Raw genomic sequence first — 115343 nt, forward strand, 5'->3', positions numbered from 1 at the left:
ATTGGATGCACCCAAATGAATTTATTTTCAGGGGCGTGCATCCAGTCGGGAGGGCCCGCCGGTAGTCCTTGTGTCGGTCCCGAGGGGACCGCGGAAACACAGGGAGCCACTCATGTCATTTCGTTCGCTTTTCGCCGCCTCCGCCGCGCTGCTGCTGACTTCCGCCGCCGCCAATGCTGCCCAGGTCGCAGCCCTGGTCGGTGGCGACACCATTGCGACGGTCGATACCGCGCAGAAGAAGGCGACCGGGTCCGTCAAGGTCACTGGCATTTCCGGCGTGCTGGTTGGCATCGACGTCCGTCCGGCCGATGGCATGCTCTATGGGGTGGTCGATGACGGCACCGTGGTCACCATTGCCGCGGACGGCAAGGCGACCATAAAGTCCAAGCTCGACACCATGCTGGCCAAGGGCGTCACCGCCACCGTCGACTTCAACCCCGTGGCCGATCGTCTGCGCGTGATGGGTTCGGATGGCATGAGCCTGCGAGCCAATGTCGACGACGGCAAGGTGACAAAGGACGGCGATCACAAATATGCCGAGACCGACATGCACAAGGGCGAGAAGCCCAATGTCATCGCCGGCGCCTACACCAATTCGGTGAAGGGCACCAAGGAGACGGCGCTGTTCAACATCGACGGTACCATCGGCGCGCTGGTCAAGCAGGCGCCGCCGAATGACGGCATTCTCGGCGCCGTCGGCAAGCTCGGCATCAAGCCGGCGACCGTCGCTTTCGATATCTGGTCGGACGGCACCAAGAACGAAGCCTGGCTGATGGCTGACGGCACGCTCTATTCGGTCGATCTCGCCACTGGCAAGGCCACCGAAGCTGCCAAGATTTCCGGCGTCACCGGCAAGGTGACGGATATCGCGATCATGGGCATGTGAGTCGCACGCTGCGATTTCACGCAACATCGCCAACGAATGCCGCGCTCCATGGGAGCACGGCATTCACGTTTTGCAGGACGGATCTGCGTCCCGGCGTGGCCGCGCCATTGACTTCACGGGGTCGTTCTGGCGAACTCGATGCAACCGCATTCAGTTCGGATGCATGCCATCCAACACGCGCAGGAACACCCGATGATCGACCTTTACTACTGGAGCACGCCGAACGGCCACAAGATCACGATCTTTCTTGAGGAGGCGGGGCTGCCCTACAAGGTCATCCCGGTGAATATCGGTAAGGGCGACCAGTTCAGGGACGAGTTTCTGGCGATTGCGCCGAACAACCGCATTCCGGCGCTGGTCGATCATGCGCCCAAGAGCGGCAGCAAGCCGATCTCGGTGTTCGAGTCCGGCGCGATGTTGATGTATCTCGCCGAGAAGACCGGGAAGTTCCTGAGCGATGATCTCGCTGTGCGCTATGATGCGATCCAGTGGGTGTTCTGGCAAATGGGCGGTCTCGGGCCGATGGCCGGACAGAACCATCACTTTCGCAACTACGCCCAGGAAAAGATCACTTACGCCATCGATCGCTACGTGAACGAGACCAACCGTCTCTATGGCGTGCTCAACAAGCGTCTCGCAGATCGCAAATTCATCGCCGGTGACTACTCGATCGCCGATATGGCGAGCTATCCCTGGATCGTGCCCTACAAGAACCAGAGCCAGGACATCAACGACTTCCCGCATCTCAAGCGCTGGCTCGAAACCATCGCCGAGCGCCCCGCTGTGAAGCGCGCTTATGAGATCGCAAAAGAGGTCAATCCGAATTTCGGCCAGCCACCGATCCGCACTGAGGAAGAGCGCAAGCTGCTGTTCGGCCAGACGTCGGCTGTGGTGAAGAGTTAGCTCAGAATTACGAGAAGCAATCATGGCGCTGCAACTGTTCGAACTGGTCGGCACTGACGAAGATCGTCCCTTCAGCCCGTATTGCTGGCGCATCCGGATGGCGCTGGCGCATAAGGGCCTCGACGCAACATCGATCCCGTGGCGCTTCACCGAGAAGGACGCGATCAACAAGCACAAATCCGAAAAGGTGCCGGTGCTGCTCGACGGCGAACGCGCGGTCGCTGATTCCTGGGCGATCGCCAATTATCTTGAAGACACCTATCCGGATCGCCCGTCACTGTTCGGCGGCGAGGGCGGCCGCGCCGTGGGGCGGATGCTGAACTGGTGGGGCGACACGGTTGTGGTTGCCGGCATGTTTCCGTTCATCGTCGCGGATATTCATGGTCATCTGCGTCCGGTCGATCAGGTCTATTTCCGAGAGAGCCGCGAAGCGCGGTTCAAGAAGTCGCTGGAAGAGGTCGCATCCAACCGCGACAAGGGCGTTGATGCCTTCCGCAAGTCGCTTGATCCGATGCGTCTCACCCTGAAGACGCAGCCGTTCCTTGGTGGCGCCGCGCCAAACTATGCCGACTACATCGTGTTCGGTCCGTTCCAGTGGGCGCGCGCGATCTCGCCGTTCAAGCTGCTGGCGGAAGACGACGCGATCTATGCGTGGCGCGAAAGAATGCTTGATGCTTTTAACGGCATGGCACGGAACTCGACCGGCTATCCGGTTTGAGTTCCACTCTCTACGGGCGATGAATTGAGCAATCGCTGGTATTCATGTCCGTATACCAGCGTTATTCTCGGTGGTGTGCTTGGTGCCTTTGTGAAAATCCGAGGATATTCCCTGTAACTCTCGCTATAAGGGAATACCTCAACGATTCACGCTGTCTCACGCGCCAAGGTCTCTATGTCCGTTCCGTCTGCCAATCTCGCCGATGATGCCATGATGTTCGATCTTGCCCCGGTCTCGCTCTGGATCGAGGACTACAGCGATGTGAAGGCGCTGTTCGAACAGTGGCAGGCGCAGGGCGTCGACGACATCGAGACATTCCTGCTCGCCAATCCCGAACGGGTCCGTGAGTGCTCGCAGCACATCCGCATTCTCAAGGTCAATCGCAAGACGCTGTCATTGTTCGGCGCGCGCGACCTGTCTCACCTGACGCTCAGTCTCGGCCTGGTCATGCGCGACGATACGTTCAAGAGCCATGTGTCGGAACTGGCCCAGCTCTGGAGCGGCCGGAATCATTTTTCCAGCCATACGGTCAACTACACGCTGAAGGGCGAGCGCCTCGACATCCAGCTGCACGGCATTGTTCTTCCCGGGCATGAAGAGCGCTGGGATCGCGTGATGGTCGCCATCGAGGATGTGACCGAACGCGAAGGCGCGCGTCGTCGCCTCGCGGAGAGCGAGAATTATGCGTTCGGCCTGTTCGCGCATTCGCCGGTGTCGCTGTGGGTCGAGGATTTCAGCGGCGTCAAGCGCCTGGTGGACGAGGTCCGTGCGCGCGGCATCGAGGACTTTCGCGTGTTCACGGATGTGCACGAGGAATTCGTTTTGCGTTGCATGAGCGAAATCCGCGTGCTCGACGTCAACAGCCGCACGCTCGAACTGTTCGGCGCGCCCGACAAGGAGACGTTGCTCCGTCAATTGTCGGATGTGTTTCGCGACGAGATGGAGCCGCATTTCCGCGAACAGTTGATCGACCTCTGGGAGGGCAAGCTGTTCCAGCAACGTGAGGTCGTCAACTACGCGCTCGACGGCACCAAGCTTCATCTGCTGCTGCAGTTTTCGGTGTTGCCCGGGCATGAGCGCGACTGGTCACAGGTGCAGGTCGCGCTGACCGACATCACCGCGCGCAAGAAGGCGGAAGCCTATCTGGAATATCTCGGCACCCACGACGTATTGACGCGCACGACGAACCGCTCGTTCTTCGTGGACGAACTCAACCGGCTCGAACGCAAGGGATCGCAACCGGTCACCGTGATCGTTGCCGATCTCAACGCGCTGAAAGCTGCCAATGACGAGCTTGGTCATGCCGCTGGCGACGCATTGCTGCGCCGTGCCGGCGAGGTGTTTGGCAAACTGGTCGAAAGGCCGGCGACGGTGTCGCGCATCGGCGGCGACGAATTCGCCGTCTTACTGCCCGGAACCGATGCGGCCGGCGGCGAGGCGGTGCTGGCCTCGCTGGCGCGGCTGATCGAGGTCAACAACCAGTACTATCCTGATCTGACGCTGAGCCTCTCCACCGGGATTGCCACCAGCCGGACCGGCGAGCGGCTTGAGGCCGTGGTCAAGCGCGCCGATATGGAAATGCTGCAGGCCAAGCGCAGCTACTATGCGCAACCCGATCGCGACCGGCGCAGCGCGGGCATGGTGTAGGCAGGTTGTTGGAGCCGGTGCGCAATCGTGCGCGACGTGGATCAGGCACGTCCGTCAGGTCGCGACGTGCGCCGCCGCCTTGGCGCGCAGGCAGTCGCGACACAGGCAGTCGCCGCCTGTGGTCGGCATCGGCAGTTTCGCGGTCTCCTCGGCGCACCAGCAATTGCCCGACAGGTCGCAGCCGAATTCAGTCCCGCAATCCGAACAGGTCAGGCGGCGGCTGAGCAGCTTTAAGCTTTCTGTCCGATAATTCATGAAAGCAGCCCAAATTTCAGCGCGATTTTCATGCCGGGTTCATCTGTTCCGCCCGTATATCGGGCGTGGCGCCTGTGATGGCCAGATCCATCATAGGACGAAGGCAGAGTGAGGGAAACCCGATGGCCCGCGACCCGCAAGGTGCGCTGATTGCGCTGAACCGCTTCGGCTTCGGCGCGCGGGGCGGCGCCTCCGGCGACATCGTCAATGCGGCCTCGGATCCGCGCGGATTCGTGAAGGCCGAGCTGGCGCGCCCGCAGGCTGCACTGCTCGAATTGCCCGGCCTGCAATCGACGACGGAACTGGGGCAGGCGATGTTTGCCTATCAGCTCGAGGTGAAGACCGCGCGCGAGGCAGCGTTGAAGACCCCAGGGCTGGTCCCGGTCGAAGCCCCGCCGGCTGCGATGGACAAGAAGCCGGAAGCGCCGGCCATGACCGGCAACACCACTATGACAGTGCAGCCTGACGCACCGAAGCCGCCGCAGGCCGTCGCGCTGCCGCCCAATGTGGTGCAGAAGACCTATCGCGCGGAAGCGCTGGCGCGGATCCAGCGCGCGACCATTGCCGAGGGCGGCTTTGTCGAGCGCCTCGTCGTGTTCTGGTCGAACCACTTCTGCATCTCGGCCAGCAAGGGCGATCCGGCGCGGATGTGGGCGGGCTCATTCGAACGCGAGGCGATCCGCCCTTATGTGCTCGGCAAGTTTGCCGACATGCTGAAGGCTGTCGAACAGCATCCGGCGATGCTGTTCTTTCTCGACAATCAGCAGTCGATCGGTCCCAATTCGAAAGCCGGCGAGAGGGGCAAGCGCGGCCTCAACGAAAATCTGGCGCGCGAGATCATGGAGCTGCATACGCTCGGCGTCGGCGGCGGTTATACGCAGGCCGATGTGACGTCGCTGGCGCGGATCATCACCGGCTGGACCTTTGCCGGACGCGAAGGAAAGATCGGCATGCCGGGCAGCTTCGCCTTCAACGCCAATGCGCATGAGCCCGGGCCGCAGCAATTGCTGGGCAAGACCTATGACGACACCGGCGTAACGCAGGGCGAAGCAGCGCTCGCCGATCTCGCACGCCATCCATCGACAGCGAAATTCATCGCTAGGAAATTCGCGCAGCATTTCGTGGCGGATGCGCCGCCACCGGCACTGCTGGCGCGGCTGGAAAGCGTGTTCAAAAAGACCGACGGCGATCTGAAGGCGCTGGCGCTGGTGCTGCTCGATTCCAATGAGGCCTGGCAGATGCCAATGGCCAAGCTGCGCACGCCCTATGAATATCTGATCTCCACTGGCCGCCTGCTGGCGCGCATCCCGGAAGATCCCGGCCGTTACTTTGCGGGACTGCAGACGCTCGGCCAGCCACTCTGGACACCGCCGGGGCCGAACGGTTTTCCGGACGGCAATGCCGCCTGGGCCGTGCCCGAAGGCATGAAGCTGCGACTCGATCTCGCGGCGCAGGTTTCGACGCGGTTGCCTGACAGTATCGATCCGCGCGAGATGCTCGACGTGGTCGCTGGCGAGGCGGCCTCATCCGAAACACGACAGACGATCGCGCGCGCGGAGACGCGGCAGCAGGCTTTGACGCTGCTGCTGATGTCGCCGGAATTCCAGAGGAGATGACGATGGACTGCTGTGAAAGCCGCATGCTCGGCCCCACGCGCCGCTCGCTTCTGTTATCGGGCGCGGCCTTTGCTGCCTGGGCCTATCTGCCGAAATTCGCCCGCGCCGCCGACGCGCGCGATCCGCGTCTGATCGTCGTGATCCTGCGCGGTGCGCTCGACGGCCTCGCCACAGTCGCGCCGCTCGGCGATCCCGATTACGCGGGCCTGCACGGCTCGATCGCGCTGGCGAAGGACGGACCCAACGCGGCCATCGCGCTGGATTCGTTCTTCGGCATGCATCCGGCGATGCCGGAATTCGCGCGCATGTATCGCGACAAGAAAGCAGCCGTGGTCCATGCGGTCGCGACGTCCTATCGCGAGCGCTCGCATTTCGACGGCCAGGACGTGCTGGAGAGCGGCTATGCCGGCCCCGGCCGCGTGCAGTCGGGCTGGCTCAATCGCGCCATTGAATCGCTGCCGCGTGGCGAACGCGTCTCGTCGGGTCTTGCGATCGGCCCCACGACTCCGCTGGTGCTCCGCGGCGCCGCGCCGACGGTTGGCTGGGCGCCGGTCAATCTGCCCAATGCGGCCGATGATACAGCGATGCGGCTGATGCAACTCTATCAGGACCGCGACCCCGCACTTGCCACGGCGCTGTCGCAAGGCCTGAAGCTCGACAAGATTGCCGTTGGCGACGAGATGAAGCCGAAGGGCGGCGGCAATGCCGTAGCGGCGATGCGCCAGGTCGCACGCGGCGCGGCGAAGCTGATGGCTGCCGATGATGGCCCGCGCATCGCGGCGCTCGCCTTCGATGGATGGGATACCCATGCACAAGAGGGCGGGCCGGTCGGGCGCCTCGCGCAATTGCTCGGCGGTCTCGATGGCGCACTGGCGGAATTCGAGAGCGGCCTTGGCACGCATTGGAAGGACACGATCGTCGTCGTCGCCACCGAGTTCGGCCGCACCGCCAAGATCAACGGCACTGCCGGCACCGATCACGGTACCGGCACGATTGCCTTGCTTGCTGGCGGCGCGATCAAGGGCGGCCGGGTGATTGCGGATTGGCCGGGCCTTGCGAATGGCAAGCTCTATGAAGCCCGCGATCTTGCGCCGACCATAGATCTGCGCGCGATCTTCAAGGGTGTGCTGCACGATCACCTCGGCATCAGCGAACGCGCGCTGGCAGAGCAGGTGTTTCCGGATAGCGCACTGGTGAAGCCGGCGAAGGGATTGGTAGGGTAGCTTTCTTGCTTCCCCTCTCCTCCAGCGGAGCGAAGCTCCGCGCAGTGGGAGAGGGTGCCTGAGCGAAGCGAAGGCGGGAGAGGGTCTGGCCGCAAGCACGATAGAGCCCTCTCCCGTCTCGACCGCTGTCGCGGTCGATCCACCCTCTCCCGCGGCGCGCGGCGTTGCCGCGCTGGGGGAGAGGGGAAGAACGGCTCGCGTTATCTTCGCCTACCCCAGCGTAATCCCGTCGATCTCTTTCATCTCCTCCGCGCTGAGCTTCCACTCCGCCGCCTTCACATTTTGCTCGATCTGCTCGGGCGATGATGCGCCGGCGATGACGCTGGAGACTTGCGGGCGGGCGGCGAGCCACGAGAAGGCGAGCTCAAGCATCGAATGGCCGCGCGCGCTGACAAAGGCCTGCAGTTGATCGACCAAGGCGATGTTGCGTGGGTTCAGATAGCGCTCCTGCATATAGGGGGTCTTGCCGAAGCGCGTATCGGCGGGGACGTTCTTCAGGCCGGCATATTTACCGGTCAGCATGCCGCCGGCGAGCGGGAAGAACGGCAGCAGGCCGAGATTGAAATGCAGCGCGGCCGGCAGCAGGTCTTTCTCGATGTCGCGAACGACGAGGCTGTATTCGTCCTGGCACGACACGAAGGGCGCGACGCCCATCTGGCGCGCGGCCATCTCGGCTTCGGCGATGCGCCAGGCCGGGAAGTTGGAATTGCCGATATAGCGCACCTTGCCCTGGCGGACGAGGTCGTCGAGCGTGCGCAGCGTTTCCTCGATGGGCGTCAGCGCATCGTAGTCGTGCTGCTGATACAGATCGATATAGTCGGTCTTCAACCGCTTCAGGCTGGCTTCGACGGCGCTCATGATGTAGCGGCGCGAGGCGCCCTGCTTGCTGCCGTCATTGCTCATAGGCTTGCAGTATTTCGTCGCCAGCACGATGTCCTTGCGGCGATCGCCCAGCACTTCGCCCAGCACCGTCTCGGAGCCACCCATGCCGGCATAGATGTCGGCGGTGTCGAACAGCGTGATGCCGAGATCGATGGCCTTGTGGATGACCTTGCGCGCGGTCTCCAGATCGGTGCGTTGGCCGAAATTGTTGCAGCCGAGACCGACGGTGGAGACGCGAAGGCCGGAGCGGCCGAGATTGCGGATTTCCATGATGAGTGTGCCTTGTGAGGGAAGCGCGGACCAAGGTTATGGCGCGCGCCTCGTCACGCAGCAAGACGCTCTGCATCATGGCAGTCGCGCGGGCGCTCAGGCGATGGCGGAAGCGGACTCGGGCGTTTGAGTTTCGGGCGCGGGCAGGGCGGTCGGGGTCTTCCGCGGCGGCCCGGCGCGCAAGGCCGCGGACGTCATGCGCCGCACGGCGTTTTCCGCGTTACGCGTGATGGTCTTGCGATCAGCGGACATGTCATAGGCGACGGCCTCGCCCCAGCTTACGACGACATCGATGGCGCCCGACGACAGGATGCCGATGAAATGCGGGATCAGGTCGATGTCGCCATACCATGCCACGTTTTCGCGAAAGGCGCGGCCGACCGGCAATCCACCGAAGCCGACATAGGCGATCGACATCGGCTGCACCGTGATCTCTTTGTGATGCGTGGAATCGCCGAGCGCGTGATGCACCGAGCCGACCAGCGCCGAGCGAAACGGCAGCACGCGCATGCCGTCGCTGGAGGTGCCCTCCGCGAACAGGACCACCGCGTCGCCGGACAGCATGCGGTCGCCAATTTCCTGCGCCGTCGCGCCGGTCTTCTGCCGGCGTTCGCGCTCGACAAAAATCGTGCGCTGCAATTTGGCAAGCCAGCCAAACACCGGCCATTTGGCAACTTCGCTTTTGGCGACGAACACCACGGGCGCCCTGGCGCCGATGATAATGATGTCGAGCCAGGAGACGTGATTGGAGAGGATCAGTACTGGCGTGTCCGTCGTCCGCTTGCCGACTTCGTGAATGCGCACGCCGATCAGCGCGCAAAGGATGCGGTGAAACAGATGCGGAATACTCCGCTGCCAGCGCAGGCCGAAGGCCAGTGCGATCAGCTGAAACGGCGCCAGCAGCAGCGTCAGCATGGTCAAGGAGATCAGGACGGCGGCGAAACGGATCATGGGTTTGTTATACCGGGGCCGACTTCCGCAGGCAAAGTCAGTTGCATGAATTAAGAGAAACCACGGTAAAAAGAAGCGGTCCCGGTCAGCGCGGCAACTGACGGAGACCGCTGGGGAAGCACCCGATTGGCGACGGGGGGAAGCAACCGGCTGCATGGGGAGCCTAGCCGGGGCGAGTGACATCGCCATGACAACCCGGGATATCCACAGGCGGCGTTGTGCCCTATTCGGCCGCGTCCAGCCGGTGGGAGCTGAACACGTCGCCTTCGCGCAGCGCCAGATAGTAGTCGCGCTCGGAGAGCTCGTCAGTGTGACGAATGAGGTCGGTCACCGGAGTGTAGCTCAGCATCCGCCCGCCATCGGGCAGCACGGCGCAACTCAGCCGCAGCACCCGGCCATTGGCGAGGCGCAAGGTCGTCGGCGTGGAAGTGCCGGCGCGGATCATCTCGACGCGTCTGGCGATGAAGCTGTCGACCTCGTCGTCGGGAAGGGCGTAAGCGTGGGTATCGCGCGCATGATACATCAGCGCGATCAGCGGTGGCTTGCTGTCGGCCTTCTCGTCGGGGAGCGTGAAGTAATCGCGAAACGCGCGGTTGATGAATTCGGCGCGGGTGTCGGCATTGAGCAGGACGATGCCAATGTCGATCCTGTCGAGTGCGGCGGAAAGGCGCTGGGCAGTGGCGTGCTGTTCGTATTCGCGGGCCCGGGCCGCGCGCCGCAAGCGCAACAGGCGAATCGCCAAGGTGATCCCGACGGCTGCGATCACAATGATCACCGTTTCAATTCCCGGATCGAGAATCAGTCGCCAGTCGTAATGCATCGGCCGTACCTGTGTCCGTACATAGGTAAGAAACGCAGGTTGGCCGCTGGTTGCAGAAAGGCCCACAGTTTCCCGCCGGTGTAGCTAAGGGCGCGTGAAGAGCCCCGGCATCATTTTCCCCTTGTTCGCTTCAAATGCTATCGATGCAGCCGGAACCGTCGGCGGGCTCCGGATGTTAGCGCCGCGATTTGAAAGGACTTTAACCGAATGCCCTTCACCATTCCGCCGCTGCTGCTGCCGATCCTGATGCTGCTGGCCTCGAATATCTTCATGACCTTCGCCTGGTATGGCCATCTCAAATTCAAGGATCACTCGTTGCCCCTCGTCATCATGGTGAGCTGGGGCATTGCCTTCTTCGAATACTGGCTGGCGGTGCCCGCCAATCGCTGGGGCAGCGAGGTCTATAATGCTGCCCAGTTGAAGACGATGCAGGAAGTCATCACGCTGGTCGTGTTTGCTGCATTTTCGGTGCTGTATCTGAAGGAGCCGCTCGGCTGGAATCACGCGCTGGGCTTTGCCTTCATCGCGCTGGGGGCGTTCTTCATTTTTCACAAGTGGTCTTAACGACCGCTCACTTTCCCGCCGGCGTGATCCGCAGGATCCGCCCCGCTGAACTATCCGTCAGCAGCCAGAGCGCGCCGTCCGGTCCCTGCCGAACGTCGCGGATGCGTTCGTTGAGGTTCTGCAGGATGCGTTCTTCAGAGCTCACGGTATTGCCGTTGAGCTGCAGCCGCACCAGCATCTGGCCGGCGAGCGCGCCGGTGAACAGGCTGCCGCGCCTGCGCGGGAAGAGATCGCCGGTATAGAACGTCATGCCTGACGGGGCGATTGACGGCACCCAGTATTTCACCGGCTGCTCCATGCCTGCCTTCGACGTCGTGTCGTGCAGCTTGGCGCCGGAATAATCGACACCATAGCCGATCACCGGCCAGCCGTAATTCTTGCCCTTGCCGATGATGTTCACTTCATCGCCGCCGCGCGGCCCGTGCTCGGTCTCCCACAACTCACCGGTCGCCGGATTGATGGCGAGACCTTGCTGGTTGCGATGACCGTAGCTCCAGATCTCCGGCCTGGCGCCGTCGCGGCCGACAAACGGATTGTCTTTCGGCACAGATCCATCCGGCGCGATGCGGATCAGCTTGCCGAGATGATTATCAAGACTCTGTGCCTGATCGCGGCCGCTATAGTGTTCGCCGAGCGTGACAAACAGGTTGCTGTCAGGCGCCTGCACAATACGGCAGCCGTGGTGATTGCCCGACGACAGCGGGCCGTCCTGGCGAAAGATCACCTTCATATCGTCGAGACGCGGCGCAGTGCCGTCGATGAGCTTGCTGCGCGCGATCGCCGTGCGACCGCCGCTGCCCGAACGTTCCGAGTAGCAGAAGTAGATCGTGTTGTTCTGCGCGTAGTTCTTGTCGGTGATGATGTCGAGCAAACCGCCCTGGCCGACGGCCATCACCTCGGGCACGCCTTTCACCGCCGGCGACAACTGCCCGTGCGGCGAGACGATGCGGATGCGACCGGGCCGTTCGGTAACGAGCATGCGGCCCTCGGGCAGAAACGCCAGCGCCCATGGATAAGCGAGACCGGAGGCGACGGTCTGTACTTCGAGCCTGCCGGCCGACGAGCCGAACGAGGTGTTTTCGCCACGGGTGGTCGTGGCGATCAGAAGGCTCGCGGTCACGACGATAGCCGCCGTCAACGTGACGGTGACCCAGATCACGGGCCTTTTCATCGGTATGGCTCCATCACGGAGTCGCAGGTTGCATAAGCGATGCGCGGCATCGCGGCTGAGTGTTTATGAATTGTGGGGACCGTCAGAGCGGCATCGCACTCGCCACCGGGATCGACATCACGGTGAGGGCGAGAATGACGCAGAGCGACAGACAACCAACCGCGAGCGACGCCGCGACGGCGTGGGTCAACCGGGTGGATGCGATGGACGTGGGGCGCGCCTGAAATCCTGCACCCACGCGAAGCGACCGTATCATGGCCGTAAATCCTTCAAATCGCGGGCGAATCACCCGCGTGCTACAAATTCGCAGCTGCGGCAGGCGAGATTTGGGCGGGATTGGCCGTAACTATGGCGGGAAAATGGCATTCACAGCGGTTATGCCCGCCATTTCAGGACTCAAGCGTCGGCGACTACGTCCAAGGTATCATATTCCGACGACGTCGGGTGCCAGTCCATGGAGATAAAGCCCGGCTGGGTTTCCACCAGACGCAGCCAGCGGCGGATCGACGGAAAGCTGGACAGGTCGAAATCGCACTTCTCGGCGACGTGGGTGTAACCGTACAGCGCGATGTCGGCGATGGTCAGCTGGCCCGCGGCGAAGAAGTCATGGATCTTGAGGTGATTCTCCATCACCTGCAGCGCGGCATAGCCACGCTCCATCCAGTCTTCCAGCGCGTGGGTCTGCAGGTCGCGGCCACCGCGCACCAGGCACAGCCAGAAATAGGCGGCACCGAGATTCGGCTCCAGCGCGTGCTGCTCGAAGAACATCCACTGCATGGCTTCGGCACGGTCCATCCGCGATTCTGGCGCCAGAGATGTACCTATGGCGACATACCAGAGGATGGCATTGGACTCGGCGAGATAGCGGCCTTCGGCGATCTCGAGCAGCGGTACCTGACCGCTGGGGTTCTTGGCCAGAAATTCCGGGGTACGGCTCTCGCCGCGCAGGATGTCTACTTCGATGGCACGATAGGGCGCGTCCAGGAGCGCCAGCGCGAGGCGAACCTTGTAGCTATTGCCAGAGCGCTGCATCGAATAGAGTTTGTACATTCGCAGATGTTCAATTCATTTCAGGTCAAGGCAACTGCGCGATTGGCCAGCGCAGATCGCGGTTAGACAATGATGCTGATGCGAGCCTGTCGCAAGGCCCAAGGAATGGAAAAAGTCGAAAACGGCTGCGGCAGTCTGGATTGAGAAAAATGTATGTCAGGCAGCATTCGGCAATGGAAGATCACGCTGGCGCGATCTGTGTGTGAAGGTGCGGAGATGTGCTGTTATCGGCGAGGGCGCGCCGCAGCACGATGATATAAAAAGCGATCATCACCCAGAAAGCCGAGCGGCAGTTCGATGGCGCCGGCGATGCTGCGCGTCAGCAGCGGCATGATCCAGGTCAATGCGAGCAGGCTGATCTCGCCCGCGTGAAAGCCGTGATCGAGTCCATACCGCGCGAAGAAGGCGATGGCGATGGCGAGCACCGTGAGATCGTAGTCGAGCACATAGGGCGTCGCCAGCAGACTGCCGACCGCGAGCGCTGTTGCCTTGAGTTCGAACGCTGCATGGCTGCGCCATAGCCACATCAGACTGATGGCAATGCCGGCTGCGAGACTGAACTGTGCGGCATAAGCGACCGGAAGACCGGCGCCCCACATCCGCGTTGCGGCGAAGACCGATTGGATCTTCTGCCACCCGGTGCCGCCTTGTTCGAGCACGACATCGCGGGTGAAAGCAGTGGAGTCTGCAAAGGCCTGCCAGATGCCGGTGCCGAGCAACCCAGTGCTCAACATGATGAGGACAGCGACGGTGAGTGCAGCCGATACCATCGTGATCCAGCGTCTATCGGCGAGCAGGGCGAGAGGAATCAGCACACCGAATTGCGGCCTGTAGGCCAGCAGCCCGATCAACACGCCGGCCAGCCACGGTCGGCGATGGAGCAGAAGCAATGCGCCGCCCAGCAGTGCGGTGGTCAGAAATCCGTTGTGGCCGTGACCGACATTGATGAAGACGGCGGGAAAGGCGGCGGCCACCAGCAGCGTTTCCCGGCGGGGCAGGATCGTGCGGATCGCGGCGAGGTAGGCGGCGAAGCTGGCGACGAGCCACAGGCCGAGCCCCCATCCATAGGGCACTGTGGCCACCAGCGCGGCAATTCCCAGAAAAAAAACGGCGGATAGTGCCAGCCGTAGAACTGCACGTCGCGGCCGAACACCCGCTGTTCCGCGGCATGTTGCAGAGCGGGATCATAGGCGTCGGCGGGTTTGCCTTCGAGGGTGAGCCGGCCCGCCGCATAGATGTTGGAAAAGTCGGTCCCGATCGGTTTGCCGTTGCGGTCGATCGCGCCGTCCGAGACCGCAATCCAGCCAGCGAAGCCCAAAGCGCCCAAAGCGCCCAAAGCGAGCACAATCAGGCTGTAAGCCCGCACGCGTTCGAGGGTCAGCCATGCGTCGCTTTCAATGTGCTGCCAGATCCAGATCATTTTAAGGGTGTATTTTGGCTCAAATCGTAGATTGCGCGCGGCGGTTGACGCTACCGTCCCCCGTTTAACACTTGCTGAATTGCATCACTTCCAGATGTGTTTTTGCCCAAGCTTCTTGCGATGCAACGTCGCACGCACTAGGGTGCGCCGATCCCAGCAGGATCAGCCATTTTGACGTCGCCGACCGCGGGTCCGCGACCTTTCTCAGGAGAAGATGATGTCGTTTTTGTCCGCTGCGCTCGACCGTGTGAAGCCGTCCGCGACGATCGCGGTGACGGATAAAGCACGTGCGCTGAAAGCAGCCGGCCGCAACGTCATCGGTCTTGGTTCGGGTGAGCCCGATTTCGACACCCCGGCGAACATCAAGTTGGCAGCGATTCACGCCATCGAGGCCGGCAAGACCAAGTACACCGCCGTGGACGGTATTCCCGAACTGAAGGAAGCCATTATCGGCAAGTTTCAGCGCGAGAATGGCCTGACCTACAAGCCGAACCAGATCATCGTCGGCACCGGTGGCAAGCAGGTGCTCTACAACGCGCTGATGGCGACGTTGAACCCGGGTGACGAAGTCATCATCCCGGCGCCGTATTGGGTGAGCTATCCGGAAATGGTGGCGCTGGCCGGCGGCACGCCCGTGTCCGTGGTCTGCACCGCGGAATTCGGCTTCAAGCTGCAGGCTTCCGCGCTGGAAGCGGCAATCACACCGAAGACCAAGTGGATCATCCTGTGCTCGCCGTCGAACCCGACGGGCGCCGCTTACAAGAAGTCGGAGCTCAAGGCGCTCACCGATGTCCTCGTGAAGCATCCTCACGTTTGGGTGATGACCGACGATATGTATGAGCACCTTGTCTATGACGACTTCGAGTTTACCACGCCGGCACAGATCGAACCGTCCCTGTTCAATCGCACGCTGACCGTGAACGGCGTCTCGAAGGCTTACTGCATGACCGGCTGGCGCATCGGTTACGCCGGTGGTCCCGCCGAGCTCATCAAGGCAATGGCGACGATCCAGTCGCAGTCGACCTCGAACCCGTCGTCGATCGCGCAGTGGGCAGCCGTCGAAGCGCTCAACGGTCCGCAGGACTTCATCCCGAAGAACAATGCCGTGTTCAAGGAGCGCCGCGATCTCGTGGTGGCAATGCTGAATCAGGCCTCGGGCATCAACTGCCCGCGTCCGGAAGGCGCGTTCTACGTCTATCCGTCCTGCGCCGGCACCATCGGCAAGACTGCGCCTTCGGGCAAGGTTATCGCCAATGACGAAGACTTCGTCACAGAACTGTTGGAAACCGAAGGCGTGGCGGTGGTGCAGGGTTCGGCCTTCGGCCTTGGCCCGGCATTCCGCATCTCCTACGCGACGAAAACGTCTGATCTCGAAGATGCCTGCAAGCGCATCCAGCGCTTCTGCGGAAATCTTCGGTAACAAAACCTGCTCCGAAACTTTTGACGGTTTCGGGGCTTATTCCGGGAAGCGCCTTGTTTTCGACACGGCGCTTCCTTCTTGTCCCCTCGCTATCAAAATCCCCAAGGTGGAGTAACACTATGCGACTTTCCAAGATGTTCGGCCTGACGGCCGTGGCCTTTGCGGCGTCGGTTGCGACCGCAAATGCACAGCAGCCTGGCAGCGTTCAGGTTGGCGTGCTGGAGTGCCGTGGCGGCCAGAACGTCGGCTACGTGGTCGGTTCGAATGCGCACCTCAACTGCGTGTTCCAGAGCGCCGGTGGCCGCGCCGAAGGTTACGTCGCCAACATCCGCCGTTTCGGCCTTGATCTCGGCTTCACCGAAAACACCACGGTGCAGTGGGCTGCCTTCGCTCCGACCACCCGCGTGCCGCGCGGCGCGCTGGCCGGCAGCTACGGCGGCGTCGGCACCAATGCATCGGTTGGCCTCGGTTTCGGCGGCAACTTCCTCGTTGGCGGTCCGGGTAACACCTATTCGCTGCAGCCGATCTCGGTGCAGGGCCAGACCGGCTTGAACGTCGCCAGCGGCATCGTTCAGCTCGAACTGGAAGCGACCGGTCCGGTCAGCGGTCATCGCTACAACAAGAAGCGCCGTCATCGCAGCCATCGCTAAGCGATCGCTACGATCGCCAGCGATCGCTGTGATCGCGTAAGCGATCGGCAAGGTTAACGAAAAGGCCCGCGCGAGCGGGCCTTTTTTGTTGCGCGCGCTGCGCGTACGCCGCTGTCATTGGGCGGTATCATTAGCTATGGATAGTCGATCCACATCCTTACTTCCGTTCATCACCCGGAGATTCCTGATGGTCCGCCTCTCATCGCTTGTTCTCGGTATCGCTGCCGCCGCCTTTTTCACTGCATCGCAAGCGCAGTCGCAGCAAGGCGTGCAGGTCGGCGTCTTGAACTGCCGGGGCGGAGCCAGCGTCGGATTCGTCGTGGGCTCGGTGACCAATCTCGGCTGCGTGCTCACCGGCACCGGTCGTCCGGACCAGCCTTATGTCGCCACGATCCGCAAGGTGGGCATCGATCTCGGTATTACCGAACAGACCGCGCTATCCTGGGCCGTGTTCGTGCCGGTGAACTATAGCGGTCCCGGCGATCTGTCCGGCAACTATGCGGGCGCACAGGGCAGCGCGTCGGTTGGTGTCGGCGTCGGCGCGAATGTCCTGGTTGGCGGTTCGCAAAACGCCTTCTCCCTACAGCCGCTCAGTCTGCAGGGGTCGGTGGGACTGAATGTCGCCGCCGGTCTGCAGAGCCTGGAGTTGCGCCCCGGTCGCTGATCCCGCGGCGATCGCTCGCACAAATTCATCCGGCTTCGCCCATGGCGGAGCCGGATTTTTTATGGCGCAATCCGATCACGTTCATCGCAGCGCAGCAACTTTTTCATCTTGCCAAATATCCGGGCCGGGCGGAGCATTGATTGCCGACCCAATCACGGGCCGAGCTCCAGATGAGGAGGCGGCAATGGGACAAGACCTGAGAAGTCCCCGCGGTCCACAAGGCAATGCCGCAAAGTGCATTGCGCTGGTGGGCCCTTTCCAGAGCGGAAAAACCACACTGCTTGAAGCGATCATGGCCCGCACCGGGGCGATCCCGCGGGCCGGTAGCGTCGACAATGGGACAAGCATCGGCGACGCCAATATGGAAGCCAGAGCACACAAGATGGGCGTCGGCCTGACGGCTGCGACCACCACCTTCATGGGTGACAGCTACACATTCATTGACTGTCCGGGCTCGGTGGAATTCGCACATGATATGCGCGCGGCATTGCCCGCCGTCGACGCAGCCATCGTGGTTTGCGAGGCGGATGCGCGAAAACTGCCGCAGCTGCAATTGATCCTGCGCGAACTCGAAGACCTGGGCATTCCCAGATTTCTGTTTCTCAACAAGATCGACCGCGCCCACAAGCGCGTGCGCGAGACACTGGCGACATTGCAGCCGGCCTCGCGCGTGCCGCTGGTACTGCGGCAGATCCCGATCTGGAACGGCGACCTGGTCGCCGGCTTCGTCGATCTCGCGCTGGAGCGCGCTTTCGTCTATCGCGAGCACAAGGCGTCCGAGGTCATTAAGCTCGAAGGCGGCGATCTCGACCGCGAGAAGGAGGCGCGTTTCTCCATGCTGGAGAAGCTTGCGGATCATGACGACGCGCTGATGGAGCAGTTGCTTGACGACATCGCGCCGCCGGCCGACGCCGTGTTCGACGATCTCGCGCGCGAATTGCGCGAAGGCCTGATCTGCCCGGTGCTGCTGGGCTCCGCGATGCGCGAGAACGGCGTGCTGCGGCTGATGAAGGCGCTACGCCACGAGGCACCCGGCGTGGCCGAGACGGCGAAGCGCCTCGGCGTGCCCGACAGCAAGGATGCGATCGGTTACGTGTTCAAGAGCAGCCATCTGCAGCATGGCGGCAAGCTGTCTTACGCGCGCGTGCTGAGTGGTCATCTCGATGATGGCGCAACATTGCTGTCCTCGTCCGGCGAAAGCGGCCGTGTCTCCGGCATTCTTGCGGCGAGCGGCGGACATGAGAGCAAGCGCGCATCGGTCGAAGCGGGCGAGACCGTCGCGCTCGGCAAGCTCGATCATGTCAGGACCGGCGACACGATCTCGACCGGCAAGACCGTGCCGGCGTCTCTGGTGAATGTCGTGGCCGCGTCGCCCGTGCTGGCCATGGCGCTTGCGTCCGCCGATCGCAAGGACGACGTCAAGCTCGGCCAGGCGCTGTTGCGGCTGACCGAGGAAGATCCGTCGCTTGCGGTGGTCAATAATGCGCAGACCCATGACGTGGTGTTGTGGGGGCAGGGCGAGATGCATCTGCGCGTGGCGATGGAGCGCCTGCACGATCGCTTCGGCATCAACGTCAAATCGCATGCGCCGGTGATCGGCTATCAGGAGACCATCCGTAAACCGATCACCCAGCGCGGCAGGCACAAGAAACAGTCCGGCGGTCACGGCCAGTTTGGCGACGTTGTGCTGGAGATAGGCCCGTTGCCGCGCGGCGAAGGCTTTGCATTCCAGGAAAAGGTGGTCGGCGGCGCGGTGCCGCGCAACTACATTCCCGCGGTGCAGGAAGGCGTCGTCGACGGGCTGCAGCGTGGTCCGCTCGGTTTTCCTGTCATCGACGTGCAGGTGACGCTCACCGACGGTTCGTATCACAGCGTCGATTCATCCGATCAGGCGTTTCGGACGGCTGCCCGCATCGGTTTCACCGAGGCGCTGCCGCAATGCCAGCCGGTGCTGCTGGAGCCGATCCATACGGTGGAGATCGTCTGTCCCACCGAGGCCACGGCCAAGGTCAACGCCATCCTGTCGGGACGGCGCGGCCAGATCCTCGGCTTCGATACCCGTGACAACTGGCCGGGCTGGGACACGGTGCGGGCGATGTTGCCGGAAGCGGAGATCGGCGACCTGATCGTCGAGCTACGTTCGGCCACCGCGGGTGCCGGCAGCTTCACCCGCAGTTTCGACCACATGGCCGAAGTCTCGGGCCGCACCGCCGATCAGATCGTTGCAGCGCATCGGGTGGCGGCTTAGTACAGTGGCCCATGACGCTTGGACCGCGGGTTGTAGTCATTGGCAATAGCGGCTCGGGCAAGAGCACGCTGGCGCGGCAGCTTGAAAGCCGCGTCGGCGGCGAACGCACAGATCTCGATCATATCCATTGGCTGGACGGGGTCGGTGTGAAGCGCGACGAGGGGCAGGCCAAAGAACTGGTGGCCGCCCTTGCCGTGAAGTCGAACTGGATCATCGAAGGCGTTTACGGCTGGCTGGTCGAAGCGGCATTGCCGCGCGCTACAGCATTGATCTGGCTCGACATGAGCCCGGAGGTTTGTCGTGATAGCCTCGCTCTCCGGGGCCCTTGGCGTGGCGCGACGGCCGAGGAACATGCAGATTTTCTGGCTTGGGCCGAGGCCTACTGGCAGCGCAAAACGTCGAGTTCGTTCGCTGGCCACCTGGCGCTGTTCGACGACTTCGGCGGCGTCAAACGACGCCTGACATCGCGCGCCACTGTCGCCCAGTTCGTGGCGACCATGGCGGCTTCGCCGATCGAGTGATGTTTTATACATCATTGAAGATATCTCACATATGATATAAGACTCGTGAAACTGGAAACCGCCCTTGATTACATCGTTTCAGATGCGGGCCGCCCGTGCGCTGCTGGGTATCGATCAAAAACGGCTGGCCGAAATGGCCGGCGTGTCGCTACCGACCATCCAGCGCATGGAAGCGAGCGAAGGCAATGTCAGGGGCGTGGTGGATTCGCTGATCAAGGTGGTGGACGCGTTCAATCGCGCCGGCGTCGAATTGATCGGCGAACACACCCGCAGCGACTCCGGTGGCCGAGGTGTGCGTCTGAAGCAGCCCGGTCCGCCGCCTAAGGTGGATGGATAAAACTGGCAGATCGAGACGAGTCGCTGCGTGCGACAGAGGCGAGCCGAGTATGGGCATTTCTGGCGGGGGCATGCGGCGCCCACATCAGCCGACATTCGCGGAGCTGTTCACACCGAAACTGATCACGGTGCTGCGCGAAGGCTACAATCTTGCGGCATTTCGCGATGATGTGCTCGCCGGTCTGACGGTGGCGATCGTGGCGCTGCCGCTGTCGATGGCGATTGCCATCGCCTCGGGCGCATCACCTGACCGCGGGCTGATCACCGCCGTGATTGGCGGCTTCCTGGTCTCTGCGCTGGGTGGCAGCCGGTTTCAGATCGGCGGACCCGCCGGCGCCTTCATCGTGCTGGTGGCGGCCACGGTGAGCCGCAATGGCATCGACGGTCTTATCCTCGCGACCATGCTCTCTGGCGTGTTCCTGATGGTGGCGGGCTATTTGAAGCTCGGCACTTACATCAAGTTCATTCCCTATCCGGTCACGGTGGGATTTACCGCCGGTATTGCCGTCATTATTTTCGCCAGCCAGATCAGGGATCTCCTCGGGCTCACACTCACCGGCAAGGAGCCTGGCGAACTGATCCCGAAGCTGCAGGTGCTCGGAAGTGCGATCCACACCGTCAACCTGTCGGCCGCCGCGATCACCATCGCGACCATTGCGATCATCCTTCTGCTCAAGAAGCTGCGGCCTTCCTGGCCGGGCATTCTGATCGCGGTTGCCGCAAGCGCGGTCGCGGCATGGTTCTTTGCGCTGCCGGTTGAAACCATCGGCACCAAGTTCGGCGGCATTCCGCAATCCTTTCCGCTGCCGTCGCTTCCCGCGATTTCCCTGGCAAAGCTGCAGGCCATTCTGCCGGACGCCATCTCCTTTGCGCTGCTGGGCGCGATTGAATCTTTGCTCTCAGCTGTCGTCGCTGACGGCATGACCGGCCGGCGGCATCGCTCCAATTGCGAACTGGTGGCGCAGGGCATCGCCAATATCGGCTCGGCGCTGTTCGGTGGAATCTGCGTGACCGGCACCATCGCGCGAACCGCCACCAATGTCCGCGCCGGCGCGCACGGCCCGATCTCGGGCATGCTGCATGCGGTATTCCTGCTGGTATTCATTCTCGTCGCGGCGCCATTGGCAAGTTACATTCCGCTGGCGGCGCTCGCCGCGGTGCTTGCCGTGGTCGCCTGGAACATGGCGGAGAAGCATGAATTCGCGACGTTACTGCGGTCATCATGGGGCGATGCTGCCGTGCTGTCGGCGACTTTCCTGCTAACGATCTTCCGCGATCTTACCGAGGGCATTGTGGTCGGCTTCGCGCTTGGCGCGATTCTGTTCATCAACCGCATGGCGCAAACAACCGGCATTGAGGCGGATAAGCCGCTGGTCGTGGCCGACAAGGCCGACGACGCCAATGGCGACCGAAAACCCTATGATCCCGGTCTCGCTGCCGATCCCGACGTCGTTGTCTATCGCATCACCGGCGCATTTTTCTTCGGCGCGGCCTCCACCATCGGATCTGTGCTCGAGGGCTTCTCGGATCGCCACAAGGCTTTTGTGATCGATTTTGCCGCGGTCCCCTTCCTGGATTCGACTGCTGCGAATGCGATCAAGGGCATTGCCGAGAAGGCAAAGCGACAAGGCGTCCGCGTCATTCTCACCGGCACCTCGCAGGGCGTGCGCCGGGCGCTGCTGACCCACGGCGCGCGACCGCCACTGGTCAAATACCGTGCTGATGTTGCAGTGGCCGTCAGCGAGATCAAGATCCGACGCGCTGCAGCGATCCAGGAGACGTCGAGCTGATGGCATCGGCAGTTGCTCGCAGCTGCAGTATTGATCGTCTGCATGGTTGTCGGACTTGCTGTGCGCCGCAAAACTGTCTGATGATTAAGAGCCCCTGCATGATTTTTATGCTACGCACGCTTCCGCCTGAAGCGAAGGATGAATGATGCCGAACGAGACCACGCCCCGCGCCGCCTGTTTGATCGGCTGGCCTGCCGCGCATTCGCGCTCGCCGCTGATCCACCATCACTGGCTGCGCAGCATGGATATTCCGGGCGGTTACAGCATCGAGTCGATCCCGCCGGAAGGCGTAGCCGAATTCGTGATGAACCTCTCCAAGCACGGTTACATCGGCGCCAATGTCACGATCCCGCACAAGGAGCGTGTGCTGAAGCTGACCTCACCGGATCGCCGCGCGCGCGCAGTCGGCGCCGCCAACACGCTATGGTACGACCACGGCACGCTGCGCGCGACCAATACGGATATCGAAGGCTTCATCGACAATCTCGATCATGCGGCTCACGATTGGGACCACACGGACGATGCACTGGTGCTCGGCGCCGGCGGTTCGTCACGCGCGGTGGTGTTCGGGCTGCTGGAACGCGGCATCAAGCATATCTATGTCGCCAATCGCAGTCTCGATCGTGCCGAGGCGATGGCTGCGCAATTCGGGTCGCGGGTCGTGCCGCTGGCGTGGGAGCATGTCGCCAGCATGTTGCCGCGCGCATCCTTGCTGGTGAACACCACGTCGCTCGGCATGAACGGCCAGCCGCCATTGACCATCGACCTCGATCTGTTGCCTGACCAGGCGGTCGTCGCCGATCTCGTTTACGTGCCGCTCGACACGCCGCTGCTCGCCGGCGCCCGCGCGCGGGGCCTCCGCACCGCGGATGGACTCGGCATGTTGCTGTATCAGGCCGTGCGTGGCTTCGAGCTCTGGTTCGGGCAGCGCCCCGATGTGACGTCGGAACTGCGTCGCCTCGTCGAGGCCGATCTCACAGTGGCGTGAGCGGGGAATAGCTATTTAGCCTCAGGGTTTCCATCTGCAGCGGTGGGCGCTGCCTTCAAAGGAAATTCCCCTATGGTTCAGATCTTATCGACTTCGGCTCGCTTGTTCGCGGGCTCACTTCTCGCTGGTTCATTGCTGATCTCCGCCGCATCGGCGCAGCAGCCGCAACCGCTGCGCATCCGTGGTGCCATCGAAGCCGTCGATGGCGCGGTGCTGACGATCAAGACGCGCGAAGGCGATGAGCGCAAAGTGAAGATGACGGACAATGTCACTGTGACCGGTATTGCCAGAACGACAATGGCCGAGGTGAAGCCCGGCTCCTATATCGGCGTGACCGGCATGCCACAGGCCGATGGCACGCAGAAGGCCATCGCGATCCATATCTTTCCGGAAGCGATGCGCGGCACCGGCGAAGGTTCGCGCCCCTGGGATCTGCGCCCCAACAGCAGCATGACCAATGCCACCGTCGATCAGAAGGTCCAGGCCTCCGATGGCCAGACGGTGACCGTGAAGTACAAGGACGGGGAAAAGAAAGTGACCGTGACGCCCGACACACCGATCGTGACATTCGTGCCGGGCAACAAGGATGAACTCAAGCCTGGCGCCAAGATCATCATCATGGGCGCTACCAAGAAGGATGACGGCACCTTCGAGACGGCGCGGGTCAATGTCGGGCTGGACGGGCTGACGCCGCCGATGTGAGCTCGAAAAGCTTGAACTAAAACACTGTCGTCATGCCCGGCCTCGTGCCGGGCATCCACGTCTTCGGGCAAGGCAGAAAGACGTAGATGGCCGGGACATCTAGCGAAGCCGCGCTTCGCGCTTTGCCCGGCCATGACGATTGAGAGGCATTCAGCTCACCAGCACGTGCCTGTCGATCTCGGCGATCGAATTCACGCCGCACAGGCCCATGGTCACGCTGAGTTCGTTGCGCAGGATGTCCAGCGCCTTGGTCACGCCGGGGCCGCCATAGGCGCCGAGACCGTAGATATAGGCGCGGCCGATCATGCAGGACTTGGCGCCGAGGGCGAGCGCACGCATCACGTCCTGCCCCGAGCGGATGCCGCTGTCGAACATCACTTCGATCTCCGAGCCAACGGCATCGGCGATCCCCGGTAATACCGAGATCGACGACGGCGCGCCGTCGAGCTGACGTCCGCCGTGGTTGGAGACGACCATCGCCTGCGCGCCGACCTTCACGGCCTCGCGGGCATCCTCGATATCGTGAATGCCCTTGATCACGATCTTGCCGGGCCAGATGCTGCGGATCCAGTCGAGGTCCTTCCAGTTCAGTGACGCATCGAATTGTGATGCCGTCCACTCCGCCACGGAGCCGAGATCGTTGGTATTCTTCACGAAGCCGGCGATGTTGCCGAAGTTGCGCCGCTTGGCTTTCAGCGTGCGCACCAGCCAGCCGGGCTTGCTCATGAAATCGATCAGGTTCTTCACATTCAAGATCTGAGGCGGCACCGACAGGCCATTCTTGATGTCGGCATGCCGCTGGCCGATCACCTGCAGATCGACGGTCAGCACCAGCGCGCTGCACTTCGCCTTGATGGCGCGCTCGATCAATTCCTTGATGAAGCCGCGATCCTTCATGACATAGAGCTGAAACCAGAACGGTTTCTCGACATTCTCGGCGACGTCTTCGATCGAATTGATCGACATCGTCGAGAGCGTATAGGGAATGCCCGCCGCCTGCGCCGCCCGGCAGGCGTGAATTTCGCCGTCACCATATTGCAAGCCGGTTGAGCCGACCGGCGCGCAGATCAGCGGCAGGGTGGCCTTTTCGCCGAGGATGGTTGTCGAGGTGTCGCGATTGGCGATGTCGACCAGAATACGCTGGCGGAATTTCAGCTTCTGCAGATCGGCGGTATTGGCGCGGAACGTGTCTTCGCTATAGGAGCCATGGTCGACATAATCGAAGAACGCCTTTGGCACGTTGCGCTTGTGCTCAAGACGAAGATCTTCGATGCAGGTGATATGCTTCATGAGATGTCCCAGCCGTTCTTGTCTTTGCTTGTATTTGCTTGTTTCGGTGTCATCTAGCATGGTTAGGCGGTCCGCCATATCATCCTTGTCATCGGGATGTCGTCGAAATTGAAGGAGGGCAGAATGTCCGGCTCCAAGATAAATCCAGCGACAAATCCAGCGGCCCACGGGGCCGGCAAGGCTCACGACAGGGCAGCCATGGACGACGAAAAGCGACAGCTGGAAGTTGCGCTGGACGAAGGGCTGGAGGAGACTTTTCCGGGCTCTGATCCGGTTAGTGTGACCCAGCCTGCCCATTCAAAGGCGGACGCGCATATCAAGCGAAAGGGCTGAGTTGGCTGGGTTCCGTCAGCCGGCGCTCCATCGAAGGTGTTACATCAACGGAGCGGTATATAAGTAATATCAATGGCTTGTCGTTGATCGCGTGCTGCGGGCCTTGGTAATGATTCATCATATTTTTTGAACCGATTTTAGGGGCCGGAGCCTTATAAGTCCGTCACATATATGGCGCTGCCGATAGGTGAGTCGCCGGAGACGGGATTTTGAGCCTTCGCGCAGGGCGCGAGGGCATTGGGGGTTACCATGAGCCGTAAATATTTCGGGACAGACGGCATTCGCGGCCGCGCCAATGGTTTGATCACGCCGGAACTGGCACTGAAGGTCGGGCAGGCAGCAGGCTTGGTGTTTCAGCGCGGCGAACACCGTCATCGTGTCGTGATTGGCAAGGACACCCGGTTGTCCGGCTACATGATCGAAAATGCCATGGTGGCAGGCTTCACGTCGGTTGGCATGGACGTTCTGCTGGTCGGGCCGATGCCGACGCCCGCCGTGGCGATGCTGACCAAGTCGATGCGCGCCGATCTCGGCGTGATGATTTCCGCATCGCACAATCTGTTCGAGGACAACGGCATCAAGCTGTTCGGACCGCTCGGCTACAAGCTATCGGACGATGTCGAGAAGCAGATCGAGGAATTGCTCGACGAGAATCTCGACAAGAGACTGTCGCAGAGCGCCAGCCTCGGTCGGGCGCGCCGCATCGACGGGGTGCATGATCGCTACATCGAATTTGCCAAACGCACATTGCCGCGAAATCTCAGCCTCGATGGTTTGCGCGTCGTCATCGATTGCGCCCATGGCGCCGCCTACAAGGTGGCGCCGGAGGCGCTCTGGGAACTCGGCGCGGACGTCATCTCCATCGGAGTCGAGCCGGATGGTTTCAACATCAACAAGGAATGCGGATCGACCGCGCCGGAAGCGCTGAGCCGCAAGGTGCGCGAGATGCGCGCTGATATCGGCATTGCGCTGGATGGCGACGCCGATCGGCTGATCATGGTCGACGAGCGTGGCCATCTGGTCGATGGCGATCAGTTGCTCGCTGTTATCGCGCAGAGTTGGAAGGAAGACGGGCGGCTTGCCAAGCCAGGTATTGTCTCCACCGTGATGTCAAATCTCGGTCTCGAGCGCTTCCTGAAGGCGCAGGGCATCGACCTCATCCGTACGGCCGTGGGTGATCGCTATGTGCTCGAGCAGATGCTGCAGCACGGCTACAATGTCGGCGGCGAACCCTCGGGCCATATCATCATGTCGGACCATGCGACGACAGGCGACGGTTTCGTGGCCGCGCTGCAGGTACTGGCCGTGGTGACCAAGCTCGGTCGGCCGGTGTCGGAAGTTTGTCACCTGTTCGATCCGCTGCCGCAGATTCTGAAGAATGTGCGTTATCGCAGCGGCAAGCCGCTCGATGATGCGGAAGTGAAATCCACCATCGCTGCCGGTGAACAGCGCCTCAACGGCCATGGTCGTCTCCTGATCCGCCCGTCGGGCACGGAGCCAGTCATCCGCGTGATGGGAGAGGGCGATGACCGCGTGATGGTCGAGGAAGTGGTGGATTCCATCGTTGACGCGCTGGGCCACGCAGCCGCGGCGTAAGCTTCCTGTTCATTCGCTCTGACCGAGGCGCCAGCGCGCGATCACTGCCGAACTGACATGAAGAGCTGTCTTGTCCGAATATTTACCGGGCGAGGCGGCTCTTTTGCATTTTGATAGTTCGCGTTGGAGCGCTTTCGAGCGAAGTGGGCACCGGTTCGCATCAAGGAAACGCGTCTCAACAAAAAGCCGGAGCCTCGGTTCTGATCCGGTCAGAGCCGAAGGCTCCGGGCAGGTAAGTCCTCGTTAACACCTGGCGATGCCGCGGCGCATTGCAGCGCGTTTTGATAGCAAGACATTGTTAGTAACTGTGGCGACGCAGTGGCGTGATGGAATTTGCGTGCATTTTCGTCACCAAATATCAACCTTAAAAGTTAGGGTTAAGCGCCGCTTAAGGAGTTGGTGTCATCGTCCGTTTGTGAGTTTCCGAGTGTGAGGCCTCCATTAGTTGCCTCTTTGGCCCAAAAGGACGAAGCCAATGCGTAGCGTTAAATTCATTCTGGCCGCGGGCGCGGCTTCCCTGATGTCGACCGCCGTTCTCGCTGCCGACATGCCCATTGCTCCACCGCCTCAGATGTATGCGCCGCCGCCGGTCGAAGACTTCGGCGGTTGGTACCTGCGCGGCGATATCGGTTTCAGCAACCAGCGCGTCAAGAACATCGAGATGGGTGACGGTCGCAACGCCAATCTCCTCTCGCTTCAGCAGACCACTGCCTTTGATACGGCTGGCATCTTCCAGCTCGGCGTCGGTTATCAGTTTAACAACTGGTTCCGCGGTGACATCACCGGCCAGTATCGCGGCAATTCGAACTTCAAGGGCACCGATCACGTAACGTTCCCGTCGAGCGGCCTCGTCGGTACCGGCGTGAACAACTACAACGCCACCAAATCCGAATGGGTGGTGATGGCCAACGGCTACGTCGATCTCGGCACCTGGTGGTGCGTGACCCCGTTCGTCGGCGCCGGCGTCGGTATGGCTCGCGTCAATATCGGGAACTACACGGATAACGGTGCGATCAATGTCGGTTCCGCCGGCGGCGTGCCCTTCATCGGTGGCCCGTTCCCGAGCTATGCAAGTGCACCTGCTGCATCGAAGTGGAACTTCGCATGGGCCCTGCACACGGGCCTGGCTTACAAGGTCAATCCGGCAATGACCGTCGAACTTGGCTACAGCTACATGAACCTCGGCGATGGCCAGACCGGGCCGGTCTCGACCTATGACGGCTTCACCCGCGGCGTGGCGATGCAGTTCAAGGACATCACCTCGCATGACCTGAAGCTCGGCGTGCGCTGGAACCTCGATAGCCCGCCGGCCTACGCGCCGCCGCCGTTGATCCGCAAGGGCTAAGGCGAGCGCTGATCGCCTCAACTATCTTAAGACATCTTAACGGCGCGGGAGCTTCCCGCGCCGTTTTGTTTTGCGCGGGTAGTATCATCGCAACCAATGATTAAGGTTAACAGCGGATGATCGGGACAGTTCGGTGAGTTGGGGAATTGTCGTGATGCGTAAGTTCATCTTTGCCGCAGTGCTTTCGATCGCAGCGCCAGCGGCTCATGCAGCCGACCTGCCAATTCTGCGCGGCTCGCTTTCTGAAGGCAGAACAATGGGGCGATCCGACTGGGATGGCTTCTATATCGGCGCCCATGCCGGCTACGGGACATCCGACGAAAAATTCACCGGTTCGAATTCCACGATGACCGCAGGCGTGCTCGCCAACACTCTGGTCGAAAGTGAGATGGGCGTTTCGCAATGGCCTCTCACCTTCACGAAGCAGTCGTCGCACGGAAACGGGTGGGGTGGCTTCGCTGGCTACAATTCCCAGTGGGATGATGTCGTCATCGGCGTGGAAATGAGCTATCTGCACGGCAAGTTCGGCGGCTCGGATTCGGGGAGTATGACACGCTACAGTCTGCTGTCCGATAACAACTACCATTCGGTGAGCTCGTCGGCTACGAGCTCCATCGCAATCAGCGATATCGGGACGTTTCGCGCGCGGGCCGGTTATGCCTACGGCGCCTTTTTGCCCTACATGTTCGGCGGTCTGGCGCTTGGTCAGGCCGATATCGTTAGGAGTGTTGCGGTCCGTGACTTCGTGACCGCCGGCCCGGGGTCCACGACGCCGGCGAGCTTGCTCGGCAACCAGGGCACAGCGACGCAGGTCCAGGGCCAGTATAGCCGGCTGATCTATGGCTATACCGCCGGCCTTGGCGTTGATATCAATCTGATCGGCGGATTGTTCGCGCGCGCAGAGTGGGAATACGTCCGCTTCACGTCATCGATTGATACCAATATCAACACCGTGCGAGCCGGCGTCGGCTACAAGTTCTGACCAGCCAAGGTCGCGTACGTTCGGCGCGAGTTTGATCTCTGTTGACATGCCGTTTGACGAATGCTGCCTTACCGTGTCTGAGGATGCGGGGCAGTCATCATGAAAATCTACGGCGATCTGAATTCCGGCAATTGCCTGAAGGTGAAGTGGGTGAGCGATCACCTCAAACTTCCCTATACGTGGATTGATATCGACACCAGCAAGGGCGAGAGCCGGACGCCGGAGTTTCTGGCGCTTAACGGCGCCGGCCAGGTGCCGACCGTCGTGCTCGACGACGGCCGCCCACTCGCGCAATCCAACGCCATCATCCGCTATCTCGCGCGTGGCAGCGATCTGATCCCGACCGACGCCTATGGCGCCGCCAGGATGGATGAATGGCTGTTCTGGGAACAATACAGCCACGAGCCCTATATCGCGGTGTGCCGCTATCAGATCGTCTATCTCGGCAAGACAATTTCGGATCTCGATCCTGAGAAGCTCAAGCGCGGTTATTTCGCGCTCGCTCGCATGGAGCATCACCTGACAACGTCGCGTTTCCTTGTCGGAGATCGCGTCTCGCTGGCCGACGCGTCGTTGCTGGCCTATACGCGCGTGGCCCATGAGGGCGGCTTTCATCTCGACGGTTACGCATCGATCAGGCGCTGGATCGCCGACAGCGAGAAGGCGTTGGGCATCGTATGAGCACGAAGATCGTACTGCGGCCGGCGCAGCGCGAGGACGTCGCAGCGATCGTGGCGATGCTGGCCGATGATGCGCTCGGCCGTGGCCGCGAGCGCATCGAGGATCCGTTGCCGAAATCTTATTACGATGCCTTCGACAAGGTCGCGCATGATCCAAATATCCAGTTGATGGTTGCAGAAGGTGGCGACGGCAGCGTGGTCGGATGCCTGCAGCTCTGCATCCTGCCGGGCTTGAGCTCGCAGGGCGCTTCGCGGGCGCTCATCGGGGATGTTCGTGTGTCGACGACGCTGCGCAGCCAGGGCATCGGCGAACAACTGGTGCGATGGGCCATTGGCGAGGCACAGGCGAGGCACAGGCGAGGGGATGCAAACTCGTCGAGCTGCTGACGCATCAGACCCGGGTCGATGCCCAGCGATTCTACAAACGGCTCGGTTTCGCTGACAGCCATGTGGGGATGACGTTCCGCTTCTAGGCCACGCGCGATCACCATGCCGTGCGGCGGACGCCGCGCGGCGCCGTCATTGCAAGGCATCAGCAAAACCGGTGGTGGTACGCCGGACCGGCGACGTCATCCGGCCATCAATGACGCGTGATAGCCCGGAAGTCGCTTGACGCTCCAGGTCGGTTCCCATATCCACGCCAGTGGGACACCTCCCCCCAACGGGAGGCTAGCTATCTGGAAGGATAGAACATGACTGCAGCGAAGCCTTCTTCGCGGCCCAACGTGCCGCATTTCTCCTCCGGCCCCTGCGCCAAGCGCCCCGGCTGGACCCCCGAAAAACTCTCTGACGCAGCTCTCGGTCGTTCGCACCGCGCCAAGATCGGCAAAAACAAGCTCAAGCTCGCGATCGATCTGACGCGCGAAGTGCTTGAAGTGCCCGCCGATTACCGCATCGGTATCGTGCCGGCCTCGGATACGGGCGCCGTCGAAATGGCGCTGTGGTCGTTGCTCGGGCCGCGTCCGGTCACCACCATCGCCTGGGAATCCTTCGGCGAAGGCTGGGTCTCCGATATCGTCAAGGAGCTGAAGCTCAAGGATGTCACCAAACTGCATGCCGGCTATGGCGAACTCCCCGATCTCGCACAGGCCGATCCGAATTCGGACATCGTCTTCACCTGGAACGGCACGACCTCCGGCGTGCGCGTGCCGAATGCCGACTGGATCAAGGCCGACCGTGAAGGCCTGACCATCTGCGACGCCACTTCGGCCGCCTTCGCGCAGCCGCTCGACTGGGCCAAGCTCGATGTCGTCACCTTCTCCTGGCAGAAGGCGCTGGGCGGTGAAGCCGCGCATGGCATGCTGGTGCTGTCGCCGCGCGCCGTGGCGCGTCTGGAGAGCTATACGCCGCCGTGGCCGCTGCCGAAGATCTTCCGCATGACCAAGGGCGGCAAGCTCAACGAAGGCATCTTCGTCGGTGAGACCATCAACACGCCGTCGATGCTGTGCGTGGAGGATTATCTCGATGCGCTCGGCTGGGCCAAGTCGGTCGGAGGCCTGAAGGCGCTGATCGCACGTGCGGACGCCAACACCAAGGCGCTCGCGGACTGGAAAGCGAAGACGCCGTGGATCGACTTCCTCGCGGCCGATCCCGCGATCCGCTCCAACACGTCGGTGTGCGTGAAGGTGATCGATCCTGCGATCACCGCGCTATCGCCGGACGCGCAGGCTGACTTCGCGAAGAAGCTGGTCGCGGCTGTCGAGAAGGAAAATGCCGGTTTCGACTTCGCGCATTATCGCGATGCGCCGGCTGGTCTGCGCATCTGGTGCGGTGCCACGGTCGAAGCCAAGGACGTCGAAATCCTCAAGCAGTGGATCGACTGGGCCTTTGCCGAGGCCAAGGCCTCGCTCGCAAAAGCGGCCTGAGCAGCTTCGCTAACCTCGCCCCGCATTTGCGGGGAGAGGTCGGCGCGTAGCGCCGGGTGAGGGGCCTTGCATGGCGTCTCACCAAACTCAGCGTTTGCGGGTCGAAAGCGGCCCCTCATCCCGACCTTCTCCCCGTAAGAACGGGGAGAAGGAGAAGCATTCGCTTAGCTACTTTCATTCCACATCGGCGCCGTGCGCCGTCCCTCCTTTCGCGGAGGGTGAAGGAGCCCATCATGACCGCCCCCAAAGTTCTCATTTCCGACGCTCTCTCTCCCGCCGCCGTGCAGATCTTTCGGGATCGCGGCATCGACGTGGACTTTCAGCCGAACCTCGGCAAGGACAAAGACAAGCTCGCCGAGATCATCGGCAACTACGACGGCCTCGCCATCCGCTCGGCCACCAAGGCGACCGCGAAGATTCTCGAGAAGGCGACGCGCCTGAAGGTGATCGGCCGCGCCGGCATCGGCGTCGACAATGTCGAAATTCCCGCGGCGACCGCCAAGGGCATCATCGTGATGAACACGCCGTTCGGCAATTCGATCACCACCGCCGAACATGCGATCACGCTGATGCTCTCGCTCGCCCGCGAGATTCCGCAGGCCGATGCATCGACGCAGGCCGGCAAGTGGGAGAAGAACCGCTTCATGGGCGTCGAGATCACCGGCAAGACGCTGGGCGTGATCGGTTGCGGCAATATCGGCGCCATCGCGGCCGACCGTGCGCTCGGCCTGCGCATGAAGGTCATCGCCTTCGATCCGTTCCTGTCGCCGGAGCGTGCCAAGGATATCGGCGTCGAGAAGGTCGAGCTGGATGAGCTGTTCAAGCGTGCCGATTTCATCACGCTGCATACGCCGTTGACCGAGAAGACGAAGAACATCATTGATGCCGCTGCCATCGCCAAGATGAAGCCCGGCGTGCGCATCATCAATTGCGCGCGCGGCGGTCTGGTCGACGAGCAGGCGCTGGTCGATGCGCTGAATAGCAAGCATGTCGCCGGCGCTGCCTTCGACGTGTTCGTCGAGGAGCCGGCCACCAAGAACGTGCTGTTCGGCCACCCTAACGTGATCTGCACGCCGCATCTGGGTGCATCGACCACCGAAGCGCAGGAGAATGTCGCGCTGCAGGTCGCCGAGCAGATGTCGGATTATTTGCTGTCGGGCGCGATCTCCAACGCGGTCAATTTCCCGTCGATCACCGCGGAAGAAGCGCCGAAGCTGAAGCCGTTCATCGAACTCGCCGAGAAGCTTGGCTCGTTCGCGGGCCAGCTCACCGAGACCGGCATTGCCAAGGTGCAGATCACCTATGAAGGCGCGGTGGCCGAAATGAAGATCAAGGCCCTGACGTCTGCTGCATTGAGCGGGTTGCTGCGGCCAATGCTCGGCGACGTCAACGTCGTCTCCGCGCCGGCCGTTGCCAAGGAGCGCGGCATGGTGGTCGATGAAGTGGTGCGCGCGGCGCAGAGCGATTACGAAAGCCTGATCACCGTTACGGTTATCACCGAACGGCAGGAACGCTCGGTGTCCGGCACTGTCTATCATGACGGCAAGCCGCGGCTGGTTGATATCAAGGGTATCCGCGTCGATGCCGAATTCGGGAAGTCGATGATCTATGTCACCAACGAGGACAAGCCGGGCTTTATCGGAAAGTTCGCCTCGCTGCTCGGCGATGCCAAGGTCAACATCGCAACCTTCCATCTCGGCCGCAACGAACAGGGCGGTGACGCCATCGCGCTGGTGGAGATCGACGGCGTTGTGCCGGCCGATGTGCTGAGCAAGGTGCAGGCGCTGCCGCAGGTGAAACAGGCCAAGGCGCTGACGTTCTGAGTGTCTCTTACCTGAGCTGACATTGCCAAAATCCCCGCCCGAAAGGCGGGGATTTTTTCGTTTTGCGGAAAATGTTCACATTCAGGTCGGCGCGGCAGGTTTGCCCCCGCCCGCACGTGTAAGGATTTGGGAACACTACCCCGGTAAGTTTACCGCGAGGAATCAGCGATCGAAAATCGCACGCTCGGGGGAATACAGCCGTGAAGCTCGCCAATATCCGTATTACGTACAAGCTCGTCGTTCTGGTGGCCGTCACCATGATCGGCCTCTGCGCCGCGGGCATTCTGGCCGCCTATATGGTCAAGAGCGAGATGCTCTCCGCGCGAACCGAGCAGCTGAAGTCGATCGTCGAAATCGGAACCAACGTAGCGGCCAGCATCCAGAAGGATGTCGCAGCAGGCAAGCTCACCAAGGAAGCCGCGACCGCCGAGCTGGTACGCCGCATCGAGCCGATGACCTATGACAATGGCAACTATCTGTTCATCTACACGATGGACGGTGAGGTGGTTCATCTGCCGGGCTTCAAGGCGGGATCCAACCGGCTCGACGTCAAGGTCAGTGGCGTTGCCATTACGCGTGAATTCCGCGACGGCGTCGCAGCCAACGGCACGAAGATTCTGACTTACGAATTCCAGAAGCCCAATGAGCAGGTCCCGTCGCGCAAGATGGGCTATGCGGCGGCGCTTCCCGGCTGGAACATGTTTATTGCCACCGGCGCCTATCTCGATGACCTCGACGCCCATCTGAAACCGATCATCTGGGCGCTCGGTCTTGCCATGCTGGCTATTGCCGCAGTGGCGGGTGCGATCGCGTGGCTGATCGGCCGTAGCATCACCAAGCCGCTCGGCATGCTGGGATCGCGCATGGAGTCGCTCGCCAATGGTGCGCTGGATGAAGAAATTCCCGGCGTTGGCCGCGGCGATGAAGTCGGCGCGATGGCCAAGACGGTTCAGGTGTTCAAGGACAATGCGCTGCGTATCCGCTCGCTCGAACAGGTCGAGGCGGATGCTCAGGGCCGTATCGCCGCGGAGCGCCGCGCCGCCATGGAGGCGATGGCCACGGATTTCGAGCGCAGCGTGACCGGTATCGTTCGCTCGGTCTCGACCGCGGCGGTCGGCATGCAGAGCACCGCGCAGTCGATGACCGCGACGGCGAGCGATGCAAGCTCGCGCGCCGCGACGGTCAGTGCAGCTTCGACGCGCTCGTCCGACAATGTCAGCACGGTTGCGGCGGCTGCGGAGGAATTGTCGGCGTCAGTCAGTGAAGTGCTGCGTCAGGTATCGGCTTCCAGCGAGATCGCCAGCAAGGCGGTGGGCGATGCCGAGCGCACCAATGCGACTGTTCAGATCCTGTCGAGCGGCGCTGAGAAGATCGGCGAAGTGGTACAGCTGATCCACAGCATTGCCTCGCAGACCAATTTGCTCGCGCTCAATGCGACCATCGAAGCCGCACGTGCCGGCGAGTCCGGTCGCGGCTTCGCGGTGGTGGCATCCGAAGTGAAGGCGCTGGCCAGCCAGACCGCAAAGGCTACCGAGGAAATTTCGGCGCAGGTCGCCGCCATGCAGGCATCGACCAGCGAGGCCGTTGCATCGATCGGCGCCATCACCGGCACCATCGCCCAGATGAGCCAGATCACCAACACGATCTCTGTGGCGGTGGAGCAGCAGGGCACGGCGACGCAGGAAATCGCGCGCAACATTCAGTCGGTGTCGGCCGGCGCGAATGAGATCAGCAATCATATCGGCGGCGTCAGCAGCGCAGCCGAGGCCACCGGCTCTGCGGCGTCACAGGTGCTGTCGAATGCAAAGGAGCTGGAGAGCCAGTCCGGCATGCTGCGCACCGCCGTGGATGAATTCCTCGCCAAGGTGAGAGCGGCCTGAGTCAAATCCTTCCCCGAGCGCGGCTTTGCTGCGCTCGGGGAGCTACCAGGCTGGGACTTGCCTGAACTATTGAGCTTCGGCCGCTGCGTCGTATCGCTGCACCACCAAATTTAAATCTGCACAATGATAGTTCATGTAGGTTCTAAAATACCTTTAGTGCGACTTTTGGCGCATTCGAGGTAACCTATAACCGCGGTTGCAGAAATGGAACTACACACCGCTTCACGAACTCGAAACCACACCCTGCAATGGTGAATCGCTCATTTCAGCGCGCCTTACAGGGATACTTCCCATGAATCGTTTGAAAATTTCGATCGGCCTTCGCCTCTACAGCATCATTGGCTTGAGCTTTCTTGGCCTCGCCGGGCTGGCCTGGATGCAGCTGAACACCCTCGGCGACTCCCTCAAGCAGCAGCGCCAGAGCGAATTGACCCATCTCACGGAGCTGGCGCTCGGCATCGCGCAGGAAGAGTACGCGACGATCCAGCGTAGCGGTGTGTCGGACGAGGCCGCTCGCAAGACCGCTGCGGCGCGTATCGGCAAACTGCGTTACGGCAATGGCGATTACTTCTGGATCAACGACCTGCAGCCGCGCATGGTGATGCATCCGATCAAGCCCGAGATGAACGGCAGCGACCTCTCCGGCAACAAGGATCCGAACGGCAAGCGGCTGTTTGTCGAATTCGTCGATGTCGTGAAGAAGCAGAAGGCCGGCTTCGTCGATTATCTTTGGCCGAAACCCGGCAAGGACGCACCGCAACCGAAGCTCTCTTATGTCGTCGGTTTCGAGCCCTGGGGCTGGGTCATCGGCACGGGCGTCTATATCGACGATTTGCAGGTACAGCTCTGGGAGAGTGCGCGCACTGTGATGATCGCGGCACTCGCGGTCATTGTCATTCTCGGCGCGCTCGCCTGGATGATCGGTCGCAGTATCACTGTCCCGCTTCGCCGGCTCGGCGCGCGCATGCGCGGTCTCGCCGATGGCGCGCTGGATGAAGCGATCCCCGACGTCGACCGGGGCGACGAGATCGGCGCCATGGCCACAACGGTTCAGGTATTCAAGGACAATGCGGTGCGTATCCGTGGCCTCGACAAGATCGAGGCGGAATCCCAGGCCCGTGCTGCTGCCGAACGCCGTGCGGCGATGGAGAGCCTCGCCGACGATTTCGAGCGCAGCGTCAACGGCATCGTGCGTTCCGTCTCCACCGCCGCGGCCGGTATGCAGAGCACCGCGCAGTCGATGACGGCCACAGCAAGCGACGCGAGCTCGCGCGCATCGACGGTCGGAGCGGCGTCGGCGCGCTCATCTGACAATGTGAGCACGGTTGCGGCAGCGGCCGAGGAACTGTCGGCATCGGTCAGCGAAGTGTTGCGTCAGGTGGCGGCCTCCAGCGATATCGCCAGCAAGGCCGTGGGCGATGCGGAGCGCACCAATGCGACGGTGCAGCAGCTCTCCAGCGGCGCCGAGAAGATTGGCGAGGTCGTGCAACTGATCCACAACATCGCATCGCAGACCAATCTGCTTGCGCTCAACGCGACCATCGAAGCGGCACGCGCCGGTGAATCCGGCCGTGGCTTTGCGGTCGTCGCGTCGGAAGTGAAGGCGCTGGCGAGCCAGACGGCAAAGGCGACCGAGGAAATCTCCGCGCAGGTTGCGGCGATGCAGGCGTCGACGCAGGAGGCTGTCAACTCGATCAACGCCATCACCGGCACGATCGCGCAGATGAGCCAGATCACCACGACGATCTCGTCGGCAGTGGAAGAGCAGGGTTCGGCCACGCAGGAGATCGCGCGCAACATCCAGTCGGTTGCCGCGGGCTCGAGCGAGGTCAGCGCTCATATCGGCGGCGTCAGCGCAGCGGCGGAAGCGACCGGGACGGCGGCCTCGCAGGTGTTGTCGAATGCCAGGGAGCTCGACACCCAGTCCGGCATGTTGCGGACGGCGGTGGACGAATTCCTGACCAAGGTGCGTGCTGCGTAAGGAGTGGCCTCCCTCCCTCCCTCCAGCGTAGCGAAGCTACGCGCAGTGGGGTCTGGCGGACGAATTCGTCCGCCGTAGTCGGCCGAGCGAAGCGGAGGCCGGGGTGGGGTGTCTCAGCAAGCTCTGCGCTTGCGGCACCCCCACCCGACCGGCCTGACGGCCGGCCACCCATGGCGGACGAATTCGTCCGCCAGACCCCACAAGGGGGAGGGACAAGAAAGCAAGCGCCTCAACGTAAAAAGCCCTCCCTTGCGGGAGGGCTTTCGTCGTTCAGGCGGGTGCCTGCTCGCGTTGCTTACTTCGCCTTCAGGAAGTCGGCGACTTCGAGCAGCACGAACTCGTTGTCATCGGCCTTGTTCGGCTCCCGGCTCGACGAGAATGGCAGGTTGTTGTCGTTGCCGACGATGATGTGGGTGGCATCAACCTGGTCGACATTCTCGATGGTGAAGAACGGGAAGGTCAGCACGCCGTCATTCAGCGGTTTGCGGGCCAGCTTGTTCGGGTCCTGGATTTTCATCAGGTCGATGAAACCAATCTTGCGAACGGGCTTGCCGACATTGGCGTCGTTCAGTTCGATCTTGTAGACCTTTTTGAACTTGGCGAGATCCGGGAAGCAGTCTTCGCCGCGCTTGCCGTCGGCGCAGGCCTTGTCCTTGGTGCCTTCGCCGTTGTCGCGTTCGATGATCAGGCCGTTGTCGGCGGTGATCATGTTGAAGTCGCCGATGGCATTGCCGTTCTGTTCGAACACGTACTGCCAGTAGCGGCCGGTGAACTTCTCGTTGGCGACGTCGAATTCCAGGATGCGCGAAGCTTCCTTGCCGTCGACCTTTTCCCAGTCCTTCTTCTCGGCATCCCAGATCGGGCCTTCGAGCAGGCCGTAGAGGAACTTGCCATCCTTGGAGGAGGCGAAGCCTTCATAGCCCTTGGAGCGGCGCAGGTTGACGGTGGTGTAGGTGGCGCCCGGCGCGCCCGGCGACTGCACCGACCAATGGTCAGGCGAACGCACCGGCTTGCCGTCGGCGACGGTGTCGAACACAGCCAGAACCTTGCCGGTCTTGTCGGCCTTGATGATGTAGGGCCCGAATTCCTCGCCGATCCAGAAATTGTCGCCGACGATCTGGAAGCCTTCGGTGTCGACATCGGCGCCGGTCAGGTAGCGCTTGGCGGTGTCTTCATGGACGATGCGGAACGGCACCTTCTTGTCGGGATCGTGCAGGAACACGGTGGCCTGACGCTCGACCTTGCCGTTCTTCCAGTCGATCTTGTGATGATTGAGATAGATCATGTAGTCGGCCGAATTGTAGCGCGAGCCGGCGCCATTGTCGGTCAGCACCCAGAACGAACCGTCGGGCATCACCTTGATGCCGGAATGGCCCTGCAGCGGCTGGCCCTTCATCGGCAGCGAGATGCCGGTGGCGCGCTCATAGGACTTGCCCATCACGGTGCCGAGCGCGTCGACGCGCTTGCCGGTCGTGTATTTGCCCGAGGTCTTCAGGTCGTTCGGCGCATCCGCAGGCGCATCGATGGTCGCCGTCGCCGGCAGCACGGCATGGCCGGCGAGCTTGGCGGGGAATTCGCCTTCGGTCTGGGCGAAAGCGGCGGACGTGAGCATGACGAGGGAAGCGACGGAGCAGAGGAATGTGCTGCGCATGGTTGTCTCCTTTGTGGTGACCATGCGCGGTGTTCTGGGGGGCAGGCGTTACGCTGCGCTGACAGTTCCGTGACGACTGGGTGACAGTGGGGGAAAGAGCTGCGGCATGGGGTCGCCGCGGCTGCGGGTTAGGTCACAGCCTCTCCGCCATCGTCTCCGCCTCGCACGCCAAAGGCAGGCGTGGGGCGGAGAGACGAACGGTGCTGCTTCTCTACTGCTTCTCGATCCCCGCATCCGTGATCAGCTTCTCCCACACCTTGAGCTGATCCTTCAGGAAGGCATCGAACTCTTCCGGTGTACCGGAGAACGCTTCCATGCCGCGGTTGGCGAGGTCTTTCTGGATCTCGGGGCGTTCGACGATCTTGCGGATTTCGGCGTTGAGCTTGACGACGATGTCCTTCGGCATGTTGGCCGGGCCGAGATAGCCCTGCCACGAGGTGATGTCGAAGCCCTTCACGCCGGCCTCGTCCATGGTCGGCAGATCTGGCAGCAGCTTGGAGCGATGTTTGGTAGTCACCGCGAGCGACTTCAGCGCCTTGGCGTTGACATGGGGCAGGCCGGTCGGGACGTCGACGAACATCATGCTGACGCGGCCGGCGATGACATCGGTGAGCGCGGGTGGTGAGCTCTTGTAAGGCACGTGCAGGAGATCGAGCCCGGCGAGGCGGGCAAAGGTCGCACCCGAGACGATCGCCGACGAACTGCCTGATGCGTAGGAGTACTTGCCCGGCTCCTTCTTGGCCAGTGCGACCAGCTCTTCGACCGAGTTGGCAGGAATCTCGGGATTGATCACCAGCATGAAGGGCAGGTCGCCGGTGCGCGCGATCGGCGTGAAATCCTTGATCGGATCATAGCTCATGGTCTTGAGCAGATAGGGATTGGCCGAATGCGTCGTGTTGGTGGTCACGAACAGCGTGTAACCGTCGGCGGGGGCGCGGGCGACGAAACTGGCGGCGATCGAGCCATTGGCGCCGGCCTTGTTGTCGATCACGGTGTTGGCGTTCAGCGCGGTGCCGAGCTCCTTGGCGATCAGGCGCGTCGTGGTGTCGGTGCCACTGCCGGCCGCGAAAGGGAGCACCAGCGTGATCGCCCGGTTAGGATAGTTCGCAGTTTGTGCGATGGCGTCCGGCGTCGCCAACAGCAGCGCTCCGATAAACGATGCGCTCGCCACACCGCGAAGAACTGAAAGTCCGTGCATTCCGCTTTTCTCCCTGAATCGGCCTTGGTAGCCCATATTTGTTGCGGGCAAACTAGCGGAGGTCGATGACGCACGGAAGCGGAAAGGTATGCAGTTCAGGTTAGTGCGCTGTCGATGGTGTAGGCCATGCATCGACGTCTGCAGCACCGGGGCGACCTTATCGCGTTCGTGAGCGACAGCACTTGCAGACGGCCGCTGATCCGCAGCGTCTTCGCGTCGGGGTCGATGCGAATGCCGGGGGGGGGGGGACGTCTGGAGCACGCACGATCGTTTCGTCGCGGTCCTTCTCGTCGCCGCTACTGCTTCCCGACCAGCGACAGGTTCAGCGCCGCGCAGCGCAAAGCTCTTTGACAAATGCAAAGCAACTCCTATATAAATTAGAATAATTCTAAATTAAGTAAGGTATTGATATGAAGGCGTTTTCGGAGCTCACCGAACGCGAGGTGCTGGCGGTTGCGATCTCCAGCGAGGAAGAGGACAGCCGGATCTATCTCAGCTTCGCCGAGGATCTGGCAGAGCGCTATCCCGATTCCGCGAAAGTCTTCAGCGAGATGGCCGAAGAGGAAAAAGGCCATCGGCATCTGCTGTTGCAGATGTATGAGGAGCGCTTCGGACCGAACCTTCCGCCGATCCGGCGCGAAGACGTCAAGGGCTTCATCCGCCGCCGGCCGATCTGGCTCACGCGTAACCTGTCGCTCGACACCATCCGCAAGGAGGCCGAGAGGATGGAGTTCGAGGCCGAGCGCTTTTACGCGAGGGCGGCCGAGCAGGCGACGGATGTCGGCGTTCGCAAGTTGCTGGGCGATCTGGCCGAGCTGGAAAAAGGACACGAGCATCTCGCGGCCAAATTATCGAATGCCATCCTGACGTCCGACGTTCGTACGATCGAGGACAACACCCGCCACCGGATGTTCGTCCTGCAATATGTCCAGCCAGGTCTTGCGGGCTTGATGGACGGCTCCGTATCGACGCTGGCGCCGCTGTTTGCGGCCGCGTTTGCAACACATCACAACTGGCAGACATTCCTTGTTGGCCTCGCCGCGTCGATCGGCGCCGGTATCAGCATGGGTTTCGCCGAAGCGCTGTCGGACGATGGCTCCATGACCGGACGCGGCTCGCCGTGGCTGCGTGGCGGCATCTGCGGGCTGATGACTACGCTGGGCGGTCTCGGCCATACTCTGCCTTATCTCGTACCGGACAGCTGGCCGAATGCATTCTGGATCGCGACGGCCATCGCGGGTGTTGTCGTTTTTTTTGAACTCTGGGCCATCGCCTATATCAGAGCGCGCTATATGGATACGCCGTTTCTGCAGGCCGTCTTTCAGGTGGTGCTTGGCGGCGTCATCGTTCTGGCGGTGGGAATATTGATCGGAGGCGCGTGAGAGTCACCGCCGCGATGCGATGAACACGCCTGATAGCACCAGCACGTAGCCGATGAGGTGAAACAGTTGCGGCTGCTCGCCGAGAAACGCGATCGCCAATACCGAGCCGAACACCGGCATCAGATGCAGAAATGGTGCCGCGCGATTCGGGCCGATCAGTGCGATGCCGCGATTGAAGAACAGATAGGCCAGCGCGGACGGAAAGATCATGGCATAGGCGAGCGTCAGCAGCGTTACGGTGTCGAAGATCAGCGGTGAACCGGAATTGAGTTCCCAGATGCTGACCGGCAGGGTCAGGATCGCGCCGCCGGCGGTGGTGAAAGCAATCAGCGACATCGGGTGCGTCACCGGCCGCCGTAGCATCAGCGCCGAATAGATGCCGAACACCAGGAGCGCTGCGAACAGCATCGCATCGCCCTTGTTGATCTGGATACTGGCCAGTGCGGTGAGATCGCCGCGCAGGATGATGATCAGCACGCCGGCCATGGAGACCACGATGCCGAGCAGTTGCGCCAGCGTCAGCCTCACGCCGAACAGGATCAGCGTCCACAGCGCGACGCAGAGCGGGCCCGACGACTGGATCAGCAGCGCATTCAGGGCCTGCGTGTATTTCAGGCCCCAATAGGCCAGTACCGTATTGGCAGCGAAGCCGGTCAACGCCAGCATGGTCATGAGAGAAAGCTGCGCGCGGAGGACCGGCCAGTCCGTGCGCAGATGCGTCCAGGCGAAGGGCAGCAACAGGAAAAAGGCACCGATCCAGCGCACGCAGGCCAGTGTCACCGGCGGGACGTGGCCGGCGACATAGCGGCCGAGCACGATGTTCCCGGCCCAGAACAGCGAGGTGAGGCTGAGCAGGAGATAAGGCTGGTTGGCGAACCAGCCGACGATCGTTTGTCGCGGTGGAGCGGAAGGGGTCATCGGCTCGATGGTCAATGCAACCTGCCATAGGCGGCAGTTCGCCGGGTGGCACAAGTCACGCTGGCGCGCGGGCACCATGCGCGGCAGCGGAGCGAGCATCGGTGGATGCGTCGAATGGACGCCGGGAATGAGGCTCGATTCAGGTATTCAGATGCCGAAAAGCATGCAAAATCAGACGATTATACCTTTTCCGCCAGGCGAACATTAACTGCTTTCGAACGGCTAGCCGATAGAACTGAATCATAATGATGGAACTTGTTTCCTGAATTGCGGGTCCGGATACCTCGGCCACGTTGTGCAGTGAGTGTGTCTGGAGCCGTTCGGCTTTGAGCGTACGACCGAGGGGTCGGCGCGACAGGAGATCGCAATGCCGTTGTCCGCCTCCCAACCCAAAGCCGGCCGCCGCCGGGGTCTCGGTCTTGGCCCGCGCATCATGTTGATGACCGTCTCCGGCATTCTCATCCTCGGCGTCTGCATCACGCTGGTCGCCAAATATGTGCTCGAACAGGGCGCCACCAAATCCGCGACGGAGCGGGTCGAGGCCAACATGCGCGTCGCCTGGAACGTGCTGCGCGAGAGCGGCGACAAATACAGCATCGCGGATGGCAAGCTGCTTGCGGACGGCAAGCCGCTGAACGGCAATTTCGCAGCGGTCGACAAGATCAAGACGCTGGTGGGCGGCACCGCCACGATCTTCATGAACGATACCCGCATCTCGACCAATGTGATGAAGCCGGATGGTACGCGTGCCATCGGCACGCAGCTGGCGAAAGGGCCGGCCTATGAGGCGATCTTCACCGGCAAGACCGCGTTCCGCGGCGAAGTGGCCATCCTCGGCGAGCCGTATATGACCGTCTATGATCCGATCTTCGACGCCAGCCGCAACGTGATCGGCATCCTTTACGTAGGCATCAAGAAGGTCGAGTTTCTCGAAACCGCCAACGACACGCTCTGGACCATTATCTATGCGACTCTCGGCGTGATGCTGCTCGCCATCGTTGTCAGCTATGTTGTGGCGCGCAGCAGCGTGGTGCGTCCGTTGAAGGCAAGCATCGCTACCATGAACCGTTTGGCGATGGGCGATCTGTCCGTCGATATTCCGGCGACAGCGCGTCGCGACGAGATCGGCGAGATCATGACGGCGCTCGGCGTGTTCAAGGCCGGTGGCCTCGAAGTCGAACGCATGAAGACCGAGCAGATCGCCACAGAGAGCCGCACCGCCGAACAGCGCAAGGCGGACATGATGAAGCTCGCGGCCGATTTCGAGGGCGCCGTCGGCCAGATCGTCGAGACCGTGTCGTCTGCCTCGAAGGAACTGGAAGGTTCGGCCACTACATTGACGGCAACATCGGATCGCTCGCAGGCTTTGGCGATCGCTGTGTCGGCGGCGTCGGAAGAAGCTGCGACAAACGTGCAGTCGGTTGCATCCGCCACCGAGGAGATGTCGTCGTCGGTGCACGAGATCAGCCGTCAGGTGCAGGGCGCTGCGCGCATTGCCAGCGAGGCGGTTGCGCAGGCTGACAACACCAACAACCGCGTCGGCGAACTGGCGACGGCCGCGGCACGCATCGGCGATGTCGTCGAGCTGATCAACAATATTGCGGGGCAGACCAATCTGCTGGCGCTCAACGCCACCATCGAAGCCGCGCGCGCCGGTGAGGCCGGTCGCGGCTTTGCGGTGGTTGCCGCGGAAGTGAAAGCGCTGGCCGAGCAGACCGCGAAGGCCACTGGCGAGATCAGCCAGCAGGTCAGCGGCATCCAGAAGGCGACCGGGGATTCGGTGTCGGCTATCAAGGAGATCTCTATGACCATCGGTCAGATGTCGGAGATCGCGTCCGCCATCGCATCGGCCGTTGAAGAGCAGGGCGCCACCACGCAGGAGATTTCGCGCAACGTGCAGCAGGCCGCAGCAGGCACGATGCAGGTGAGCGCGAACATCACCGACGTGCAGCGCGGTGTCGAAGAAGCAGGCTCCGCCTCGTCGCAGGTTCTGTCCGCAGCGCAGTCACTGTCGAGCGAAAGCACGCGACTGAAGCATGAGGTCGGCAACTTTCTGCGCTCGGTGCGCGCCGCGTAACTATCCACCGCGAAAGAAAAGAATCTCATGCGCGAAGGCGCCCCAATTATTTCCGGGCAGAAATAATCGTCGCGCTTTGGCTGCATCTTGCTGAGAAAAATATCCGCTGGATTTAGAATCATTAAAATCTGCGGCAGTGATGTCACACTGCCGCAGAATGCTTGTTGTTTGGAACGCTTCTATTGGCGGTGACGCTGCCGTCCCTCTAACTCCGATCCATCATATGAGGGCATCCATCATCGAATATGTCGATGCGGATGGGACTTTGGGGATCATCTTGAACAACACCATTCGTCTGTCGCGTTTCGCGCTTTTGTCGTCGGTCTGCGCACTCAGCGTCGTCACGCTCGATACGTCGCTGGCGCAGTCCAGTTCCACGCAGAGCGGCGCGCAGCCTTTGCCGCCTGTGGTCGTCAATCAGCCCAATCAGCAGCGACGCCGTGCGACGACCGCACCGAGCCGCACGCCGCGCGCCCGCACCGCCGTTGCGCCGCGCGCCGTGCAGCCGCCGCGGACCAACGTGTTTGTGGAAAGCCCGCGCGGTCCGATCCAGGGTTACGTCGCCAATCGCAGCTCGACCGGCACCAAGACCAACACGCCGATCAATGAAACGCCGCAATCGATCTCCGTCGTCGGCGCAGAGCAGATCCGCGATCAAAAGCCCCGTAGCTTCGATGACGTCCTGCGCTATGTGCCGGGTGTTGCAGCTGGTACCTTTGGCGCGGACTTCCGCAACGACTGGTTCCTGATCCGCGGCTTCAAGTCCGACGACAACAGCGTGTTCCTCGACGGCCTGCAGCTGTTCTACACGTCCTATGCGAGCTGGAAGCTGCAGCCCGCCAACATGGAGCGCGTCGAAATCCTGCGCGGTCCGTCGTCGATTCTCTATGGTGGTTCAAGCCCGAGCGGCCTCGTCAATGTCGTCAGCAAGATGCCGCGGGCCGAGCCGATCCGTTATGTCGAAACCGGCGTCGACAATTACGGCAATGCCTATTTCGGTTTCGACATCAACACGCCGATCAAGCTGGCGCCGGGCAATGGCGAACTCTACACGCGCGTCGTCGGCCAGGTGCAGAACGGTGGCACGCAGACCGACTTCACGCCGAACAACAACTACTTCATCGCGCCGTCACTGACCTGGAAACCCAACGTCGACACCACGCTGACGATCCTCGGCTCGGCCTCCTACAACGAGACCCGTCCGGCCCAGTTCCTGCCTTACGTCGGCACCGTCACCAACGCGCCGTTCGGGCGTATTCCCACCAGCTTCTACGGCGGCGATCCGAGCACCGATAGTTTCAAGCGCGAGCAGGAAATGCTCGGCTATCAGTTCGAGCATCATATGTCGGACAATGTCACTTTCCGCCAGAACGCGCGTTATGCCCATGTCGACGTAAACTACACGGGCATCACCGTGGGTGACGGCGTGGCGTTCGGCAACAGCTACGCCAACGTCGCGACCGGCGACCTGAAGCGTTACGGTTTCGCCACGCGCGGTATCGCCGATCAGGGCACCTTGGACAGCCAGGTGGAGTATCGCTTCACCACCGGCATTCTGAGCCACACCGCGCTGTTCGGCCTCGACCTGAAGACCTACTCCATCAACGACACGCAGGGCACTAACCCCGCTTATCCAAACATCAATGCACTGAACCCGACTTATTCCGCAGCATTGCCGCAGATCCGGTCGGCGCCTGATTTCAACAACTATCGCGACGGAAGTCAGACGCAGAACCAGCTCGGTCTCTATCTGCAGGATCAGATCAAGCTCGATCGCTTCACCCTCGTTCTCAGCGGTCGTAACGACTGGGTCAGTAATACCCGCTTCGACCTTGGCGGGGGTGGATCGACGCTCTCCCGCGACGACAGCCAGTTCAGCGGTCGGGCCGGCCTGATCTATAACTTTGACAACGGTCTGGCGCCCTACGTATCGTATGCTACGAGCTACAATCCCGTGGTCGGACTCAATTTCTCGACAGGCACTTTGTTGCTGCCGGAAACCGGCCAGCAGGCCGAGGTCGGCGTCAAGTATCAGCCGGTTGGCTTTGACGGTCACTTCAGCTTTGCCTATTTCGACCTCAAGCGTCAGAACGTGCTGACCACCAACCCGCTCAACCCGTTGCAGTCGATCCAGAACGGTGAGCAGACGTCGCGCGGTCTCGAACTAGAGGCCGTCGCCAATCTCGCGCCGGGCCTCAAGGTTGTCGGCTCGTTCACGACTTACAATCTCTTCGTGAGCAAGGACGGCGACGCGACGATCATCGGCAAGGTTCCGACGAATACACCGCGTCAGCTGGCGTCAGCTTGGGCCGACTATACCTTCCAGGATGGCATCCTGCGCGGCTTCGGTTTCGGCGGCGGCGTACGCTACGTCGGTGGCTCATTCGCCGATAACATCAACACGCTCTCCGTGCCGTCGCGGACCCTTGGCGATCTCGCCGTTCACTATGATTGGCAGAACTGGCGGTTTGCTGTGAATGCCAACAACGTCACCGACGAAATTTACGTCGCCAACTGTTCGTCCGCGAATGCCTGCTTCTACGGCGATCGCCGCCGCGTGACCGGCAGCATCGGCTACAAGTGGTAACGGTACGGGCGATCGGGACAGCACGACAATAGGTCGCTGCACGTCCCACTCGCCGCATGGTCGCCACGTCAAAATGATCAGCCAATGTCGTCTCCGGTTTGCCGGGGACGACATTGGCTATTTCGGCCTGGCGAATGAAGAAGGATCGATCCCCTGAAAGCGCGTACGGCTCGCATCTGGTCGCTGATCCACAAATGGACCAGCCTTGTCTCCACCGTCTTCCTGCTGCTGCTGTGCCTCACCGGCCTGCCGTTGATCTTTCATCATGAGATCGACGAGGCGCTCGGCTATGCGCCGAAGATGGACGTGCATGCGCCCGGTGCGGCGAAGCTCAGCCTGGATGCCATCGGCCGCGCGGCGATCGCGGATCATCCCGGCAGTGTGTTGCTCTATATGGCCTGGGACAAGGACGAGCCCGGCATGGTCTCGACCTTCACCAACGCGTCGGTGACCTCTGATCCGCAGACCACCGTGGTGAAGGCATTCGATGCCTATACGGCGAAGCCGGTTGGTCTGCTCGGCACCGGCCCGATGCTGGTGATGTTGCGGCTGCATACCGACATGTATCTCGGGCTTCCCGGCAAGTGGTTCATGGGCCTCATGGGCTTCCTCTTCATGGTCGCCATCATCTCCGGCGTGGTGCTGTACTGGCCGTTCACCCGCCGGCTGAATTTCGCAGCGATCCGCAAACAGAAATCGCGCCGGGTGTTGTGGCTCGACTGGCACAATCTGCTCGGCGTGATCACCATCGTGTGGGCGCTGGTGGTCGGCGGCACCGGTGTTATCAACGCCTATGCCGAAGTCATGCTCGGCATCTGGCAGCGCAATGAACTGGCCGCCATGGCCGCGCCCTATGCCGGCAAGCCGACGCCGACGCAATTGGCGTCGCTGGACAAAGTTGTCGGCAATGCCATGAAGACGACGCCCGGCATGGATCCAGCCTTCATCGCATTCCCCGGCACGCCGTTCACATCGACGCATCACTTCGCGGTCTTCCTACGTGGCGATACACCGCTGACGTCACGACTGGTGAAGCCGGTGCTGCTCGATGGCGAGACAGGTGATGTGTCCGACACCAGCGAGCTGCCGACCTATCTGAAAGCCGTGCTCGTCTCGCAGCCGCTGCATTTCGGCGACTATGGCGGCATGCCGCTGAAGATCATCTGGGCGCTGCTGACCGTGTTCACCATCATCGTGCTCGGCAGCGGGCTGTATCTGTGGACGGTAAAGCGCAGCAAGGTCAGGCGCGGCGCGCGGCTGTCTGCCGGCGTGACGGCAGCGATCGGGCCATCGTCATGAGCGAGGTGCGGGAGCGCAGGGCGAACTGGTGGCGCGTGTTCGGCGCGCCGATCGTCATCGGCGTCTTATCGCTGGCAGGCTTGCTGTCGGCGCTGCTCGCCGGCGATCCCGGCCGCTATTTTGCGTGGTTCGGCGTCGGGCTGCCGATCGCGATCGTGGTGTGGGCGTATTGCCGGAAGTGACGGATGAGCGAAACGCAATCCACCACGTCCCCGGCATAGTAAGGCCAACGACGGACTCCGCTTTCGGCTAATCCGTCGTTGGCCAATGAGGCTACCAGCGGCGATCCCAGTTATTGTTCCATCCATTGTCCCAGTCGTTGGGCTGACCGCGCATCGCGCGGCTCTGCCCGCGGCGCTGGTCGCCATAGGCCAGCATCGGGTTCTGCATGCAGTCGCCGCGCTGGCCGCTCACGGTAGCCATGCACTGGTTATAGGAGGTGAACGTACAGCTCGGATTGAAGCCGGTGGCCGAGGTGCGCGAGCACCATGGATATTCGCGGGCCATGGAGGGCGTGGCGCCCATCACGACCAGAAGTGCAGCTGCTGTCAGGATTGAGCGCATGTCGATTCTCCCTTGAGGTCTGAAATCGATAATGCGCAGCTTACATCGCCGTTCCCGCCTGCGACAGCGCGTCGTGATCACACCGGCATATCCAAGCTTCAAACAGCGGTGATGCGCATCAGTCCGTCAGTGTGGCTGCCATCGCATCGAGCGCTGCCCGTGCGGCCTCCGGCGCGATCTCGATCTGCAGCCCGCGCTGGCCGCCATTGAGATAGATCGTATTTTCCGACAATGCCGCCTGTTCCATGGCGACGGGCACGCGCTTCTTCTGTCCGAACGGGCTGATACCGCCGACGTGATAACCGGTCATGCGTTCGGCATCGGCCGGGCGCATCATCTTCGCGCTCTTGCCGCGAAACGCCGCGGCCAGCTTCCTCATGCTGACCTCCTTGTCGGAGGGCACCACGACGCAGACCGGCTTGCCATCCACCTCGGCCATCAGCGTCTTCAGCATGCGCTGCGGCGCAATGCCGAGTGCCTCCGCTGCCTGCAGGCCTATGCTCTCGGCGTTCGGATCGTAGTCGTAGGTGTGCAGGGTGAACGCGGCGCCGAGCTTGCTCAGCGTCTGCGTGGCACGGGTGGTTTTCGACATGGGCTGCTCAAGCAGTGGTGAATTCAGACGACCTCGGACACGGGCTGCATGTCGATAGCAAAACTTTCGAGGAATTTCGAGGTCATGATGTAGAAGCCGACCGAGAGCTGCAATTCCACCAGCGCGCCCGGCGTCAACTTGGCTGCGATCGCCTTGAAGGTCGCGTCGGTAGGGCGATGCAGCGCGACGATCTCGTCGGTGAAGGCCAGCGCTGCGCGTTGCGTGTCATCGAAACATGTCGCCGCCTGCCAGTTCTCCAGCGCAGCGTTCTGTTCGTCTGACACGCCGACATAGCCGCCGATGCGCTTGTGCGCGGCGACTTCATAGGGCGCCTCGCAGAGAATGCCGGTGCGGGTGATCGCCAGTTCGCGGATGACGGGATCGAGCTCGCCCTTGTTGCGGATGGCGCCGCCGAGCCGGCAATATTGTTCGAGGTAGCTGGGCGAATGCGCCATCATGCGGAAGATGTTGGCATTGCGGTTCTTGCCGAGGATCTCGCGGGTGCGTTCGCTGGCTGCGGCGGGATCGCTGTAGTCGATGCGGGCCATGGGTCCTCCCTTGAGATCGCCGTCGGGCCCTCCTGATGGGGCGTGTTCGGGCGAATAGCCGTGCCGTTGTAGCCGAGCAGGGATAGCTCTGCCAGATCGCGATCGTCAGGCCCGCGTGTCGTATTCAACATTGCAGGCGCCTGCACATAGTGATCAAAGGGGCGTCCGCCATTCTGGCAGAGCCGCGCGCTGGTCCCGATTCAATGACAAAAAGAAAAGACCCAAAGGACGTTTCGAGCGACGTTTCTTCTCGCAAGACAGGTATTCGGCTGTTCGTCCCCATCCTGGCCGGGGCACGGCTTGGCGAGCGCATGATTGCTTGCCTGGGTGCACTGCTGGGCATCGTGCTCACGGGATTGATCTGCCGATCTGTGCTGGGCGACAGCTCCAGCCTGCCGCTGATCGTGGCGCCGCTGGGCGCTTCCGCTGTCCTGCTCTTCGCGGTTCCCACCAGTCCGCTGGCCCAGCCTTGGGCGATCATCGGCGGTAACACCATCTCGGCTCTGATCGGCGTCGCTGTCGCGCATGTGGTGCCCGATCAGATCCTGGCGATCGGCTTCGGCGTATCGCTCGCCATCGCCGCGATGTCCTTTGCGCGCTGCCTGCATCCGCCCGGCGGCGCCACGGCGCTGACGGTCATCATCGGCGGGCCCGTCGTGACCGCGGCGGGATATCTGTTTCCATTCGTGCCCGTTGGCCTGAACTCGGTGCTTCTGGTCGGGCTCGGCTATCTGTTCCACAAGATCTCGCGGCGGACCTATCCTCACAGGGCGCCGGTGCCATCAGCAAATCCGCATCAGACATCGGATATCAGCCCGGAGCTGCGGGTCGGCTTTGGTGCCGAGGATATCGACAAGGCGCTGGAAGCACTCAGCGAGACTTTCGATATCAGCCCCGACGATCTCGAAACGTTGCTGCGGCAGGTCGAACTGCAAGCCATGTTGCGCTCGCACGGCACGATCCTGTGCGGAGACATCATGTCGCGCGATGTCGTCACGGTTGGATTGCGGGATAGTGCTGAACTCGCCCGCTCGCGGCTGCTCTTGCACAATGTCCGCACGCTCCCCGTTCTGGGCATGCAGGGACAGCTCGTCGGAACGGTCGGCCTCCGCGAGTTGATGAAAGAATCGGGCGATGTCGGAAAATCCATGTCGCCCGCAGCGACGGCAGCGATGCTGACGCCCGCGGTGACCTTGCTGCCGACGTTGACCGATGGACGAACGCACGCCGTCATCATCGTCGATCAGGACCGCATGATTCAGGGGCTGATCACCCAGACCGATTTGCTGAGCGCCGTCGCGAAGCTTGTTCCTGTTGCCGTGTAAGGGATCGCGCACCTGCAAGTCCGCGGACGGAATGATGTGCAATTCGGTTGAACAATCTGTAGCTGGAGATATGGTTCTCGCGCAGCGTTAATACTCACAGCGGGGCTGTCATGCGATCTTCACGAATTCCCGTTCTGAAGCTTGTGCTCGGCCTCGGCATGTTCGCCGTCGCGTTTTGCAGTGCGGGCGTCATCGCAGAGGAGGGACGGGCCGTCGTGTGGCCTACCCAGGGCTGGCAGACATCGACGCCGGAAGAGCAGGGCGTGGACCCGGCAGCGCTCGCCAGGCTGGTTGAGTCCGGTGCTCGTCAAAGCATGGACAGCATTCTGATCGTGCGCCACGGCAAGATCGTACTGGATGCGTATTACGCGCCGTACAGCGCGGACATGCCTCACGTGGTCAACTCCGTCACCAAGGCCGTGATCGGCACGCTGACGTCATTCGCCTTGAAGGATGGTCTGCTGACGGGCACCGATCAGCCGGTGCTGCCATTCTTCGGCGAGCGCAGCATCCTCAACCTCGATGACAGAAAGAAAGCCATCACGCTTCAAGGTCTGCTGGACATGACCTCCGGACTGACGTGGGAGGAAGGGCTCGGCGAAGGACCACCGCTGTCGGTGATCGACATGGAGCGAAGCCGGAACTGGATCGAGTTCATCCTCAATCGACAGATGGCCGCGACGCCCGGAGACGGCTTCAATTACAATAGCGGCAATCCGCATATGCTGTCCGCGATCCTCACCAAGGTAACGGGGATGAGCACGGAGGATTACGCCAAGGCGAGGCTGTTCGGCCCGCTGGGTATCACGGCATGGAAATGGAGGCGCGATCCGCAGGGCGTCTCGACCGGCGGATACGGTCTGGCGCTGCACCCGCGCGATATGGCGAAGTTCGGCTATCTCTATCTGCGTAATGGCGAGTGGGAGGGTAAACCGCTGGTGCCGCGGGACTGGATAGACAAGGTGAACCACGCCACGGTGGACATGCACCTCTCATTTGCTCCGGCATGGCGTTATTCGAATTTCTTCTGGGCTCTTCCCGACAGCAACGTCTATTGGGCGAGTGGCTATCATTGTCAGTTGATCGTGGTCTATCCAGCGCTGGATCTCGTGGCGGTGACAACAGGCAGAAACGGCTGCGCCGTGACGGCTCTCCTGCCGTCCATCGCGGCATCTATCAAATCCGAGACTGCAATACAGCCGGACACGGCCGGCACAGAACGACTGGCGAGCGCCATCCGCGCCATATCGACAGAGAAGCCGTCAGAGGTAGGACCGACGCCAGAGATCGCATCGACGATCTCTGGCAAGACCTATGCGTTCGCCCGCAATCCGCTGGGCGTGAAATCGCTGACGCTGACATTGGTCGGCCCGAACCCGCATTATGATTTCGAACTCTACAGCCGCAATTCGGCGCGGCCGCCTGAGATGATCAGCGGCCCTATCGGGCTCGACGGACTGTATCGCAAGGGAAAGGACACACCCTATGGGCCGCTTGCCGTGAAGGGACGGTGGCTGGATGATCATGCGTTCGAAGTCGAGCGGATCAATATCGGCGCGAGCGAGCTATCGCGGAAATGGACGCTGTCATTCGATGGAGACAAGGTCAGTCTTCGCGGCAAGAACTTTGAAGGTGTCGATGTCGCAATCGACGGACAGTCGGGCGGTTGATCGCCGAAAGGCACGGGAAGTCCTGAGACCTCCCGTGCGGTCTTGCAACGTCAGAGCGGCATGATGCCCGGCGATTGACGCGGCCATTTGGCGATGACTTCCGGTGCCACGTTGAGATGTTGTGCGAGGAGAGTCGGCGGTGTGTGCGTCAGCCAGTCGGAGAGCGACACTTCCTCGTAATGCGCCGTGCGGAACACCTCGATGAATTGCAGGTCGGTGTCACCGGTGTTCTCGATATAATGGCCGAAGTTGCGTTTGACGTAGCCGACATCGCCCGGCGTGAAGTCCATCGTCGTGGCGTTCGGCCCGGAATTGAACAGGGTCATCCGCGCGCGGCCCGCGAGATAATACTGCCATTCGTCGGCATTCGGATGCCAGTGCATCTCGCGCATGCCGCCGGGCTTCACTGTCACCAGCGCCACCGCGATCGTCGCCGAAGCGGTGAAGTTGCTGGTATCGGCAATCCGGATCTCGCCGTTGCGTGTCGATTTGACCGGCTTGGACGATCCCAGCGCATAGGTGAACGGATAGAGCGCGACATCCGCGTCGCGATAGGACGAGGCCTGATCGGCCGCGAGCGAACCGGGAACCGTGCCCTGGAAGATCCAGAGATTTTGCAGCGGGATTTTCGCGAAGCTTTCGACCGGCACGCCGAAATTCTTGGCGAGGATTTCCGGCGGCGTATGCGCAATCCAGTCCGACAGCAGCAGCGTATTGAACTCGTTGGCCTGACCGTCATCGAAACAGATCACGAATTCGCAGCCATCGGGGCCGAGGCCCTGCAGCGAATGCGGCGCACCGGAGGGGAAGTACCAGAGATCGCCCGCGCTGACGTCGGCGACATAAGGCCGGCCCTGATTGTCGAGCACGGTCACCCGGCACGAGCCGTAAGTCATGATCGCCCATTCGCCGGCCTGGTGCCAATGCATCTCACGGATGCCACCGGCGGTGAGCCGCATATTGACGCCCGAGATCGTGGTCGAGATCGCAAAGTCTGCTTGCGTCACCTGCCGTGCCCAGCCGCCGTTCTGGATGCGGCGCGGCGCATTGTTGAACGTGGCCCAAGGCAGCGCCATGCCGCCGACATCGGTCGCTGGCGGCAATTGCGATGATGGAAACTGGCCGGCGATGACGGGATTCTGCGGGCCGGGATCGCTCAGATTGTTCGGCCCCTTGGCATTGACCGCGCCCTGCGGCGGCAGATCCGGATTGCCGAAGGTTGCGGCCTGTGCCGATGCTGCGGCGGTCATCACGATGCCCGATGCTGTTGCTGCCATGAGATCTCTCCGTGAGAACATGGGACGCCCTCCTGTTGCGACGCGTTGCGCGTCTTGCGTTTCGGATCGAGGTTGAGAGATGCGCGCCGCGTGACACCCGACGCGCATCGTTGGTAAGGCGTCGCTTGGCTACTTCTTGACGCCTGCCGCAGCGAGGATCAGGTCGGCGACTTCCTTGGGATGCGAGACCAGCGAGAGGTGGCCGGCATTGAGCTCGATGGTCGTCGCATTCATGCGCTTGGCGAGGAAACGCTCAAGATCGGGATTGATCGTCTTGTCCTGTTTCGACACCGCATAGAATGACGGCTTGTCATGCCAGGCGGCCGCCGTGGTGCGTCCGGCAAAGATGGATGCGGCTGTTGATCCCTGCACGGCATAGAGCACTTCGGCCTGCTTGCGCGGAACGCCATTGGCGAAATATTTCAGGAAAGCGTCTTCGGAGAGCTGCGTGTAGCCATCATGGGTCTGGATTCCGGCGCGCACCTCGCCCGTCGGAAACTTGCCGGACAGCGCCACGAAATCCTCGTTGGCATCCGGCGCACGGGCAGCGATATAGACCAGCGCCGAGACCTTCGGATCGGTACCGACGTCGCTGATCACGGTGCCTGCCCATGAGTGCGCGACCAGAACGGTCGGGCCGTCCTGCAAGGCAAGCGCGCGGCGCGTCGCGGCATTGGAGTCTTCCAGCGAGCTCAGCGGATTTTGCACGGCCGTGACATGCAGGCCGGCCGCCTGCAAGCGCGGAATGACTTCGGCCCAGCTCGACCCGTCGGCCCAGGCGCCATGCACCAGCACCACATTCTTCGCCTTTACGGGCGCTGCCGTTGCGGCCTGCGCCATCGGCGCCGTCAGCAGGCACATGGCTGCCGTCAGCATTGCACGCAATGTCGTCTTGGAAAGGGAATTCATCAGCATGGTATCACCATTCGGTTGCCCGGCGATTGTCTCGGCCGGAGGGATGAGGGAAGAATGGATGCGCATTTGACGTGTTCGCGTCGGTCAGCTCGAAGAGAGTCGATCGGCGTGGCACAATCTGGTTTATGGGATGGCGAGGCCGCGGTGAATCGGACGGTGGTGTGCGGCCGTCATACCTAGGTTTATTGTTACGGTACGCGGCTCCGGCGCGACTGTTACGCCGGCGAACCCGGCGATAACGGAATGGTGAGGATGGCAGGATGATCGACTACGTCACCGTGGATGTGTTCACGGATACGCGCTTCGGCGGCAATCCACTCGCGGTTATTCCCGATGCGCGCGCCATCGACGATGCGCTGCTGCAGAAGATCGCCACCGAGTTCAACTATTCGGAAACGACCTTCGTGTTTCCCTCGGATGATCCCGCGCATACTGCACGCGTTCGCATCTTCACGCCGACCGACGAGATACCCTTTGCCGGTCATCCCAATGTCGGCACCGCCTATGTACTCGGCCGTCGGGGCACGATCTTTGGCAAGCCCACCAGCGATCACATGGTGTTCGAGGAGAAAGCCGGCCTCGTCCATCTCGATCTGCTGCGCGATGGTGGCGTGATTGTCGGCACCGGCTTCGTCGCGCCGCAGCCACTCACGATGCAGGGTGAGATTGATCGTGACATGATGGCCGCCTGCATATCACTCGCACCCGATGCCATCGTCACGTCAACGCACGGGCCGCGCATGGTGTCCGTCGGTCTGCCTTTCGCGGTGGCCGAACTCGCCAGTCTCGATGCGCTGGCGTCCGCGCAACCAAACGCAGTGGTCTTCGAGCAGGCCGAACGGAAACATCGGTCTCGTGACGATCGTTTTTCGACCTTCATCTATGTCCGCACCGGCGATGGTTTCGATCACCTGCGTGCGCGGATGTTCGCGCCGCTCGACAACGTCTCCGAAGATCCGGCCACCGGGAGCGCCTCTGGGGCGCTCGCGGCCTATCTGGTGAGTCTGGATCCGCGCCGCGATACGGTCTGTGGCATCACCATCGAGCAGGGCGTTGAGATGGGGCGCCGCAGCCTTATTGAGGTCGAGGTGCGGAAGCGTGATGGACATGTCGAGAGCGTTCGCATTTCCGGCCGTTGCGTGCCGGTGATGCAGGGCCGTATCGACCTGTAAGCTGAATCACGCATTGCCCGGCAGACCGGCCACGCGCCACAGGGCCAACGACTTGTCGGCATAGTCGCCGCCAGCCTCCGTACAGCCTTCGTTGATCACGGCTAAGGGAGCAGGAAACAGGAACGGTGCGTACTGCAGATTGAGTACGCGCCAGTCACCGTCCTCGATATCGCGATTGGCTGATGCGTCGGGAAATGTCGTGGTCAGCAGCCAGTGGGTGCCGGAGCGTTTCAGATTGGCGATGGCGCGGTGGATGTTGGCGAATGACAGATGCACAAGGCAGTCGCGGCACAACACCAGATCGGCAGCGGGCAGGGGATCGCTGACAAGATCGAGTCTGGCAAAATCGATATGGCCTGCATTGCCATAGTGCGCGGCATTGGCCGCCACGATATCCGGAACGATATCGGCGCCGAGATAGCGGATACCGCCGAGGTCCATCCGCGCCATCCAGGTGAAATCGCCGCAGGGCAGATCGAGGATGGATTGCACCCGCAATCGCCGCAGCAATTGCGTGAGGTCGCGGCGGAGTGACGTTGTTGCGTCGAGTTCGGAGCCGAGGCCGGATTGCGATTTTTCAGCGCCCCACAGATTGGTGCGATAGATCAGCTCGAAACGCGTAGTGAGATCGAGCCCGTCGAATTCGCAGCGTCGCTCGGCGAAGCGAAGTTCGGCCAGAACCGGTGTGCGTCGCCTCGATCTGTCCATTCGCGCGCCCACTGTAGCAACGGTAAATCAGAGTTCCGCAGCCAGCCTCGATCTGAAGTTCACCGTTGTAAACACTCGTGAAACACGCTCTGGAATCATTGTCCTTGTAATTCGGCTGAAATCACCTATATTGCGTTTATTCGAATATATGCTCTGGCTTGTTGACCGCGCCGTAATCGGCTCCATTCCCCAAGACATCGTTGAAATCGGATCGGGCTCACGCGATGTTGCGTAGGGCTCGCGCATTCGCACATCTTGGAGAATAGTTATGGCAGTCGGTACAGTTAAGTGGTTCAACGCGACCAAGGGTTTCGGTTTCATTCAGCCTGATGACGGCGGCCAGGATGTGTTCGTTCACATCAGTGCAGTCGAGCGCGCTGGATTGGGTTCGCTCAATGAAGGCCAGAAGGTTTCTTTCGAAGCCAAGGCTGACAAGATGCGCGGCAAGACCAGCGCGGAAGATCTCCGCGCGATCTAAGCTTGAAGGTCCTGAAATTTCCACGGATGTACTGGGATTTCTCGACCAACAAGTTTTGCGTCGTCTTATAGATTTTGAATGACTGAAGCCCGTCGGTGAATCACCGGCGGGCTTCATGCTATACGCATGATCATACGCCTGATTTCAGCGTCCGATATGAGGATCGATCAAGATGATTGAACGTCTGGATACGCTCAAGGCGGCGCGTACGCGAATGATCGAGGAACGTGATACGCACGCGAAAGTGCTGGCGGCGCCCTTCAATCGCGATAATGCGGAAAGGGCTCGCATGAAGTTTGTCGAGATTCAGAACGTGATCGACGCCATCGATCGCGCCATCGTGGGCGAGCAATCCGTCCAATAGCGCCGGCTCTAGCCGATCAACGCGCGCAGTTCCGCAATCATCTTCGTCGTCTCAAACGGCTTGCCGAAAAAGCGGCTGTCGTGAGGCAGATCGTTCTTCGCAACCTGCAAATGGCCGGACACGATGACGATCTTGATCGGGGGCCAGCGGTTGCGCACCGCGTGGGCCAGTTTCAGCCCGTCCATGCTGCCGGGCATCTGTACGTCGGTGAACAGCAGCACGATATCGTTGCGGTTCTCGAGAATTCGCACGGCTTCGTCGGCATTGTTGGCCTCGATAGCGATGAAGCCGGCTTCCTCGACGATGTCGGCCGCGTGAATGCGGAGCAGAGGCTCGTCCTCGACGATAAGGACGGCGGGCCGCTGTATGTCACGTGCGTTGAGTTCTTGGAGTGATGCCATAAAAATTGGTGTCACCTTTCGTCGGGTACCGAAGCCAGATCGGTCAATCTGGTTTCGAACCGACATGTGAGCCCTTCGGGCAAGAATTCGATTTTGACGGAACTGCCGAAGTCGGCTGATAGCGTACCTTCGATCAGTCGTGAGCCAAATCCGCGTCGTGTCGGCGGCGCCACGACGGGGCCGCCGGATTCGCGCCACGCGAAACCTAACGCCGGCCCGTCGCTGCCGGTGTGACAAGCCCAGTCGATATCTATCGTTCCGTCCGGAACGGACAATGCACCATACTTTGCAGCATTGGTTGCGAGTTCATGCAGCGCCAGCGACAGCGACATTGCTTGCTTCGCGGTAAGTTCCACTTCGGGACCGGAAACGCGGATGCGACCTTCGCCTGTGCGGTGCGGCGTCAGCGCGCCATCGATCACCGTCGGCATCGACGCGCTGGTCCAGTTCGATTGCGTGAGGATGTCATGCGCCTGATTGAGTGCGGCTAGACGCGCATCGAAGATCGTGCGCGCATCTTCCTTGGTCGCGGCGGTCCGGAACGTCTGGCTGGCGATGGCGCCGACCATGGCCATGGTGTTCTTCATGCGGTGCTCGAGTTCGCGCGTCAGCAACTGCTGCTGTGTCTCGGCACGTTTCAGTTTACCGACGTCGCGAATGGTGCCGATGAAGCGACTGACTTCGCCGTTTTCGAATTCCGCTCTGCCCTTAGCCGAGCACCAGCGCTCAATGCCGTCATCGAGGCCGATGGTGCGGTATTCGATGTCATAGGCCTGCGGTCCGTCCAGCTTCATGGCATCCAGGCAGGCCTTCTCCGTGATGTCGCGGTCGTCAGGATGAAGCCCCTGCAGGAAGACGTCGAACGAGATCGGCTTGTCGAAGGCCAGCCCGAACAATTCGTAGCAGCGGCGGTCCCATTGCAGCACGCCGGTGCGCGGGTCGAAATCCCAGGTACCGGTGCCGGCGGCGTCGAGCGCCAGTCGCAGCTGCTTTTCGCTCGCGTGCAGCGCGACGTCGACAGCACGTGAGGCAGTGATGTCACGCGACACCGAAAGCAGTTGATGCGGTTTCCCGTCCGGACCCGGAATGGCGGTGACGGTGACATCCCACCATTTCGGTGTGCCGGCCATCGTCGTGGCAAAACCCTGGAAGTGACCGGTGCCGCCGTCCTGCGCGGCTTTCACCGCAGCCTTGGCGTCGATATTGCCCTGGTCCTGCCAGAAGTCCGGCCACGGGCAGCCCATGATGGCGCCGAAGTCCGTGACCTCCATGATGCGCTGGCCGCCCTCGGTCATGAAGATGAGGTTGCCGTCGAAATCGAGAACCTTAATGCAGTCGCCCGATGCTGCCAGCAGGCTGCGCAAGAATGAACTGGAGTCCGGAACGGGGCCTAGCGATTGATCCACGAATACCTCGGGAGCTGCGGCTCCGATGACGCAACACACGGCTGCAAAATGTAGGGTAACAGAACGTAGCGGCAACGTCCCAGCTCAATGCGAGTTCCAGTACGAGCGGGAGACCGCTGCAAACTAATGGCATTTACGCGACTGGCGACATCGCTTGCGCTGCGCTTTCGTCGGACCAGAGCCAGGCGCTGACCGCGCCGCTGCGGCCGCGGATCTGGACTTCGGTCGGGCCGCTCAACGCCCCCGTTGCGCGCACCGCACAGTCCGCTCCCGCGGCGCGCAGCAGGTCGTCGCTTAGGGCCACCTTCGCGCCGTGGCTCGCGGCGACCTCCATGAGCCTGCTGGCGACATTGACGGTATCGCCGGTTGCGGTGATGTGCTGGTAGCTGGCACCGCCGAGACGCGATGCGACGATTTCGCCGAAATGCGCACCGATCTTGAATCCGATCTGGCTGGCGATCTCAGGCGGAAGACCGGCGATCCATGTGCCAGTGCGCGTCGTGAGGTCGATACAGCAGCGCACAGCGCGCGCGGCATCGTCATCGGCGGCCACAGGCAATCCGAACAGGATCATCGCGCCGTCGCCCATGAAGGTCGTGACCACGCCACCATGGGCGATGGTCACCTGGTCGATCATCGCGTGGAAGGACTTCAGCAATTCGCGTACCGCATCTGCGTCGAGTGTCTCACTGAGTGCGGTGAAGCGCGAGAGATCGATGAAGATGACGGCGGCATGTTGATGCACCGGCTGCAACAGATAGTCCGGGTTCTTGATCAGCCAGTCGCGCAAGCCCGGCGCCTGGAACTGGCGCAGCAGGTCGCTGCGGGCGGCGAAACGCTGCACGCTGCGCCGGCTGCTCCAGATCTGCAGCGCGCCGAACGCCATCGCCGGCGGCACAGCCGCGGCCAGCGGCAATGCAGCGCTCATCCAGATGCCATGGGCATAGGCGATGGTGTTGAGCACGGCCCACAAGACGACGACGGCGACGATCGCAACGAGGCCGACGGCATTGCGCCGCCATGCGAGCAGGGCGATGCACAGCATCGCCAGGACGATCGCAAAGCCGGCATCGAACAGCCGGATGGATGTATTGCGCAGCAAGGTGTCCTTGGCGAGCAGATGCGTGATTGCGGTGGATACGACCTCCACGCCGGGCATCACCGGGTCGAACGGCGTGGAGAAGAAGTCACCGCCGCCGCTGACGGTGACGCCGATGGCGACGACGCGATCCTCGACATCAGCGCGGCGGAGTTTGCCCGCCAGAACCTCCGATGCGCTGATCGTCCGGATGGTGCCGCGCGGTCCGTAGAAAGACATCGGCAACAAATGGCCGACATCGGTCGGGATGTGGTTGCCCGCCAGAGAGAGATTATGTTCGCCGATCTGAGCATCGTCGCGCGAGGCGGCGGATGCGACGCGTAGCGGCATCGACACCATCACGCGGTCGGCCGAGCGCATCAGCATCGGCATCGAGCGCGGCACGCCGCTGCTGTCGGTGTTGAGATTGACCACGCCGACCGTGGCCTGATCGGCGAAGACTTTCAGCGGCAGCAGAAATCCCGACGCCACCGGTAGGTCGGCGAGAGGCCCGGCCTCCTTGGTGGCTACGGTCTGTTTGGACTCGCTGAACAGCGCCGCCGCGGCGATGACGGTGTTGGTCTTGCCAAGCGCCTGTGCCAGTGCGGCATCGCTCTCTGCTGCGCCGGCATCGACCAGCAGTAGATCGAGAGCGAGCACTTTCGGTTTATAGCGTGCGATCTCCTCGATGATTGTCGTCAGCGTGGCGCGGGGCAGCGGATAGCTGCCTTGTTCGCGCGCGATCCGATCGTCGATCGCGATGATGGTGACGAGATCGGGCGGCTTCTTCACGCCGCGGATCTGGATGCGCAGGTCGGTCAGCGTCGCCTCTAACCGGTCGAGAAAGCCGACATCGCCGCGGTTGTGACCAAAGGCCAGCGCTGCCGCCCACACGCCCGCCAGGACCATGGCGAGCGGTGTCTGCAATCTGCTGGCCTTCATCATCGTCGCGTATCCAGGCCGCTTAACGCCCGAGCCTTGCCATCAATGCGATGACGCGCGGCGCGGGCCAACGCTTGATGTCGAGTGGCGTCGCCGAGGTATCGACATCGACGCCTTCACCGGGGCCGAGGGTTACGCTGCCGGGGCCGGTCACGCGCCTGACGCCGACGCGACCGGTCTCGACGAAGACGGAGGTCTTGCTGCCCTCGGCGTCCACCGCCCATTTGGTGCCACGCACCGCGGCGATCGCTTGCGGTGTCATCACCTCGAAGGTTTTGCCGGCCTTCTGCTTGGGGGCCTCGATGAAAACGGCCTTGCTTTGCAGGTCGACGCCGTCGACACGGCCGTTGCGGTCGCGATCGAGCAGCGTGAAACGCGCGCCGTTTTCAGCAATGATCGTCACGCCGCCGCAGTGCAGGGTTTGCGGTCCGCCGGTTGGTTGGCGCGATGTGCAGCCCGGGCTGGCCTGCTGCGCCGATACAGCACTGCCATACAGGCACGCCGCAGCAACCATGGCCGCCGCCAGGCTGATTGAATGGGTCATGTTGGTTACTCCTGAACGCCATATCGGTAAGGCGGGCGGCGCGCGATTCCGTTCAACGTCTGCGGGCGAGCGGTGCGATTGGCGCTCGGAGGTACCCATATAGGGCAACGCAGCGGCACAACGAGGGCAGATCCAACCGGTATGGCCCATCTCACGGCCATGTGAGAGTGAGAGGCATTCTCAGTAATCGGGCCGCGAGCGCCGCCGCAATCTCGCCACAACGCTCCGGATTTTCAGGGGATATCAAAGGTTTGCATGAGGCTAACGAGGCCATTTTCGGGGCGTTCGTGCTTGTTTTCCCCCCGCGCTTCCTTTATTCCCGTTTTGCATCGCAGACAGCGTCCTGGAAGACTTGGGTAACCAAGATCATTGGCCGCGTTTAGGCGGATGCCTGGGCGTGATCCGGCAAACGGCAGACCGTTTTCCGCGCTGATCACGCTTCGACGCGTGTATTTTCAGAGGACTAGCGCCAAATGGCCAATGTTGTCGTCGTCGGCGCCCAGTGGGGCGACGAGGGTAAGGGCAAGATCGTTGACTGGTTGTCCGATCAGGCGGATGTCGTCGCCCGCTATCAGGGCGGCCACAATGCCGGTCATACGCTGGTCATCAACGGTCAGACCTACAAGCTGGCGCTGCTGCCGTCGGGCGTTGTGCGCCAGTCCAAGCTCTCGGTGATCGGCAATGGCGTGGTGTTCGACCCGCAGGCCTTCGTCGATGAAGTTGCCAAGCTCCGCGGCCAGGGCGTCGATGTCGGCCCGCACAATCTGCGCGTCGCCGAAAACGTCACGCTGATCCTGCCGCTGCACCGCGAGCTCGATGCGCTTAGAGAGAATGCCAACAAGGCCACGGCCATCGGCACTACCCAGCGTGGCATCGGCCCGGCCTATGAAGACAAGGTCGGCCGTCGTGCGATCCGTCTGATGGATCTCGCCGATCTCGCCACCCTGCCGCACAAGGTCGAGCGACTGCTGACGCATCACAATGCGCTGCGCCGCGGCCTCGGCCTCGAAGAATTCAAGTCGGCCGATATCGTCAAGGATCTCGCCGCATTCGCGCCGGTACTTCTGCCTTATGCCGAGGCGGTCTGGCGGCTGCTGGACAGCAAGCGCCGCGAAGGCAAGCGCATCCTGTTCGAGGGCGCACAGGGCGCGCTGCTCGATGTCGATCACGGCACCTATCCCTATGTCACCTCGTCCAACACCGTGGCCGCACAGGCAGCGACCGGCACCGGCATGGGCCCGGGCGCGGTCGGCTATGTGCTCGGCATCTGCAAGGCCTACACCACGCGCGTGGGCCAAGGTCCGTTCCCGACCGAACTGCTGAACGAGATCGGCGAAGAGATCGGCCGTCGCGGCAAGGAATTCGGCGTCAATACCGGGCGCAAGCGCCGCTGCGGCTGGTTCGATGCGGTGCTGGTGCGACAGACTGTCCGCACCTGCGGCATCAATGGTCTGGCGCTGACCAAGCTCGATATTCTGGACGGCTTCGACACCATCGAGGTCTGCGTCGGCTACAAGCTTGACGGCAAGGAAATCGACTATCTACCGGCCGGCGAGGGCGCCCAGGCCCGGATCGAGCCGATCTACGAGACCATCGAAGGCTGGAAAGAGCCGACCGCAAACGCCCGCTCATGGGCCGATCTGCCGGCGCAGGCCATCAAATACGTGCGCCGGATCGAGGAACTGGTGGGCTGCCCGATTGCTTTGCTTTCCACGAGCCCGGAACGCGAAGATACTATTCTGGTGCAAAACCCGTTCGAGGCTTAACGAACTGTTACCGGATAGCCTCCAAATTGATGCACCCGCAACATTGAGTCGAGATGGCTGATTACTACCCGTTGATCGCCCGTGCCATCGCCGGACTGGACCCCAGTGCTCCCGGTGAGCAGCGGCGCGCGCTCTATGAGCGTGCCCGCACGGCTCTGATTGCCCAGTTGCGCAGTGTCGAGCCGCCGCTCAGCGAGTCAGAGATCACGAGGGAGCGGCTGTCGCTCGAAGAAGCCGTCCGCAAGGTCGAATCCGAAGCGGCCCAGCGTGCCCGCGACGCTTCGCGTCCTGCGTCGGACGGCAAGCCGCGCGCCGGCGATGCTTTCCGCAATGCCGGGCCGCGTGCCGGTGCCACGCCGGCCGAGCCGTCGCCGCGCGGCCGTCAGCCGATCACGCCGACACCGTCGTCCCCGCGCGCGCCGGAAGAGCCGCGTCCGCCGCGCACCCTGCGTGTCGATCCGCCGCCGATTCCGAAGCAGCAGTCGCCCAATGCCGGCGCGCAGGATCCGAACGGTCCGCCAACCCGCGAACGGTCAGGCACGCCGCGCCGCTTCGAGAACAATCCAGCAGCGCCGCCGCCCGCCCGTAACGATCGAGGCGACCAGGGCGATGCCGCGATGCGCGGTTTCCGCGACGTCACCGCCGATGTCGACGATCTCGGCCGCGCCGCCGCGCAGGCCAACCGCGCGGCGCGCAAGACCTACGCCAACGTGCCGTCTCCGACGCCGGAATTCGATCGTCTCGAACCCAGCATGGAAGCGCGGAGCGAAGCTTTCGGCTACGACGAGACGGCTTACGACGACCAGGACGGCGACGAGTCGCAGGTGCCGCCGTCGCGCATCAAGGATTCCAAGGGCAAGAAGGCGAAGCCGCCCAAGCCTCCGAAGCCGAAGCGCGTCAGTGGCGGTTTCCCGTTCAAGACCGCGCTTCTCATCGGCATCGTGATGATCCTGATCGGCGCCGTGATTCTGGGATGGCCGACGATCAACAAGATGGTGCGCGGTTTCGCTGGCGGTTCGGCGCCCGTCGTCACCGACAACAAGGATGCGCCGCTGGCGCCGCGGCCGAAAATCGCCGATCGCGTCGGTCAGCCGTCGTCGTCGGATCAGATCGCGCCGGTCGCACAGCGCGTCGTGCTCTATGACGAGGATCCGGCTGAGCCGAAGGGCCGGCAATATGTTGGCACGGTGGTCTGGCGCACCGAGCAGATCAAGGGCACCGGCGGCAAGCCTGGTGACATCGCCGTGCGCGCGGACATCGAGATTCCGGAACGCAAGTTCAAGATGACCATGTCGTTCCGCCGCAACACCGACACGTCGCTGCCCGCCAGCCACACGGCCGAACTCACTTTCGTGCTGCCGCCCGATTTCGCCGGCGGCGGCATCGCCAATGTCCCTGGCGTGCTGATGAAGTCGAACGAGCAGGCGAGGGGCACGCCGCTGGCCGGCCTCGCGGTCAAGGTCACCGACGGCTTCTTCCTGGTCGGTCTCAGCAATGTCGAAAGCGATCGCGCGCGCAACCTGCAGCTCCTGAAGGAGCGGTCATGGTTCGATATCCCGCTGGTCTATGCCAACCAGCGCCGCGCCATCATCGCCATCGAGAAGGGCTCGCCCGGCGAGCGCGCGTTCAACGATGCATTTGCGGCCTGGGGCGAGTAGCAGATCAAGCGCGCCGGTCAGCCGCTCGTGATCTGCACTGACCTCTCCACGTCATGCCCGGCCTTGAGCCGGGCATCCACCTTTTGATTGTAACCGCAAGAAAGATGGATGGCCGGGTCAAGCCCGGCCATGACAGACGATAGTTGAGAGCCGCGCGCTCTCGCGCCCCGGAATGACAGCTATTGAAAGCGACGGCTACTTGCAGCCAAAGCTCCCCGCCTGCGTCACTGCTCCACCATTCCACGTTGTCCGCAGTGGATAGACGCAAGCCGGATAGCTCAACTTGTTGTCGCGCGACGTCAATGCGATCTCGCCGGGAGCCACTCCCTTCTCGACCCAGTCCGTCAGCGCGGTGAAGAACTGATCCTGCTCGCGCGTCGGCGTCTGGTTGGCATTGCCGGGTAGTTTCGGCAGCGGTACGGAATCGTTCTGGCCGCTGACCGTGTAGGCCCGGCCCTGCGAGCTGTGGGCCGAGCCGGGCAGCAGATACATCCGCATGAACTTCTGCACCTCCGCGTGGCCGCCCATCTGCGCCGCGACGCGCTCGTGATAGTTGACGTTGCCGGCGGGCGGGATCGCGTCATCGACGAGGCCGCTATAGACGATGATCTTGCGACCGAGATCGCGCAACTTGCCGAGATCCGCTTTGTCGGTGCCGAGATTGCTGAACAGGGTGGGTTGCAGGGCAAGGTTCTTGTTCACCGTATCGGCCAGACCGGCATAGCCGAGCTCCTGCCACTTGTTGCGTTCGGTGGTCGAGCCGTTGTTGAACGGAATGTCCGACGGGTTGGTGGCGCTGGCATCGGCGGTGTAGCGGACGTCCTGCAGTGCCAGGGCCACGCTGCCGGCGGCTGTACCGGTGATCTGGCTGCCGATCGCCGTGGTCCTGGTGAAGGCCCACCACACCTGCCTCGTTCCGAGCACCTTGCCGCTGCGGCTGTCGGAGCCCTGCGCGGCGTCGTAGCTGCCGTCGGGCGTCGCGCCGTACCAGATCCTGTCGAGCGCCATCGCGTCCTTGAGGCTCATGCAGGTTGCCGCATCGGCATTGCTGCCGGTGACGCCCTGGCCGGCCTCGCCGCTGCAGAGGGCCGCGGCATCGCGTGCGGGATCGTAGTCGCAGGCGAACGGATCGAGCAGGAAGCCGATCCCTGCCTTGTCGCAGGCGGCGAGGGCACGTTTGTTGGCGGCGTCGATCTTGGCGGCGAAGGCGGTGGCTTTCGGCTTGTCGAGCGCGGTGAAGCCGAGCTCGGTCTTCATCACGATCTGCGGATACAGCGCAGCCGTGCCGAATTGCGGGATGTTCAGTGCCGGCTGCGCGATCATGTAGCCGTCATAGAGCTCGGGATAGTCCTGAGCGATCTTCATGCCCTGACGGCCGCCCTGCGAGTGGCCATCGTAATAAGCGTAAGCCGGCGCCTTGCCGTAATACAGCGTGGCGAGCGCCCTGGTCTTGACGGCCTGCTCCACCATGGCGCGGACCGAGAAGTCGCGGAACGCCTCGACATTGACCTTGCCGTCGGAGAGGAATGTGAAGGAGCCGTCCTGATACCAGGGTTGTCCTGCATCGGTGGTGCCCGAGGCATAACCCATATTGGCGTTGACGAGGGCGGGCACCTTGCTGCCGATCTTGTCGGGATAACGATGGCCACCGCCGACCCAGCCGCCGCCGCCGTAATTGCGGATACGGGTATTCCAGTTCGCCGGTGTTGGCAGCCAGACCTCGATGCCGATGCCCTCGGACCAGGAGCGGGCAGTCTTGTCCTTTTCCGCCGTGAAGCCTGGCCCGACCAGAAGCTTCACAAGGCACATGTCCGCCGCCATGGTGATCGGGCGGGGCGAATCCTGCGCGACCAGTTCCTCGCCCTTCTTGATCGCCCGCACGGCCACTACTGTGGTGGCCTCATCCGGATGAAATGCAGCCTTGATACCGTCGTCGCAGGCGAGCTGTTGCGCGGAAGCGGGGGCCGTGGCGCCGCATAGCGCGGCAAACAAGGCCATCGCCGTCACGATGGCACGCGCGCGGTTGTCATCATGGATGATGTGGGGGGCTGTCGACATGGCGTTTCCCGTCTGTTTTATTTTTGAGTTGGGTGAGTTCTCCCCACTTCGCCTCTGCGATCAACTACCAAAACGACGCTTCAACGTAACATTATGTTAAAAAAAGGCCCCGTGGATTGGGCCTACAGCGATGTGATTTGACCCCGTATGGTCGCCTGCCTATCCACAATGATCCGCTCTTGAACCCATTCTGCCGCCATGGACCCCCGCATGACCACGCGCCGACAGGTGATGAAGCTCGCCGCCTTTGCTGCCAGCCAGACCGCGCTGATGGGCGCGGTGCGTGCCGAGGGCGGTGTCGATCTCGGCGCGGCCGCGTCGGCTGCGCTCCCCTTCGCGCAACAGACGCCGATGCGGATCGGTGCTGCCGCGCTTCGTGTCCGCGACCTCGGCAAGATGCGCAGCTACTACACGGACCTGCTGAAGCTCGACACCATCAGCGCGGACAAGACCGAGGTTGTGCTCGGCGTCGACGGCGTGGCGCTGTTGCATCTGATCCATCGGCCCGATGCACCGCTGGAAGCGCAGACCACGGCCGGGCTGTTTCACACCGCGTTCCTGATGCCGAGCCGCGCCGATTTCGCGCGCTGGCTGGTCCATGCCGCGCTGGCGCGCACACCGTTCGATGGCTTTGCCGATCATCATGTCAGCGAAGCGTCCTATCTCACCGATCCCGAGGGCAACGGCATCGAGGTCTATTCGGACCGGCCGCCGTCGGCGTGGAAATGGACCGGCGACATGGTGACCATGGGGACCGACCAGCTCGACATCGACAGCATCGTGGCGCAGACGGACACGACCCGCGATCAGTATCACACCGCGCCGAAGGCGCTGCGCATCGGTCACATGCATCTGCGCGTCGGCGACGTTGCGCGCGGCCGCAATTTCTATGAGGGGCTGATCGGGATGGAGCCGACGCGGCTTGGCCGGCCGGGTGTCGCATTCCTGTCGTCAGGTCGCTATCACCATCACATCGGCATCAACACATGGCAGAGCGCCGGCAGCGGTCTCCGCAATGCGCAGGAGACCGGGCTGGCCTGGTTTTCGCTCCGTATTGCCGATGATGCCGTGATGGCCGACCGCAAGCGCCGTCTTGCGGCGGCGGGTCTGTCAGGCGAGTCGATCGCAGATGGCATTGCGATCGCCGATCCCTGGGGCACTCAGGTGCGGCTCGTGAAAGCGTAAGGTCGAGAAAGATTTCGGCCGGTCTGCTGTCGCGCGCGACAGGCCTACGCCTCAGCCAATTCGAAATACCGCGGCGCGTCGCGCCAGCCGTGGGCTGCAGCATGGAGCGCCTTGGCGCGATAATCCAGTTCGAGATCGCAGAGCATGCCGCGCATTTCCAGATCGCTCTCCTCGCGGGCGAGGCGGTTGCAATCGTCCGCGCGGTCTCTGAAATAATTTTCTGACATAATCATTGGTATCGTTTTCCATCGGCTTCGATGGAACTTCGCTGTCCGGTTTGGCGAAGACGTGGCGGCATGCCATCAAATACGTGGCAGTTCCCGCTTTTCGCGCTGCGAAAGATTGCGCAGCAATGTTACGGCGCGCCGTTCGCGCCTGCGGTCACGGCGTGCGACACGAGCGCATGGGCGTCGGTGATGCCGCCGGCCGCATGGCGCACGATGGTCTCCGCCATCATCGCCTTCGTCGCCGGCGTACGATGCTGCACGGCGATCTGCTGCACAGCGATATCCAGCACCTGGCGCAGCGTGGCCACATAGTTTGCGTCGAACTTCGGTGTTGGGTCGGTTGTCATGCTACACTCCGTCGTCTCGAGCTGCGCGGACCATGCTGGCGCATTGGGGCGCATCTTGGCCCGTGCGATGAAACGTGGATGACGGCTGGTGACATTGTTTTGAAGTGTGGGCGTGAACCTTCACGCGGTGTTGCGCGACATCCCGCCACGCGCAGTACGACTTGCGCATTCGAATAAAACGCAGTGCAAAAATCTTCAGGATTTGTGAAACCGGCGTGACATCGCGTGCACATTCGCGCGATCGATGACGCTGCGGCTTTCTGAATGTGGTGTTTAACTAACGCTCGGTCATTCTTGCGCAGGCTTGCGGCGTGGCACTCGCGCCTAGCGTTCCTGCATGACGCTGAGCGGAATGTTGACCTCGCAACTGAGGCCATCGGGATCGAAGCGCAGGCGTGCTTCGCCCTGCAGTTGCCCGGGCAGCGCCTGTTCGATCAGACGGCTGCCGAAACTCTTCCGTGACGGTTCGATCACCGGCGGTCCGCCGCTTTCGATCCAGCGCAGGATGAAGCGCTTCGGCGTATCCTGCGTCGTTGACCACGAGATCGTGACGCGGCCGGCCGGCGTGGACAGCGCGCCATATTTGGTGGCATTGGTGCAGAGCTCGTGGATCACCATTGACAGCGACATGGCAGGCCCGGACGAGATGGCGAGGGTGTCGCCGGTGATCGTGAACTGATCGATGCTCTTGGATTGGAATGCGCGCACCGCGCTCTCGATCAGCGAACGGCAGCTCGCACCGGTCCAGGTCTCGCGGATCAGCAGATCCTGCGCCACCGCCAGCGCCTGCAGGCGATCGCCGATGGTCTTGGCAGCTTCTTCGAGGCTGCCGGCCGTGCGCAGGCTCTGCGATGTAATGGCCGACACGATGGCAAGGGTGTTCTTGACGCGGTGATGCAGTTCACCGATCACCACTTCCTGCAGCTTGGCCGCGATGGCGAGCGCCTGCGCATCGACGCCAGCCTTCGCGAGCAGTTCCTTGAGATAGTCAGGCTCGTTCTCGATCGAGCGCGGCAAAGGAATGGTCATTCCCCGTAGTAACAGGTTGGCGGAGCGCCGTATATTGCGAAGGTATTGCCAGCTGACCTGCCCATGTGCGTTCGGAACGGGCCACAGGCGACCGGGCTGATTACGGACTGGTGGACGGTCGACCGCTGATCGGGCTTCCGCCGCGAGATATCCGCCATCGAGCCAGTCGCGCGGCAGTTGCAGTCGGCGCGCAGCCAGCGCACGCGGTCGCCGGCCACGGTCCGGTATTCCGCAAAAGAACGGCCCGCCATGTTTGAAACGCGCCGTAGCGCTCCGCTTATGGGCTCGCGGCTTACCTCAGCGAGATGGCGAGGCCCGAGAGATCGGCATTAACCATCAATCCGGTCTGGCGGCCGCTGAGTTCCAGCAGCGCGCCTTTCTCGTTGGTGAGCACGATGGCGCTGACGCCGCGGCCGACGGCAGCCCCCGCGCCGCCTGCGCCATAGACGCCGGCCACATCGCCCGGGCTGTTGATGCGGCTGACGCGGCCGGACAGATAGGTCTGCGACGCGCCGAAGACGAGGCCCGCGCTCAAGCCGCCGATCGACAGCGGATAGGTCCGCCCGCGAAAGGTCAGCGTGCCCGAACCGCCCGACGCGCCGATGAACCAGCCGCCCTTCAGCACATTGATGCGGATCGTGCCGCTATCGGCGAAAGCCGCGGAGGACAGGCTTGCGCCGATCAAGGCGAGGGCGGCGACGAGGGTGGTGCGGAAAAGCGAGCGCGACATGGGGGTGTCCTCCGAGGAATGATTCGTTGGCGCAAGGCGAGGCCGGCACAATTCAGCAAAATGGCCGCGGGGTCCATGGGCCTTCGGCGCTGCGCGGGCGGCGAGGGCGCTGCAATTGACAAATGCAGGCCCCACCAAACACACTCGGCCATGGCCAGGACCGTCCTCTTCCTCTGCACCGGCAACTACTATCGCAGCCGCTATGCGGAAGAACTCTTCAATCACCTGGCGCGCCGTGCCGGTCTGGACTGGGAGGCGACGTCTCACGCCCTGGCCATCGAGCGGGGCAGGGACAATGTCGGCCCGATGGCGCGACAGACCATCGACGCGCTGACCATCGATGGCATTTCGCCCCTTGGCGCGTCGCGGATGCCGGCGGCCTGCACGCATGATGCGCTTGCAGCGTCCGATATGGTCGTGGCCGTGAAGGAGGCCGAGCACCGCACCTTGCTGGTGACGCGCTTTCCGGGCTGGGAAGATCGCGTGACCTATTGGCACGTGCATGACATCGATGTGGCGCCTCCCGACGTCGCGCTGGGCAAGCTGAAAGCGCATGTCGCGCGTCTGGTGCGTGAGCTGGCTGAACTTCCCCATACGGGCCTGATCGCTCCTGCCATGTGGCAACTCGTCGAACGCCATGTGGGGCACGTCGGCTATAAAGGCGGCGTCAAGTCCGAAGGACTTGCGTGGGATCCGCCGGTCATCGATTGCTCCGGCTGGGCCGCGCTGCTGCTGTCCAGCGCGATGCAGGCGATGAATGATGCATCCAGAAGCGGCGTCTTCAGCGCCAGTGAGATTGCCGGGATTTCGACCTGGTCCGATCGCATGATCGAGGTCATCGAGACCCGCACCGGGTTTATTCTCGAAGGCGATCGGATCGATCTCGAAAGCCTGCCGTGCTTTGCAACGATCGGCTTGCGACAGGGTGGTGGAGCATGGGCCGCGAACCATCCGCGTCCACGCGGGATCACCCATGTGGTTCAGATCGTGCGCCGCCCTCATGACGATGCGCCGTTCGTGACGGAGTCGCAGGGCTGGGCAACGCCCTCCGGTCTCCGGTTGTTGCCGCTGGCGGATTGGCTTGATATCAGCCGGGCGTGGCTCAAGGCCGGCGAGGCATGGGCGGTCGATCCGTTTGCGTCGTCCGCGCATCGCTCAAGCACCGCGTAAGGCCAGCGAGCGCGAACTGCGACGAAGACATTATTGATACGTCGAAAGAACCCCTTCACCAGCAGCACGCCGCTGCCGATCGCCACCACCACAATCCCGTAGCCGGTCAGGACGTCCGCCGAGGTGCCACTGAACGGCCATAGTGCGGCGACGCCGATGCCAACGGTGAAAATCAGCACGGCGTAGAACAAGCCGCCGCGCTCTTGCGGCTTTGACGCCAGCGCCGCGACAATAAACTCCAGCAAATGATCTAGGGTATCAGACATTCGAGGGCTCATCCGACCTTTGATGACCGTGGTCCGCAACAATTCGACACGACCTGTCAGTTCATCAGCCAATATTTGTATCGGATACGGGCCTTGGGCACCGGTCCCCGGTCTGCCGGTTTCCACTCTCCGAACTCCGATTGGCGACGAGGTCGTGCAGGTAACTCCAGCCTGAATTCGTGGACTACGTTACCGATCTTCGCCTTGATGACACGGTCGGGCGTCACCCGGTAGAGATCAATATACCCGCGTATCAGGCCCTCTGCGGCTCCTCCGCTGGCTGGGGTAACCTGGCCCAATGATGCCGAGCGGGTTTCTTTCGGACTCTCCATCGAGATGGAGATGGCATCGGGACCCGTCAATGACGTTCCGTCCGGGACGGAGATCTCGAACTGTATCGACGCTGCTGTCTGATTGCTGGAGAGATAATCCGAAGTTCTCCAGAGCTCATACACCACTCCGCTTACAGCCAGAAGAATAGTAACAAGCCAAATGTAAATGACCGTCCGACGCAGACCGCGATGATCGAGATCCCGCGCGTATCGATACGCGGAAAGCCCGAACACAACAGTGCCTACTGGAAGACCGAATAGAAAACCGAATATTGCCGAGCTTCCCTCCATGTGACGGAAGCCGAACACCGGGCCAATCTCGGAAAAGAGCGTGACACCAATTATTGCGCCTAGCATAGTCAATGTCAGGACGAAGACGCTTTTCATCGAATTAATCCTGCGGGGAGGCCCGCGCCGCGAGTCCCACTTCCTCATCGTAAGAGTCTTTGGTGGATGTTTTCGCCGAAGAGACGAGCTTGCCTATCGATCGAGGCCGGTCATTCAATTCAGTGCGAACTTTTTGATCTCTAGGCCGTGCTGATGCCGAAACGCGCCGTCATCGACGATCATGGAAAAACGCAGACCAACGATTCCTGCCCATTGCGACTTTTGGAGGCGACCACACGCCTGCTGATTGCGCATGACCTTCCTTCCGCACCGATTAGGTCGCCAGAGGCAGTGAAAGGTTCAGGGGCGGTTATCAAAGCCGGGACTATCGAGCAGGAGCCAGTCCCGATGCGAGCGTCGCATTTTGCAATCATGTCGTTCGGTGCGCCCAGAACCCGTCGCCCTTGTTGTGTTGACCAGATTTGCAGACATCCCACTCCGGTGCGGAGCACGTCCGCTTATGCGCCGATGGCAGAATGCCGAGGCCGTAACGGTGTGTCCGCCTTGCGCACCGCGTTGATCTGGCCCGTCAGCGTGGACTCGGAGACGGCCCGTCCGCCCCAAACGGTCTGCAGGAGATGCTCTTGTCACAGCCTGTGCCCGGTTCTGGACCGGAAAGAGCAGCAGATCGAACGGCTTCGGTCCAACAGCGACGAGCTCGGCACCTCGCTTGAGCTCGGGCCGATCGGCGTCCTGGCAATCATTTTCGAATGAAAACTGCACGTCCGCGCTTCGATTGCACAAGAAGCCAAGGAAAACTCAACGGCAATTCAAGATGCCTACAAGGCTTTCCCGCCCGTACGCGCGCATTCTGGCAGTGCTTTCAGGAGCAAGGCCACGGATGGCCCGAACAATCGGAGGAAAGTCATGAGGATCGTCGTCATGGGCAGTACGGGTCTCATCGGACGCACACGAGTGCCTGATGCGGGCGCACGTCCATGACCAAGCCTCACGATCGTTTGAACGACCCGGCAGCCGCATCTGAGGCGCCCCAGGAAACTCCGTCCCATGCCGAGCGGCGTTCTGCCGGTGCGGAGATGGCCCGCGTGCTCGGGACCACACCATTTCACATGGCTTTGGATTCCTCCGGTGCCGGAATCACCCACTGGAAACATGAGCCATTGCACGACGTCGTCGAGCCCATGACCCATCACGTCATCATGGCTTACAACGGTTCGATGCAGCGCATGGAGCGGCGGTCGGGAAGATCGGTTGCGATTGGAACGTTTCGTCCCGGGGTTGTGATCATCATTCCAGAAGGATCAAGCTCCCGATGGGATATTCCGAAACCCGTTGATGTCGTTCAGCTCTATCTTCCGCACAAAATACTCGAGCGCGTTGCCCGCGAAGCCGACGTCGTCGCTCCCGGCGACCTGCTGGAGCGAACGGCGCATCCCGACCCCATCACATCGCGGTTGCTCATAAGTGCGGCGGACGTCCTGGAGGGCAATGCGGCCCTGGATGCCCTGTTCAGGCAGCAAGTGACGGATCTTCTGGCCACGCGCCTGCTGGCTGCGCATATCGGCGCGCCAACCATGTTCCAGCAGACCATGGGCGGGCTGGCGCCGAAGACACTGCTACGCGCCATCGAACGTTTGCGTTCGGACAGCGATACGGATGTCTCTCTCTCCGCCCTGGCTTCGGATGCCGGCCTGTCGCGCTTTCACTTCTGTCGCGCTTTCAAGGAAAGCACCGGGCTTTCGCCACATGCCTGGTTGCGCCAACACCGGCTCGAGCAGGCCATGAACATGCTGCGCGACACCGACGCATCGGTCGTGTCGGTGGCTGCAGCGCTTGGCTATGCCTCGCAGACAGCCTTCGCAGCGGCGTTCAGGAAGCTGACCGGCGAAAGTCCAAGCGATTGGCGACGACGGACGCGTTAGCAGCAATCTCTCGACAGGTACGTCAATCGCTCTGGGGCAGTTGCAGATCCGATCGGCTAGATCATCACCGTGCCCACGCCAATAACGGACGGAGACAAACAATGGCCTGGAAGACCTTCGTCGACCCACTTGCAATGATACCGCGACGGAGAGTCGTCACGAGCTCTCTGATATATGGACTTTCACTGACCATTCGACTGACGACATCGACGGGCGAAGAGGCCGAGAAGCCTGCGCAGACCGCGCAAGACAGCACCCCTTCGTTGTCCATCATCGTGAGCGACGACATCCATGCGTTGAACGACCGGCCGCTGACGTTCGCTCAGCCGATCATCTTTCACCGTGACCGGCCGCTGGTTCCGCGAATCTGCCGCGCCGAATGTGAACGTCCCATGCAACTGGCGTCGATGCTGGACTGCTCCCCTCCATAGGGGCTCACCTCGTCGTTCCCTTCTTCGCGTCATCGTTGATCGCAACAAATTTGCCGCAGGTGAGAAGCGGCGGCGGTGACGCACGTACTGTCGAGCAACCCAAACCCAAGGAGAACATCACATGCGAATAGTCATCATAGGCGCCGGCTTTGCCGGCATGTACGCCGCATTGTCCGCAGCCCGCCTGCGCGACATCAAGGGCGTTTCGCCCGAACAGCTCGAGATCGCGTTGGTCGCACCCGAGCCGACGCTGGTCATTCGTCCGCGGCTCTATGAGCCGAAGCCCGAAACCCTGACGGCACCTTTGCTGGATGTCCTCAAGGCCATCGATGTCGTCTATGTGCAAGGCAGCGCCGAGACGATCGACATCACATCCCGCATCGTGCAGGTCGCGACCGCCAACAATAAGCGACAGCCGCTCTCCTACGATCGGCTGGTCGTGGCGACCGGAAGCCGGTTGTTCCGTCCGAATATTCCCGGCCTCGCGGAGCATGGTTTCAGCGTCGACAATCTCGACGATGCGATCGCGCTCGACAAGCATCTGCATGGCTTGGCTAACCGGCCGGCGTCGAGCGGACGCGACACCATCGTCGTAGCCGGCGGCGGCTTCACGGGAATCGAAGCCGCGACCGAAATCCCGACGCGGCTTCGCGCGATTCTCGGCAAGGACGTCAAGCCACGCGTCATCATTGTCGAACGAAACAGTGCGATCGCTCCCGATATGGGCGAGGGTCCGCGTCCCATCATCGAGGAGGCGCTGCGCAAGCTCGGTGTGGAGACCCGGCTCGGTGCTGGCGTTGCCTCGCTGGATGCATCTGGCATCACACTGTCCGACGGCGAACGTATCGAAACCGAGACCGTGATCTGGGCGGCAGGCATTCGCGCCGCGCCGCTGACCACGCAGATCCCCGCCGAGCGCGACAATTTCGGCCGGCTGCTGGTCGACCGCGATTTGCGCGTACCCTCGGTGCCTGGCGTCTTTGCCACGGGCGATGCCGCCAGAGCGGCCAGCGACGATGTCGGCAACTACGCGCTGATGTCGTGCCAGCATGCGACGCGGATGGGCGCCTTTGCCGGCAACAATGCCGCTGCCGAATTATTGCGCATGGCGACCAGGCCATATCACCAGAAGGCCTACGTCACCTGTCTCGACCTCGGCGAAGCCGGCGCACTGTTCACGCGCGGCTGGGATCGCAAGGTCGAGATGGTTGGCGACGTCGCCAAGAAGACCAAGAAGGAAATCAACACCGTCTGGATTTATCCGCCGAAGCCCGAGCGTGCCGCTGCTCTCGCCTCGGCCGATCCGGAGCATGTGACCGAAGTCTAATCGCTCCACACAAGAAAGGACCGCGCTCCAAGCCGGAGCGCGGCCAGCTCTCGCAACCAACCAGGAGGACTCTCAGATGACACAGACGATTCAAGCCACTCGGCAAAACACCCAGAAGGAGAACAACATGAGCCTGGATACTATCCCACAGCCCGTCAGGTCGGGGCGCAACGAACTGGTCCCCTCGCGCTATGCAGTGAAGATCGGCGACATCGACGTGCTGGTGGTTAGCGATGGCGTGCTGCCGCTGCCGAACACCATGCTGGGACACAACGCCGACCCGGCGGCCCGAGCGGCCTGGATACACGACATGTTCTTGCCATCGGACGCGTCCGACTGGCCGCTGAACGTGGTCGTCGTGCAGAGTGGCGAGCAGACCATTCTTGTCGACGCCGGGCTGGGATTGGACCCGGACCTGCATTTGCCGCGGGCCGGGCAACTGATCCAGCGATTGGCAGCTGCCGAGATCGATCTTGCATGCGTCACCGATATCGTGCTGACGCACTTGCATATGGACCATATCGGCGGACTTCTCGTCGAAGGGGTGAAGGATCAATTGCGTTCGGATCTGCGGATCCACGTCGCTGCCGCCGAGGTCGAATTCTGGAAAGCGCCCGATTTCTCTCATACCAAAATGCCGCCGGGATTCCCGGACGCGCTGCGGGCGACCGCCAAGCGGTTCATGGCCGAATATGGAAAGCATTTTCGGACATTCACGGACGAGCACGAACTGGCGCCGGGAGTCATCGTGCGTCGGACCGGCGGCCACACACCCGGACACAGTGTCGTCCGCCTGGCATCCGGCGGCGACGCGCTGACCTTCGCCGGCGACGCCGTGTTCACGGTCGGGTTTGACCAACCCGATTGGCACAACGGTTTCGAGCACGACCCCGAGGAGGCAGCGCGCGTGCGGACCCGTCTGTTGCGGGAGCTGGCGGCCAGCGGCGAATTGTTGGTCGCGACCCATCTGCCATTCCCATCCGCCGGCCACGTGGCGATCGATGGCGACGCGTTTCGCTGGGTTCCGATTTCCTGGGACTACTGATCGTTTGCCGGGTTAGGACCGGGGCGCGCCCTCGTGGCTAATGAGTGCGCGCCCAGGTCGAAAAGCTTCATGGCTTGAAAGTGAAATCCGGTCCGATAGCCACGTCAGCCGGAATGGGCGGCAAATCGGCAAACAGCTCCGGATGCTTCTTCATCACGTTCAGGATCGGCTTGGCGTCGATGTTTTTATTGACGTCGAATGTTGCCTTCAGAACGCCAAGTCGTTGTAACCTGTCCTGCGCACTCCAGAGCGCCTTGTAGCTATTTGCCGAAAGACGTCGATCAAGCTGCTGGACATTAAATTCCATAGCGGCTTCGGCGATCTCCGGCTTCAGGCCGGGAATCCAGCGAGTGCCGATCTGGGCGGCGGCCTTGGGATTCTTGCGCATCCACTGGTCGGCCTGTGAGGTCGCGGCCAGGAATTTCTCTGTCGTCTCCGGATTCTTCTCGACCCAGGACCGAAGCGAGACGACATAGCCGAGATAGGCGATGACATCACCGCCGCGGATCACTTCGAAGGCACCGGGGACGTCCTTCTGCGCGATGATCGGCCATGGATCCCAGCCGGAGAACGCATCGATGCCTTTGGCGAGCAGCGCGACGGTCATATCCGGTGGCGGCGTGTTGACCAGCTGGACGTCGTCGGGCTTGAGACCGGCCTTTTCCAGCAGCGCCAGGATATAGAGATGGTTGATGGTGCCGAAGGAGGTCGCAATCTTCTTGCCCTTGAGGCTCTTGAGGTCGCCCTTGACGATGCCCGATCCCTCGCGGGCAATGATCGCCATGGTCGCATCCGAACCGGACTTGGTGGCGCTGCCACTGTAATTGCCGAGTGCCACGAGATCCATGCCACGCAGCACGGCGCCGATCATCGGAACGCCGACCTGCAGGATCTCGGTCTCGCCAGCCTGCAGCGCGTTCAGCGCATCAACGCCGGTCGCGTAGGGGCGTGCAATGGTGACATCGAGACCCTGCTTCTCGAAGTAACCACGCTCCAGCGCTACCGGGATCGCCAGCATGTCGATGGCGCTGACCATGCCGACATTCAGTTTCGTCAATGTCTGCGATTGTGCCGGCACGCAAGCCAGCATCACAGCAGTTAAAGCCCATAATATGCGTTTCAAAATCAGTCCTCCTCCTTGATTGGCCCCACGCTCGTGACCCAGTAAGGCCGGGCAACCGCGTTGAGGTCCGTTCGTTTCACACCCCTTAGTCCGATGGAATGATCGTCGGCTCCGGCGATCCGCCCATACTTCTGAAACGCCAGAACGTGAAAACGCTCCGGCGTAAACGGCATATCGATCTGGATATTGACCTTGTCGGACGCGCCGGCGAGCTCTTTGGAGATCTTGCCTGGCGCCTCGATGCTCAGCCAGCCCTGAAACACGGCCCACGCGGCAATGACAGCGAGCACCACACGCCCGCGCGTCGAACGAATGACATCTCGCGCGATACTCATGCGGCCCGCACCATTTGCAGCACCTGCGCCGATAGACGCTTGAACGTTTCATCCTCGATCAGGTGATCCCAGACGCGCGGACGCGGAAGGTCGACCTTGATCTGATCGAGCACGCGGCCCTTGGACAGCACGACGACGCGGTTCGCAAGAAACACGGCCTCCGCCACATCGTGTGTGATGAAAATGACGGTCGGCTTGCGCTCCTGCCAGATCCGCGTCAGCTCCTCCTGCAGTGTCATGCGGGTCTGCGCATCGACGCTGGCGAACGGCTCGTCCATCAGCAGCACGGCCGGATTGTTGGCCAGCGCGCGGACGACGCCGACGCGCTGCTGCATGCCGCCGGACAATTCGTTCGGGTAGCGATCCGCGGCATGCGAGAGACCGGCGAGCGCGAGATATTCCCGCGCAGTGCGGTCGCGCTCGTCCTTTGGCACGCCCCGCATCTTCGGGCCGAAGCCGACATTCTCCAGCACCGTCTTCCACGGGAAGAGGGCGAACGACTGGAAAACAACACCGCGATCCGGACCCGGTCCCTTGACGAGATTGCCGTCGATCAGGATTTCACCACCCGTATAGGGGATGAAGCCCGCGATCATGTTCAGGATCGTCGTCTTTCCGCAGCCGGAGGGACCAACGACGGAGACGAATTCGCCTTGCTCGACATCAAGCGAGACGTCGTGGACGGCGGTGACCTGCGATCCCGCATAGGGATCGAAATAGGTCTTGCGAAGATTTTTCAGCGACAGCGTTTTCATGACGTAACCAATCCCCACCGCTGGCCCGTTGCGCGCTCGATCGGCGCAAGGATCCAGGCATCGACGATGTACCAAAGAGTGCCGAGAACGATCATGCCGAGCAGGATCTCGACCGTTGAGCCGGCACGACGTGCATCGAACATCATGAATCCGATACCGCTGGTGCCGACGATGATCTCCACCGCGATCAGCGCGCGCCAGCCATAACCGAGGCCGTTGCGCAGGCCGGTAATGATATTCGGCAACGCACCGGGCAGCGTCACTTCCCACAACACCCGTATCGGCGACGCGCCGAGGCTCTGCGCCGCACGGGCCAGATCGCGATGTACCGACTGCACGCCGAGCACGGTGCTCAGCACGATCGGGAACAGCACGGTGTAAACGATGACAAAGGTCATGGTGGTGAGGCCGAAGCCGAACCAGATCAGCAGGATCGGCAGCCACGCAATATCGCCGATGGCTTGAAAGAACAGCAGCACCGGCCAGCAGATGCGATGTGCGAGGCGGCTGGAGCCGATCAGGATGCCGAGCGGAATACCCAGGGCGACGCCGATGGTTGCGCCGAACAGCAGCCGGATCAGACTGTCCTGCAGATAGTCCGGCAGAATTCCCTTGTAGGTGAGGGAGATGAACGACCGCATCACATCCACCGGCGCCGGGAAGAAGGCGCGCGGAAACATGCCTGAATTGGCGACGATGCTCCAGATCGCCACCACGGGAATAAACGGCACGATGGTCGCGATAATTGGCCACCGATGCGTCGCGCGCACGTAACCGCTCCAGAATTTCAGTGCAATGTTCATGTGCGCCTCACCAGTCCCCATCGCTCGATCGTCGCGCGTTCCAGCGGAACGAGCAGCAACCGGTCGATGAATAGCCACAACACGCCGATGACGATCATGCCGAGCACGATCACTTCGGTGCGATAGAAGTCACGGGCGACGAACAGCATGTAGCCAAGCCCAACATTGGTCGCGATCATCTCCGCCGCGATCAGGCCACGCCACGCGAAGCCGAGCCCGGTGCGCACGCCTGTCACGATATTGGGTAGCGCACCCGGCAGCAGCACTTCGGTGAGCAAGGCCCATCGTCCGGCACCGAGCGAGGCGGCCGCATTGCGGATCGTCATCGGAATGGTGGAGACACCGAGCAGCGTGTTGTAGGCGACCACAAAGAAGACGGCGTTGAAGATCACGAAGATGATCGCGCCGAAGCCGTAGCCGAACCACAACGTCGCGATCGGTATCCAGGCGATGCCGGCAAGCACAGAGAAGAAGCGAAACAGCGGCGTCAGAAATGCCGAGACCGCAGGGCTCACGCCCATGGCGATGCCAAGCGGAACGGCGACGAGCACGCCGAGAAACGTGCCCAGTCCCACACGCAGCATGCTCGCGCCGATATGGCGGATGAGCGAGCCATCGCCGATCGCGGCAACCGCTGCTTCCGCCACCGAGCCGACCGACGGAAAAATCCGCGGATTGACATTGAACAGCGGGACCACGATCGCCCAGATGGCGACGAGCACCAGCAGGGGCGCCACGAACAAGGCTGCGCCCACCAGCGAGTTCATGCCGCGCCAGGCGACGCGTGACCGCAATTTTTGACCGGGCGCAACGAGCACGCGACCTCCCTTTGACCAGCGTTCTGGCCGCTTTGTTTTTATCTGCGAGGCTCTCGGCTACGCAGTTTAGTACTCAAATCTCGTCTGCGAACGGCGGCACTTCGCCGCCGTCCTGGTCACGTCACGGCGTATCCGCCGTCGATGACGAGGATCGTCCCCGTCACGAAAGACGCCGTCGGCGAACACAGATAGAGCACGCCACCCAGAAGGTCCGATGATTTGCCCCAACGGCCCAAGGGTGTGCGCCCCAGAATGACCTGGCTACGTTCCGGGCTGGCCTGCAGATCGGTCGTCAGCGGCGTGGCGATCCAGCCTGGCGCGATCGCGTTGACGCGAATGCCGTCATTCGCATAGGCGATCGCCAGCGATTTCGTCAGTTGTGCAATACCGCCTTTGCTGGCGGCATAACCGGGAACGAGGCCGCCGCCGAAGAACGACAACATGGATGCCAGATTGACGATCGCGCCCTTGGAACGTGCCAGCAGTGGCCGCGCGGCGGCGCACATCCGCATGGTGCCGTTGAGATTGATATCGACCACCGACTGGAAGACCGCGGGGTCGAGTTCTTCGCCGCGACGGATGACGCCGGCGCAATTGACTATCACATCGAGTTCGCCGAGCGACCCGACAAGGGACTTGATCGCGCTGTCGTCGCGGACGTCGAGCTGATGCGCCTGAGCCTCGCGCAACACCGAATCCGAACGTGCCCGCTCGATCTCCGCTGTATTCACGCCGGTCGCGATGACCTCCGCGCCGGCCTCAACGAAGCCGCGCGCGAGGCCCGCGCCGATCCCTGACGTTCCGCCCGTCACCAGCACGCGTTTTCCCGCATACCAGATCGACGCCCATGCGGCCGACGGATTCTCCTCGATCATGTTGGCACCGTCTGCCATCAGCGCACGAACTGGTCGACGTAGTCACGGCCAAGGCCGACGGACTCGTAGTGGGCGCGGCACATATCGATCTTGGTGAAGACGTCCTCATAGCCGACGTGCTTGTTGTTCTCATCGAGATACAGCATCGATCCTTGGATGTTGAAGAAGGTGATCATCTCGGAAACGTCCTCTGGGACGACCAGCGTGTGGATCTCACCCGGAGGCTCGAACACGTAGGAACCTTCCGTCGCCACCCACTGGTGTTCGCGGTAGAACCACTTGCCGCGCAACACGAAGCCGTGCACCGGATTGGGATGCAGATGCCGCGATAATACGCCGGCGCGTCGCACGCGCAGCAGATTGCACCACTGCCCCTGTCGTGTGTTCAGCATCAGCGGACGAAACCAGACGTCCGGCGCCTGCGGCACCCAGATGCGCTCGTCCTCGGGAATGGCGACGACGGCGATTTCCGGCGATGCAAGAACGTGCGTCGATCCGATCATGTCACGATACATGGGGCTTCCTCTTTGTTTTTTTCGTCGTCGCGGTTGAGACCCGCGTTATGCCTTCAGGCGACGCAGTCGCGCGACGCTTCGAGAGTTTGAATTGCGTGTAGCCGAGCACCTGTTCCATGGCGGTCTTGGCCTTCTTTGCATCGCCCGCGGCGATCGCGCGCGCGGCGGCCGCGTGGTTTGGCAGATTGTCTTCGAACCAGCCGGGGCTGCCGACCGCAACAAGAAACACCGCGCTCAGAATGGTATCGATGGCGCCGCGAAAACCCTGCAACACAGGGTTATGCGTCGCATCGAGAATGGCGAGGTGGAATGCCTTGTCCGCCTTGATGGCGCTTTCCTGATCGTGCGAGGTTTCCATACCGACCAGTGCGGCCTCGATGCGCAACCTGTCCTGCTTGGTGCTCCGCGTTGCCGCGAGCGCCGCTGCTGCCGGCTCGATGATCAGTCGGACTTCCTGAATCGCCATCAGAAGATCGCGGTCCGGTTCGCCGCCGCCGACCAGCCATCCCAGCACATCGCGATCGAGCAGGCTCCAGTCGCGGCGCGGCAAGACGTGCGTACCGTAACGCGGACGCACGCTGACCATTCCTTTCGCAGCAAGGGTCTTGATCGCTTCCCGGATGACGCCGCGCCCGACACCGAAGCGCGCCTCCAGTTCCGGCTCGGGGGGGAGGGTCGCGCCAATCGGGATAATATCCTGCGCGATTTCGCAGCCGAGCGTGGTCAAGACCGAATTGATACGGCCTGGCTTGCTTCCCCGCTCCAGCGATTTCGTAGGACTTCGTGCCACGAGTGTTCTTCCCCGCTTGTTTGCTCAGTGGCCTATCTCACGTTTTCAAAGCGAATGCAATCATCCGATGTTTAACATCGGATGATTGATTTGCGGTGCACAATGCTTTGCCCGATCGCAATTCAAGTTTGAAATTCATGGCAAAGCGGCCGCGACAGATGGTCGGCTCATGCAGCGCGCGGCCAATTGTTTTTTCGGGGAACGAGATTGGCTGTTCCGCCGTTTTCAGAGACACCGGGCTGCTTCAGTTCCAGCAGAGCCAGCTTGCTTTGGCTCGGAAAAATCAGGAGAAAGAAAATGATGTCCGAAACTCAAGTCCACACCATTGCCCGACAGATGCTTGATCGGCACGGCGGCGCGGCCATCGCTCATGCCGCTCAGAATGCACTGACATGCGAGCGCAAAGGTCAGGTGGAAGAAGCCAACGAGTGGCGCCACGTGAAGGATGCCATGAAGATTATGCAGGGCCCGCATCAGAGTTGAGGTTGCGACGCCGCTTTGAAATGGCCAGACGCTCACGGGATCGGTCAAGTCAATCGTAATGGATGCGTCTGCGACCAAATGGACCGTTCGGCTCATCGCAGCGCCAGCGATCGTCTGTAAGAAGTATAGCTGTCAATCGGTGACTTCTGCTTCCAGGACGTTCTCTTGCCTTCGGTCGCCGTCAGAGCGCAATGTTGCTCGGTAACGGCCAGGCGATAGGCCGTGATGTCGATGGAAGAGCTTCGAAAACGCGGCAGTCGTCTCATAGCCGACACAGGTCGCAATCCGTGCGATCGCCTCGTCGCTTGTTTCAAGCAAGAATGCAGCCTCCGACATCCGGCGCGCGATCAGATAACTGTACATGGACTGGCCGACGAGCTTGGTGAAGCGCGCCGAAAACGCCGAGCGACCTAGCCCAACCCGCTGCCCGAGGTCATCAAGAGTCCAGGGCCGATCCGGTCGTTCGTGGATCAACCGAAGTGCCGGTCCGATGTGCGGGTCCGCCATCGCGCCCAGCCACCCGCCTTCTCCGGGACCAAGCGACTTAATCCAGTTTCGCAGAACCTCGACGAAGAGCACTTCTGTCAGCCGCGACAGCGCGACGCCCTGGCCGGGGCGCTCACTCGCCGACTCGCTCACCATGCGTCGCAGAATCGCCTCGAGCCACGCGCCATCCTCCGTGGGCTTCAGGAGAAGCACGGGCGGGAGTAAGTCCAGCACGCTGCCGCGTAAGGGCCGCGCCACGGTGAACTTGCCGCAGATCATCGTCGCATGCGGCTGCGCGTTGCCGCCGTGACGAACGACGCCACGATCCGCGGCCGATCGATCGAAGTCGAGAACCGAAAATGGCGCCGTCCGGCGATCCGAATAAATCACATGTGGCTCGCCCCGTGAGATGACGACACAGTCGCCCGCGGCCATGTGAAGCTCTTGTCCCTGTTCGAGCGCGAGGGTCGCTGAGCCACGACTGAGATAGTGGAACATGGCGTACGGGCGTTGCGGCAACGCCAGATTCCAGGGATGGCCGAGCTCGAAGTGGAACAGCAAAGTCCCACCGAGACGAACGCGGTCGAGTACTTCGGCGAGGATGTCCATAGCGGCAATAGTAATTCCGCGGACGATCCGACGCAATACTTGGACGATTGAGCTCTACCGTCCGAGATATCTTCATATTAGGTCCTGCCAAGCGCGCGGACGCATCGTGCGGTCATCCATACCCAGAGCGGCAGATGGACGACCGCGAGCTTGCTTAAGCGCGTGCGCGTCCCCGACCTCGCGTCGTCCGTTATCCAACAGGAGCTACTAATGCGAAATCTTCTCCTTTCAACCGCCGCCGTCATTATGGTCGGTGCGGCATTTGCCGCCCCAGGCCAATCGGCTGAGCTACCCAAAGGGGCTGCTCACAATATCGTGCTCGTCCATGGCGCTTTCGTCGACCAGACGAGTTGGCAGCCCGTTGCCGACATCCTTACCAAGAAGGGCTACAACGTCACGCTCGTCGAAAATCCGCTCACCTCCCTTGCCGCTGACGTCGACGCCACCAAACAGGCCCTGGCGAAGCAGGACGGCAAGACCGTTCTCGTCGGCCACTCCTGGGGCGGCGTGGTCATCACGCAAGCCGGTAACGATCCCAAGGTTTCGGCACTCGTCTACGTCTCCGCTTTCGCGCCCGACGTGGGACAATCTCTCGCGGCCCTCGCCAAGAGCGGTCCTGCGACCGAAGGTGGTGCGGCGATTCATCCCGACGACAAGGGCAACCTTTACATCGACCCCAAGGTGTTTCCTTCGGCGGTCGCGGCTGACCTTCCCCCGGAGATCGCCGTGCACCTGGCTAACTCGCAGCTTCCGTTGAATCACGTTGCATTCGAGGCGCCCGTCGACATTGCAGCCTGGCGCGACAAGCCGACGTTCTATGTGATCAGCACCAAGGACAAGGTGATCGCACCCGAGGCCCAGAAGTTTTTCGCCGGCAAGATGAAGGCTCAGACGACGGAAGTCGCCGGCAGTCATGCTTCGCTCGTTGTTCATGCGAAGGAAGTCGCGGCGGTGATTGAAAAGGCCGCGCTGGTGAAGTGACACGACCGCTCCCGGCATTCGTACCGGGAGCGCTCCACAGGTCCCCCACTCGATTACTTCATACCAGACATCCGGAGAATGACATGACTGCACTCGACATCACGAGTGAGGACGCCACGCTTGAAACGGCACCCACACGTTACATCGAAGGTCGCGGAATCCGCTTCGCCTATCGCCGCCTCGGCCCATCGACCGGAACGCCGCTGGTTCTTCTGCAGCACTTCTCGGGCAACATCGATGCGTGGGATCCCGCCGTCGTCAACGCCCTCGCCGCTGATCGCCCTGTGATCGCCTTCAACAACGCCGGGGTCGGTCGCTCGAGCGGTCAAACGCCCGACAATGTCGCGGCGATGGCACGGGACGCGGTCGCCTTCATCAACGCGCTTGGCTTCTCCGAAGTCGACCTGCTGGGCTTTTCCCTCGGCGGATGCATCGCCCAGCAGATCGCTGCCGAGCACGGACGTTTGGTCCGCAAGCTCATCCTCGTCGGCACCGCGCCCAAAGGCGGAGAGGAACATTTGTTAGCGGTTCTCCAAGAAGCGTTTTCCCAAACCGATGCACCGGATCCCCGCCTGCCGCTGTTCTTCACGAAGTCGTCCGCCAGCCAATCGTCCGGCCTGGCGTTCCTGAAGCGGACGCAGGTGCGTAAGGACGATAGGGACACCGACAACGGCAGCGCGGTCACCGATCCGCAGGCCAAGGCGCTGCTCACTTGGTGCGCCACACCTGATCCCGAGCACGCCATGCTGCGCGCCATCCGCCAGCCCACTCTTGTGGTCAGCGGTAGCCACGACACCATGCTTCCAGCAAACAATGCCTACGCAATGTTCAAAGAACTCAGCAACGCGCAGCTGGTCCTCTATCCCGATTCAGGCCACGGCGCTCTGTTTCAGCACAACGAGATTTTCGTCAGTCACGTCCGGACTTTCCTGAACGCGTAACCGGCGGCCGCATGATCGCTGGCGAGAGGTCGACGCGATCATACGCACTTTATCCATGAGAGTTATTTCGGAGGATAAAATGAAAATAGAGAAAGTCGAGGTCGAACGTTTCAGCCTTACGAGCTTAAAGCCATTCGATGCCGTTGTGGCCGCGCTCAAGTCGGCTGTCGGGCAGCCCGACATAGTCGAATTTTTCAAGGCGTCGAGGGCGGCAAATTCCTTCCCGGAGTTGGAGCGCGTTGTGCAAAGCGGGCTCGGCCGCACGGGCTTTATGCTTTTCGCTGAATTCGACTTGGGCGCGGTTCTGCGTCGTGAAACCGGTTCAAAGATGCCTAACAGCATGCGGTTTTTGGTGGGAAATCCACTCATCATGAAAGAAATGGTCAAATACGTACCTGATGCTGGATCGTACGCTCCAGTTACAATCCTCATTGATGAACGTTCCGATGGCGTGCATCTCTCCTATGACAGAATGGAGAGCTATCTCTTGCCATATGGCAGCGCAGAAGCACTCGCCGTCGCGCGCAACCTCGATGCGAAAATCACGACCTTGCTGCGCGAATGTGCAAACTAAAACTTCCCGATGACGTTTCGGTCGGTGGAAGTGAGCGTCTCAAAGCGGCAATCGCGCAACGCGAGAACGCAACTTCGTGACGCGAGCGAGACGAATGGCCATTAAACCAGGAAGAGCATTCCGACATGTACAAGAAACCTCTTGCCCTCCTCATCGCGACGGCTCTTTCGACGATGGCTGTCACGGCTGCTCCTGCCGCCAGTGCTGAGCCGCTGGATGCCGCGACCCTTGACACCATCAAATCGCAGTTTGGCAGGCTCATGGAATTGGCCAACAACCACGATTTCAAGGCTCTGCACGAGATGTTCTGGCAATCGCCGTCGACCCTGTTGGTGGCGAAGAGCGCGATCCCGTCCGAGGGGAACTGGGCCGGCTTTTGGGGCAACGAAGCTATTGATCAAAAGCTGCATGACATCGGTAGCTCCGGTCCGGTCGTGCTCGAGCCAGATTATTCGAAGCTCAAGATTGTCAGCCTAACGCGCGACGTAGCAGAGTCCTATGTGCCGATGAACATCACGGTCTCATATGCGGGACAGGATGGGACAGCAAGGCCGTTTCTGATGATCATCAATTGGCTTCGCGTCGGGAAGGACTGGAAGGTCGCTTCCGAAATCATTCTGCCGGTGCCGCCGACGCCCGCTGCGAAGGGCTAGGACCCCAGGCATCTGTTAAGCGACATCTCGCCGAGGAGTTCAGGTCGGGAGCCAGCCTTCGGATATTTGCGGCAAACATCCTAGAGCTTGAGCGTCTGCTTTGCGCCATAAGCGGCCATCGACCGTCCACCACCGCGATACCGGGCTTAACTCGCTGAATCTTTTAACCAGGAGGAAATCGTCTCGTTAAGATAGTCGGGCACTTCATGCTGAATGAAGTGGCCAACTCCAGGAACGATTTTGACCGTGAGATTGTCGGGGTTTTCCATCCATGACTTTTCGAGATCAAGAGTGCTCAGTAAAGCATGGCTCTCTTCGATTCCGTGCACATGCAACACCGGGCATTTGATCACGGCACCGTAGATTTTCTTCATGGTCGGATCGAAGAGGTTAAGCGCTAACTGAGAGAGACTGTAGTTGGCTTTGTAATAGGCCATTATGGACAAGATGGACGATTTTGAGAAAGCCTCAATATAACGACGCTTAACCTCTGGATTTACAACCCAGTATGCCAAATCTTCCGCAGTCAGATTGTCGCCCTTGCCTCGAGCGAAGAACCGTGTGGCGTAAGCGCTGGCCCTCGTCTGCGCGATAGGATGATTCCAGGGGAGCAGTTCCTTGGTGATGGCGCCAGGATGAGGAACGCTGAGGACGACAAGTCTTTCGACCAGATCCGGATTTTGCCCGGTGAATAGCCATGACAAGGCGGCACCCCAGTCGTGCCCAATCAGGATGACCTTGCGACCGTTTCTCTCTGCGTTGATCACGGCGCGGATGTCATCGAGGAGAACCGAAAACTTGTAGTTCTCGACGCCTTCTGGCCGATCGCTCAAATCGTACCCGCGCAGATCAAGAGCGACCACCTGATAGTTTGCTGAAAATATCTGGATCTGATTTCGCCAAGAATACCAAAAGTCCGGAAATCCGTGCACGAACACCATCAGCGGCTTTTGATTGGATCCCATTGTGACGTAGTGGATTTTCGTTCCCGCATTGTCCGCATACTTGTGCAGAAGGTTCGGATCCTTATCGATATCAACGGCAGGCTCGCTCAAAGCGGCCGGGATTTTATTGTGCCAGACGGCCTCGTCTGAAGTCTCCCCGGAAGCAACCTGAGTGAACATCGCAGTGAACATGGCGGCTCCTAAAAGCAACATTGAGCGGATTCTGGAGGCCATCTCAGTGATCCCGTTCGCTAGAACAGTTGCCGAAATCGAAGTTCCTCGAACTCATTTGAGTATTTCCTGCGCAGCAATCTGAGGGATTTGCATATGCCCGCGTGCAACTTCTGGATTGCGATTTGATAACGGTGATATGGCGGGACATATTTACTATGGTGATTGCCATAGTATGGCGATCACCATAGATGTGTCAAGCGAGGCGTGGTATGCTGACGGATGCCCCGTAAGACCGACGCCCGCGATCGCGCGATTGCCACTGCCGAGCGACTGTTTCGCATCCAAGGCTACACTGCGACCGGATTGAACCAGATCATTCAAGAAAGCGGCTCGCCTAAGGGATCGTTCTATTTTCACTTTCCGCGCGGCAAGGCACAGCTCGCCGAAGAAGCAATCGATCACTACGTTGCGAGGCGAATTGCTGTATTGCGGGATATCTCGGCGAATACAGCGGGAGATGCTCTGAATTTCGTTCATCGGCTTTTCGGCACATTCGCCGCCGAAATGGTCGCCTCTGATTTCCAGTATGGATGTCTGATGCAAAATCTGGCGAATGAGCTGCCTGCGCTCGACGCTGAGCTGACCAAACGGGTAGCGCGCGGATTTGTTGATTCGACCGAGATTGTTGCGGAGCATTTTAGGGGGTGCGGTTTCGCTTCCGCGCGCGCATCTTCTACCGCAGCGGCATTGGTAGCCGCTGTCGAAGGCGCGCGAACAATCGCTCGCCTGGAACGCACGCCGGCGATATTCAAGGCTCTGGCGGATGTTAGCGTCCAGGGGTGGGCTGCCCGCAAAGGGTGATCCAGGATCAGTGTTAGCGCCCGGCGGCGCGGATAGTAGCTGCGATCCTCGACCGTCTTGTCGCTGCAATTGCTGTCACCGGCCGCCCCTAACGCCTCCTCTCGATGGCGACGATGTCAGCTTCGGGTCATTTCAGACGAATTCAGCGGGGCGCGATCTCGTCCGCCACACGGTGTCAATATGATCGATTGACCGCTTTGCGCCAAAGGCGGACGGCTTTGTTGCCGGTCGTTATCGTACCCCGATATTTACGAACGCAGACGACTGGGTCGCAATCCTTGCGCAGCCCCTACGGAACTAGATCAAACAATTGATGCTTGATGAATTGTCCAGCTGACCTGAGCGCCAACCTTGCGTCTGTAAGACCGCCATTCCACAGAGGCCATGCATGGATCATGTCGGGCCATACCTCCAACGTCGTTGCGACGTCGGCTATCGCGGCAGCCTCCGCGAAACGCGTCGAGTCTGCGAGCAAAGTTTCGGCTGACCCGACCTGAATGAGTGTTGGTGGAAATCCTCTGAGGTTCGAGAACAGCGGAGACAGAAACGGGCTCCTGCGGTCGAGCGATGCCGGAGCAAAGGCGTCAGCCAGTTCCTCGAGGTAGCCACGGTGGATGATCGGATCGATCTGATCCTTGCTTTGTAGCGTCGTCCCGGACATTGAAAGATCGGTCCAGGGCGAAATAAGCCAAGCGCATGCCGGCGACTCTTCGTTGGCTCTGCGCAAGGCGTTGATTAGGGTAATTGTGAGATTGCCGCCAGCGCTGTCACCGCCAACTACTATATCGCTGGCGTCTATGCCCTGCTGGCGCAGATATCGCCAAGCGCTCATCGCGTCGTCGTGAGCGGCAGGAAACGGATTTTCCGGCGCGAGCCGATAGTCCATCGCCAGGGTGCTTATGCCAGCAGCCCGCCCCGCCTCTGTCACGAGGCGTCGATGACTGAGGATTGATCCCGAACAAAAACCGCCTCCATGAAAATACAGAAGCACGCGCGTCGTATCTGCCCCCGGTGAGAAGGACCATTCCCCCGCGACATTGCCGCAATCGACAGTCCGCAACTCGACATCGTCGGCCACCGGCCAGATCGACCCGACTTCATCAAGTCGCTGCCGGCGTTGATCCCACCCGACCGGGCGGGGCTTTGACAACAGTACTGCGCGAATATTCGCAATCCCACTTTCGGCCAAGGATAATTTCCCCCGAAAACTCGTGAAAATTGAGCGGCAATTTCAAAACTTCGCAGAAGCAAGTCTAGAGGGAACACAGGTATTGCGCCAGCAGCGGACAATCCCGCATAATCCTGAATCTGACATCGATTGGCGCTCGGCTCCCACTTGTAATTCGCCAGTCGTGCTTAACTAGAACGAGGGCTGTTCTTCACAAAGTGGAGGATGCTGCAATGCGTGAACCAAATCTTGAAAAGCTGAACGCACTCGTAGGAAAGCTGGTCAACGACCTCGGCATTTCACTCGGCGGTGCCAGTATACTGCTCGGCGATCGTCTCGGCCTCTACAAGGCAATGGCGGATGGAGATATCTTCACGCCTTCGGAGCTTGCCAAGAAGACCGGCCTGCATGAGCGTTATGTCCGCGAGTGGCTCTCCGGCCAGGCCGCCTCTGGTTACATCGATTATCACCCTGAAAAAAACGCGTTCTCGCTCTCGGCCGAACAAGCGATGGCGTTCGCCGAGGAGGGGTCGCCAGCTTTCTTCGCCGGTGCATTCGATGTCGTACAGTCCACCTATCTCGACGAACCCAAGGTCGCCGAAGCATTTCGAACAGGAAAGGGCGTTGGCTGGCATGAGCATTCGAAGTGCCTTTTTTCGGGCACCGAACGCTTCTTCAGGCCGGGCTATAACGCCAATCTGGTTTCGAACTGGATTCCGACGCTCGAAGGCGTCGAAGCCAAACTGAAAGCTGGCGCCAAGGTGGCGGATGTCGGATGCGGCCACGGCGCCTCTACCATCGTGATGGCGCAGGCGTACCCCAAATCCAGGTTCTTCGGGTTTGATTACCACAAACCTTCGATCGATCGCGCGAAGGTCCTGGCCCAGGAAGCGGGGGTCGGAGACCGAATTGAATTCGCGCAGGCCAGTGCCAAGGATTTTCCGGCAAAAGACTACGATCTAGTCGCTTTCTTCGATTGCCTGCATGACATGGGCGACCCCGTTGGTGCGGGCAAGCATGTCAAGGAAACACTGGCCAAAGACGGGTCGTGGATGATCGTCGAGCCATTTGCTCATGACAATCTCAAGGACAATCTCAACCCGATCGGGTCCATTTTCTATCACGCCTCGACATTCATTTGTACACCTGCGTCGCTCTCTCAGGAGGTGGGCTTGGGGCTCGGTGCCCAGGCAGGTGAAAGTAAATTGCGTCAGGTCGCGACTGAGGCAGGATTCAAGCGCTTCCGCCGCGCGACTGAGACGCCTTTCAATATGATCTTCGAAGTACGCGCTTGATCTCTCAGATCATCGGTGCGGAGCGACCCGGATGCCGCGGGAAATGCAGCTTCTAGGGGTTGCATCGCTTCGGACTGATGTCACCTGACGACAAGACCGCTACAGATACGAAAGGAGCCGCTGCAAAAACCTCTCGAAAGTGTAGTTCTGAGTAAGCTGACCGCCACAAAGATCTTGTCTCGCTCATGGCAAGCGGCCGACATCGTCCGTTACCGATTGTCGGTTTGGCACCAGAAGCGGACGTGAGCTATCTTAATGTCGCAAAGGATTACCGCATGCGTGAGCGGCTTCAAATCGACTAATTGGATACCCGGCACCGATGTTGCGGTCGAGCGGCTCGTCGATGTGCGACACGATGCCGATTACATGTGACACTCGTAGGATAGATCGATTCCAGGATTCGGCAATATACTTGGGATGGGCGTTGCACATTGTTGGCGTTAAGCCAGTTTCATGCACATGAGCTTCGCGTCATCCTTCCTTTCTGCAAGACCTATTGAGACGATTAACGCGAGTATGGCTGAAGTAGACGAAGGCACTCGGCTAGATGGAGCAGTCGTCACGAGCCACGCGCGAGAGCACTCTGCAATCCGTAAGAATACCGTATAGTTAGAGTTCTGCTCTGCCCTTCATCTTCAGATTGCACGCTCGACGCGCTTAATCATGGCCTCAGAGCATTATTGTCGAACTTGAATATTACGGCAGCAGGGCTGTCCTTCAGATGAATCCTGAGCGAACATTTACGCAATAGCTTTCCATATCACGCGCTGCATTTTGTCCCCACATGGGGATTGCGCAAAATTCGCTCGATCGACACGCTCGGTGTCAGCGATCTCCGGTTGTCGAGGGGGTAGCTAGGTTCATGCATCTCTGTTCAGCGCGAAGCGTAGTCGCGTTAGAAGCGCGACATCATCATGGAGTGGCAATCATGGCACTGATCAATGGTACACCAGGTAACGACATTCTGGACGGCACCCCAGTTGCGGATACGATCAATGGGCTCCCGGGTAATGACACTCTCTCGGGCCTCGGCGGTGATGACACGATCAACGGTGGAGCCGGTAACGACTCGATCGATGGTGGCGTCGACAACGACACCTTGAACGGCAACGCGGGAGACGACTCCATTCTCGGAGGAGATGGAAACGACCAGATCAGTGGCGGCGCTGGCATCGATACGATCGACGGTGGCGCTGGAGATGATACGGCTAGCGGCGACGCGGGGGACGATACGATCAATGGCGGATCGGGGAATGATGATCTCTCCGGCAACGCGGGGGCGGATACGATCGATGGCGGCGACGGAAATGACAACGTCGACGGCGGTGCTGGAAATGACGTCCTCTCGGGGGGCGCAGGCGATGATACACTCGCAGGCGCTGCTGGCGATGACACATTGAATGGTGGTGATGGTGCTGACGCTCTGTCAGGCGGGGTGGGCGCTGATACCATCAATGGCGATGCCGGCGACGATACCCTGACCGGCGGGCTCGGCAATGACACGCTGGAAGGCGGCGACGGCAATGATACCGCCAGTGGCGGCCTGGGTGATGATACGGTGAATGGCGGCCTCGGTGATGACACACTGAATGGCGGTGCCGGTAACGACACCATGAACGGAGGCGATGGTATCGACACCCTCAATGGCGATGCCGGGAACGATATCATGAACGGCGACGCCGGAAACGACACACTCAATGGTGGAGCGGGCGACGACGTCATGGATGGCGGTGCGGGTAACGACCTGCTGGCAGGTGACGCCGGTGACGACACAATCGAAGGCAGCGCTGGCGATGACGTCGCTAACGGCGGCGACGGGGCAGACGAACTGTCCGGTGGCACCGGCGTCGATACGTTAAACGGCGATGCAGGCGACGATACGCTTGCCGGCGGCGGTGGAGCGGATGCGCTTGAAGGCGGCGACGGTGACGATACGCTGGCCGGCGGTGCAGGAAATGACACGCTCAACGGCGCAGCGGGCGATGATGAGCTGAGCGGCGGTAACGGCGCTGACGTGATGAACGGCGGTATCGGTGATGACGTGCTTACAGGAGGCGCCGGAACCGACGCGATCAACGCTGGCGATGGTACGGGCGCGGACTTCGGTGATGACGAAGTTACCGATCTCAGTTTTGCTGACGGTGACACCATCAGCATCGATGCGGCGCCTGGCTATGACCCGACAACGGTGGCCGTCGACGACGATGGTACCAATACCACGCTGGATTTCGGCTTCGGAACCATCACTCTCGATGGCATTACGGGCGGAGGAACCCCCTATGCATCGATCGAGGACATAAATAACGCAGCGGGTTACACCGCCATCGAAGTTGTCTGATCATTGACGACGTAGGGCGGCACATTGCCGCCCTACGCATTCTGCGCAATTAGGCAGTGCACTATGCGTCTGGCTCACTCGGCCCGAGCAGAATCTGTTGTCAGCGCCGTTCCAGGGCGAAGCACGCTCGTGTGGGTCGTCGTCTTCAGCGTGTCGGCCAACATCCTTCTGCTTGTGTTACCCTTCTACTCCATCGAGATCTTCGACCGGGTCATCAGCAGCGGAAGCATCGAAACTCTCATCGGCCTGACGTCCCTCGGAATTGCGGCGTTGATCTTCAGCGCCTTCTTCGACGTCATTCGATTTCGATTGCTCAGCCGGTTCGCCGTCACATTTGAACAGCGCATCGCACCGCTCATCCTGGAGGCAACCATTGCCGATCCGGCGCGACGCCGCGAAGGCTCGACGCATGACTTGGTGAAAGTTCGGGAGCTACGGAACTTCTTTTCGGGCGGCGCCGTCATTACGTTGGTCGACGCACCGTTTCTTCCCGTCTTCATACTGATCCTGTTTCTCATTCATCCCTACTACGGCACGATTGCGCTGACTGGCGCGGTCGTTCTGTCGATCATGGGATATGTAAGTAGCTGTATTGCCCGGGCCGAGGTCAATGAAGCGAGCGGTGCAGCCGCACGTTGTCAGACGCTAATGGATGGCATCGTACGACACGGCAACTTCATCAGGGCCATGGGCTGGACCGGAGGCGCCATCCGCGCCTTCATGCGCGCCAATGATGAGGCATTATCTCCTGTCGTTCGCGCCAGCGAACGGGTTGCCGCGATCGCATCGGCGGCACGCATGGTGAGATCTACCCTGCAAGTTCTATCTATCGGATGTGGTGCCTGGCTGGTACTGCAAAATGAGGTCCTCGCCGGCAGCCTGATCGCGAGCTCGATCATGGTCAGCCGAACCCTGCAACCGATGGAGAGCCTTATCTCTGCCTGGCGCGGGGTGACCGCGGCGCAGGAGGCATGGAAGCGCGTCAGCGCCGCGGCGACATGGGTATTGAAGCAACCTCATCGGACCCGCCTCACCCCCCCAAATGGCTTACTGGAACTCAATGGTGTCGGCTTCACCAATCCGCAGGCGAGACGTTCGATCCTGAGAGGTATTGCCTTCCGATGCAGGCCCCGCGAGATCGTCGTGGTCGTTGGTCCGACCGGCGCGGGCAAGTCCACTCTCTTGCGGATAGCGGCCGCCTTGGAGAAGCCCAGCGTCGGTGAAATCCGGCTCGACAATGCGTTGCTGGAGAGCTGGCACCCCGATCAGCTCGGAAGCTACATCGGCTATCTTCCTCAGGATGTCGAATTACTCGCCGGTACTGTTGCGGAAGCGATCTCGGGATTTGAGGACAGTCCGCGCGACGAAGATATCGTCATGGCGGCAACTCTGGCTGGCGCGCACCAGATGATTCTGGCACTGCCGGCCGGGTATCAAACGCAGATCGGTCGCGACGGTCATCGCCTCTCTGGTGGCCAGCGACAGCGCATCGGCCTGGCACGCGCCTTCTTTGGCAACCGTAAACTGATACTGCTCGACGAGCCCAACGCAAATCTCGATCCCGATGGCGAGGCAGCACTGTGCGCTGCGATATTGAGCGCACGATCGCAGGGCGCAACCTTCCTGATCGTGACCCACCGGCCACGCCTCCTGACGATTGCGGATCACGTATTGCTGCTCCGCGACGGCACGCAGGTCGCCTTCGGTCCCGTTTCGGAAGTTCTACCCAGCAACACAGCGGGGCTCCCTTCACGCCGGGGTCCGCGTCAGCCCGACCGCCCGCAACTGCTATCTGGCTAGGAGCAGGAATTGTGACAACTCACGTCCACGAACTCTTACTCGGTCCAACGAGCAGCCACGAAATCCTGGAGAAACCTAGGTCCGATGCCCGACGACTCATAAAATGGGGAGCCTTCCTTTTAGCGATTCAATTCGGCGGATTCGGCCTTTGGGCTACATTCGTCCCGCTGCGCAGCGCCGTCATCGCTCCCGGTATCATAAAGGTCCAATCCAAGCGGAAGGCGGTGCAACATTTCGACGGTGGGATATTGAAGACCATTTATGTCCGCGAGAACGAGCAAGTCGAGGCCGGGCAGATCGTTGCAAAACTCGATACGACTCAAGTTGAGGGAAGCCTTGGCGTATTAGAGACAAAATTGTTTGCTGATCTCTCGCTGGATGCACGGTTACTCGCTGAACAAATGCAGTCCACCGCTATTTCATTTCCTGACGAATTACGGAATTCTCCTCGCCCCGAAGCAAAGACGGCAATTCAGACCCAGGAGACGGAGTTCGCGACGCGATCAAGTGCATTGATCGGCGAGCGGAAATTGATCGATCAGCAGACCCGACAACTCATGGAAACGGCCCGTGGCCTCGAAAACAGTAGGACAAGCCTGCAAGAGCAACTTCAGTTTCTTCAGGAAGAAATACGAGATACAGCATCGCTATTGGAAAAAGGGCTCGCACGAAAGCCACGCGTACTTGCGTTGAAGAGGGCGGAAGCGGACATGCAGGTCCAACTCACGCGCAATCTGACCCAGCAAGCAGAAACACGCGGGAAAATCGCAGAACTCGCCGATCGTGGAAAACAGCTGGGTCTCAACCAAAGTCAGGATATCGCAAAACAGAGTCACGCAACGCGAGAATCGATCGGCGATCTCAGACATCGGATTGGCGCATTGCGTGAACAACTGGCGCGGACTGATTTACGCGCACCGGAGTCGGGACGGGTTGTTCGCCTCAACAGCAGGGAATTGAACACTGTGTTAGCGCCTCGAGAGACACTCATGGAGATCGTACCCATCGAGGATCGCCTCGTCATCGAGGCATCCCTGCGGCCGCAGGATCGCGAGGAAGTCATGGCGGGGCAGAACGCTCGTATCCGCATCATTGCCCTCAACATTCGCCGCCGACCCATGCTGGAAGGCCAGGTGACTGCTGTCGCGGCGGATGCGTTCACTGACACGAAGAGCGGCGTCACATCCTACACGGCAGAAATTGATTTGCAGCGATCACCGGAGGTCGAACCTCATCTCACGACTTTGAAGCCCGGCCTTCTGGTCGAAGTCTTTGTTGAAACAGGCATAAGAACATTTGCGGAGTACTTAATTCAGCCGCTGCGCCTACGCGTCCACCGTGCCTTCCGGGAGAGTTGACGCCTTGGCGGAATATTGAACACACAAATTCTTTGGGAGGCATTTATGCAGCAAGGACACCAACAGGAAAACGGCCGCTCTGACACCATCGGCTCACTGGCCTTCAGGCTTCGAGCGACTCCGGCGAATCCATTGGCCCGCCCCAGCCGCAACTCCAGTGCGCCGCAAAACCTGTGGTTTGCGCGATCCTTAGCCCGACTGCTCGAATGCAAACGCTGCTACGCGGCGTTCTTGTCTCCAGAAGGAGATCTACTCGATCAGACTTCAGTTGGGTTACCCGCGCCCAGTCCCGCATCGGAAGCGTTGGCGAGATCTATCTCGGAGACTTTCAACGGAGACGGCAATTTCATATATCAGTCGTCTGCGTCGCCAAACGGGTTTGCACGCCGGCTGATCGGAACGCGCACGGTCTACGGGCACCACTCGGTCATTGGACGCGTATGTACGGTCTCTGGAGATACTGCCATCTTTATTGCGGGATGGTGGCAGGTGCAGATTCCTGATGCAGAATTCGCTACCGCTAGGCGCGCGATCGAACTCCTATGGGATGCGGTCGCTGATCTGGCAAAAACCACACTGCAGTCTCATCAAATGTGGCTGGATGACATTGAGTCACCCGCCCTGACCATTGACGAAAATCTGGTCGTTCGGAGCATGAACAGCGGGTTTCGGCGACTTGTCGGCGAAGGTGTCATCACTCTCGATCGTGGCACGCTCTCGGGATCGACCCCTCTCATCACCACCCAGCTCAGGGACGCTGTTCGAGCCGCTATCATTCCGGACCCAAACCAAAAGAACGTAGGATCGACCGTGCTCATCTCGCAAGAGGAGCAGCGATTTTTGTTTGCTGTGATCGGTTCAATCCCTGGAAATACCGATCCCAATCTTGCTCTCATCTACGTTCCTCAATTCAATGAGGAGACCGGTGCCCAGCGCATTGCTCTCGCGTTTGGCTTGAGTTGGGTGGAGGCGCGGATTGTTCGCTGTATTCTCCGCGGGCGCTGTCCACGCGCCATTGGATTGGAACTTGGTTTCACGGAAGAAACCGTACGGACTTACATCAAACGCGTCATGCTGAAAGTTGGAATCAATCGCCAATCGGAATTTTTCGTCCTGCATAGTCGAACATTCTCACCGTTCAAGTTGCGACAGCCCGGGGCACCCTACATCACCACATCTTCATCCATGTAAGATCGTGGAGTTCCCCTGGGCATCCAGACGTGATCAGATGGCGCATCGGCAACAGATTTGGATATTGTTGGCGCTGCCCCTCGTTGTAGGAATATCGCACGCGGCGACTGCTGGAGATTTGATCATACCGTTATCGTGCGACATTGGTCGCACGTGCTTCATCCAGAATTACGTAGACATCGACGATAGTCCCTCGGCCAAGGACTACATGTGCGGGACATTGACCTATGACGGCCATAACGGCGTCGATTTTCGATTAACGTCACATGGCGGACGGCAGAATCCGGTTCACGTCGTCGTAGCCGCCGAGGGCACGGTGCTGCGAACTCGCGATGGCCTTGCGGACAACCCTGTGAAAGGTGACAGGCGCGATGCAGCCAAAGGAAATGAATGCGGCAATGGCGTTGTTGTCAGACATTCCGGCGATCGCGAAACCCAGTACTGCCATATGGCCAAAGACAGCATCTTGGTAAAAGCCGGAGATACAGTCCGCGCCGGCCAGGTTCTCGGTGCCGTCGGCATGTCGGGGCTAACTGAGTATCCGCATCTGCACTTTATTGTGCGGCGAGAAGGGAAGGTCATCGATCCCTTTGGAACCGGCTTGATACCTGGTGCTTGCGGCAATCATACTGAAAGTGAATGGACGGATGATGCTCGGGTTCGTCTGACCTATTCACCGCGCGCAGTCTTGAACTTCGGATTCGCTACTGAAGCAGTCACGAACGATATGATCGAGGTTGACGCTGTCTCTCAGCGCAAGCTAACTACGAAATCTGAAGCCCTCGTCGTTTATGTTCGGACAATTGGCTTGAAGACGGGCGACGATCAGTCACTGACGCTGCGCGATCCAGACGGCAGGATCATCGCCGAGAAGGGTCCAGTTGCAGTTGCGCAAAATCAGGCCCAGACGATTCTCTTCATCGGAAAAAAACGGTCCACCGAACCCTGGCCAGGCGGAGTATACTCCGCGACATATATCGTCGGGCGTAACGGCGCGCCGATGCTGAACCAGGTATTTCGTCATGATTTGCGTTAGCGGGTCCATTTTCTATCACGCCTCGACATTCATTTGTACACCTGCGTCGCTCTCTCAGGAGGTGGGCTTGGGGCTCGGTGCCCAGGCAGGTGAAAGCAAATTGCGTCAGGTCGCGACTGAGGCAGGTTTCAAGCGCTTCCGCCGTGCGACTGAGACGCCTTTCAATATGATCTTCGAAGTACGCTCTTGATGTTTCAGATCAACGGTGTGGAGCGACCCGGATGCCGCGTCGGCTGCCACATTGAATATGTCGCTGAAGTCTGGCGGCTGCCTCCGAACGTTTCTGAAAATAATCCTTGACGCTATTCTGTCAAAGATTATATTCTCTTTCATCCCGTCCCACTTTGAGGGGCGTTGCCAGGGACGCTTGTTGGCGCGGGGCGGGATGTGGCGCCTGCGGGCGGGAGGGAGACGTTCCCTCACGCACTCGGGAGGCCTTGGGTCACCGTCCGGCCCCACTACGGGGGTCTGCCACTCATGCTGGCTGGACGTGGCATTGGTGAACGGCGGGAAACCGTCGGGATAAGCGGACTGCGGAGGTCTGCACCTTTGCCCGGAAGAACGGTCCCGGGGACAGAAATCGCCACGATGGAGCGTCGAAAGGCGTTTCCGCGGCCTCTGCTGTCCGGCGATCCGGACACTACGCTGCGGCACTGTACCCAAGTCGCGCCTTTCGGCGCTTCATCTCCCTCATTTTGAGGGAGAACCCTGGGACCGCCACTCACGCGCACAGGCGCGGGCAAGGACGGCGCGTGGCCGTCACCCAAGTCACCTATATCCAATCATCATCGTCACAACGGGAGTTCACATGATCATCTCGCAACACGACGCTTGGTATCTCGCGCAGCGCGCCAGGGACAAGAACGACCTAGCGGCCAAGCGGTTGTCGGACATGATCGTCGCCGTCTGCATCGAGGAGATCGAGCGCGGCAATGCGAACATCCTTCGCACCCATCGCACTTGCTTCATCAAGGCCTGTCGTCGTGCGCACCATTGCACAGGCAGTCGGCCGATCTGTCTGCTGTTTCAACGACGGCGCGTTTTGAATGCAGAGCAACAGCAAGCGATGCTGGACGAGATGTATTGGCGCGTCCTGGAGGCGCTCGTCGCCAGCGAGGCGGCGTGATGAATTTGTTAACCGGCCTTGCTCACTGCGGCGGCGCTGCCGTGACACCGCATGCGGGGTCCGTTAGTGTCGGGCGCAACAGGGCGCGACGGTGCGCGCTCGCAGCCGGGGTTTTGCGACATGCGCGCACTGACGATCACGACGCTTTCTCCTTTGCGCGCGCGCAGCACGGCGCTTGCTGTCATCGCGGTGCTGGCGCTGCTCGATATCACACTGCTGGTGGCGCGCGAATTGCCGAGCGTGCCAGTGCTGCAGAAAGTCGGCTTCGACATGGAGTCCGCCGGCTTCAAGGCGCGCTTCGCCAACGATGCGGCAGGGAAGGCGGCCTTAAGCAAATTGCCGGCCTATCGCTTCGTCGTGCACAACACGCCGAACGGTCCGCGCTATCTCTATGCCGATCCCGCCAAATGCATGTGCACCTTCGTCGGCAATCGCGACAACTATCTGAACTATCAGGATATCGTGCGCCGTGGCCTGCCGCAGGCGGATTACGTGGCGCCGGACTACAAGACGCAGGCGAGTGCATTGCTCTCGGACGATCCGATCGCGTCAGACCAGATCGACCGGCAGCCCGACAGTCTCGCGGATGCGTTTCGGGATTATTACTGATCTCGATCTCTCCCCGCCTGGCGAAGCTTGGCTTCGACCGGCGGGGAGAGATCAGAACATCAGCCGTCGATCTTGCCCGCGATGATCGGGCCGAACAGCTCCCACTTCTCGCCCTTGAAGCGCTGCATCTGCAGCTGCTCGATCGGGTAGAAGTCGGTGGCCGAGGTCGAGATCGTCACGCCGGGCAGCAATGTGTCGGGCGCGAATTCCTTGAGGTTGGCTGCTTCCTTCATGATGTTCGCACGGGTCAGGTTGTCGCCGGCCTGCTTGAGCACCTGAACGATGGTCTGCGCCTGGCCATAGCCATAGACGACCGAGCCGTCGCTCCTGTCCATGGTGGGCGCATATTTGGCGAGGAAAGCGTAGAATTTCTTCATGCCCTCGTCATTGTCCCAGCTGGAATCGGCGCCGTCCTTGGCGTAGTTCGCCGACAGGATGCCTTGGGCGATCTCGTAACCCGCCGGCTTCATCACGCCGCCGACCGAAGCGCCGACATTGCTCTGGATGAAGGTTGGTTTCCAGCTGAGCTCCGCCACTTTCTTGATCGCCTGCGCAGCGAATTTCGGCGTGGTGAAGCTGACAAAGGTGTCGGCATTGGTCGACTTCAGCTTGACGATGTGGGACTCGATGGTCGGCTCCGACACTTCATAGCTTTCCTCGGCGACAATCATCGATGCCGCCTTGGCGCCGAGACCATCCTTCAGGCCCTTCAGCATGTCTTTGCCGAAATCATCGTTCTGGTACATGACCGCGATCTTGGCGTCGGGCTTTTCCCTCAGCAGATAGGCCGCATAGATCCTGGATTCGCTCTGATAGGCGGGCTGCCAGCCCATGGTCCAGGGGAAGTCCTTGTAGTCGCCGAACTTGGTGGCGCCGGTGGCAACGAACAGCTGCGGGACTTTCTTGGCATTCATGTATTTCTGAATGGCGGAATTCGACGGGGTGCCGAGCGAGCTGGCGATGAACAGCACTTCGTCGGATTCGACGAGCTTGCGTGCCTGCTCCACGGCCTTCGGCGGCGAGTAGCCGTCGTCATAGGTGATGTAATTGATCTTGCGGCCGTTGATGCCACCCTGATCGTTGATCATCTTGAAATAGGCTTCTTCCATCTTGCCGATCACGCCATAGGCGGATGCGGGCCCGCTATAGGGCATGATGTTGCCGATCTTGATCTCGGTATCGCTGGCGCCGGTATCGTATTTCTTCTGGGCGAAGGCAGTACCGCCGAGGGCTGCACTGAGGGCTGCGGCAACCGTGAACGTCATTGCACGCGAGCTGAACGAAGGCATTTCTGATCTCCCTGATCATGTGATGAAGCCGCGCCTGTTCTTGCCTTTGTTGAATGCTGCGGCGCGTCGAATTGAATACTTTTCCGCTGCAACTGGCAAGAAAAAGCCCCTCACGACTTTCGTCGTAAGGGGCTGTTTTATTAAGCAGTTTTAATGTTCGAGCGAGTTGTTGCGGTGCGCTTCGTCTCTGCCTTCTCAGCCGTCATGCCCGGGCTTGTCCCGGGCATCCACGTCTTGGCCGCGAGCTAAGAAGGCATGGATGGCCGGGACAAGCCCGGCCATGACGAAGTGTGAGACGTTCGCATTTTTGTGAATGATTACCCGCCGAGCTTGCTGTCGATCGGCGGGCCGAACACGTCCCACTTCTCGCCGGTGAAGCGCATCATGCGCAGCTGCTCGATCGGGTAGAAGTCGGTCGCCGAGGTGTTGATCTTGACGCCCGGCAGCAGCGTGTCGGGTGCGAAGTCCTTCAGGCTGGCGGCCTGCTTCATGATGTTGGCGCGGGTCAGATCGTCGCCGGCCTGCTTGAGGACCTGAACCACGGTCTGTGCCTGGCCGTATCCATAAGCAGCCGAGCTTTCGGCCGGATTGGCGAAGGGGGCGTATTTGGCGAGGAAGTCGAGATACTTCTTCATGCCCTCATCGTCCTTCCACTGCGGATCGATGGCGTCCTTGGCATAGGCCAGCGACAGCACGCCCTGCGCGTTGTCGATACCCGCCGGACGCATCACAGCGCCGACCGAGGAGCCGACATTGCTCTGGAAGAACATCGGCTTCCAGCCGATCTCGGCCACCTTCTTGATCGCCTGCGCAGCGAATTTCGGCGTCGAGATCGAGACGAAGATGTCGGCGCCCGATGCCTTCATCTTGACGATGTGCGAGTCGATGGTCGGCTCGGAGACTTCATAGCTGTCTTCAGCCACAATCATCGAAGCCTTCTCGCCGAGGCCGTCCTTGAGGCCCTTCAGCATGTCCTTGCCGAGGTCGTCGTTCTGGTAGAATACCGCGATCTTGCCGTTCGGCTTCTCGGTCATCGCATACTGCGCGAAGATGCGGCCTTCGCTCTGATAGGCTGGCTGCCAGCCCATGGTCCATGGCGAGGTCTTGTACTCGCCGAACTTGGTCGCGCCAGTGGCGACGAACAGCTGCGGCACCTTCTTGGCGTTCAGGTATTTCAGGATCGCCGTGTTCGACGGCGTGCCGAGCGGACCGAACACGAACAGAACTTCGTCGGATTCGACGAGCTTGCGGGTCTGTTCCACGGCCTTGGCCGGGCTGTAGGCATCGTCATAGCTGACGAAGGTGATCTTGCGGCCGTTGATGCCGCCCTGATCGTTGATCATCTTGAAATAGGCTTCTTCCATCTTCCCGATGATGCCGTAGGCCGAAGCCGGGCCGCTATAGGGAATGATGTTGCCGATCTTGATCTCGGTATCGCTCGCCCCGGTGTCGTATTTCTTCTGGGCATTCGCGGAAGTTGAGAAGGCGAGAAACGCAAACGCCGCGCTCGAGAGCGCGGCGGTGCGCAGAAAGTTTCTGCAGTTCATAGGTCCTCAGTGTTTACGTAGTTTGCCTATCAAGCCCTGTGCCAAATAGGCGAGTTGCCTGGCCCCATTCGGGAGCAGGAAGATGATGATGATCAGGATGACGCCGAACACGGCGCCAGACAGACCCTTCGAAATGTGTTCCGCAATATTCGGAACGAAGACGATGAAGGCCGCGCCGGCGAGCGAGCCCGGCAGCCAGCCGACGCCGCCGACCACCACGCCCAGGAACAATGCGATGGCGAGCTGGATGGTGTAGCCATCCGGTGCCACGAACTGCACGGCGATGGCGCCGAGACCGCCTGCGACGCCGGTGATTCCGGCGCTGACGCCGAAGGCCAGTGTCTTGTAGAGCGAGACGTCCACACCCATCGCAGACGCGGCGATTTCGTTGTCACGGATCGCCATCATGGCCCGCCCGGAGCGCGACTTCAGCAGGTTGACCGAGAAGATGTAGATCAGGATCGTGACCGCGAGGGTGAAGAAGTACAGCCACATGTCCTGCGACACTTTCAGACCCAGCGACGCCAGGATCTCCGGTGCATCAGGCTTGGTGACGACAAGGCCCTGCACGCCGCCGGTCCAGTGTTCGAACACGCCGAGCTTCAGCAATTGCGGCATCGCCACGGCGAGGGCGAAGGTCGCCAGCGCGAGGTAGATGCCGGACAGTCGCAGCGCCGGCAGGCCGAACAGGAAGCCGGCGATGAAGCAGACCAGACCAGCCACAGGGAGCGTCAGTGCGTAGTTGACGCCGACATGTTCCATCAGGATTGCCGACGTATAGGCGCCGAGGGCGTAGAACGCGCTCTGGCCGAGCGAGAACTGGCCGCTGGCGCCGGTCAGGATGTTCAGTGCGAGAACCGCGATGGCGTAGATCAGCCACATCGTCATCTGGAAGATGATGAAGTTCTTCACGAACAGCGGAGTGACGATGAGCAGCGCCAGGATGATCAGCGATGCCAGCGGGCCGAGCGCCATTGCCTTCTTGGGAACGGCGGCGACCACGGGAGCAGTGGAGACGTCTTGAACGGTGCTCATGATCAAACTCGCTTCACGATGGTGCGGCCGAACAGGCCATTGGGCTTGACGACCAGCACGGTGATGATCAGCGCCAGCGCGATGGGCAGCTTCAGCTCGTTACCGACACCCGGGATATAGGTGCCGACGAGGTTCTCGAAGACGCCGACAAGGAACCCGCCAATGACGGCGCCGAGCGGGCTCGTCAGACCGCCGACGACGGCTGCGGCAAATCCGTAGATCAGGACGCCGCCCATCATGTTGGGCTCAAGGAACACCACCGGTGCGATCAGCATGCCGGCGATCGAACCGATCGCAGCTGCCATGCCCCAGCCGAGTGCGATCATCCATGACGTGTTGATACCGACCAGCCGCGCCGATTCAGGCAGGGTGGCGGCAGCACGCATGGCGAGACCGACGCGGGTGTAGCGGAAGAAGATGAACAGCAGGACCAACAGGATCAGCGTCACGCCGATCATGCCGGCCTGATGCGTCGAGATCAGCTGGCTGCCCAGGAAGGGCGATGAGCCGAACGGCGACGGGAACTGCTTGATGGTGAAGTCCCAGGTCAGGCCCGCGACGCTGTTGATGATGGCGAACAGCGCGATGAAGCCGGCGACGTGGGTCAGTACCGGCGCCTTGGCGAGAGGCTTGAACAAAGCCCGCTCGATGACGATGCCGCCGACAAAGGAGAAGATCAGCGTCAGCGCGAATGCGCCCCAATAGGGGATGCCCCACTGCATCAGCTGCCAGGCGATGAAGGTCGAGAACATCGCCATTTCGCCCTGGGCGAAGTTCAGGTGGTCGATCGCCTGATAGATCATCACGACCGCGAGCGCCATACAGGCGTAGATCGCGCCGGTGGCGATGCCAGCCAGGACTTGATTGGTAAAGAGTTCCATGGCCGCCCCCTCAATATCCCAGATACGATTTACGGACGTCTTCATTGTTCGCGATCTCGTCGGCGGTGCCGGACATCACGATGCGTCCTGTTTCGATGACATAGGCCTTGTCGGCGAGTTCGAGCGCGAGCTGTGCGTTCTGTTCGACAACGAGGATGCTGACCTTGTCCTCGCGGTTGATCTTGCCGAGGATCTTGAACAGATCCCGCACGATCAAGGGCGCGAGGCCGAAGGACGGCTCGTCCAGCAGCATCAGGCGGGGACGCAGCATCAGCGCGCGGGCGACCGCGAGCATCTGCTGTTCACCGCCGGAGAGCGTGCCGGCCTGCTGGGTATGGCGCTGCTTGAGCACCGGGAAGTGGGCATACATGCGCTCGATGTCGTCACCGATCGTCTTGGTGTCCTTGCGGCTGATCGCGCCGAGCTGCAGGTTCTCTTCCACCGTCATGGTGGTAAAGGTGCCGCGGCCCTGCGGAACATGGGCGATGCCCAGCCGCACGATGCTTTCGGTCGACTTGTTGTCGAGCTTCTTGCCCTCGAACTCGATCGAGCCCGTGGAGCGGATCATGTTGCAGATCGAGCGCAGCGTGGTGGTCTTGCCGGCACCATTGGCGCCGAGCAGGGTGGTGAGGCTGCCTTCCTGTAATTCGAATTCGAGGCCGTGCAGCGCCTGGACCTGGCCGTAATACGCACGCAGGTCTTTTACGTGAAGCATCGCGGTCATGAGTCTTTGTCTCCCAGATAGGCCTTGATCACAGCAGGGTCTTTCTGGACGGCAGCGGGTGTGCCTTCAGCGAGCTTCTTGCCGAAATTCAGCGCGACGACGTGGTCGGCAATCGACATCACGAGACCCATGTGATGTTCGACCAGCAGAACCGTCACGCCGCGATCGTCGCGGATACGGCGGATCAGGTCGCCGAGGATATAGACTTCTTCATGGTTGAGGCCGCCTGCGGGCTCGTCGAGCAGCAGGATCTTCGGCTCGGCGGCGAGCGCACGCGCGAGCTCGACGCGCTTCTGCGTGCCGAACGGAAGACCGCTGACGATCGTATCGGCAACGTGGTGCAGGTCGAGATAGTCGAGAATGTTGTTCACGTCCTTGTTGATATCTGCCTCGCCCTTGCGGACCCATGGCAGTTTCAAGGAATCGCTGATGATGTCGCTATTGGTGCGCGCATGCTTGCCGACGCGGACGTTGTCCCGCACCGTCAGGTTGGGAAACAGCGCAACGTTCTGGAAAGTACGGCCGATACCGATCTCGGAGATCTTGTGCGCGGGGCGATTCAGGATCGTCTCGCCGTTCATCAGGATGTCGCCCTTGCTCGGCTGGTATAGCCGGCTGAGGCAATTGAACAGCGTGGTCTTGCCAGCGCCGTTCGGTCCGATGAGGCCGAGAATGTGACCCTGTTGCATGTCGAACGAGACGCCGTTCAACGCGATGATGCCACCGAACACGACGCTGACGTCGCGAACCGAAAGCAGCGGCGCCGTCGATGCGACGGGCGCGCGCTCTGCGAGTTGTGCCTGCGTCATGTGCGGCGACCCTCGATCGTCTGCTGCGGCGAAGTTTTCCGCAGGTCACGACGATGAGGGCTGTCAGAGCCCTTCAACAATGCGTGCAACTTTCCCTCCTGATTTGATTTTTTTGCTGTCGAGTTTTTTGGATTGTGGCGCGGCTGCTCCCCCGAGCGCCGCTTCGATGTTCCTTACCATCGTCAACAGCCGAGGTCCAATATCGTTGAGCAAGCGATCTTCCGTGAAACGAAACGCGGGAGCGCCGCAATTAAAGGCATAAGGACCGGTGCCGTCATTCAATGTCATTGCAACACCGGCAGCGTGCACATCGTCCTGCCACTCGCCAGCCGAGATCACAAAACCGTGGCGCGCGACCATTTCGCCTGCGCGTTCGAGGCCATCGCGCATCTTCGACCAGCGATGTCCGTAGTGCTCGCGGAATTCGCGCAATAATTGGGCACGTTCTTCCGGCGGCAGCGCCCAGAAATATGCGCGGCCCATCGCTGTGGTTGCAATGGGAATGCGTGAGCCGACGTCGAGTTGAACGCCGACGGTGAGACTCGATTTGCTCTGCCCGAAATAGATCATGCTCAACCGATCGCGCGCGCCTACTGCGCAGGCACCGCCAGTCTGCCGCATCAATTCGTCGCGAAACGATTCCGAGAGATGCTTAACGCCCAGGTTCGCAAGTGCAGCATACCCTAGGGCCATAGCTGCTGGCGCGAGCTGATACTTCTCGAAGCGCGGCACCGGTGTAAGGTATCCCAACTTCGTGAGTGTATAAGTCAATCGCGAGATGGTTGGCTTTGGCAGCTTGGTACGGGCGGCAATCTCCTGATTGCCGAGAAGCCCGTCATTGGGGCGAAATGCACGCAAGACATCCAGGCCGCGAGCCAGCGCGACGACGAAATTGCGATCTGTCGCCACATTCTTCGCTGGACGTTTCATGCTTCCCAAAATTTGGTTTTGTCAGTTTCATACGATTGCACCACGGCCCTCGTTGACAAGGGACGCTCTTCAAAATAACCCTCCCTGTCAAGATGTGGAATTAAATTTCGCAGTGCGAAACAAAGAAAATCAGACCGGTAAACGTAGCCAAGGAGAATGCCGTGAGCGATGTCGTAAAGCTTGAGCGTCATGATGAAGTCGCCATCGTCACGATCAACTCTCCCCCTGTGAATGCATTGAGTGCGGCGGTTCGCCGCGGCATTTTTGAAAACGTCAAAACTGCCGCTGCCGATCCTGCCGTGAAGGCGATCGTGATCGCATGCGCGGGCCGCACCTTCGTTGCCGGTGCCGACATCACGGAATTCGGCAAACCGCCGCAGTCGCCCGGATTGAGCGAAGTCATTTCGGAAATCGAGAATTGCTCCAAGCCTGTGATCGCAGCGATCCACGGTACCGCGCTCGGCGGCGGCCTTGAGCTCACGCTCGGCTGTCACTTCCGCGTGGCGACAAAAGACGCCAAGCTCGGCCTGCCCGAGGTGAAGCTCGGCCTGCTGCCTGGTGCTGGCGGTACGCAGCGTCTGCCGCGCGCGGTGGGTCCTGAACTCGGCGTCAAGATGGTTGTCACCGGCGACCCGATCGGCGCATCCGAAGCCCTGAAGAACGGTCTGATCGAAGAGATCGTCGAAGGTCCGGCGTCAGGCGCCGAGGCTTTCGCGCGCAAGGTCATTGCCGAGAAACGTCCACTGCGCCTGTTGCGCAATGACGATTCCAAGCTTGCCGCCGCCCGCGCTGATCGTACGATCTTCACCAATGCCGCTGCAGCCGCCAACAAGAAGAACCGCGGCATGAACGCGCCGCTGGCCTGCGCGGAAGCCGTGAGCTGGACGCTCGACGTGCCGTTCGACGAGGCGCTCAAGAAGGAGCGCGAGATGTTCCTCAAGCTGGTCGCCGACGATCAGTCGAAGGCGCAGCGTTATGCCTTCTTCTCCGAGCGCGAAGCCGCCAAGGTCCAGAACGTGCCGGAAGGCGTCAAGCCGCGTTCGGTCGAGCGCGTCGCCATCATCGGCGCCGGCACGATGGGCGGCGGCATCGCGATGTCCTTCGCCAATGCCGGTATTCCCGTCACGCTGATCGAGACCGGCCAGGAGCAGCTCACGCGCGGCCTCGGCATCATGCAGAAGAATTATGAAGCGACCGCAGCGCGTGGCGGCATTCCTGCCGATGCGCCGGCCAAGCGCATGGCGCTGATCACCGGCAAGGTCGGTCTTGAGAACGTCAAGGACGTCGATCTGGTGATCGAAGCCGTGTTCGAAACCATGGCGATCAAGAAAGAAGTGTTCACCGCACTGGATGCCTATGCCAAGCCGGGCGCAATCCTCGCTAGCAACACGTCCTATCTCAACATCGACGAGATCGCAGCCGTCACCAAGCGTCCGCAGGACGTGCTCGGCATGCACTTCTTCTCGCCGGCCAATGTCATGAAGCTGTGCGAAATCGTCCGTGCCGACAAGACGGCACCGGATGCACTCGTGACTGCCGTCGCGGTCGCCCGCAAGATCGCCAAGGTGCCGGCTGTGGTCGGCGTGTCCGACGGCTTCGTCGGCAACCGCATGCTGGCGGCCCGCTCCAAGCAGTCCGAGAAGCTGTTGTTCGAAGGCGCGCTGCCGCAGCAGGTTGATGCCGTCGTCACCAAGTTCGGCATGCCGATGGGGCCGTTCGCCATGGGCGATCTCGCCGGTCTCGATATCGGCTGGCGCTCGCGCAAGGATCGCGGCATCACCTCGCCGATCGCCGACGCGCTCTGCGAAGCCGGCCGCTTCGGTCAGAAGACCGGCAAGGGCTACTACAAGTATGAAGCCGGCTCCCGTGTGCCGGTGCCGGATCCGGAAGTCGAGAAGCTCATCGACGACACCTGCCGAAGCCTGGGCCTGACCCGTCGCGCCGTCAGTGATCAGGAAATCCTGGAACGCATGATGTATCCGATGATCAACGAGGGTGCCCGCATCCTTGAGGAGAAGGTCGCATCGCGTCCGAGCGATATCGACGTGATCTGGCTCTATGGCTATGGCTGGCCGATCTATCGCGGCGGCCCGATGTTCTATGCCGATCAGGTCGGTCTCAAGCAGATCGTCGAGCGCCTGCAGTTCTACGCCAAGCAGACCAACGATCCTTCGCTGGAGCCGGCTGCGCTGCTGAAGAAGCTCGCCGATGAAGGCAAGACGTTTGCGTCGCTGGCGAAGGGCTGAGCGTGATGCGTACGCTGCTCTTGCTTCACCTCTCCCCACCGGGGAGAGGTCGGATCGCGAGCGTAGCGAGTGATACGGGTGAGGGGACTTCTGCGTCGCTTGTGGCTCCCCCTCACCCCAACCCTCTCCCCGGAGGGGAGAGGGGGTCTACGGCGTTCATGGCGAGCGTATTCCGCAACATGCAGGCATTCGAATGACCCATCCCGGCGAGCAGCATTACCCACCGGGCGTCACCTGGGACGCGCCGATCGTGCGTGGGTCGCTGCCGGGCCTGCTGGCGGACTCCGTTGCCAAACACGGCGACCGCACCGCCATCGAATTTCGGGATCAGCCGATCTCGTTCAATGATCTTCAGGCACGCGTCGATATCGTCGCTGCCGCGCTGATGCGCGCCGGCTATGGCCGCGGCGATTCCATCGGCATCTTCCTCGGCAATACGCCGGATCATCCGGTCCACTTCTTCGGCGGCCTCAAGGCCGCCGCGCGGCTCGTGCATCTGTCGCCGCTCGATGGCGAGATCGCGCTGTCGCACAAGCTTAAGGATTCCGGCGCGCGCGCGCTGGTGACGAGCAATCTCGCCACGCTGCTGCCGATGGCGCTGAAGTTTCTCGACAAGGGTCTGCTCGACAGGCTGATCGTCTGTGAGGATGACGACTGGGGCGCGGTGAACAATCCGCAGCTGCCGCTGCCGGAAAATCCCGCCATCGTCACCTTCCGTAATTTCACCGCGGGCGCGACACTGCCGGCGCAATGGCCCGAAATTTCGGCGGATGATGTCGCGCTGCTGCAATATACTGGCGGCACAACCGGCCTGCCGAAAGGCGCGATGCTGAGCCACGGCAATCTGACCTCGGCCGTGTCGATCTATAATCTATGGGGTTCACCGGCACGTGCCGCGCGCAACCAGGTCGAACGCGTGATCTGCGTGCTGCCGCTGTTTCATATCTATGCGCTGACCGTGATCCTGCTCGGCCGCATCAGCCTCGGCGACACCATCTCGCTGCATCAGCGCTTCGATGTCAGCCGTGTGCTCGACGATATCGAGAAGAAGAAGGCCACCGTATTTCCTGGCGTCCCCACCATGTGGATCGCCATCGCGGCCGATCCGTCGCTTGAGACGCGCGATCTGTCGTCGCTGGTGTCGGCGGCCTCCGGCGGCGCGCCGCTGCCGGACGAGGTGGCACGTCTGTTCGAACGCAAGACCGGTCTGTCGCTGAAGAGCGGCTGGGGCATGACCGAGACCTGCTCGCCCGGCACCAGTCATCCGCCCGGCGGCCTCGACAAGCCGGGTTCTATCGGCCTGATGCTACCGGGGATCGAGATTGACGTGGTGTCACTCGATGACCCGACCAGGGTGCTCGGCCTCAACGAGACCGGCGAGATCCGCATCAAGGGACCGAACGTCACGAAGGGGTACTGGAACCTCGAAAAGGAAAGTGCCGAGTCCTTCGTCGGCGATCGCTTCCTGACCGGCGACATCGGCTACATGGATGAGGACGGCTTTTTTTATCTGGTCGATCGCAAGAAGGACATGATCATCTCCGGCGGCTTCAACGTCTATCCGCAGATGATCGAGCAGGCGATCTACGAACATCCGTCGGTGCAGGAAGTGATCGTGATCGGCGTTATCGATCAATATCGCGGCGAGGCGGCCAAGGCCTTCATCAAGCTGCGCAATGGCGCGGCATCGTTCACCATCGACGAACTGCGCACGTTTCTCACCGGCAAGCTCGGCAAGCATGAATTGCCCGCCGCTGTGGATTTCGTCGACGATTTGCCGCGCACTGCGGTCGGAAAACTCTCGCGCCATGCCTTGCGTGGCTTGCAACCCGCGCCCATCATGAATCAACAAGCAACTTTGCAACAACAAACCGCCTCCGGAGGATCTCGCCCATGACCGAAGCCGTTATCGTTTCCACCGCCCGTACGCCGATCGGCAAGGCCTTTCGCGGCGCGTTGAATGCCACCGAAGGCGCAACGCTGCTCGGCCATGCGATCGAGCACGCCGTCAAGCGCGCCGGCATCGATCCCAAGGAGGTTGAGGACGTCGTGATGGGCGCTGCCCTGCAGCAGGGCGCGACTGGCGGCAACATCGCACGCAAGGCGCTGCTACGCGCCGGCCTGCCGGTCACGGTTGGCGGGACCACCATCGATCGCCAGTGCGCTTCGGGCCTGCAGGCGATTGCGCTGACCGCACGTTCGGTGATCTTCGACGGCGTCGAGATCGCGGTCGGCGGCGGCGGCGAGTCGATCTCGCTGGTGCAGAACGAGCACGCCAACAAGTTCCACACTGTCGATCCCGAACTGATGAAGATCAAGGGCGACGTCTATATGCCGATGCTCGACACCGCCGAGACGGTGGCCAAGCGCTACAACATCTCGCGCGAGCGCCAGGACGAGTATTCGCTGGAGAGCCAGCGCCGCACCGCAGCCGCGCAGCAGGGCGGCAAGTTCAATGACGAACTGGCGCCGATCTCCACCAAGATGGGCGTCGTCGACAAGGCGACCGGCGAAGTCTCGTTCAAGGACATCACGCTGTCCAAGGATGAAGGTCCGCGTCCAGAAACCACCGCGGAAGGTCTCGCCGGCCTGAAGGCTGTGCGCGGCGACGGCTTCACCATCACTGCCGGCAATGCCTCGCAGCTCTCGGACGGCGCCAGCGCCACCGTGATCATGAGCGACAAGCTCGCCGCACAGAAGGGCCTCAAGCCGCTCGGCATTTTCCGCGGCTTCGTTTCCGCCGGCTGCGAGCCGGACGAGATGGGCATTGGTCCTGTGTTCGCCGTGCCGCGTCTCCTGAAGCGTCATGGCCTCAAGATCGAGGACATCGATCT

At 61.3% G+C, this 115343-nt stretch carries 107 protein-coding genes and 4 pseudogenes (1 of these 111 cut by a window edge); 63 read left to right on the forward strand and 48 right to left on the reverse strand.

What is annotated here, in order from left to right; translation table 11 throughout:
* The first annotated feature begins 112 nt into the window (after positions 1-112).
* The 4 genes from A4A58_RS09220 (at position 113) to A4A58_RS09235 (ending at position 4154) form a co-directional block, all read left to right on the forward strand.
* A complete protein-coding gene (locus A4A58_RS09220) occupies positions 113-886 on the forward strand; it encodes a DUF4394 domain-containing protein (RefSeq protein WP_068731187.1) in 774 nt (257 codons plus the stop codon).
* A gap of 192 nt (positions 887-1078) precedes the next feature.
* Positions 1079-1789 (forward strand): glutathione binding-like protein, encoded by a 711-nt coding sequence (locus tag A4A58_RS09225; protein WP_068731377.1) that lies wholly within the window; start codon positions 1079-1081, stop codon positions 1787-1789.
* Positions 1790-1811: 22 nt separating this feature from the next.
* Positions 1812-2507: a glutathione S-transferase family protein gene (locus tag A4A58_RS09230; RefSeq protein ID WP_068731188.1), complete on the forward strand. Its 696-nt coding sequence runs from the start codon at positions 1812-1814 to the stop codon at positions 2505-2507.
* Between the two features lie 174 nt (positions 2508-2681).
* Positions 2682-4154, forward strand: coding sequence for a sensor domain-containing diguanylate cyclase (locus A4A58_RS09235; protein ID WP_068731189.1), 1473 nt, complete (start codon positions 2682-2684; stop codon positions 4152-4154).
* A 54-nt stretch (positions 4155-4208) separates the two neighbouring features.
* On the opposite strand, the gene A4A58_RS09240 is transcribed toward A4A58_RS09235, so the two are convergent.
* Entirely contained in the window at positions 4209-4409 is a 201-nt protein-coding gene (locus A4A58_RS09240) for a hypothetical protein (RefSeq protein ID WP_068731190.1), read from the reverse strand.
* Between the two features lie 122 nt (positions 4410-4531).
* Here A4A58_RS09240 and A4A58_RS09245 point away from each other — a divergent pair, with 122 nt between their 5' ends.
* Positions 4532-6025, forward strand: a complete 1494-nt coding sequence (locus A4A58_RS09245; protein ID WP_068731191.1) for a DUF1800 domain-containing protein — start codon at positions 4532-4534, stop codon at positions 6023-6025.
* Positions 6022-7248: a DUF1501 domain-containing protein gene (locus A4A58_RS09250; RefSeq protein WP_068731192.1), complete on the forward strand. Its 1227-nt coding sequence runs from the start codon at positions 6022-6024 to the stop codon at positions 7246-7248. Before A4A58_RS09245 ends, A4A58_RS09250 begins: the two co-directional genes overlap by 4 nt.
* A 210-nt stretch (positions 7249-7458) precedes the next feature.
* On the opposite strand, the gene A4A58_RS09255 is transcribed toward A4A58_RS09250, so the two are convergent.
* The 3 genes and pseudogenes from A4A58_RS09255 to A4A58_RS09265 form a co-directional block, all read right to left on the reverse strand.
* A complete protein-coding gene (locus A4A58_RS09255; RefSeq protein WP_068731193.1) occupies positions 7459-8400 on the reverse strand; it encodes an aldo/keto reductase in 942 nt (313 codons plus the stop codon).
* 96 nt (positions 8401-8496) lie between these two features.
* Entirely contained in the window at positions 8497-9351 is an 855-nt protein-coding gene (locus A4A58_RS09260; protein WP_068731194.1) for a lysophospholipid acyltransferase family protein, read from the reverse strand.
* A 223-nt stretch (positions 9352-9574) separates the two neighbouring features.
* Positions 9575-10123, reverse strand: a pseudogene (locus A4A58_RS09265) (PAS-domain containing protein); the annotation flags it as partial.
* A gap of 255 nt (positions 10124-10378) precedes the next feature.
* On the opposite strand from A4A58_RS09265, the gene A4A58_RS09270 reads away from it, so the two are divergent.
* Entirely contained in the window at positions 10379-10735 is a 357-nt protein-coding gene (locus A4A58_RS09270; protein ID WP_068731204.1) for a DMT family protein, read from the forward strand.
* 7 nt (positions 10736-10742) lie between these two features.
* Here the strand turns inward: A4A58_RS09270 and A4A58_RS09275 are convergent, their stop codons facing one another.
* The 4 genes and pseudogenes from A4A58_RS09275 to A4A58_RS09285 form a co-directional block, all read right to left on the reverse strand.
* Entirely contained in the window at positions 10743-11906 is a 1164-nt protein-coding gene (locus A4A58_RS09275) for a PQQ-dependent sugar dehydrogenase (RefSeq protein WP_068731206.1), read from the reverse strand.
* Positions 11907-11988: 82 nt separating this feature from the next.
* Complete coding sequence (locus tag A4A58_RS31115) at positions 11989-12162, reverse strand: hypothetical protein (protein WP_175367576.1); 174 nt, start codon at positions 12160-12162, stop codon at positions 11989-11991.
* A gap of 140 nt (positions 12163-12302) precedes the next feature.
* On the reverse strand, positions 12303-12956 hold the full coding sequence (locus A4A58_RS09280) for a glutathione S-transferase family protein (RefSeq protein WP_068731208.1): 654 nt from the start codon (positions 12954-12956) through the stop codon (positions 12303-12305).
* A gap of 181 nt (positions 12957-13137) precedes the next feature.
* Positions 13138-14376: pseudogene (locus A4A58_RS09285) on the reverse strand (glycosyltransferase family 87 protein).
* 217 nt (positions 14377-14593) lie between these two features.
* Here A4A58_RS09285 and A4A58_RS09290 point away from each other — a divergent pair.
* From A4A58_RS09290 to A4A58_RS09330, 9 genes are all read left to right on the forward strand, one after another.
* Positions 14594-15796 carry a pyridoxal phosphate-dependent aminotransferase gene (locus A4A58_RS09290; protein ID WP_068731379.1) on the forward strand — a complete coding sequence of 401 codons (1203 nt, stop codon included), beginning with the start codon at positions 14594-14596 and terminating at the stop codon, positions 15794-15796.
* Positions 15797-15915: 119 nt separating this feature from the next.
* Positions 15916-16446: a DUF992 domain-containing protein gene (locus A4A58_RS09295; protein WP_068731210.1), complete on the forward strand. Its 531-nt coding sequence runs from the start codon at positions 15916-15918 to the stop codon at positions 16444-16446.
* 187 nt (positions 16447-16633) lie between these two features.
* Positions 16634-17110 carry a DUF992 domain-containing protein gene (locus A4A58_RS09300; protein ID WP_068731211.1) on the forward strand — a complete coding sequence of 159 codons (477 nt, stop codon included), beginning with the start codon at positions 16634-16636 and terminating at the stop codon, positions 17108-17110.
* A 184-nt stretch (positions 17111-17294) separates the two neighbouring features.
* Positions 17295-19358, forward strand: a complete 2064-nt coding sequence (locus tag A4A58_RS09305) for an elongation factor G (RefSeq protein ID WP_068731213.1) — start codon at positions 17295-17297, stop codon at positions 19356-19358.
* A gap of 11 nt (positions 19359-19369) precedes the next feature.
* A complete protein-coding gene (locus A4A58_RS09310; RefSeq protein ID WP_068731215.1) occupies positions 19370-19879 on the forward strand; it encodes an AAA family ATPase in 510 nt (169 codons plus the stop codon).
* Positions 19880-19943: 64 nt separating this feature from the next.
* Positions 19944-20216 (forward strand): helix-turn-helix domain-containing protein, encoded by a 273-nt coding sequence (locus A4A58_RS09315; RefSeq protein WP_068731217.1) that lies wholly within the window; start codon positions 19944-19946, stop codon positions 20214-20216.
* A gap of 49 nt (positions 20217-20265) precedes the next feature.
* A complete protein-coding gene (locus A4A58_RS09320) occupies positions 20266-22005 on the forward strand; it encodes a SulP family inorganic anion transporter (RefSeq protein WP_068731219.1) in 1740 nt (579 codons plus the stop codon).
* Positions 22006-22147: 142 nt separating this feature from the next.
* Positions 22148-22993 (forward strand): shikimate dehydrogenase, encoded by an 846-nt coding sequence (locus tag A4A58_RS09325; RefSeq protein ID WP_068731220.1) that lies wholly within the window; start codon positions 22148-22150, stop codon positions 22991-22993.
* Positions 22994-23065: 72 nt separating this feature from the next.
* Positions 23066-23695 carry a hypothetical protein gene (locus tag A4A58_RS09330; protein WP_068731223.1) on the forward strand — a complete coding sequence of 210 codons (630 nt, stop codon included), beginning with the start codon at positions 23066-23068 and terminating at the stop codon, positions 23693-23695.
* Positions 23696-23845: 150 nt separating this feature from the next.
* Here the strand turns inward: A4A58_RS09330 and A4A58_RS09335 are convergent, their stop codons facing one another.
* Positions 23846-24985 carry an alpha-hydroxy acid oxidase gene (locus A4A58_RS09335; protein ID WP_068731225.1) on the reverse strand — a complete coding sequence of 380 codons (1140 nt, stop codon included), beginning with the start codon at positions 24983-24985 and terminating at the stop codon, positions 23846-23848.
* 123 nt (positions 24986-25108) lie between these two features.
* Here A4A58_RS09335 and A4A58_RS09340 point away from each other — a divergent pair, with 123 nt between their 5' ends.
* From A4A58_RS09340 to A4A58_RS09385, 10 genes and pseudogenes are all read left to right on the forward strand, one after another.
* On the forward strand, positions 25109-25318 hold the full coding sequence (locus A4A58_RS09340; protein WP_139069817.1) for a hypothetical protein: 210 nt from the start codon (positions 25109-25111) through the stop codon (positions 25316-25318).
* A 249-nt stretch (positions 25319-25567) separates the two neighbouring features.
* Positions 25568-26914, forward strand: a complete 1347-nt coding sequence (gene glmM, locus A4A58_RS09345) for a phosphoglucosamine mutase (RefSeq protein WP_068731229.1) — start codon at positions 25568-25570, stop codon at positions 26912-26914.
* 475 nt (positions 26915-27389) lie between these two features.
* Positions 27390-28259: an outer membrane protein gene (locus tag A4A58_RS09350; protein WP_068731233.1), complete on the forward strand. Its 870-nt coding sequence runs from the start codon at positions 27390-27392 to the stop codon at positions 28257-28259.
* Positions 28260-28413: 154 nt separating this feature from the next.
* Positions 28414-29241 carry an outer membrane protein gene (locus tag A4A58_RS09355; protein ID WP_068731235.1) on the forward strand — a complete coding sequence of 276 codons (828 nt, stop codon included), beginning with the start codon at positions 28414-28416 and terminating at the stop codon, positions 29239-29241.
* A 99-nt stretch (positions 29242-29340) separates the two neighbouring features.
* Positions 29341-29922 carry a glutathione S-transferase family protein gene (locus tag A4A58_RS09360; RefSeq protein ID WP_068731237.1) on the forward strand — a complete coding sequence of 194 codons (582 nt, stop codon included), beginning with the start codon at positions 29341-29343 and terminating at the stop codon, positions 29920-29922.
* Positions 29919-30394 (forward strand): annotated as a pseudogene (locus A4A58_RS09365) (GNAT family N-acetyltransferase). Before A4A58_RS09360 ends, A4A58_RS09365 begins: the two are co-directional and overlap by 4 nt.
* A gap of 219 nt (positions 30395-30613) precedes the next feature.
* Positions 30614-31786: a phosphoserine transaminase gene (locus A4A58_RS09370; RefSeq protein WP_068731239.1), complete on the forward strand. Its 1173-nt coding sequence runs from the start codon at positions 30614-30616 to the stop codon at positions 31784-31786.
* Between the two features lie 233 nt (positions 31787-32019).
* Complete coding sequence (gene serA, locus A4A58_RS09375) at positions 32020-33609, forward strand: phosphoglycerate dehydrogenase (RefSeq protein WP_068731381.1); 1590 nt, start codon at positions 32020-32022, stop codon at positions 33607-33609.
* Between the two features lie 200 nt (positions 33610-33809).
* Positions 33810-35489: a methyl-accepting chemotaxis protein gene (locus A4A58_RS09380; protein ID WP_068731241.1), complete on the forward strand. Its 1680-nt coding sequence runs from the start codon at positions 33810-33812 to the stop codon at positions 35487-35489.
* Positions 35490-35781: 292 nt separating this feature from the next.
* Positions 35782-37470 (forward strand): methyl-accepting chemotaxis protein, encoded by a 1689-nt coding sequence (locus tag A4A58_RS09385; protein ID WP_068731242.1) that lies wholly within the window; start codon positions 35782-35784, stop codon positions 37468-37470.
* A 295-nt stretch (positions 37471-37765) separates the two neighbouring features.
* On the opposite strand, the gene A4A58_RS09390 is transcribed toward A4A58_RS09385, so the two are convergent.
* Positions 37766-39121 carry an esterase-like activity of phytase family protein gene (locus A4A58_RS09390; protein WP_068731243.1) on the reverse strand — a complete coding sequence of 452 codons (1356 nt, stop codon included), beginning with the start codon at positions 39119-39121 and terminating at the stop codon, positions 37766-37768.
* A 211-nt stretch (positions 39122-39332) separates the two neighbouring features.
* Complete coding sequence (locus A4A58_RS09395) at positions 39333-40319, reverse strand: Bug family tripartite tricarboxylate transporter substrate binding protein (RefSeq protein WP_068731244.1); 987 nt, start codon at positions 40317-40319, stop codon at positions 39333-39335.
* 410 nt (positions 40320-40729) lie between these two features.
* Here A4A58_RS09395 and mbfA point away from each other — a divergent pair, with 410 nt between their 5' ends.
* Positions 40730-41701: an iron exporter MbfA gene (gene mbfA, locus A4A58_RS09400; protein ID WP_068731246.1), complete on the forward strand. Its 972-nt coding sequence runs from the start codon at positions 40730-40732 to the stop codon at positions 41699-41701.
* A 3-nt stretch (positions 41702-41704) separates the two neighbouring features.
* Here the strand turns inward: mbfA and A4A58_RS09405 are convergent, their stop codons facing one another.
* Positions 41705-42619 (reverse strand): DMT family transporter, encoded by a 915-nt coding sequence (locus tag A4A58_RS09405; RefSeq protein ID WP_068731383.1) that lies wholly within the window; start codon positions 42617-42619, stop codon positions 41705-41707.
* A gap of 367 nt (positions 42620-42986) precedes the next feature.
* Between A4A58_RS09405 and A4A58_RS09410 the strand changes: the two genes are divergently transcribed.
* The 4 genes from A4A58_RS09410 to A4A58_RS09425 all read left to right on the forward strand — a co-directional run bounded on the left by A4A58_RS09410 (position 42987) and on the right by A4A58_RS09425 (position 48764).
* Positions 42987-44696 (forward strand): methyl-accepting chemotaxis protein, encoded by a 1710-nt coding sequence (locus A4A58_RS09410; protein ID WP_068731247.1) that lies wholly within the window; start codon positions 42987-42989, stop codon positions 44694-44696.
* Positions 44697-44919: 223 nt separating this feature from the next.
* Positions 44920-47283 carry a TonB-dependent siderophore receptor gene (locus tag A4A58_RS09415; RefSeq protein ID WP_086937010.1) on the forward strand — a complete coding sequence of 788 codons (2364 nt, stop codon included), beginning with the start codon at positions 44920-44922 and terminating at the stop codon, positions 47281-47283.
* A 186-nt stretch (positions 47284-47469) separates the two neighbouring features.
* The gene (locus tag A4A58_RS09420; protein WP_244499715.1) at positions 47470-48582 is read left to right on the forward strand and encodes a PepSY-associated TM helix domain-containing protein; all 1113 of its coding nucleotides are present in this window, start codon (positions 47470-47472) and stop codon (positions 48580-48582) included.
* Complete coding sequence (locus tag A4A58_RS09425; protein WP_068731249.1) at positions 48579-48764, forward strand: hypothetical protein; 186 nt, start codon at positions 48579-48581, stop codon at positions 48762-48764. The genes A4A58_RS09420 and A4A58_RS09425 overlap by 4 nt, the downstream gene beginning before the upstream one ends.
* Positions 48765-48855: 91 nt before the next feature.
* Here A4A58_RS09425 and A4A58_RS09430 read toward each other — a convergent pair whose 3' ends face one another.
* The 3 genes from A4A58_RS09430 to A4A58_RS09440 form a co-directional block, all read right to left on the reverse strand.
* Positions 48856-49146 (reverse strand): DUF3551 domain-containing protein, encoded by a 291-nt coding sequence (locus A4A58_RS09430; protein ID WP_068731250.1) that lies wholly within the window; start codon positions 49144-49146, stop codon positions 48856-48858.
* A 118-nt stretch (positions 49147-49264) separates the two neighbouring features.
* Positions 49265-49738, reverse strand: a complete 474-nt coding sequence (gene ybaK, locus A4A58_RS09435) for a Cys-tRNA(Pro) deacylase (protein ID WP_068731251.1) — start codon at positions 49736-49738, stop codon at positions 49265-49267.
* Between the two features lie 23 nt (positions 49739-49761).
* A complete protein-coding gene (locus A4A58_RS09440) occupies positions 49762-50286 on the reverse strand; it encodes a carboxymuconolactone decarboxylase family protein (RefSeq protein WP_068731252.1) in 525 nt (174 codons plus the stop codon).
* 203 nt (positions 50287-50489) lie between these two features.
* Here A4A58_RS09440 and A4A58_RS09445 point away from each other — a divergent pair, with 203 nt between their 5' ends.
* The gene (locus tag A4A58_RS09445; RefSeq protein WP_068731253.1) at positions 50490-51611 is read left to right on the forward strand and encodes an HPP family protein; all 1122 of its coding nucleotides are present in this window, start codon (positions 50490-50492) and stop codon (positions 51609-51611) included.
* 110 nt (positions 51612-51721) lie between these two features.
* Positions 51722-53281 carry a serine hydrolase domain-containing protein gene (locus A4A58_RS09450; RefSeq protein ID WP_081421789.1) on the forward strand — a complete coding sequence of 520 codons (1560 nt, stop codon included), beginning with the start codon at positions 51722-51724 and terminating at the stop codon, positions 53279-53281.
* Between the two features lie 50 nt (positions 53282-53331).
* On the opposite strand, the gene A4A58_RS09455 is transcribed toward A4A58_RS09450, so the two are convergent.
* Complete coding sequence (locus A4A58_RS09455; protein WP_068731256.1) at positions 53332-54579, reverse strand: cupin domain-containing protein; 1248 nt, start codon at positions 54577-54579, stop codon at positions 53332-53334.
* A 108-nt stretch (positions 54580-54687) separates the two neighbouring features.
* Entirely contained in the window at positions 54688-55467 is a 780-nt protein-coding gene (locus tag A4A58_RS09460) for an alpha/beta fold hydrolase (RefSeq protein WP_068731387.1), read from the reverse strand.
* Between the two features lie 266 nt (positions 55468-55733).
* On the opposite strand from A4A58_RS09460, the gene A4A58_RS09465 reads away from it, so the two are divergent.
* Positions 55734-56645 (forward strand): PhzF family phenazine biosynthesis protein, encoded by a 912-nt coding sequence (locus tag A4A58_RS09465; RefSeq protein ID WP_068731257.1) that lies wholly within the window; start codon positions 55734-55736, stop codon positions 56643-56645.
* A gap of 6 nt (positions 56646-56651) precedes the next feature.
* On the opposite strand, the gene A4A58_RS09470 is transcribed toward A4A58_RS09465, so the two are convergent.
* Positions 56652-57353 (reverse strand): class I SAM-dependent methyltransferase, encoded by a 702-nt coding sequence (locus A4A58_RS09470; RefSeq protein WP_068731258.1) that lies wholly within the window; start codon positions 57351-57353, stop codon positions 56652-56654.
* 268 nt (positions 57354-57621) lie between these two features.
* Between A4A58_RS09470 and A4A58_RS09475 the strand changes: the two genes are divergently transcribed.
* Entirely contained in the window at positions 57622-57831 is a 210-nt protein-coding gene (locus tag A4A58_RS09475; RefSeq protein ID WP_068731259.1) for a cold-shock protein, read from the forward strand.
* 172 nt (positions 57832-58003) lie between these two features.
* The gene (locus A4A58_RS09480; protein WP_068731262.1) at positions 58004-58195 is read left to right on the forward strand and encodes a hypothetical protein; all 192 of its coding nucleotides are present in this window, start codon (positions 58004-58006) and stop codon (positions 58193-58195) included.
* 8 nt (positions 58196-58203) lie between these two features.
* Here the strand turns inward: A4A58_RS09480 and A4A58_RS09485 are convergent, their stop codons facing one another.
* The 4 genes from A4A58_RS09485 to A4A58_RS09500 form a co-directional block, all read right to left on the reverse strand.
* A complete protein-coding gene (locus A4A58_RS09485) occupies positions 58204-58596 on the reverse strand; it encodes a response regulator (RefSeq protein ID WP_068731264.1) in 393 nt (130 codons plus the stop codon).
* An 11-nt stretch (positions 58597-58607) separates the two neighbouring features.
* A complete protein-coding gene (locus A4A58_RS09490; RefSeq protein WP_158005666.1) occupies positions 58608-60002 on the reverse strand; it encodes an HWE histidine kinase domain-containing protein in 1395 nt (464 codons plus the stop codon).
* Positions 60003-60135: 133 nt separating this feature from the next.
* Positions 60136-62022, reverse strand: a complete 1887-nt coding sequence (locus A4A58_RS09495) for a CHASE2 domain-containing protein (RefSeq protein ID WP_068731272.1) — start codon at positions 62020-62022, stop codon at positions 60136-60138.
* Positions 62023-62044: 22 nt separating this feature from the next.
* Positions 62045-62566, reverse strand: a complete 522-nt coding sequence (locus A4A58_RS09500; protein WP_068731274.1) for a FecR domain-containing protein — start codon at positions 62564-62566, stop codon at positions 62045-62047.
* Positions 62567-63039: 473 nt separating this feature from the next.
* On the opposite strand from A4A58_RS09500, the gene A4A58_RS09505 reads away from it, so the two are divergent.
* Together A4A58_RS09505 and A4A58_RS09510 are read left to right on the forward strand one after the other, a co-directional pair.
* Entirely contained in the window at positions 63040-64332 is a 1293-nt protein-coding gene (locus tag A4A58_RS09505; RefSeq protein WP_068731276.1) for an adenylosuccinate synthase, read from the forward strand.
* 53 nt (positions 64333-64385) lie between these two features.
* Entirely contained in the window at positions 64386-65990 is a 1605-nt protein-coding gene (locus A4A58_RS09510) for a hypothetical protein (RefSeq protein WP_068731278.1), read from the forward strand.
* Between the two features lie 195 nt (positions 65991-66185).
* Here A4A58_RS09510 and A4A58_RS09515 read toward each other — a convergent pair whose 3' ends face one another.
* A complete protein-coding gene (locus A4A58_RS09515; RefSeq protein WP_068731280.1) occupies positions 66186-68048 on the reverse strand; it encodes a tannase/feruloyl esterase family alpha/beta hydrolase in 1863 nt (620 codons plus the stop codon).
* Between the two features lie 210 nt (positions 68049-68258).
* Here A4A58_RS09515 and A4A58_RS09520 point away from each other — a divergent pair, with 210 nt between their 5' ends.
* Positions 68259-69233 (forward strand): VOC family protein, encoded by a 975-nt coding sequence (locus A4A58_RS09520; protein WP_068731282.1) that lies wholly within the window; start codon positions 68259-68261, stop codon positions 69231-69233.
* Positions 69234-69277: 44 nt separating this feature from the next.
* Here A4A58_RS09520 and A4A58_RS09525 read toward each other — a convergent pair whose 3' ends face one another.
* From A4A58_RS09525 to A4A58_RS09540, 4 genes are all read right to left on the reverse strand, one after another.
* Positions 69278-69466, reverse strand: a complete 189-nt coding sequence (locus tag A4A58_RS09525) for a hypothetical protein (protein ID WP_068731284.1) — start codon at positions 69464-69466, stop codon at positions 69278-69280.
* A 122-nt stretch (positions 69467-69588) separates the two neighbouring features.
* On the reverse strand, positions 69589-69807 hold the full coding sequence (locus A4A58_RS09530) for a hypothetical protein (RefSeq protein ID WP_068731389.1): 219 nt from the start codon (positions 69805-69807) through the stop codon (positions 69589-69591).
* 324 nt (positions 69808-70131) lie between these two features.
* Complete coding sequence (locus tag A4A58_RS09535; protein WP_068731286.1) at positions 70132-70836, reverse strand: sensor histidine kinase; 705 nt, start codon at positions 70834-70836, stop codon at positions 70132-70134.
* 292 nt (positions 70837-71128) lie between these two features.
* Entirely contained in the window at positions 71129-71566 is a 438-nt protein-coding gene (locus A4A58_RS09540) for a hypothetical protein (protein ID WP_068731288.1), read from the reverse strand.
* Between the two features lie 18 nt (positions 71567-71584).
* Between A4A58_RS09540 and A4A58_RS29615 the strand changes: the two genes are divergently transcribed.
* The gene (locus tag A4A58_RS29615) at positions 71585-72736 is read left to right on the forward strand and encodes a hypothetical protein (RefSeq protein WP_244499710.1); all 1152 of its coding nucleotides are present in this window, start codon (positions 71585-71587) and stop codon (positions 72734-72736) included.
* Positions 72737-73058: 322 nt separating this feature from the next.
* On the opposite strand, the gene A4A58_RS09550 is transcribed toward A4A58_RS29615, so the two are convergent.
* Both A4A58_RS09550 and A4A58_RS30765 read right to left on the reverse strand, forming a co-directional pair.
* Positions 73059-73721 (reverse strand): hypothetical protein, encoded by a 663-nt coding sequence (locus tag A4A58_RS09550; protein ID WP_068731290.1) that lies wholly within the window; start codon positions 73719-73721, stop codon positions 73059-73061.
* A 114-nt stretch (positions 73722-73835) separates the two neighbouring features.
* Positions 73836-73976 (reverse strand): hypothetical protein, encoded by a 141-nt coding sequence (locus A4A58_RS30765; protein WP_158005667.1) that lies wholly within the window; start codon positions 73974-73976, stop codon positions 73836-73838.
* 683 nt (positions 73977-74659) lie between these two features.
* Here A4A58_RS30765 and A4A58_RS09560 point away from each other — a divergent pair.
* The 4 genes from A4A58_RS09560 to A4A58_RS09575 all read left to right on the forward strand — a co-directional run bounded on the left by A4A58_RS09560 (position 74660) and on the right by A4A58_RS09575 (position 78407).
* Positions 74660-75604 (forward strand): helix-turn-helix transcriptional regulator, encoded by a 945-nt coding sequence (locus tag A4A58_RS09560; protein WP_068731294.1) that lies wholly within the window; start codon positions 74660-74662, stop codon positions 75602-75604.
* Between the two features lie 101 nt (positions 75605-75705).
* Complete coding sequence (locus tag A4A58_RS09565) at positions 75706-76035, forward strand: hypothetical protein (protein ID WP_139069818.1); 330 nt, start codon at positions 75706-75708, stop codon at positions 76033-76035.
* 121 nt (positions 76036-76156) lie between these two features.
* Positions 76157-77362 carry an NAD(P)/FAD-dependent oxidoreductase gene (locus A4A58_RS09570; protein WP_068731297.1) on the forward strand — a complete coding sequence of 402 codons (1206 nt, stop codon included), beginning with the start codon at positions 76157-76159 and terminating at the stop codon, positions 77360-77362.
* Positions 77363-77489: 127 nt separating this feature from the next.
* Positions 77490-78407 (forward strand): MBL fold metallo-hydrolase, encoded by a 918-nt coding sequence (locus tag A4A58_RS09575; RefSeq protein WP_244499716.1) that lies wholly within the window; start codon positions 77490-77492, stop codon positions 78405-78407.
* A gap of 67 nt (positions 78408-78474) precedes the next feature.
* Here A4A58_RS09575 and A4A58_RS09580 read toward each other — a convergent pair whose 3' ends face one another.
* From A4A58_RS09580 to A4A58_RS30235, 9 genes are all read right to left on the reverse strand, one after another.
* Positions 78475-79530, reverse strand: a complete 1056-nt coding sequence (locus tag A4A58_RS09580) for an ABC transporter substrate-binding protein (RefSeq protein ID WP_068731301.1) — start codon at positions 79528-79530, stop codon at positions 78475-78477.
* A gap of 2 nt (positions 79531-79532) precedes the next feature.
* Positions 79533-79865 (reverse strand): hypothetical protein, encoded by a 333-nt coding sequence (locus A4A58_RS09585; protein ID WP_068731303.1) that lies wholly within the window; start codon positions 79863-79865, stop codon positions 79533-79535.
* Positions 79862-80620 carry an ABC transporter ATP-binding protein gene (locus tag A4A58_RS09590; protein WP_068731304.1) on the reverse strand — a complete coding sequence of 253 codons (759 nt, stop codon included), beginning with the start codon at positions 80618-80620 and terminating at the stop codon, positions 79862-79864. The genes A4A58_RS09585 and A4A58_RS09590 overlap by 4 nt, the downstream gene beginning before the upstream one ends.
* On the reverse strand, positions 80617-81423 hold the full coding sequence (locus A4A58_RS09595; protein ID WP_068731306.1) for an ABC transporter permease: 807 nt from the start codon (positions 81421-81423) through the stop codon (positions 80617-80619). Before A4A58_RS09595 ends, A4A58_RS09590 begins: the two co-directional genes overlap by 4 nt.
* Positions 81420-82241, reverse strand: coding sequence for an ABC transporter permease (locus tag A4A58_RS09600; protein WP_244499711.1), 822 nt, complete (start codon positions 82239-82241; stop codon positions 81420-81422). The genes A4A58_RS09595 and A4A58_RS09600 overlap by 4 nt, the downstream gene beginning before the upstream one ends.
* Positions 82242-82357: 116 nt before the next feature.
* Complete coding sequence (locus A4A58_RS09605; protein WP_244499712.1) at positions 82358-83134, reverse strand: SDR family NAD(P)-dependent oxidoreductase; 777 nt, start codon at positions 83132-83134, stop codon at positions 82358-82360.
* Positions 83134-83631, reverse strand: a complete 498-nt coding sequence (locus tag A4A58_RS09610) for a 2,4'-dihydroxyacetophenone dioxygenase family protein (protein ID WP_244499713.1) — start codon at positions 83629-83631, stop codon at positions 83134-83136. The genes A4A58_RS09605 and A4A58_RS09610 overlap by 1 nt, the downstream gene beginning before the upstream one ends.
* The gene (locus A4A58_RS09615; RefSeq protein WP_068731310.1) at positions 83621-84421 is read right to left on the reverse strand and encodes a FadR/GntR family transcriptional regulator; all 801 of its coding nucleotides are present in this window, start codon (positions 84419-84421) and stop codon (positions 83621-83623) included. Before A4A58_RS09615 ends, A4A58_RS09610 begins: the two co-directional genes overlap by 11 nt.
* A 37-nt stretch (positions 84422-84458) precedes the next feature.
* On the reverse strand, positions 84459-84656 hold the full coding sequence (locus tag A4A58_RS30235) for a hypothetical protein (RefSeq protein WP_139069819.1): 198 nt from the start codon (positions 84654-84656) through the stop codon (positions 84459-84461).
* 62 nt (positions 84657-84718) lie between these two features.
* Between A4A58_RS30235 and A4A58_RS31450 the strand changes: the two genes are divergently transcribed.
* A complete protein-coding gene (locus A4A58_RS31450) occupies positions 84719-84904 on the forward strand; it encodes a hypothetical protein (protein ID WP_068731311.1) in 186 nt (61 codons plus the stop codon).
* Between the two features lie 132 nt (positions 84905-85036).
* On the opposite strand, the gene A4A58_RS09625 is transcribed toward A4A58_RS31450, so the two are convergent.
* A complete protein-coding gene (locus A4A58_RS09625; RefSeq protein ID WP_068731312.1) occupies positions 85037-85999 on the reverse strand; it encodes an AraC family transcriptional regulator in 963 nt (320 codons plus the stop codon).
* 210 nt (positions 86000-86209) lie between these two features.
* Between A4A58_RS09625 and A4A58_RS09630 the strand changes: the two genes are divergently transcribed.
* The 4 genes from A4A58_RS09630 (at position 86210) to A4A58_RS09645 (ending at position 89148) form a co-directional block, all read left to right on the forward strand.
* Positions 86210-86980, forward strand: a complete 771-nt coding sequence (locus tag A4A58_RS09630) for an alpha/beta hydrolase (RefSeq protein ID WP_068731313.1) — start codon at positions 86210-86212, stop codon at positions 86978-86980.
* A gap of 83 nt (positions 86981-87063) precedes the next feature.
* Positions 87064-87921 carry an alpha/beta fold hydrolase gene (locus A4A58_RS09635; protein ID WP_068731317.1) on the forward strand — a complete coding sequence of 286 codons (858 nt, stop codon included), beginning with the start codon at positions 87064-87066 and terminating at the stop codon, positions 87919-87921.
* 79 nt (positions 87922-88000) lie between these two features.
* On the forward strand, positions 88001-88495 hold the full coding sequence (locus A4A58_RS09640) for a DUF302 domain-containing protein (RefSeq protein WP_068731393.1): 495 nt from the start codon (positions 88001-88003) through the stop codon (positions 88493-88495).
* Between the two features lie 125 nt (positions 88496-88620).
* Positions 88621-89148 carry a hypothetical protein gene (locus A4A58_RS09645; protein WP_068731318.1) on the forward strand — a complete coding sequence of 176 codons (528 nt, stop codon included), beginning with the start codon at positions 88621-88623 and terminating at the stop codon, positions 89146-89148.
* A gap of 146 nt (positions 89149-89294) precedes the next feature.
* On the opposite strand, the gene A4A58_RS09650 is transcribed toward A4A58_RS09645, so the two are convergent.
* Positions 89295-90326 (reverse strand): alpha/beta fold hydrolase, encoded by a 1032-nt coding sequence (locus tag A4A58_RS09650; RefSeq protein WP_244499714.1) that lies wholly within the window; start codon positions 90324-90326, stop codon positions 89295-89297.
* Between the two features lie 219 nt (positions 90327-90545).
* Between A4A58_RS09650 and A4A58_RS09655 the strand changes: the two genes are divergently transcribed.
* Positions 90546-91127: a TetR/AcrR family transcriptional regulator gene (locus A4A58_RS09655; RefSeq protein ID WP_068731319.1), complete on the forward strand. Its 582-nt coding sequence runs from the start codon at positions 90546-90548 to the stop codon at positions 91125-91127.
* A 289-nt stretch (positions 91128-91416) separates the two neighbouring features.
* Here the strand turns inward: A4A58_RS09655 and A4A58_RS09660 are convergent, their stop codons facing one another.
* Positions 91417-92316 (reverse strand): alpha/beta hydrolase, encoded by a 900-nt coding sequence (locus tag A4A58_RS09660; protein ID WP_068731320.1) that lies wholly within the window; start codon positions 92314-92316, stop codon positions 91417-91419.
* Between the two features lie 212 nt (positions 92317-92528).
* On the opposite strand from A4A58_RS09660, the gene A4A58_RS09665 reads away from it, so the two are divergent.
* From A4A58_RS09665 to A4A58_RS09700, 9 genes and pseudogenes are all read left to right on the forward strand, one after another.
* Positions 92529-93590, forward strand: a complete 1062-nt coding sequence (locus A4A58_RS09665) for a class I SAM-dependent methyltransferase (protein ID WP_068731321.1) — start codon at positions 92529-92531, stop codon at positions 93588-93590.
* Positions 93591-94518: 928 nt separating this feature from the next.
* Positions 94519-95928: a calcium-binding protein gene (locus A4A58_RS09670; protein ID WP_081421792.1), complete on the forward strand. Its 1410-nt coding sequence runs from the start codon at positions 94519-94521 to the stop codon at positions 95926-95928.
* A gap of 63 nt (positions 95929-95991) precedes the next feature.
* Positions 95992-97728, forward strand: a complete 1737-nt coding sequence (locus A4A58_RS09675; RefSeq protein WP_068731323.1) for a type I secretion system permease/ATPase — start codon at positions 95992-95994, stop codon at positions 97726-97728.
* 11 nt (positions 97729-97739) lie between these two features.
* A complete protein-coding gene (locus A4A58_RS09680; RefSeq protein ID WP_068731325.1) occupies positions 97740-99086 on the forward strand; it encodes an HlyD family type I secretion periplasmic adaptor subunit in 1347 nt (448 codons plus the stop codon).
* Positions 99087-99131: 45 nt separating this feature from the next.
* Positions 99132-100277 (forward strand): helix-turn-helix transcriptional regulator, encoded by a 1146-nt coding sequence (locus tag A4A58_RS30240; protein WP_139069820.1) that lies wholly within the window; start codon positions 99132-99134, stop codon positions 100275-100277.
* A 37-nt stretch (positions 100278-100314) separates the two neighbouring features.
* On the forward strand, positions 100315-101313 hold the full coding sequence (locus A4A58_RS31815; RefSeq protein ID WP_068731328.1) for a M23 family metallopeptidase: 999 nt from the start codon (positions 100315-100317) through the stop codon (positions 101311-101313).
* Between the two features lies 1 nt (position 101314).
* Positions 101315-101503, forward strand: a pseudogene (locus tag A4A58_RS31460) (SAM-dependent methyltransferase); the annotation flags it as partial.
* 618 nt (positions 101504-102121) lie between these two features.
* Positions 102122-102439, forward strand: a complete 318-nt coding sequence (locus A4A58_RS09695; protein ID WP_068731329.1) for a hypothetical protein — start codon at positions 102122-102124, stop codon at positions 102437-102439.
* A gap of 120 nt (positions 102440-102559) precedes the next feature.
* The gene (locus tag A4A58_RS09700; RefSeq protein WP_068731331.1) at positions 102560-103048 is read left to right on the forward strand and encodes a hypothetical protein; all 489 of its coding nucleotides are present in this window, start codon (positions 102560-102562) and stop codon (positions 103046-103048) included.
* A 59-nt stretch (positions 103049-103107) separates the two neighbouring features.
* On the opposite strand, the gene A4A58_RS09705 is transcribed toward A4A58_RS09700, so the two are convergent.
* Positions 103108-104313, reverse strand: a complete 1206-nt coding sequence (locus A4A58_RS09705) for an ABC transporter substrate-binding protein (protein ID WP_068731399.1) — start codon at positions 104311-104313, stop codon at positions 103108-103110.
* Between A4A58_RS09705 and A4A58_RS31125 the strand changes: the two genes are divergently transcribed.
* A complete protein-coding gene (locus A4A58_RS31125) occupies positions 104303-104491 on the forward strand; it encodes a hypothetical protein (RefSeq protein WP_192855901.1) in 189 nt (62 codons plus the stop codon). The genes A4A58_RS09705 and A4A58_RS31125 overlap by 11 nt on opposite strands.
* 163 nt (positions 104492-104654) lie before the next feature.
* On the opposite strand, the gene A4A58_RS09710 is transcribed toward A4A58_RS31125, so the two are convergent.
* From A4A58_RS09710 to A4A58_RS09735, 6 genes are all read right to left on the reverse strand, one after another.
* Positions 104655-105884: an ABC transporter substrate-binding protein gene (locus tag A4A58_RS09710; protein WP_068731333.1), complete on the reverse strand. Its 1230-nt coding sequence runs from the start codon at positions 105882-105884 to the stop codon at positions 104655-104657.
* 6 nt (positions 105885-105890) lie between these two features.
* A complete protein-coding gene (locus A4A58_RS09715; protein ID WP_068731335.1) occupies positions 105891-106919 on the reverse strand; it encodes a branched-chain amino acid ABC transporter permease in 1029 nt (342 codons plus the stop codon).
* A gap of 2 nt (positions 106920-106921) precedes the next feature.
* Positions 106922-107800 (reverse strand): branched-chain amino acid ABC transporter permease, encoded by an 879-nt coding sequence (locus A4A58_RS09720; RefSeq protein WP_068731337.1) that lies wholly within the window; start codon positions 107798-107800, stop codon positions 106922-106924.
* A 10-nt stretch (positions 107801-107810) separates the two neighbouring features.
* Positions 107811-108524 (reverse strand): ABC transporter ATP-binding protein, encoded by a 714-nt coding sequence (locus tag A4A58_RS09725; protein ID WP_068731339.1) that lies wholly within the window; start codon positions 108522-108524, stop codon positions 107811-107813.
* On the reverse strand, positions 108521-109333 hold the full coding sequence (locus tag A4A58_RS09730; protein WP_068731341.1) for an ABC transporter ATP-binding protein: 813 nt from the start codon (positions 109331-109333) through the stop codon (positions 108521-108523). The genes A4A58_RS09725 and A4A58_RS09730 overlap by 4 nt, the downstream gene beginning before the upstream one ends.
* A 63-nt stretch (positions 109334-109396) precedes the next feature.
* Complete coding sequence (locus A4A58_RS09735) at positions 109397-110263, reverse strand: IclR family transcriptional regulator (protein WP_068731343.1); 867 nt, start codon at positions 110261-110263, stop codon at positions 109397-109399.
* A 161-nt stretch (positions 110264-110424) separates the two neighbouring features.
* Between A4A58_RS09735 and A4A58_RS09740 the strand changes: the two genes are divergently transcribed.
* From A4A58_RS09740 to A4A58_RS09750, 3 genes are all read left to right on the forward strand, one after another.
* A complete protein-coding gene (locus tag A4A58_RS09740) occupies positions 110425-112509 on the forward strand; it encodes a 3-hydroxyacyl-CoA dehydrogenase NAD-binding domain-containing protein (protein WP_068731345.1) in 2085 nt (694 codons plus the stop codon).
* A 193-nt stretch (positions 112510-112702) separates the two neighbouring features.
* Entirely contained in the window at positions 112703-114406 is a 1704-nt protein-coding gene (pimA, locus tag A4A58_RS09745) for a dicarboxylate--CoA ligase PimA (protein ID WP_068731346.1), read from the forward strand.
* Positions 114403-115343, forward strand: the 5' portion of a protein-coding gene (locus tag A4A58_RS09750; RefSeq protein WP_068731348.1) for an acetyl-CoA C-acyltransferase. The gene runs 247 nt beyond the window's last position; the window shows 941 of its 1188 coding nt (coding positions 1-941); it begins with the start codon at positions 114403-114405; the stop codon falls past the right edge of the window. Before pimA ends, A4A58_RS09750 begins: the two co-directional genes overlap by 4 nt.

Origin of the sequence: Tardiphaga robiniae, assembly GCF_001618955.1 — a bacterium.
GTDB classification, from domain to species: Bacteria; Pseudomonadota; Alphaproteobacteria; order Rhizobiales; family Xanthobacteraceae; genus Tardiphaga; species Tardiphaga robiniae_A.

Excerpts from the sequence above, each read along its gene's own strand:
- A4A58_RS09220 (WP_068731187.1), top strand. The coding sequence starts at position 113 with ATGTCATTTCGTTCGCTTTTCGCCGCCTCCGCCGCGCTGCTGCTGACT.
- A4A58_RS09225 (WP_068731377.1), top strand. The coding sequence starts at position 1,079 with ATGATCGACCTTTACTACTGGAGCACGCCGAACGGCCACAAGATCACG.
- A4A58_RS09230 (WP_068731188.1), top strand. The coding sequence starts at position 1,812 with ATGGCGCTGCAACTGTTCGAACTGGTCGGCACTGACGAAGATCGTCCC.
- A4A58_RS09235 (WP_068731189.1), top strand. The coding sequence starts at position 2,682 with ATGTCCGTTCCGTCTGCCAATCTCGCCGATGATGCCATGATGTTCGAT.
- A4A58_RS09240 (WP_068731190.1), bottom strand. The coding sequence starts at position 4,409 with ATGAATTATCGGACAGAAAGCTTAAAGCTGCTCAGCCGCCGCCTGACC.
- A4A58_RS09245 (WP_068731191.1), top strand. The coding sequence starts at position 4,532 with ATGGCCCGCGACCCGCAAGGTGCGCTGATTGCGCTGAACCGCTTCGGC.
- A4A58_RS09250 (WP_068731192.1), top strand. The coding sequence starts at position 6,022 with ATGACGATGGACTGCTGTGAAAGCCGCATGCTCGGCCCCACGCGCCGC.
- A4A58_RS09255 (WP_068731193.1), bottom strand. The coding sequence starts at position 8,400 with ATGGAAATCCGCAATCTCGGCCGCTCCGGCCTTCGCGTCTCCACCGTC.
- A4A58_RS09260 (WP_068731194.1), bottom strand. The coding sequence starts at position 9,351 with ATGATCCGTTTCGCCGCCGTCCTGATCTCCTTGACCATGCTGACGCTG.
- A4A58_RS09270 (WP_068731204.1), top strand. The coding sequence starts at position 10,379 with ATGCCCTTCACCATTCCGCCGCTGCTGCTGCCGATCCTGATGCTGCTG.
- A4A58_RS09275 (WP_068731206.1), bottom strand. The coding sequence starts at position 11,906 with ATGAAAAGGCCCGTGATCTGGGTCACCGTCACGTTGACGGCGGCTATC.
- A4A58_RS31115 (WP_175367576.1), bottom strand. The coding sequence starts at position 12,162 with ATGATACGGTCGCTTCGCGTGGGTGCAGGATTTCAGGCGCGCCCCACG.
- A4A58_RS09280 (WP_068731208.1), bottom strand. The coding sequence starts at position 12,956 with ATGTACAAACTCTATTCGATGCAGCGCTCTGGCAATAGCTACAAGGTT.
- A4A58_RS09290 (WP_068731379.1), top strand. The coding sequence starts at position 14,594 with ATGTCGTTTTTGTCCGCTGCGCTCGACCGTGTGAAGCCGTCCGCGACG.
- A4A58_RS09295 (WP_068731210.1), top strand. The coding sequence starts at position 15,916 with ATGCGACTTTCCAAGATGTTCGGCCTGACGGCCGTGGCCTTTGCGGCG.
- A4A58_RS09300 (WP_068731211.1), top strand. The coding sequence starts at position 16,634 with ATGGTCCGCCTCTCATCGCTTGTTCTCGGTATCGCTGCCGCCGCCTTT.
- A4A58_RS09305 (WP_068731213.1), top strand. The coding sequence starts at position 17,295 with ATGGGACAAGACCTGAGAAGTCCCCGCGGTCCACAAGGCAATGCCGCA.
- A4A58_RS09310 (WP_068731215.1), top strand. The coding sequence starts at position 19,370 with ATGACGCTTGGACCGCGGGTTGTAGTCATTGGCAATAGCGGCTCGGGC.
- A4A58_RS09320 (WP_068731219.1), top strand. The coding sequence starts at position 20,266 with ATGGGCATTTCTGGCGGGGGCATGCGGCGCCCACATCAGCCGACATTC.
- A4A58_RS09325 (WP_068731220.1), top strand. The coding sequence starts at position 22,148 with ATGATGCCGAACGAGACCACGCCCCGCGCCGCCTGTTTGATCGGCTGG.
- A4A58_RS09330 (WP_068731223.1), top strand. The coding sequence starts at position 23,066 with ATGGTTCAGATCTTATCGACTTCGGCTCGCTTGTTCGCGGGCTCACTT.
- A4A58_RS09335 (WP_068731225.1), bottom strand. The coding sequence starts at position 24,985 with ATGAAGCATATCACCTGCATCGAAGATCTTCGTCTTGAGCACAAGCGC.
- A4A58_RS09340 (WP_139069817.1), top strand. The coding sequence starts at position 25,109 with ATGTCCGGCTCCAAGATAAATCCAGCGACAAATCCAGCGGCCCACGGG.
- glmM (WP_068731229.1), top strand. The coding sequence starts at position 25,568 with ATGAGCCGTAAATATTTCGGGACAGACGGCATTCGCGGCCGCGCCAAT.
- A4A58_RS09350 (WP_068731233.1), top strand. The coding sequence starts at position 27,390 with ATGCGTAGCGTTAAATTCATTCTGGCCGCGGGCGCGGCTTCCCTGATG.
- A4A58_RS09355 (WP_068731235.1), top strand. The coding sequence starts at position 28,414 with ATGCGTAAGTTCATCTTTGCCGCAGTGCTTTCGATCGCAGCGCCAGCG.
- A4A58_RS09360 (WP_068731237.1), top strand. The coding sequence starts at position 29,341 with ATGAAAATCTACGGCGATCTGAATTCCGGCAATTGCCTGAAGGTGAAG.
- A4A58_RS09370 (WP_068731239.1), top strand. The coding sequence starts at position 30,614 with ATGACTGCAGCGAAGCCTTCTTCGCGGCCCAACGTGCCGCATTTCTCC.
- serA (WP_068731381.1), top strand. The coding sequence starts at position 32,020 with ATGACCGCCCCCAAAGTTCTCATTTCCGACGCTCTCTCTCCCGCCGCC.
- A4A58_RS09385 (WP_068731242.1), top strand. The coding sequence starts at position 35,782 with ATGAATCGTTTGAAAATTTCGATCGGCCTTCGCCTCTACAGCATCATT.
- A4A58_RS09390 (WP_068731243.1), bottom strand. The coding sequence starts at position 39,121 with ATGCGCAGCACATTCCTCTGCTCCGTCGCTTCCCTCGTCATGCTCACG.
- A4A58_RS09395 (WP_068731244.1), bottom strand. The coding sequence starts at position 40,319 with ATGCACGGACTTTCAGTTCTTCGCGGTGTGGCGAGCGCATCGTTTATC.
- mbfA (WP_068731246.1), top strand. The coding sequence starts at position 40,730 with ATGAAGGCGTTTTCGGAGCTCACCGAACGCGAGGTGCTGGCGGTTGCG.
- A4A58_RS09405 (WP_068731383.1), bottom strand. The coding sequence starts at position 42,619 with ATGACCCCTTCCGCTCCACCGCGACAAACGATCGTCGGCTGGTTCGCC.
- A4A58_RS09410 (WP_068731247.1), top strand. The coding sequence starts at position 42,987 with ATGCCGTTGTCCGCCTCCCAACCCAAAGCCGGCCGCCGCCGGGGTCTC.
- A4A58_RS09415 (WP_086937010.1), top strand. The coding sequence starts at position 44,920 with ATGAGGGCATCCATCATCGAATATGTCGATGCGGATGGGACTTTGGGG.
- A4A58_RS09425 (WP_068731249.1), top strand. The coding sequence starts at position 48,579 with ATGAGCGAGGTGCGGGAGCGCAGGGCGAACTGGTGGCGCGTGTTCGGC.
- A4A58_RS09430 (WP_068731250.1), bottom strand. The coding sequence starts at position 49,146 with ATGCGCTCAATCCTGACAGCAGCTGCACTTCTGGTCGTGATGGGCGCC.
- ybaK (WP_068731251.1), bottom strand. The coding sequence starts at position 49,738 with ATGTCGAAAACCACCCGTGCCACGCAGACGCTGAGCAAGCTCGGCGCC.
- A4A58_RS09440 (WP_068731252.1), bottom strand. The coding sequence starts at position 50,286 with ATGGCCCGCATCGACTACAGCGATCCCGCCGCAGCCAGCGAACGCACC.
- A4A58_RS09445 (WP_068731253.1), top strand. The coding sequence starts at position 50,490 with ATGACAAAAAGAAAAGACCCAAAGGACGTTTCGAGCGACGTTTCTTCT.
- A4A58_RS09450 (WP_081421789.1), top strand. The coding sequence starts at position 51,722 with ATGCGATCTTCACGAATTCCCGTTCTGAAGCTTGTGCTCGGCCTCGGC.
- A4A58_RS09455 (WP_068731256.1), bottom strand. The coding sequence starts at position 54,579 with ATGTTCTCACGGAGAGATCTCATGGCAGCAACAGCATCGGGCATCGTG.
- A4A58_RS09460 (WP_068731387.1), bottom strand. The coding sequence starts at position 55,467 with ATGAATTCCCTTTCCAAGACGACATTGCGTGCAATGCTGACGGCAGCC.
- A4A58_RS09465 (WP_068731257.1), top strand. The coding sequence starts at position 55,734 with ATGATCGACTACGTCACCGTGGATGTGTTCACGGATACGCGCTTCGGC.
- A4A58_RS09470 (WP_068731258.1), bottom strand. The coding sequence starts at position 57,353 with ATGGACAGATCGAGGCGACGCACACCGGTTCTGGCCGAACTTCGCTTC.
- A4A58_RS09475 (WP_068731259.1), top strand. The coding sequence starts at position 57,622 with ATGGCAGTCGGTACAGTTAAGTGGTTCAACGCGACCAAGGGTTTCGGT.
- A4A58_RS09480 (WP_068731262.1), top strand. The coding sequence starts at position 58,004 with ATGATTGAACGTCTGGATACGCTCAAGGCGGCGCGTACGCGAATGATC.
- A4A58_RS09485 (WP_068731264.1), bottom strand. The coding sequence starts at position 58,596 with ATGGCATCACTCCAAGAACTCAACGCACGTGACATACAGCGGCCCGCC.
- A4A58_RS09495 (WP_068731272.1), bottom strand. The coding sequence starts at position 62,022 with ATGAAGGCCAGCAGATTGCAGACACCGCTCGCCATGGTCCTGGCGGGC.
- A4A58_RS09500 (WP_068731274.1), bottom strand. The coding sequence starts at position 62,566 with ATGACCCATTCAATCAGCCTGGCGGCGGCCATGGTTGCTGCGGCGTGC.
- A4A58_RS09505 (WP_068731276.1), top strand. The coding sequence starts at position 63,040 with ATGGCCAATGTTGTCGTCGTCGGCGCCCAGTGGGGCGACGAGGGTAAG.
- A4A58_RS09510 (WP_068731278.1), top strand. The coding sequence starts at position 64,386 with ATGGCTGATTACTACCCGTTGATCGCCCGTGCCATCGCCGGACTGGAC.
- A4A58_RS09515 (WP_068731280.1), bottom strand. The coding sequence starts at position 68,048 with ATGTCGACAGCCCCCCACATCATCCATGATGACAACCGCGCGCGTGCC.
- A4A58_RS09520 (WP_068731282.1), top strand. The coding sequence starts at position 68,259 with ATGACCACGCGCCGACAGGTGATGAAGCTCGCCGCCTTTGCTGCCAGC.
- A4A58_RS09525 (WP_068731284.1), bottom strand. The coding sequence starts at position 69,466 with ATGATTATGTCAGAAAATTATTTCAGAGACCGCGCGGACGATTGCAAC.
- A4A58_RS09530 (WP_068731389.1), bottom strand. The coding sequence starts at position 69,807 with ATGACAACCGACCCAACACCGAAGTTCGACGCAAACTATGTGGCCACG.
- A4A58_RS09535 (WP_068731286.1), bottom strand. The coding sequence starts at position 70,836 with ATGACCATTCCTTTGCCGCGCTCGATCGAGAACGAGCCTGACTATCTC.
- A4A58_RS09540 (WP_068731288.1), bottom strand. The coding sequence starts at position 71,566 with ATGTCGCGCTCGCTTTTCCGCACCACCCTCGTCGCCGCCCTCGCCTTG.
- A4A58_RS29615 (WP_244499710.1), top strand. The coding sequence starts at position 71,585 with ATGATTCGTTGGCGCAAGGCGAGGCCGGCACAATTCAGCAAAATGGCC.
- A4A58_RS09550 (WP_068731290.1), bottom strand. The coding sequence starts at position 73,721 with ATGAAAAGCGTCTTCGTCCTGACATTGACTATGCTAGGCGCAATAATT.
- A4A58_RS30765 (WP_158005667.1), bottom strand. The coding sequence starts at position 73,976 with ATGCGCAATCAGCAGGCGTGTGGTCGCCTCCAAAAGTCGCAATGGGCA.
- A4A58_RS09560 (WP_068731294.1), top strand. The coding sequence starts at position 74,660 with ATGACCAAGCCTCACGATCGTTTGAACGACCCGGCAGCCGCATCTGAG.
- A4A58_RS09565 (WP_139069818.1), top strand. The coding sequence starts at position 75,706 with ATGGCCTGGAAGACCTTCGTCGACCCACTTGCAATGATACCGCGACGG.
- A4A58_RS09570 (WP_068731297.1), top strand. The coding sequence starts at position 76,157 with ATGCGAATAGTCATCATAGGCGCCGGCTTTGCCGGCATGTACGCCGCA.
- A4A58_RS09575 (WP_244499716.1), top strand. The coding sequence starts at position 77,490 with ATGAGCCTGGATACTATCCCACAGCCCGTCAGGTCGGGGCGCAACGAA.
- A4A58_RS09585 (WP_068731303.1), bottom strand. The coding sequence starts at position 79,865 with ATGAGTATCGCGCGAGATGTCATTCGTTCGACGCGCGGGCGTGTGGTG.
- A4A58_RS09590 (WP_068731304.1), bottom strand. The coding sequence starts at position 80,620 with ATGAAAACGCTGTCGCTGAAAAATCTTCGCAAGACCTATTTCGATCCC.
- A4A58_RS09595 (WP_068731306.1), bottom strand. The coding sequence starts at position 81,423 with ATGAACATTGCACTGAAATTCTGGAGCGGTTACGTGCGCGCGACGCAT.
- A4A58_RS09605 (WP_244499712.1), bottom strand. The coding sequence starts at position 83,134 with ATGGCAGACGGTGCCAACATGATCGAGGAGAATCCGTCGGCCGCATGG.
- A4A58_RS09610 (WP_244499713.1), bottom strand. The coding sequence starts at position 83,631 with ATGTATCGTGACATGATCGGATCGACGCACGTTCTTGCATCGCCGGAA.
- A4A58_RS31450 (WP_068731311.1), top strand. The coding sequence starts at position 84,719 with ATGATGTCCGAAACTCAAGTCCACACCATTGCCCGACAGATGCTTGAT.
- A4A58_RS09625 (WP_068731312.1), bottom strand. The coding sequence starts at position 85,999 with ATGGACATCCTCGCCGAAGTACTCGACCGCGTTCGTCTCGGTGGGACT.
- A4A58_RS09630 (WP_068731313.1), top strand. The coding sequence starts at position 86,210 with ATGCGAAATCTTCTCCTTTCAACCGCCGCCGTCATTATGGTCGGTGCG.
- A4A58_RS09635 (WP_068731317.1), top strand. The coding sequence starts at position 87,064 with ATGACTGCACTCGACATCACGAGTGAGGACGCCACGCTTGAAACGGCA.
- A4A58_RS09640 (WP_068731393.1), top strand. The coding sequence starts at position 88,001 with ATGAAAATAGAGAAAGTCGAGGTCGAACGTTTCAGCCTTACGAGCTTA.
- A4A58_RS09645 (WP_068731318.1), top strand. The coding sequence starts at position 88,621 with ATGTACAAGAAACCTCTTGCCCTCCTCATCGCGACGGCTCTTTCGACG.
- A4A58_RS09650 (WP_244499714.1), bottom strand. The coding sequence starts at position 90,326 with ATGGCCTCCAGAATCCGCTCAATGTTGCTTTTAGGAGCCGCCATGTTC.
- A4A58_RS09655 (WP_068731319.1), top strand. The coding sequence starts at position 90,546 with ATGCCCCGTAAGACCGACGCCCGCGATCGCGCGATTGCCACTGCCGAG.
- A4A58_RS09665 (WP_068731321.1), top strand. The coding sequence starts at position 92,529 with ATGCGTGAACCAAATCTTGAAAAGCTGAACGCACTCGTAGGAAAGCTG.
- A4A58_RS09670 (WP_081421792.1), top strand. The coding sequence starts at position 94,519 with ATGGCACTGATCAATGGTACACCAGGTAACGACATTCTGGACGGCACC.
- A4A58_RS09675 (WP_068731323.1), top strand. The coding sequence starts at position 95,992 with ATGCGTCTGGCTCACTCGGCCCGAGCAGAATCTGTTGTCAGCGCCGTT.
- A4A58_RS30240 (WP_139069820.1), top strand. The coding sequence starts at position 99,132 with ATGCAGCAAGGACACCAACAGGAAAACGGCCGCTCTGACACCATCGGC.
- A4A58_RS31815 (WP_068731328.1), top strand. The coding sequence starts at position 100,315 with ATGGCGCATCGGCAACAGATTTGGATATTGTTGGCGCTGCCCCTCGTT.
- A4A58_RS09695 (WP_068731329.1), top strand. The coding sequence starts at position 102,122 with ATGATCATCTCGCAACACGACGCTTGGTATCTCGCGCAGCGCGCCAGG.
- A4A58_RS09700 (WP_068731331.1), top strand. The coding sequence starts at position 102,560 with ATGCGCGCACTGACGATCACGACGCTTTCTCCTTTGCGCGCGCGCAGC.
- A4A58_RS09705 (WP_068731399.1), bottom strand. The coding sequence starts at position 104,313 with ATGACGTTCACGGTTGCCGCAGCCCTCAGTGCAGCCCTCGGCGGTACT.
- A4A58_RS09710 (WP_068731333.1), bottom strand. The coding sequence starts at position 105,884 with ATGAACTGCAGAAACTTTCTGCGCACCGCCGCGCTCTCGAGCGCGGCG.
- A4A58_RS09715 (WP_068731335.1), bottom strand. The coding sequence starts at position 106,919 with ATGAGCACCGTTCAAGACGTCTCCACTGCTCCCGTGGTCGCCGCCGTT.
- A4A58_RS09720 (WP_068731337.1), bottom strand. The coding sequence starts at position 107,800 with ATGGAACTCTTTACCAATCAAGTCCTGGCTGGCATCGCCACCGGCGCG.
- A4A58_RS09725 (WP_068731339.1), bottom strand. The coding sequence starts at position 108,524 with ATGACCGCGATGCTTCACGTAAAAGACCTGCGTGCGTATTACGGCCAG.
- A4A58_RS09730 (WP_068731341.1), bottom strand. The coding sequence starts at position 109,333 with ATGACGCAGGCACAACTCGCAGAGCGCGCGCCCGTCGCATCGACGGCG.
- A4A58_RS09735 (WP_068731343.1), bottom strand. The coding sequence starts at position 110,263 with ATGAAACGTCCAGCGAAGAATGTGGCGACAGATCGCAATTTCGTCGTC.
- pimA (WP_068731346.1), top strand. The coding sequence starts at position 112,703 with ATGACCCATCCCGGCGAGCAGCATTACCCACCGGGCGTCACCTGGGAC.